Here is a 115,343-nt window from a genome sequence, read left to right as displayed (position 1 = left end):
AATGGTAAGGAAGTGCGCTTTAAGTTCAACGATTACACCAATCAAATAATCGGATTTAAAAATGATGCATCATTACAAATGTACAATTCCGCATCAGCTTTATTAAATTCAAATAACAAATTAGATTACCGCAAAGCATATAACGATTTTAAAACCATTGAGGATATAAATCCTAACTTTAAGGATGTAAGGCAACTAATGGAAATTGCTCATAATAAAGGAACCGATTTTGTGCTTGTAAACATTATAAATGACACAGAAAAAGTTATTCCTCAACGTTTAGAGGATGACTTGTTAAATTTTAGTACTTATGGCATAAATAACTTGTGGACTGTTTATCATAATACCCAAGTAAACAATGTTAATTATGACTACAATATGAGATTGAACCTACGAGGTATAAACATATCTCCGGAACAGATTAAGGAACGACAAATAATTAAGGAGAAACAAATTGTTGACGGTAAAAAGAATTTGTTAGATGAACAAGGTAATCAAGTAAAGGATAGCTTAGGAAATGCTATTCAAGTTGATAATTTAAAAACAGTACGCTGTGAATATTATGAATCTACTCAATTTAAGTCGGCACAAGTTAGTGGCAATGTAGAATATATAAATCTAAACACAAAGCAGTTAGACGACACCTTTCCTATTACCAGTGAATTTGTCTTTCAACACATTTTTGCAACTTCAAAAGGAGATAGACGCGCTTTAGAAACGGATTTAATCCCCTATTTAAACAATCGACGCGTTCCTTTTCCGAGCGAATCGCAAATGATTTATGATACCGGCGAAGATCTTAAAGCGCAACTCAAACAAATTATAAATTCTTATAATATTCGATAAAAAAAGCCCAGAAATCTGGGCTTTTTTTTTGATGTCTTCTTGTATTCTCAACAATCTCATCTATACAGCAAATTGTACTGTTGATTGAAGATTTAAATTATTATTAGTTTTCACCTATAAACTCTAATAATAAATCATCGAAAAATATAATAACTAGCTTATTTTACGTTTGTATTTATAAACATAATATTCATTATAAATAGTTAACTATTTTTTTTATTTTTAAACGATTTTATAATTATTTAACACTTAATCGGATTAAATAAACATTTTATCGTATATTTGCATTAACCAGCCAATTTTAACCCCTAACTTAAACCATGAAAAGACTAAAAGCCTTTTTCAAGCCTTTGCTTTTTATTCTCGTTGTTTCTTCCTTAATTTTGGTAGTGTTTAAAACTAGTGATACATCTGAAAAAGAAATTAGTGAGGCTCCAATAAAACCGAAAAAACCAAAAATAGACCCTCAATTAATTCAACGGTATAAAGAACAACAAGCGGATTTGCAAAACGCTGTATCTAATTATTTTCAAAAAGCAATTGCTAAAGGAGACATCATAGGCGCTGGCGTAAGCATCGTAAAAGGTGATTCCATTGTAATTTCTGAAGGCTTTGGAAAAAAGCATGCAAAACATAATGATGACGTAGATAACGAAACTATTTTTAGATTAGGATCTTTATCTAAAGGGTTTGCCGGAATTTTAGCTGCTAGTTTTGAAGATGAAGGTTTGTTGCACTGGGAGGACCGTATAAGTGATTACATTCCTGAATTTCAGTTAGGCGACAAAAATAATACAGATAAAATTACCCTTGCTAACCTTCTTTCGCATACATCAGGTACTCCCTATCATAGTTTTACAAATCTAGTTGAGGCGGGATTACCTCTTATGGAAATTGCAAATCGGTTTAAAGAAGTAACACCGGTTAGCACCCCTGGATCTATGTATAGTTACCAAAATGCCATGTTCGCCCTTTGTGGGGAAGTTATTCGTAAAGAAACAGGTCAGGACATTACATCAGCTCTAATAAATCGTTTTTTTAAACCTTTAGGCATGCATTCTATTTGTATGGATCACGAAACCTTAACGCATTCAGACAACGTTGCTTTCCCTCATATAAAACGAACAAGAGGTTGGAAACCTATAAAACTAACCAACAAATACTATAACGCTATAGCTGCGGGCGGAATTAATGCCAGTGCTTTAGATATGGCGAAATGGATGCGCTTTTTACTAGGACATAATCCAGAAATAATGGATAAAAATGCTCTATTTGATGCTTTTAATCCCTTTGTTGAAATTGGTGGTCGTAGTAAATATTATCAGCGATGGCCAGGGCATTTAAAATCGTATTACGGATTTGGTTGGCGTATACATAAATATGCTGAAAAAAATACAAAACAAGAAAAAACAATTATTCATCACGGAGGTAGCGTTAACAATTTCAGAAATGAAATAGCTCTTTTCCCTGAAGACGACTTAGGTATTTGTGTACTACTTAACAGTCACTCTAGAATTGCTTCCAATGTTATTCCTGAACTTAAAGAAATTGTTTTAAAGGTTTATCAAAAGCCAATAAACAACCATGCAACAGACATTGCCAGTCTTTAATTTTATTCATTTCTAATATTTCAATACTCTTATCTATATAAACATGAATATAACTTGTTAAACATCAGTATTTAACTGTTGTTTTTACTACATATTTTCATTACCTTTAGAATTCTACGTAATAAAAATACCCCGCCCATTTCTTAACTTATTTAAAGCGTTATGCCTTAAAAAAACTAACAAATGGAAAATAAAAAAATTATTACCGTATTTGGAGCTACCGGCGCTCAGGGTGGCGGATTGGTGCGTGCTATTTTATCAGATCAAAACTCTGATTTTACCCCTAGGGCAATTACCAGAAACAAAAACTCAGATAAAGCTAAAGCCCTTGCCGATTTAGGCGCCGAAGTAATGGAAGCCAATATTGACGCCCCAGAAAGCATGAAACATGCATTGAACGGTGCTTATGGCGCTTATTTTGTGACTTTCTTTTGGGAGCATTTTTCTGCCGATAAAGAATATGACGAAGTCAAAGATTTTATTAATGCAGCCAAAGACGCTAACCTAAAACACATTATTTGGTCAACCCTAGAAGACACAAGAAATTGGGTTCCACTAAATAGTGACCAAATACCAACACTACAAGGCAAATACAAAGTTCCTCATTTTGATGGTAAAGGTGCCGCAGATTCACTTTTTACTGATGCTAATCTTCCTGTAACATTTTTAAGAACATCGTTTTACTGGGATAATCTAATATATTTTGGCATGGGACCTCAAAAAGGTGAAGATTCAAATTATTATATAACATTCCCAATGGATGATAAAACTCTGGCAGGTATCGCTGCTGAAGACATCGGTAAATGCGTTTACGGAATCTTTAAAAAAGGAGAAGATACTATAAATAAAACCATTGGCATAGCAGGAGAAAAATTAAGTGGCAAAGATATGGCTCAAAAATTATCTAAAAGCCTAAATATAAATGTCATTTATAATAATGTGAGCCCAGAAACTTATCGGAATTTTGATTTCCCGGGAGCCGATGATTTAGGTAATATGTTTCAGTTTAAACGTGATTTTAATGATGATTTTAACAAAGTTCGCGATGTACAATTTTCATTAGAACTTAACCCAGAGCTACAAAACTTCGACAAATGGTTATCTCTAAACGCCTCACGTATACCAATTGAATAAAAATGCTCTTAAGTTTTAAAACCACTTAAACATTAAATTATGAAATATGTACTTTTTCTCATTCTAGTAGGCATAAATTTTCAAGCTTGCAAACAACAGGAACCACTTAAAGATAAATCAGTTACTAAAAAAATAGATATTGAAGCCGAATTAAAGTCTATAGAACAAACAAGACATGGATTTGAGCAAGCTATCAAAGAAAAGCGATACAGCGATTTAAAACAATACGCTACACATGATATGAAAGGAGTTTCGCCAGGTAGCGAAGACTGGCTGGAATACAAGCGAATACGAGAAAAACCCATGGGGCAATTTAGTTACGATAGCATAATTATGCGACCACAGGAAACCGTTATTGTGAGCGACTCTGTTGCATACGACTTTGGAACCAGTAATGTTTACTACACAAATGCAAACGGTGAACCCATAGAACTCGAAGACACCTTTTTGGTTATACTTAAAAAAGATAAAACCGATGGTAAATGGAAACTACATCGAGAAGTAGCTTCAGCAGTAGTTGAATAACATAGCCTCCTTTCTTAAAAAAAATTAAAATGGAGCTTCGCAGGTTATAGTAAGTGCCTGTTTAGAAATCGGATGCGTAAAACAAAGCATTTCTGCATGCAAATGCAAACGGTCTGATTTCACCCCATATAAATCGTCACCTACAATTGGCATACGCAAGCCTTGAGCATGAGCCGCATGAACCCTAAGCTGATGGGTGCGTCCGGTAATAGGATAAAAATAGATTCGGGTTTTACCATTTTCGATTGCTTTAACTTCATAATTAGTTACGGCAGGCTTTCCATGTTCATAACATACTAATTGCTGGGGTCGATTATCTAAATCTACTCGAAGTGGCAATTCTATTCTTCCTGATTCTGATTTTAATTCACCATCTAACAAGGCGACATATCTTTTTTTCACCGAGCGCTCAATAAACTGTCGCTGTAAGTTCTTGTGAATGCGTTCGTTTTTAGCTATCAATAACAACCCAGAGGTAGACATATCTAAGCGATGTACTAAAAGAGGACCTTTAGCTTTTGGTAAATACGTTTTCATTTTGGTGTAAACAGATTCCGATTGCGTTTTGCCTGGCACCGATAAAAATTCATGAGGCTTATTTACCAATAGTAAATAGTCGTCTTCATACACAATTTCTAATTTTCCTTGAAATGTGATCGCTTGTTCAATAGGATTATCATCAACCTCCAAACCTTGCATCATGTGTCCTAAGATAGGTTCACATTTGCTGCGACACGACGGATAAAACTGTTTATGTTTACGCACTTCCGATTTTGGCGATGCCCCCCACCAGAATTCAGCCATAGCTATAGGTCTGTAGTTATTTTCGTAAGCATATTGAAACAATTTAGGCGCAGCACATTCTCCAGAACCAGCTGGAGGAATTGGGGAATTTGTGTCCTTAAAAATAGTTAGCAAATCCTTCTTTTCTCCCTTAGCATTAAAAAAGGAATATTGTTCATGTATGCGCCGTTGCAATTTAGCTGACTGATTGGCTCTTTTATTTTTTAAATCCTGAATAGGCTTTAACAAGGCATTTAATTCTTGCTGGGCTTGCCCAATTTTTTTTTGCTGATCAACTTTTAAATACTTCAATTTTAATTGATAGCTTATACTTTGCTCTTTTAGTTCGTTGAACAGTTTCTGAAATTCCTTATCGGATAAAATACCTTTTGACTCATCGCGTTTCTTGTCTCGTATTTTCTTTTGAGCTTTCATGAATATCTTAAAATCTTTAATTTCTTTTTCTGCAGAAATTTGGGAAGATTCCAATAACTCATAAGCCAATTTTAACTCTGAAGCGGACTCTAAGGCTTCTATTTTCCGATTAATAGCATTCAATTTGGCTTCTCCTTTTTTATAAAACCCTTCAATATTTAAAGTATTAAAAATGGGAGGCACAAAACCTTTCAAATAATTACTTTCGGCTAGTTTACCTGAAAATGCTGCTAAATACCCTAAATCCCCATCCTGATCTTCAACAACCATAACACCAAACATTTTACCAATTATCAATCCGTCTAGCTTAGGGTTTAACCCAAAATTATGAATAAAATCCCTTTGAGACTCCAAATAAGACTGCAAATCATTAGCAGCTTCGATACATAAAGCATGTGGCTGATAGTAAAATGGAAAAGTAAACTTTTTTGGTAAAGCTACTTTTTTATCATTAGGTAATGGATGAAATAAAGATTGGGTAAACTTAGACATAATAGGGTTTAAACAGCTTGCAAAGAAATGAAATTTTACTTAGAATGTTAATTTTCAAAACTAACAACATTTGAAATTTTAAAACCGCATCATATAAAGCAACCATTGGATTTATGGAAACTGGTTTTAGATATCGAATTATATATAACGTCCAGAAGGAATTAATCTTAATTGATTAGTTGGTAAGTTATAAATATACACCCAAGTTTTTAAGGTATGACCTGCTTCCGTAAACGCTTCAACTTTTACACGCTTAAACAAATCCAAATCGGTTTGCTCTGCTCCTATGCCTTCATATTCATCTAACACTTTAAAAACCAATTCTGGATTTGATAATTTATAAATATTACCATAAACCTTTTTTGAAAAATCTTCACTTAAAATAGCGCCAGGAAACTCATCTACATCATACAATTTACCACAAAAGTAGCCATGACCAACAATTTCAGCATGCTTCTGTAAAAATTGTGACATTTCATTATTACAATCTTGCAATAATGTACCGTAAACAAATAAATACTGTCGTCTGTACAAAATTCAATTCTTAAAGATTAATAACCGGTGATAACTCAGTAACCTTATAATATACCAAGTTAGAATTTAACTTTAAATATATAAATTTTCAATGGCACACTCCAACTCCTGGAAAAATTTCAATCTTCTGTCTAAACCAGTTTAGACAACTCTAAATCTAAAATTTGCCCATGTGATGCATGTTTTACCACTTCACCATTTTTCACAGCTATTAACTGAGGGGACTCATGAAAAACATTGAAATTTTCAGCAATTAAATTCGATATATCACGATAATTAAGAAGATCGAGCACATACAAGTCCGCTTCTTGTTCGTTTAAATTATATTGAGTTTCAAACTGTCTTTTCACCATACGACTAATACCACATCGTGTAGAATGTTTAAAAATAATTTGAGGCTTGCTCGTCGATTTGGTTTTAATATTTTCTAACTGTTTTTTTTCATTTAACTCAATCCATTTTAAATTTAAGTCTTCATTTTCGTTTGAAGAGCCATTAAATAACTTATTAAATATTCCCATAAATTTATTTTTCTAAGTCCTAAGTCGCTATAAAAAGAAAACCTTACTCGTACCTGTTTAATTTGTTTTGTAATTTCCTGATTGTATCGTGAAGCCCTTCCATTTTATCGAGCATATGCTTTATAACTTCTATGCCTGCCATGTTGATTTCTAAATCATAATGCAACCTAATAATTTGCTCCAAGCGTGGCATGTCATCTTCTCGAATATATTTACTCGATTTTTGAACGACAAAGGTAACCAATTGATAGTTTTCAATAGCATCTATAAAATCGACATCAAGACTATGGTGCTCCATAATGTCTTGTATACTTATTAAAACAGTCTCTTTCATTTTAATCTAACTTTGAAAGTTTAACAAATAATTCTTTCTGCTCTGGAGTTAAATTTGTTGGTATCCTAACTTTGTAAGTAATATATAAATCACCAAACTCACCATCACGTTTATAAACAGGAAACCCCTTGCCTTTTAATCGTACTTTTGTTTCGTTTTGGGTTCCTGGTTTAACTGTTAATTTTACTTTATCCTTAAACGTATTAACAATTACTTCTCCTCCTAAAACAGCAGTATACAAATCAATATAATGTTCTGTATACAAATTGGCGGCATCACGTTTAAAATTATCATCGGGAGCTATATTAAAGGTGATATATAAATCACCGTTAGGGCCACCATTTACACCTACTCCTCCATGACCTTTAATTTTTATCGTTTGTCCATTTTCAACTCCCGCAGGTATGGTAATTCTAATACTTTTACCATTTAAGTTTAACACCTGTTTCTGTGTAGTATACACATCGTTTAGCGATAAATTCAAAGAAGCATTTAAATCTTGCCCTCTGAATTTTACAGAGCGTCCTCGCGAAAAACCGCCTGCTCCAGCCCCACCTCCAAACATGGTATTAAAAAAATCGGAAAAATCACTTTCATCAAAACCCGAAGACGTATACCTTTCGTAATTACCTTCGGAAAAACCACCCTGATTAAATCCATCCCCTTTGTTTCCCCGCTCTTTTTGAGCCTTTTCATAAGCTTCGGCATGCTCCCAATCTTTTCCGTACTTATCGTACTTTTTTCTTTTTTCCGGGTCACTAAGCACTTCATTCGCTTCATTAATTAACTGAAACTTTTGCTTGGCATCGGCGTCATTCGGGTTTATATCCGGATGGTATTTTCTAGCGAGTTTTCTGTAAGCTTTCTTTATCTCCGCTGTAGATGCCGATTTATCCAGACCTAAGGTTTTATAATAGTCTATATACTTCATAAGGCTTGCATTGAATTCTTTTTTTTAAACTCGATGTTTAAAAATACAAATTATTAAAAGCTAAATCAATACCTCTATAAAGATACCTTTTCAAAAAAAACAACTTAAATAATTCTATTTAAGATTTTAAAAATTGTAAATTCTATAGTATACGGTATAAACTCTACAAAAGCACTCATGTATGCCGAATCGTCATGCTTAAAAAAGAAAAACAAGACATTTTGTCGGCGTATTTTGAATGGTAAGAATTTTGAATTAAAGAAATAAACAAATGCAATTTAAGAAATTATGAACTTTAATAACTATACAATAAAATCACAAGAAGCCTTACAGCAAGCACAACAAATTGCTCAGGGCATAGGCCATCAACAAATTGAAAACGAGCATATTTTTAAAGCAATTTTCAATGTTGACGAAAACGTGTTACCATATATTTTAAAAAAATTAAACGTAAACGTTTCAATACTAGAACAGACTTTAGACAAACAACTAGAAAGTTTCCCTAAAGTATCTGGCGGCGACATCATGTTATCTCGCAATGCCGGAAAAACTCTAAATGAAGCCGCCTTAATAGCTAAAAAAATGAATGATGATTACGTGTCTGTCGAACATCTAATTCTTGCGGTTTTTAAATCAAACAGTAAGATTGCCCAAATGCTAAAAGATCAAGGGGTAACTGAAAAGGATTTAAAAGCAGCTATTGAAGAATTAAGGAAAGGCGACCGTGTTACTTCTCAAAGTCAGGAAGACACCTATAATTCATTAAATAAATACGCGAAAAATTTAAATCAATTAGCTAAAGATGGCAAACTAGATCCGGTAATTGGTCGGGACGAAGAAATTCGTAGAATACTTCAAATTCTATCTCGTCGTACAAAAAATAATCCAATTTTAGTTGGCGAGCCAGGTACGGGTAAAACTGCTATCGCCGAGGGATTAGCACATAGAATTATTGACGGAGATATACCCGAAAACCTAGTAGATAAACAAATCTTTGCCTTGGACATGGGCGCTTTAATTGCCGGTGCAAAATATAAAGGAGAATTTGAAGAACGTCTTAAAGCCGTTGTAAAAGAAGTTACAACAAGTGATGGTGATATCGTTTTATTCATTGATGAAATTCATACATTAGTCGGTGCAGGTAAAGGCGAAGGTGCTATGGATGCGGCTAATATTTTAAAACCAGCTTTGGCTCGTGGCGAATTGCGGGCAATAGGCGCTACCACCCTCGATGAATATCAAAAATATTTCGAAAAAGACAAAGCTTTAGAGCGTCGTTTCCAAAAGGTAATGGTTGATGAGCCAGACACCGAAAGTGCTATTTCAATTTTACGCGGTATTAAGGAAAAATACGAAACTCACCATAAAGTTCGCATAAAAGACGAAGCTATTATTGGCGCTGTAGAATTATCACAGCGATACATTACAAATCGTTTTTTACCCGACAAAGCTATAGACCTTATGGACGAGGCCGCATCGAAATTACGCATGGAAATCAACTCTAAACCAGAAGAACTAGATGTTTTAGATAGAAAAATCATGCAACTTGAAATTGAAATAGAAGCAATTAAGCGCGAAAAAGACGAAACCAAATTAAAAGCGCTTCGTTCGGATTTAGCTAACCTAAAAGAACAACGCAATGAAATCAATGCGAAGTGGAAAAGCGAAAAAGAAGTTGTAGACAATATTCAAAATACTAAGCAGAATATTGAAAATTTCAAATTAGAAGCTGAACGCGCAGAGCGTGATGGAGATTATGGCAAAGTAGCCGAATTGCGATACGGAAAAATTAAGGAAGCTCAAGAACAATTGGAAAACCTTCAAAAACAATTACAACAGCAGTCTGAAAACTCACTTATAAAGGAAGAAGTAACATACGATGACATTGCCGAAGTGGTTGCTAAATGGACAGGTATTCCAGTTACCAAAATGCTTCAAAGTGAACGTGAAAAATTATTAAAATTAGAAGATGAGTTACATAAGCGTGTTGTAGGGCAGGAAGAAGCAATTGAAGCCGTAAGCGACGCTGTACGTCGAAGCCGTGCAGGATTACAAAACCCTCAAAAACCGATAGGTACGTTCTTATTTTTAGGAACAACAGGTGTGGGTAAAACCGAATTAGCAAAAGCTTTAGCCGAATACTTGTTTGATGATGAAAACGCGATGACCAGAATTGACATGAGCGAATACCAGGAGCGCCATGCAGTAAGCAGATTAGTTGGTGCACCTCCTGGATATGTAGGCTACGATGAAGGTGGCCAACTCACAGAAGCTGTTCGACGCAAACCTTATTCTGTTGTTTTACTTGATGAAATTGAAAAGGCACATCCAGATACCTTCAATATTTTATTACAAGTGCTTGACGAAGGTCATTTAACCGATAATAAGGGACGCATAGCCGACTTTAAAAACACTATAATAATCATGACCTCGAATCTAGGTAGCCAGATTATTCAAGATCGTTTTGAAGCCACCAAAGATATTAATTCCGCTATCGAAACAGCTAAAATTGAAGTACTAGCGTTACTCAAACAAAGCGTTAGACCTGAGTTTTTAAACAGAATTGATGACACTATTATGTTTACTCCTTTAACAAAAGAAAATATAAGAGATATCGTAGGATTGCAAATAAAAAATATCACGAAAATGATTAATAAACAAGGGATTACTTTTGATGCAACCTCTGAAGCCATCGATTATTTGGCCGATAAAGGATATAATCCGGAATACGGTGCACGTCCGGTTAAACGTGTCATTCAAAAAGAAGTTTTAAATGCATTAAGTAAAGAAATTCTAGCAGGAAAAATCACCACTGATAGTATTATCTTACTCGATGCGTTTGACGAACAATTAGTCTTTAGAAATCAAAATAATTTAATTGCTGAAGAACTTTAATTAAACCTGCAATAAAGATTATTTAGAATAACAGCCGTGACAGCGTTAACAATATTGTTAACGCTGTCGCGTTTTAAGGGCAACATTAAATTTAAGTAAAGCAACAATGTGATTTGAATTATTTTCTTACAAAAGTATTTTGCAAACGAAAAAAACTACTGATTTAAAACCACTCACATATAGCTTTAAAGAAAACACTCGTTATATAAAATAAAAATTAATTATTTTTACATTTGTAAAGCCCCAAAACCAAAAATGCCCGTATCTATCTATAGAACATTAAAATTTTAAAATTAAACCTACTTATACTTATGTATTTATCACAGTATATTGAATATACTCTGCTGAAACCAACAACAACTGAACGAGAAATAATAGATTTGTGTTACGAAGCTATAGAACACAATTATCACGTAATTTGTATAAACAGTTCCTTTGTACCCCTTGCAGCTCAATTCCTAAAAGACTCAAATACTAAAGTTTGCTCTGTAATAGGCTTTCCTTTTGGAGCAATGTCAACTCAAGCAAAAGTATTTGAAGCGAAAAAAGCTATAGAAGATGGCGCTCAGGAAATTGAAATGGTTATAAACCTAGGGTTTTTAAGAAGCAAAAATTACGTATCTGTATTTAAAGATATTAGTGATGTTAAATCCGCAATAGGCGATACGACATTAAAAGTTGTTTTAGAAATTTCAGAATTAAACAAAAACGAAATCGTAAAGGCGTGTGAAATATGTGTCGACGCCAATGTCGATTACATTAAAACATCAAGCGGGTTCTCTAAAGGTGGAGCAACCCTTACCGCTACTAAAATCATTAAAAAAACCATAAAAGACGCAGTTAAAATTGATGCCTGTGGTGATATTGTAGATTTAGAAACCGGAATGAAATATCTGGAGGCAGGGGTTCATCGTATAGGGTTTGACGCTATATTAAGCAAAAAGACCAAAAAGGCCAAAACCATCTCCTACAAAACAACAGCTTAATTTTTTCGTAATTCAGTAATTGTTATCTACTTTATGTATTATATTTAACATAAATTTTAACAATTACTGGATTCACTTTTTTTTTGAGTTCGGTATATCCTGCATAATATATGAAACAATTAAGCAGATATATAGACCATACACTTTTACGCCCCACCGCGACAAAGGAAGATATTACGAAATTGTGCCAAGAAGCCAAAACCTTTAATTTCTATTCAGTTTGCACCAATAGTTGTTACACGAAACACGCTAAAGAACAAACACTAAACAGCAAAGTTAAAGTCTGTTCTGTTATCGGATTTCCTTTGGGAGCCATGAGCACCAAAGCAAAAGTTTTTGAAACCACTCAAGCTATTAAAGACGGTGCAGACGAAATAGACATGGTCATGAATTTAGGGTTACTCAAAGCAAAAAACTTCACGAGCATTACACGAGAAATTGAATCAATAAAAGAGCAACTTAAAAACAAAGTATTAAAAGTTATTATTGAAACCTGTTATCTAACAGATGATGAAATCGTAAAAGCCTGTAAATTAGCTATACAAGCAGGAGCTGATTACATTAAAACTTCAACTGGTTTCGGTACGCATGGCGCTACTTTAAACCACGTGAAATTGATGAAATCCGTTGTCGTTGATAAAGCTAAAATAAAAGCCTCTGGAGGGATTAAAGATTACAATACTGCCTCTAAATACATTCAGTTAGGTGTTGACAGAATAGGAACATCTGCCGGAATTAAAATTGTTACCGACAAATAAAAAAGGCCTTAGAATACTCCAAGACCTTATTCTTTTAAATTCAAATTATGTTTTACTTTTTCACAACTTTGTAACTACCTGTTTTGTTGCCTGAATTTAATTTAACAACATATAAACCAGTTGGCAATTCACTTATATCTAATTGCCTGTCGAAAGATGCTTTCTTAACTACATTTCCTAGAATATCATAAACAATAGCATCAAAATCGTCATAAACAGAAGACTCAACATTTAAAAAATCCTGAACAGGATTTGGATACACATTTAACTCTCCTGCTTTAAATTGTTCATCCGCCACACTTAAGACGCCGCTATTCATAATAGACTGAATTTCCGACAGACTCTTTGTGGTGTCATACACCCTTACATCATCTATAAGCCCTCCAAAGTGTTCATTACCATCTCTATGTCCAATTTGGATTGGTGCAGAAAGAGTTTGCGGCACAATTGTGTTGTTAGGATTTGAATGTGTCGCTAAAACACCATCAACATAAAACTTAACGCTTCCTATCCATTCATTTGCAGGATAAACAACTGCTACATGATGCCAATTAAAATCATTCAAGGCATTTGAAAGCGCATCTGAAGACACACCACTACCATTCAATTCCGCTCTAACTTGTGTGCTATTTAAAAATTTTAATGTAAATCTATTCCATTTTGTATTTGGCCCCATACTTAAAATAGTCTTATTTACAAAACTATTAGCTACTCCCCCGCCAATATCATTTGCTTTTACCCAGGCACAAAAAGTACGAGCACCAGCATCAGCTATATACAAATTGGAAGATGATGTAATTTGTGTGGATGCCGAATTATCCGACAAATCAATTGCTTGACCAAATCCAGAATTCCCCGAGACAAAGGACCCAGTCATACCGTCAGCCCTGTTTAATGTAACCGTGCCAGTATTAGAATACGCGGTCAAATCTCCCTCAAACTTCACATGAAGAAATGCATTGGAATCTACGTCTTGAGCGTATGATAATGTTGAAAAAAAAGAAGCACTTGCGACTGCAAGACAATAAAAAGTAGTTTTAAAATTCATATTTATAATTAGTTAAAAATTCACAACTTGTATATATATATGACCTAATAAAACAACATAAATCTAGCTAATTAAAACAACCTCTAACTAAGTCATACATGAATAAGACGCAATAAAAAGGCAAGAGGGTGACATAGAATTAAAAAAAAGAAGAGGTGTTTAAAAGAAATATTATAATAAATATCAAAATCAACCTACCTCATCAAGCAACTCGAAAGTAAAAAGGTCTCCTGTAAACTTTTGAGCCATTACATCGATAGAAGACTCCGTTAGCTGTAACACTCTAGGATACCCTCCCGTAGTTTGACAATCTCTCATTAAAACAATTAATTGTCCAGAAGGCGTTAGCTGTACGGTACCTGGAAGCACAGGCGATGTTATTATTGGTGACAAATTATTCTCCAAGCGCTCTTCTAACTGATAAGCCATCCGGCTATTATTTTTTGAAACAGTGAATTGATTAGATCGTAAATCATCCTGCTGTGATGGCATCAATAAATCAAACTCAGGACCTTTAAACACCTCTACAACTTCACTCTCTAAATATTGATTATTTAGTTTAACTGAAGCGTACTTATTAACTATAAATGAATTCTTTAAAGTTATATTTAAAACGTCGTTTTTTGATAATAAATGATTATTTGTCACCCCTTTATACATACTAAAACTCCCTAAGACTTTTTCTGTTTGAAAACCATTTAAAACAGCTACATAACATCTTACGCCGCTTAACAGTTTACCAAATGACAACACATCATTTACCTTAACTTCAATCGGCTTATTTAAAGAAATCTCGTCATCGTTGATTTTTGGCGACAAATTAGCCCCAGACAAACAAATAATGGTTTCGCATTCAAATTGCAAACTAGCTCCTGTAATAGTCATTTCTAATACCGCCAAATCAGGAGGATTGCCCAAAATTACATTTGCCATACCAGCCGAATACCGATCCATAACACCTGCACATGGCACACCATAATGCTGAAAACTAACACGCCCAAAGTCTTGTATAGAAGAATAAAACCCTGGTTTTAATACTCTAACCATGAATCACCTCACTTTCTAACTCATATACTCCGGCCTCGCACAATATTTTAATATCATTATATTCTTTCAGGGAAACAGGTTTAAACTTTATAAAATCACCTGGTTGAGCAAAACAAGGTTTATCATTATTTAAATTAAAGAAAGACACAGGAGAATTCCCTATAACATTCCACCCTCCTGGACTAGCAACAGGATAAACTCCCGTTTGATTTCCTCCTATTGCAACAGCACCTTTTTCAACACGTAAACGTGGTGTTGCTTTGCGTGGCGTAAACAGTTTTTCGTTTAAACCTCCCAAATACAAAAACCCAGGTAAAAAACCAATAAAATATATTTTATAAACAGCTTCAGAATGTAGTTGAATCACTTCTGCTTTCGATAAGTCTTTTTCAATAGATAATTCAGTCAAATCCAGTCCAAAAATATCATCATAACAAACAGGAATCACCCATTTAATTACACTCAATGAAACATCATCATTTTTATCTATATAGATTTTATTTATAGTGCTTTTTTTTGCTTCAAAGTCAGGTATTTTATTTTTATAAAATACTATTAATGAGTTATATGCATGATTTACATAAAGTAACTCTTTAATTAGTAATTTAAACAATTTCTCCTTAAACCCAAGGATATCATGCAATATATCATCTTCTATTTTGTTTGGCCATTCAATTAAAATAGCACGTTCACCAAACGGTTTATAGGTTAAATTATAACTCATATAATCAGGATATTTTTACTCCTTTTAGATTTAATTTTTTCCATAAATTTTTCAGTAATTTAATAGCCTCAATATTATCTCCATGAACACAAATTGTATCCGCCTTTATAGGCATTATTTCACCGCCTATAGTTTTCACCTCATGCCTTGAAACCATCCTGTAAACATGTTCAAACATCGCATCAACCTCATGAATTAATGCATTTTTTTCTTGTCTTGAAACTAGCGTTAAATCATTATTATAATTTCTATCCGCAAAGACTTCATACACTACCGAAATATTATGCTGAACTGCCAATTTTGCAATAACAGATTGATAAGGCACATACAACTGAATGGGCAACGCATAACTTTTAACAACCTCAATTATGACCTTTGCCAAATTTTCATCAATTGCTGCTAGGTTATATAATGCTCCATGTGGTTTAATGTGATGAAAACCAACTTGCAAATCATTTAATACATTAATTAAATTATCTGTTTGATGTTTTAAGGATTCAAACAGCGACACGTATGACATATCCATAGGCTGACGTCCAAAATTTTCCCTGTCTGGAAAGGAAGGGTGCGCCCCTACTTTTACGCCATACTTTTTAGCAGTTTTCACCACAGCACGCATAGTAGATTCATCTCCTGCATGTCCACCACAAGCAATATTACAAGATGATAAAAAGGGCATTAATTGCGCCTCATTGCCAACACCTTCTCCTACATCAGCATTAATATCTACTTGAAATAACTTCATAATTTCTTTAAATAAATTTTAGTATTCTATAAAAGGATTAATTAAAACCTAATTAACCCTTATAATTCTACCAAAACTAAGGAAATCTGAAGAATAAAATTGCTTATTTTACATTCGAGTTCATGTAAATATCAAATTACAGCTTAACCTAACCACCCTTCCCGATCTAAACTTCGATACTGAATAGCCTCACTTATATGAACACCATTAACAGTTTGAGCATTATCTAAATCAGCTATGGTTCTGGCTACTTTTAAAATTCTATCATAGGCTCTAGCAGACAAACTGAGACGATCCATAGCTGTTTTTAACAGTTGTTTTGATGACTCATCTAGTTCACAATATTTTCGAATTTGCTTTGTTGTCATTTGCGCATTATAATGCACCTTATCTGAGTCCGAAAATCGCTTTGTTTGAATCGCTCTGGCCTCAGTAACACGCTTTCTAATATCAACAGAAGATTCACTTTTTCGATCATCAGTTAGCTTTTCGAAAGGCACTGGAGTTACTTCAATATGAATATCGATACGATCAAGCAGTGGCCCCGAAATCTTACTTAAATAACGCTGCATTTCGGCAGGACTTGAAGTAACAGGAGCCGTAGGGTCGTTAAAATATCCACCTGGGCTAGGATTCATGCTGGCAACAAGCATAAAAGAGGACGGATAAGTGACTGTAAACTTAGCCCTTGAAATTGTCACCTCCCGATCTTCTAATGGTTGTCTCAATACCTCAAGGACGCTTCGCTTAAATTCTGGTAATTCATCTAAAAACAAAACGCCATTATGAGATAGAGAAATTTCTCCTGGCTGTGGAAAAGCACCTCCCCCAACCAATGCTACATCACTAATAGTATGATGCGGACTACGAAAAGGGCGTTGCGCCATAAGCCCACTTTCCCTAATACGCCCAACTACAGAATGAATTTTGGTAGTTTCTAGAGCTTCATGCAAAGTCATTGGCGGTAAAATACTCGGCAATCGTTTTGCTAACATGGTTTTTCCTGCTCCAGGAGGCCCAATTAATATAATATTATGACCTCCTGCAGCAGCAATCTCCATACAACGCTTAATACCCTCCTGTCCTTTTACATCGCTAAAATCAAACTCTGGAAATTCTAAGTTTTTATAAAATTCATCTCGGGTATTTATAATTGTTTGTTCTAACGCCTCATCCTTATCAAAATAATTGATAACCTCTTTTATATTTTCAACACCATACACCTCTAAATCATTAACAATAGCGGCTTCCTTTGCATTCGCTTTTGGCAAAATAAACCCCTTAAACCCCTCTTCTCTGGCTTTAACCGCTATAGGCAACGCCCCTTTTATAGGCTGCAAACTTCCATCTAAAGACAATTCACCCATAATCATGAATCTGTCCAAATGTTCAGCTTTTATTTGATTAGACGCAGAGAGAATACCAATGGCCAAAGTCAAATCGTAAGCACTACCTTCTTTACGCAGGTCGGCTGGCGCCATATTTATAGTAATTTTCTTTCCTGGGATTTTAAACCCATTATATTGAAGTGCCGCAGCGATGCGATAATTACTTTCTTTAATGGCGTTATCCGGCAAGCCCACTAGGTGATACCCTATACCCGAATCGCAATTTACCTCTACTGTAATCGTTGTCGCTTCAACCCCAAACACAGCACTACCAAAAACTTTTTTTAGCATTTATATAAATTTATTTTCAATAAATGTAAGAAAAGTAAACTTATTTTAAATATGATTTTTTCTAGAAACAAAAAATCCCGCTAAAAGCAGGATTTTAATTAAGTATTAATTTATAAGATTAACAACATAAAGAATCTTCTGTAATCTATTTTTAATTAATAAATTTTGGTTTAATCACTAACATTGCCCAGGCCCAATTTTGTCCGCTTGCGGCCACATCTTCCGACATCCCTTTAAGCTCATACATCCCATCGGCAGCAAACATCTGAGAGTACCCCATAACTAATGCATATCCCTTAAATTGTTTTTTAAACACCAAATCTAACTCTGTCCCCAATGCATTGTCTCCACTTGGCAAATCTTGTTCACCACTAAAATTTAAAGCCTTAACCACTAAGCTAGACGTTTCGCTCAACTTGAAATTTGCACTTACATGAATATCAAACAAACCCACCGAATTCGCATGATTACCAACATAGAAGTAATCCATTAAACCGTTAAATTTATGATTTGTTCCGTATAACGGGAAAAACGCACCTGTTTCACCAGCATCAGCATCGTTACCACTAATTATTTCAAGTCCAGCCCCTAATCCTACTTTAGAAGACGCCTTAAAAGTCAGGTCAAGCCCTAATAAGTAGGCCCCTTTCACATCTACTTCTCCTTGTCTAGCCCCTGTTTGTAAGTAAGCATTTGCCGCTACCCCAAAACTACCGCCTTTGTAATTTAAATGTGTACCAAAGGTCTGTAAACTACTTGTTCCATCAGGAGCATCGGTATCATCAAATTCTTGAAAACCGTTATTTAAAAACAATAAACTTCCAGAAAATTTATCCCAAGCCTTACTTAAATGTGCCATTTGCATCGTTTTATAGGAAAATAATCCTGTTGTATTATAAGCAGTTCCAACATTTACAAACCCTGTTGGATGTGAATAATCCTGATTAAAAGCGAAAGCAATATCTAAAGCAAATTTATCCTTTTTATATTTTAATAATGCCGCATCGTGATTACGCCCTTGTTGCGCCCAGTCCAGGCCACCCAAAATCCTTTGGTCATCATATGACAACACTTGGCGCCCTAATTTTGTCGACCAACCAGAACCCAAATTTAATTCCGCCCAAGCCTGAAAAATAGCGAATGAATTATTTTGATCATAAGGTAAAATTTGTCGGTTTTCTCCCCAAACCATAATATCTTGTAAGCTTAAATACACTTTATAGGATTCTGATGAATATCCTGCATTTAAACGAGCCCGAGTAGATATACCAAACCCTGCATCAGCATCATCGGCTATTAAATTACCAAAACCATGGCGATATTCGGTTCTTGGACGAAATTCTCCATCTAAAGTAAATTGTGCTTGTGCATAGTATACACACCCTAATAGTAGCCCGAGTATTAAGTATTGTTTTTTCATTTGAATGTTTTTAGAGTTAAATTGATTTGTTTTTTTTATGTGTTAGTTATTTGTTTTTTTGTAATTATCAGACATAAATAGTCTGACCCAAACGTATATTTAGATTTAATTTTATGACTAAAAAACTTTATGAAATATGAAGAACTATCACCAAGCCCTCTTGTCTATAAAGTGAAATAAAAGATGGATTTCTTTAAAATTAGTGCTCCAAAAAATCGATTAGATGTTTACGATAGGTATAATAATCGTCGTGCTCCAATACGGATTTTCGTGTTCTTGGTCTTTCAAAATCTATATCCAGAATATCTCCTATTTTAGCTTTAGGACCACTGGTCATCATTACAACACGATCGGCCAAGAAAATAGCTTCATCAACATCATGTGTTATCATTACAGCTGTAATTTTTTCTTTATTCCAAATTTCAATTAATATATCCTGAAGCTCTCCTCTGGTTAAAGAATCTAACATCCCAAAAGGCTCATCCAGCAACAAAACTTTAGGTTTTATCGCAAAAGCTCTTGCTATCCCTACACGTTGCTGCATACCCTGTGATAAATCGGAAGCTTTTTTGTGAAACGCTTCTTCTAGTCCCACTTTTTGGAGGTAATATTTTGCTATATCGGTGCGTTGTGACTTTGCCACATGAGGGAACACTTGGTTTACCCCTAACATAACATTCTGCAAAGCAGTCATCCAAGGCATTAAACTAGGCGCCTGAAAAATCACACCGCGATCTGGTCCTGGTCCTTTAATATGATGTCCCAGAACTGAAATATTACCGCCTGAAATTTCATTTAGCCCAGCAATCATAGATAACATGGTAGTTTTACCACAACCTGAATGTCCTATAATAGTAACGAATTCTTCCTTCATAATCTGAAGGTTTAAGTCTTCCAAAACTGTATAATCACCCTTTGGAGTTGGATATACTTTTTTTAAGTGCTTTAAATCCAGCATCACATTCTCAGAGAATGCGATACCATTTTCAGTCACTAATTCATTATGTGTTGTATCTATCATCATGTTTTTTATTTAAATTTAAAAGCGTCCAACAAAACTTTTAGGTGTTACATCTGGCAGCTCAAAAACTTCTTGAGCTTCCGATTTACGTTCGTTTCCTATATCCATTAAGTATTCAATAATAGCATTTCGCGTTTCTTTAAAATTAGCATTATCGTTAAGTTCGGTTTTATCCCGAGGTCGCTCAATGTCTATTTTAAATTCAGGGCCCAATGTTGCTTTTGGCCCGGGACGCAAGGGTATAATACGATCAGCCATATAGATTCCTTCATCAACATCGTTTGTTATTAATAGCGCCGTGCGTTTTTCTTTCCCCCATATTTTTAAAATTTCATCTTGAAGATTCCCTCTAGTTAAGGCATCTAAAGCCCCTAGCGGTTCATCCATAATAATCATTTCTGGTTTCATGGCTAATGCCCTAGCTACAGCCACCCGCTGACGCATTCCTCCTGACAACTCCTTTGGTCGCTTATTAATTGCAGGCGTTAAACTTACCATTTCTACATATTCTGCGACTATGTCATGAAGTTCCCTTTTGCTTTTCTTAGGAAAAGCTTCCTTTACCGCCATATAGACATTTTGCCCTACTGTTAACCAAGGTAATAATGAGTAATTTTGAAAAATAACCCCGCGCTCGTGACTAGTTCCCACAACTGGTTCTCCTTTAAACAATATCTCTCCTTTTGTAGGTTCCAACAAACCATTAATTAGATTAACTAATGTTGTTTTACCACTTCCCGTAAACCCTACAATGGCTACAAACTCACCTTCTTCGATAGACAAATTAATATTTGAAAGCACATTGGTTGCATGATTCCCTTGACCATAGGTTTTATAAACATTATTTAATTCTAAGTATGCCATTTTCTTAAGTTTTAATATTGTTGCGTTCCTTATTAAATGCCGCTTGTTTTATTAAACGATACTGTGTTCTGAATTGTTAACATAATACGATCTAACAAGAATCCTATACCACCAATAACAAACATGGCTACTATAATTTTAGAATTAGAATCTATAGCTCCATTTTGAAATTCTTCCCACACAAAGGACCCTAACCCTGGGCTTTGCGCCAATAATTCGATAGCAATAAGCACCATCCAGGCCACGGATAAGGTTATTCGTAAACCCGTAAAGATCAATGGTAAGGATGAAGGCAAAATCACTTTAAAAACTTTTTGAACAGGCCCCAGTTTTAAAACTTTAGCAACATTGATATAATCTTTATCCACCGACGCCACACCCATAGCGGTATTTACCAAAGTTGCCCACATAGAACATAAACCAACACTGATAAAAGAAATGATAAATGCACTATCGGAATTAGAATCTTTAGTCATCGTTTTTACAATCATGAATACTAACAGCAACCAAACAACAGGTGATACCGGCTTGAAGATTTGAATTAGCCAGTTTACCGAACTACGCAATGTTTTGCTCAACCCGATAATAACCCCTATTGGCACAGCTATTACTAAAGCTAAAAGAAACCCAGCGAATACTGTTTTTAAACTTGTAAAAATCTGATCTACAAACGAAGGTCTTCCTGTATAAGTTATTGGATCTTTACCCTCAGCTACACGTTTGGCGTTTAATGCCGCAGTTTTTTCTGCAAATGCCACTTTATCAGCTTTAATAACCTGATGATCTCTTAATAAAGTTTTATATGATTCCCAAACCTGTGCAGGAGAAGGCAATGTGTTGGGTTGGCAACTTACATCACCAGAAGCAATACATGCTCTCATGACCTCTGCAGCTTCTTGCCCTTGCTCTGTTAAAGCTTTTTCTATTTTATATTCCGCTTCAATATTATATAAAGATTTAGCTCCCATGTGCCATAAACCAATAAATAAGAATATGGATGCAATTGGCACGACTATTTTTCTTAGGAAGTTTTTAAAACCTTCTTTATCTAATTCTCCGGTAAACAAGGATTTAAGGGTTATTAAAAATCCAAGCCCCATAAATTTCGTTACTCTGTTTAATGTTATGCTTTGTTTCATCTGTTTATTATTATTTATTTTAAGTGGTCAGATGGAATTCGCCTCAAACTCTTTTGAACAACAACAAGAAGGTTCATATTGGCTCATTACATGATTACTAAATATTCTCTAACTTTTGAGATTTGCCTCTGTCATACTTAAAACCAAAGGCTTTGTTTTTATTTATCTTTATTACCAATTTTAAAACTATTTATATACCCTATCGGATCTTTAGCATCATAAGAGGTTCCGTCGATAAAATCGGTTGTAGCTGGCTTATAACCATCCGTTTGAGGGATATCAGATGCTGGAATATATCCTTCTTCTACTAAAAGCGATGCAGCTTCTTTCCATATATCTGGTCTGTAAATATCTTTAATGGTTTCAGCGTACCAATTTGCTGGTTTAGCTTCAGGAATTTGACCCCAGCGACGCATTTGTGTTAAAAACCAAATACCATCGGAGTAAAAAGGATATGTAGCGTTGTATTTATAAAAAACATTAAAATCTGGCATTTCTCGTTTATCTCCTTTTTCAAATTCAAAAGTTCCTGTCATAGAATTTGCTAAAACCACTTCGTCTGCTCCTACATATTGAGGCATAGACAATATTTTCACAGCCTCCGCTCTATTACCTGGAACATCTAACCATTTTCCGGCACGAATTAAAGCTTTCGTTACTGCTATAGCCGTATTAGGGTTTTCCTCAACAAACTTTTTAGTCATTACAAATACTTTTTCTGGGTTATTTTTCCAGATGTCGTAGTTAGTAACCACAGGCACACCAATACCTTTAAAAACAGCTTGCTGATTCCATGGTTCTCCTACACAATATCCATAAATTGTTCCAGCCTCCAAGGTTGCAGGCATTTGAGGTGGAGGTGTAACCGACAATAGTACTTCGGCATCGATTTGACCCTGTACATTATCAGCAGTATACATTCCAGGATGTATTCCTGCTGCAGCTAACCAATACCTGATTTCGTAGTTATGTGTAGATACCGGAAAGACCATACCCATTTTGAAAGCTTTACCATTATTTTTATAATCGGCGATTACCGGTTTTAAAGCGTCTGCCTTAATAGGATGAATTGGTTTACCATCTTCTCCTAGAGGAACATTGGCTTTCATTTTAGACCAAACATCATTCGAAACAGTAATTCCATTTCCATTTAAATCCATTGAAAATGGCGTTACCAATTCGGCTTGTCTACCAAATCCAGCGCCTGCGGCAATTGGCTGACCCGCCAGCATATGCGAACCATCTAATTGACCATCAATCACACGATCTAAAACGTTTTTCCAATTGGATTGGGCTTCAACAGAAACAAAAAGACCTTCATCCTCGAAAAAGCCTTTCTCTTTTGCTATAGCTAAAGGTGCCATATCTGTTAACTTTATAAATCCAAAGGTTAATTGTGGTTTTTCTATATCTAACGTCTTAGTTTTCGACACATTTGCAGCAATTTCTTCAGTTACTGCTTTCTTTTTAGAATCCTTTCCACCACAAGAAAATAATAGTAGTGACAATGAAAAGGCCCATGCTGATTTTTTTAAAACTGATTTCATATTGAAGGGTTTTTAGATTAAATTAAGTATTAGTACTTATTTGTTTAGCAAATATATACGTAGTTCATCATCCCCTCAATGGTATATCACATGTTATTACATCTTTTTACACATAGTAAAACCTGCTAAAATGCAGTGAATCCGTAAAACACACTTAAAACCAGTTATTTACACAATACTTACAAAGCAAAAAAAAGCCATACGAAATATACGTATGGCAATAACTAATAAAGTTGGTAAAGTATCTAAAACGTTTAACTATCTAAAAAGAAATTGTGTTCACTTATTTCCTTTTTTAATAGATCAATATCATTAATTCCTATTTTTTTTCCTTTAGCAGAAATCAATTTTTCTTTTTTTAGTGCCGAAAAAACCCTTATAACCTGCTCTTCGGTCGTCCCTGCATAATCAGCATATTCCTTTCGACTTAAATTAACATCGAGAAAACCCTTATCGGTTCCAAATTTCCTATTAATATAAAGTAAGGTATCTATTACCCGTTCTCGAACAGTCATTTGAGATATAGACTTAACCTTTGATTCACTTTTATTTAACTCATTCGCATAAAATAGCATTAAATCGTAAGCAAATTTCGGATTATTTATTAAAGCTTCTTGCAGCGTATGCTTTGAAAAATAACACAAAACAGTATCCTCTAAAGCTATTGCTCCAATAGAATAATATTCCTCAGTTCCAAATCCGCGATGCCCAATAATTTCACCTTCACGAGCAAAACGTACAATTTGTTCTCTACCATTTATTCCGGTTCTAAACACTTTAACCTTTCCTTTTAAAACAAAAAACAAACCATTTACAGGCGCTCCTTCTATAATAAATTGCTGTCCTTTTTTACATCGTAAATTATTCTTTTTCAATATTAAACCAACATCATCCAGCGTCGACATATTACTCTTAATAAGGCAATTATAATTTTCACAGGTATCACAAGATGTATTATATAACATGCTTTTACGTGTTGTAGTTAAAACTTTATGTCTGGCTATCGAGGTTTCCAACTGCATAACTAACGATTAAACTTAATTAATAGTTCTCATTTGAAACAAATATAAGTATTAATACTTAATTTTAGACATTATATAAGTAATTATTTCAAATTTTATAAAATATCGCTATATTTGTAAAAATATAACGCTTAATACATGGTCACAATAAATCAAGCTATAAACCTCGTTAAAAATTCGATACAACCTTTATCTATTGAAACAGTAAAGCCTGTTGCAAAGGCAGGTAGTTACAAGCTAAGCCGTGATATTTACTCATCTATCAATATGCCACCGTTCAGACAATCGGCAATGGATGGCTATGCCTTAAACTGGCATGATAAATTATCATATACAATCGTAGGAGAAATTAAAGCAGGTGACAATCATCAACCCATATTAAAGAAAGGAGAAGCCGTTAGAATTTTTACCGGAGCTCCTGTTCCTGATACTGCAAATACCGTTGTTATGCAAGAGAAAGTTTCTTTAAAAGATAACAACATGACTCTTCTAGAAACTATTGATATAAACAAAAATATAAGACATGAAGGAGAACAAGTTAAAAAAGGACAGTTGGCATTACCTAAAGACACACAACTTACTCCTGCAGCCATAGGTTATTTAAGCTCCTTAGGCATTGATCAAGTACATGTTTACAAAAAGCCAACTATAGCAATAATTACAACTGGAAATGAACTGGTTGAACCCGGTGAACCTATTGACTATGGTCAGATTTACGAAAGTAATTCCTCAATGCTTTTAAGTGCTTTATACGGACTGAAATTCTACGATGTAATTATTGTTAAAATTCAAGATGATTATAATGAAACAATAAACACCCTTAATCGTGTTATTAAAAACAACGACCTAGTAATCATATCTGGTGGAATATCGGTTGGTGATTATGACTTTGTAGGCAAAGCATTAAATGAACTCAATGTTACAGAACACTTTTATAAAGTAAAGCAAAAACCCGGAAAACCCTTATTCTTCGGAACTAAAGGCCACACACACATCTTTGCTTTACCCGGTAACCCTGCAGCTTCATTAACCTGTTTTTACATGTATGTTTTTACGGCTTTACAAAAGCTCATGAACAATAAGGCTGATACCTTAAAACGGTTAAAAGTTTCTTCAGACTCAAATTTTAAAAAGCATGGTGATCGCCCGCAATTTTTAAAAGCCATATACAACAGAAACTCTGTAAATATATTAGAAGGGCAAAGTTCCTCTATGTTGCAAACATTTGCTATTTCAAACGCTCTTGTTTTTATGCCAGAAGAGCAATCCGAAATAAAAAAAGGCGATAAAGTTGAAGTCATACTTTTACCTCTGTAATGAATTTTTTAAAATATGAATTATAAAATAAAGAGTAGAATCTGGATAGAACATGAAAACGGTGTTCTGCTTGGCGAAGGTCGAGTGCAATTGCTAAAGGCCATTGAAACCACTGGCTCTTTATCGAGAGCTGCAAAATCCTTAAATATTTCTTACAAGAAGGCCTGGGATTTAATTGATTCGGTAAATAAATCTGCTAAAAGGCCGGTAACAATTAACACTGTAGGCGGTAAAGGTGGTGGCGGTGCCGAACTAACCGATTATGGAAAATCACTAATACATGCATTTGATGACATAAATAAAAACTGTTGGGCATTTTTAGATCTTCAACTAGAAAAAATTAAAAACCTTTAAACACCTCCCAATAAGCATGTTACAAACCGAAGACATATATATATTTCTTATACTTCTACCTGTTGTTTCGTTTTTATATGCGAGCGTTGGACATGGAGGAGCTAGTGGTTACTTGGCACTAATGGCTTTATTTGGCTTTGCTCCAGATACAATGAAACCCACCGCTTTACTATTAAACTTATTTGTAGCAGGTATCTCATTTTATTATTACTATCGTGGCGGATATTTTAATAAAAAATTATTTATATCATTCGCCATTACGTCCATCCCACTTGCTTTTTTAGGAGGAACTATTGAAGTTGACGCATCGTTATATAAACAAATATTGGCCATTTTATTGGTGTTCGCTATTTTAAAAATGCTCAATATTTTTGGAAAAGAAAACAAAACAATTAAGGATATAAAATTATGGCAAGGCCTTTTAATTGGTGCTGTTATCGGTTTTTTTTCCGGTCTAATAGGTATAGGTGGTGGTATTATATTAACACCGGTTATACTTTTACTGCATTGGGGAAAAATGAAAGAAGCCGCAGCCGTTTCCGCATTATTTATATGGGTTAATTCTGCCTCGGGACTTATTGGCCAACTAAGTAGCGGAGTAAAGTTGGAAAAAGAAGCTTTTATATTGGTTGGTATTGCTTTATTGGGCGGGTTTTTAGGCGGATATTTAGGAAGTAAAAAAATTAATAATACCGCACTAAGATATATTCTAGTTTTAGTTTTAATAATCGCTTGTTTTAAACTTGTTATAACCTAATAATGATAGAAAAAAACAACATAACTGGTATTATACTTTCTGGCGGAAAAAGTAGTAGAATGGGTTCAGACAAGGGTCTTCTGTACTTTAACGGAAAACCGTTTACCCAACACATCATCGAAGCGTTAGAACCACTAGTTTCAAAAATAATAATTGTTTCGAACACACAAGATTATGACAAATTTAAATACCAACGGGTTAAGGATGTTATTGAAGACGCAGGGCCTTTGGCTGGCCTATACTCTGGATTAAAGACTTCTAAAACAGAATACAACTTAGTATTGAGTTGTGATATCCCTTTAATTAAAACTGAAATATTACGGCTGCTCATTAACCAAATGGATAATAACACTGAAATCATTCAATTTGAAGCTCAAGGTAAAACCATGCCTTTAATTGCAATTTATAAATCATCTTGTGCAGACACTTTTTTTGAACTTTTAAAAGCAGATGAACGTCGATTACAATACGCAGTAAATCAATGTAAACTAAAAACCATAAACCTAGCCACTAAATACACAAATGCTATAATTAACGTAAACACACCTAATGAATTAAAATATTTAAAAATGCAGACAAACATTAAGTATTTCGGGCAAATTGCTGAAGTAACACAGGTTGAGTCAGAAATTATTGAACATAACAAAACAACAGTTTCAGAATTATTAGACTTCGTGATTTCAAAATATCCTCAACTAAAGCAGAAAGAGTTTAAAATAGCACAAAATAAAGTATTAGTGCCTGCAAAAACTAAATTGACTGGTGAAGAAATAGCTTTGCTGCCCCCTTTTGCTGGAGGATAACTAATGAGTAAAAATTGAAATATTAGAATCTTTTTGATATTCTTAAATAATAAAAATATTAGAGTATAAATGAATCGTTATAACAGACATATCATACTATCGGAAATTGGCCAAGAAGGTCAAGATAAACTTTTAAAAGCAAAGGTTTTGGTTATTGGCGCAGGTGGTCTGGGTTGTCCAATTTTACAATATCTTGCCGCTGCTGGCATTGGCACCATTGGCATTGTAGATTTTGATGTAGTAGATATCACTAATTTACAGCGACAAATCCTGTTTGGAACTTCAACAATTGGAGAAAATAAAGCTTTAGCCGCTAAAAAACGATTATCCGATTTAAACGACAGTATAACTATTAACGTTTACCCCGAACAGCTTACACATAAAAATGTGCTTACACTATTCCAAGCCTATGATATTATTGTTGATGGGACCGATAATTTTGAAACCCGCTATTTAATTAATGATGCCTGCATCATTACCCAAAAACCATTAGTCTATGGTGCTATTTACAAATTTGAGGGTCAGGTTTCTGTATTTAACTTCCAAAACGGGCCAAGTTATCGCTGCCTGTTTCCTGAGGCTCCCGAAAAAAATACCGTACCTAATTGTTCCGAAATTGGTGTTTTAGGTGTTTTACCGGGCATTATCGGTACCATGCAAGCTAACGAGGTTTTAAAACTTATTTTAGGAATTGGCGAAAGTCTTTCAGGTAAATTACTTTGCTACAATGCTTTAAACTTAAATATAACACTTCTTAATATTTCACGAAATAATAATTTAATAGATGACGTGTTAAAGGGAAAGGATACGTTTCACTTAAAAACAACAGCATCCTTTTGTGCGGCGCCCCATGAAACTACTTCTTTTAAAAACTTGTTAAATAGGAACGATTTACAGTTTATAGACGTGAGAGAAGCTCATGAAACGCCTAAAATAAAAGGATTAGAATATACTAACATCCCTTTGTCTCAATTAGAAAATAATCTTGAACGATTAAACCGTAATAAAGAAATCATTTTATTTTGTCAATCAGGTATAAGAAGCAAGAAAGCAGTTTCAATTTTACAGAAACTTCATATTGAAAATTGTACGAGCCTTAAGGAAGGTGCTTCTGAAATTTTACAAATAATAAATTCAAAATCAATAAAAAATGACCGATAAAAAACCGAAAAACGTGTTTCAACATGGCCCAATCTCTTCAGAATTTATTGGAAACTCTATTGCTAAACACCAATCTAAAACAAGCATTGGAGCACACAATATTTTTTTAGGTCAGGTTAGAGCCGATGTTATTAATGGTAAATCAGTTTCTGCTATTGAATACAGCGCATATGAAGACATGGCCAACGAAAAATTTCACCACATTCGTGAGGCCGCTTTTGCTAAATATAATTTAACATGTATGCATATTTATCATAGTTTAGGAACAGTAAAAGCAGGAGAAATTTGCTTGTTTGTATTTGTATCGTCGCCTCGACGAAAAGTCGTTTTTGAAGCTCTGGAATATATTGTAGAGGAAATTAAAGCCCATGTACCTGTTTTTGGAAAGGAAATATTTACGGACGAAACACATCAGTGGAAAAAAAACAATTAACATTCTATTAAAATGGTCGATATTACGCATAAAAATACAACCTTACGAATAGCAACGGCTCAAGCTATTTTAAAAGTAAGTAAACCAGAAACTATTGATGCTATAAAAAACGACACGGTACCTAAAGGGAATGTTTTAGCGATGAGCAAAGCTGCAGGTTTACTTGGTGTAAAACGTACACCCGATATCCTACCGGACTGTCATCCCCTACCTATTGAGTTTACAGGTGTTGAATACGACATAAACGGTTTAGAAATCACAGTTCTTTTTACCGTTAAAACTATCTATAAAACGGGTGTAGAAGTCGAAGCCATGCACGGTGCCTCTGTAGTTGCGCTTAATATGTACGACATGTTAAAACCTATAGACAAAGGCATTGAAATACATGCTATTAAATTATTAAATAAAAAAGGAGGTAAGTCGGATTTTAAAAACCGTTTTAGAACCGATATTAAAGCAGCTGTTATTGTGTGTTCTGATACCATTTCGGCTGGCGAAAAAGAAGATAAGGCAGGAAAAGCAATTATTGAAAAATTAGAAATCTGCAATGTAACGATTGAAGATTATATTATTATTCCAGATGAGTATGAAATTATTCAAACAAAAGCAAAGCATTACCATGACGCAGGAATTGATTTAATAATTTATACTGGCGGAACTGGTTTATCTAAAAGAGATGTTACACCAGAAGCTTTAATCCCGATACTAGATCGACGTATTCCTGGTATTGAAGAAGCTATTCGAAATTATGGTCAAAGCAGAATGCCCTATGCCATGCTTTCACGTAGTGTGGCAGGAACACTAAATAATACACTAATTTTAGCTTTACCTGGTTCAACCAACGGTGCCAAAGAATCTATGGATGCCGTTTTTCCTTCGTTGTTACATAGCTTTGGCGTGTTACGAGGCGCCAGACATGATTAATGAAATATTGATCCAAACAAGTTGACATACTAATAAGTATTCCTTAAAACATGCAACAGTGTAAATACGACATTTTATTTGATATTAACAGTTATTTTAAAGGCTAATTCGTAGCTTTATAAAAATGGCATTATGACCCAAAATAACTTATGAATTTAAAAAACACTAACATATTACAAGACCAATTTGGCAGAGAGCACAGTTACTTGCGTATTTCGTTAATAGAACGTTGCAACCTGCGCTGTTCATACTGTATGCCAGAAGAAGGTGTGCAATTATCTCCAAAAAGCCATTTAATGACTTACGAGGAGATTTATGCCATAGCTAACATTTTTGTAAAACATGGTGTAACAAAAATTCGTTTAACGGGTGGAGAGCCATTGGTTAGAAAAGATTTTCCTGTTATATTAAATAAACTAGCGTCACTGCCAGTTGAATTATCTCTAACAACAAATGCGGTTCTAATCGATAAATTCATAGATGTACTAAAAGAAAACGGTGTAAAAAGTTTAAATATTAGCTTAGATTCTTTAAACCGAGATAAATTTAAAGAAATTACCCGTCGTGATCAATTCGATAAAGTTTATCGTAATATCCTTCTTTTAATAAAGAATGGTTTTAAAGTTAAAATTAACGTTGTTCTAATGAAAGGTTTTAACGAAAACGAAGTGATTGATTTCATTCATTTTACCAAAGATTTACCAGTAGTAGTAAGGTTTATTGAATTTATGCCTTTTGATGGCAACCGTTGGGATATAAGTAAAATGGTATCTTATCAAGACATATTGAATCTTGTAAATGACACTTTTAAAAAAGACCAAATTATTCGACTTACAGATGCACCAAACGACACCTCAAAAAATTATAAAATAGAAGGCTATAAAGGGCAATTTGCGGTTATTAGCTCAATAACCAATCCGTTTTGTGATTCCTGCAACAGACTACGGCTAACAGCAAACGGACAAATAAAAAACTGCCTATTTTCGACATCGGAGTCTGATATATTAGGCGCTCTTCGGGCAGGTTATTCTATCGAACCTGTTATTGAAAAAGCAGTTAAATCGAAACTTAAAATGAGAGGCGGTATGAACACCTTAAACAAACTTCAAAACCCAGAACGACATAATAATAACCGAAGTATGATTACCATTGGAGGATAAAAAAAGGAAGCCTGTAAAGACTTCCTTTTAAGAAAGGGTTAAAATTTGATTTTAAAATCAAAACGTTTTGAGAGTTTAACCATTTCTGGTAACTTATTATTATGGCAGCATACTAATTACTGCAACTGTATAAAGGCATTTACATTAACAGCTTCAAAAATAATCCCTAATAAAAAAATCCCTCTTTTAGTTCGAACACCTGTTAATACTTAGCAAATACCAACGATATTGTAGATACTAGGAGAGCTATTATTCATTTTAAATAATACTAATATCATTAAAATCGTCACGTAAATACCTTTACACTCTACATTAAAACTAATATCAAAGATTAAAATTCATTGTTGAAACAAAATTATTTTTAGCTGAAATAACCTTACATATCGACGAAGCTTATTTATTTAAAGATAAATTCTTATCAAAAAAATAGAAAAAAACAAAAGGATATCACTTACGATTCTCCTTTTGTTTTCTTGGCAGAACACTTAAAAAAATTGTTAGTTTGATTATCTTATTAAATCTAGGTCAAGCAACAGAAATATTATTTTTTTTATAAACATCACCAAAAAGATCCTTTACTTTAAAAAACTCTTGTTGATCTCTAATTTCAAGCCAAATTGGGAATTCATCAAACTTTTCTACTTTATATGTAGAAGTTGAAATCATTTCAATCTTTCTTTTTGATGTTAATTCGTCAACATCTAATTTTTTTAAATTGTATAAAATTATACTTGGATTTAGATATTCTAAATAATTACAGATACTATTTGAATTAAATTTACCTCTAACCCAGCTCTCTTTAATTATCACCTTACAACCTTTTTCTTCGAAACAAAAATCAAACTTACCATACGATTTATTGGTAATCAGAGTTATTTGAGCGACATGTTCACTTTGTCTTAAATTTTTAATTAAATTAAAAACATAGTCACCATTTTCACTATCCAACAATGGAAAATTCGTTACAAATGCTAATCTCATTGTTCTTTATTTAGGTTATTATAAATATCGTATTTATCTCTATACCAAACAATTAATCTTCGATGAAAGATGACTTTTCTGTAGACAGAAATAAGTCTATTTTTTTAAAACCTAAAATACATTCATTAAAAAAAGGCAAAAACTTACGCTTTTGCCTTTTAACTTGCTATTAATCTCTTACGACATAATAGATAAGCTCTCTCCTACTTTAAAGTTAAAGATTAATTAAAGTACAACGTTTGAACTTTCGATTAAATAACGAAACCTGTCGACCAAAATTTAACAAGAATAATATTATACTCTTACATGTTAATGATACTTCAATAGCGACAGGTATTATAATATATTCAACCTACTAATAAGCTGAGGTTTAACAAGTTTACTTAAAGGAATCACATTTTTACCTATATAAATTACATTCTCCTCTATTTCATCAATTTTCTTAAGATTGATAATATAAGATCTATGCACTTTCATAAAAGTACTATTGGGTAATTTATCTAATATTTTTTTCATTGAAGCATGCACAATATGATTTTTATCTTCGGTTTTAATGTAAATATAATCTCCCTTGGCTACAACAATGTTAATATTCTGAATGTCTATTTTTATAAGTTTTTTATTGATATTAATAAACAATGTATTTTCTACATCCTCTACATCATCAACAAAATCCCCGGCATCTGCCTCGAAATCTTCATCATTAAATGATTTTTCCAACTTTTCGATACTTTTCTTTAACCTAGATAATTTAACAGGTTTCTCAATATAATCGACAATGCATTCATACTCGAAAGCTGTTATAGCCAGTTTGCTGTCGGATGAAATAACAATAATTTTTGGCTGGTTTTTTAACGTTTGAATAAACTCAAATCCAGTAAAGTCAGGTAAGTGCATATCCAGAAAAATCAGGTCCACCTCCTGTTTATTAAGATATTTAATAGCTTCGGTCGCATTCTCAAATGTTGCTACTATATTTAAATCAGGAATTTCATCGCATAATTTCTTTAATATAGCAACAAATGTTAGCTCATCATCTATTATAATGGCGTTCATTTATATTTGGTTAAATAGTAGATATATAACGCAGCATCGCCGTTAAATAATTATCAAAAGATGCTTGATCCACATTGCTGCCTGCTTTTAAGTTTTCTTCATGAGTTGCTGCTATTTGGTAAGCATCTTCCCAACTTAAAATAATAGCTTTGTGTTTAATTTTATGCACTATGTTGGCTGCCTGCATAAAACAACCCCTTTGCATATAATCGTTGTATGAATCTACTTCGTTAGGTAATTCGAATTTAACAATTTTTATTAACTTATTGAAAAATTCTTGGTCGCCATTTGCTATTTTTCTTATATAATCCAAATTTGGTTCACCCATGAAAATTAAAATTTCACTTTTTTACAATAAAGCTAAAATAGTCTCAATGACCAAAATAAACAATTAATAAAAATTAATGTATTTACTAAAATTAAATTCGTTACACTTTAAATTATTTACTAAAATACATTTAACAATTAGCTCCCTATAACTCTACTAATTCGTTCATGCTCCAATAGCTAATTAAATTTTGAATTTTTAATACGTAATCTTCATATTTTAGTGGTTTTTTTACATAACCTGCAACGCCTATTTTATAACAAGCTTTTAAATCGTTGGGATTATTAGAGGTAGTTAATACTATGGTAGGAACGTAATTTAAAATGTCGTCGCTTTTAAGAATTTTTAAAAAATCTATACCGTTAAGCTTAGGCATATTTAAATCTAATAATATAATATCTGGAAGGTTTTCTTTATCATTAAGAATCTGCAATGCTTCTTCCCCATTTTTAGCCTCTATGACTTCATGATTTAATTTTAACGATGATACCACACGATTAAATTTCATTGCTTCAATTACGTCATCGTCAATAAACAATATTTTCAGAGCCTTATTCATGGAAAAATTTTAAGAAAGTGCTATTTAAAAATATTATTTTCGAAAATGAATCACAAATGTTTTCGCTACACAGCGTGTAGATATAGTTGAAAATACCATTATCTATAGATAAGATTTAAGACACTAAAATCTTTTTTTCGAAACTGCTCTTAGGTGACTCGCATAATGAACACTCATATGTTTCTGGTAAACTTTCAAATGGTGTGTTCGGACTAACATTTTGAGTTACATCGCCATATTTATTTTCATAAATCGTTGCACACTCTTTGCATTGATAAACCTCCGTCTTATGGGTTTCAATTTTCTCATTCACCACTACGTTCTGTGCACGTTCCATGCCTAGTTGTTCAAAATATAGTTTACTTAATTCCATAAGTAATCCTGGCAGTTCAACCATATCTACATCTTGAACATGCATGATATATTCTCGGGTATTCGGGTCGAAATTTTTGGCGTACAACAAGTTATAAGTATCTCGAATTACAAAATCACCTAAGTTTTCTGGACTCTTATTTTTTTCTATTACTATAGATGTAAAATGATAGGATTTGCTCTCGTAATTTGCAATTCCAAATGTAAGTCCATAAGTACTTATATCGTTTTGGTCGAAATTAGTTACCAGATATTTTTTTAGGTTTAAGGCATGCGAATCGAAAACAGGTAAATGCCAGTTTAACTCAAGCATAGAATGCCTTACATTAATACCATAGCTACCTAAAAACTTTTCCCACTGCAATTTAAATTTCACAGGAATACCTTTCACGATAAAAGATTTCCAAGGTGTTATAGATATTTTTCCTATCTTATTTTCTGAACATAAATCACACATCGCTTTTAAAAAGGCAATGTCGTAACGATTATTTCTCCAATACAATCCTAACCAGTATTTGTCTCCAAAGCGATTCATGCCTTCATAATAAGGAAAGGGATAAAAAGGCACTTCAAGAGGTTTGTCTACCGTTCGGTTGTTGGTATCGACAGCATCGCTCACCAATTCGAAAAGAGTTTCTACATTTTCTGGCTCTTCAATCAATACATTCTCAATAGCTAATTCTATTTTATCCATATCCCAGCTATAAATAAGCGCCGGATACATTTCCGTTTTATTCCAGCCTCGGAGTCTTATGTACAAATACCAGTAATCTTCGTGTTCGGAGGCTATAAAATTTATATTTCCCGTAAATAAAGGTACTAAACGCTGTTTAGGATCGGTAATATTGACCCGAAGTTTTAGTTTATGCTTAAATTGCTCCAAAACATACAAATAACGATCACTGGTAAGCCATGAAGTATTCGGTAATATATCGGCAGAAACATAGGAAGAAACAATGTTTTCCATACCATCTCGCTTTGGTTTGATGAACTTAATTTTATCAAACTGATGAAACTTACTTTCATCAATTTCTTCAGGAAAAATAATATCCTGTCGTGAACCAAATGAAATTGCATCCAAACCCAGACCTTCTGCTGCTTCACAAATATATTTTAACTCTCCAGGTGAAAGTACACCTCCGTTTATTCTTAATCTATATGACTCTTTCATATGCATTTGGTTAATACTAGGCTAAAACTTTATTATTGCTTAAAATTTCCCTGACTTCTGTTTTGCAACTTCCACACCCCAAACCTGCGCCTGTTTTATTACATAACTCGGTGAAATCGACACAACCTGACTTAATGGTCTCTTCGATATTTCCTTCTCCAACCTGACTACAAGAACACACCAACTTACCGATAACAGGTACATCATTAGAAGCCCCTCTTAGCAATTTATCTCGCTTATCAGCCATTTCTATTTTACTCTCAATCATGGTTTTAAATTCTGCGAATTCATTTTTATCTCCCATTAAAACCGCCCCTATCAATAAATCATCTTTAACAATACATTTTTTATAGTAGCGTTTAGATATATCGGTAAAAATTACTTCTTCATATGAATCGTCGTTTTCAGGCACTTTTATTTCTCCAATACTACACAAATTCAGGTCATTAAACTTGAGAATATTCATTAACACAGAGCCATTATAGGCACAACTCACATCTCCCGCTAAATAATTGGACAAAATATTAGCCTGTTCCTCGGCAGCCGATGTAATACCGAAAAGCTGATTATTGAACTCGGCAATTTCGCCAATAGCAAAGATATCTGGGTGCGACGACTGTAAATGCTGATTAACTTTTACACCTCGCCCACAAACAATGCCGTTTTCACGAGCAATTTCAACATTTGGTATAGTTCCAATGGCGTAAACAATGGCGTGAGCAGCAATAAATTTTCCACTCTTTAAGGTTATATTTAATTCATTTGAATCCTCATCATCAAAAACGGTGCTCACTTCATTGTCAAAATAAATCTGGATCCCACGTTCCTGAACATCTAAAGCCAATAGTTTACTTGAAATTGCATCCAGTTGTCTTTCCATTAATCGTGAAGCTCGTTGAATAATAGTGACTTTTACATTTTTATGTTTCATCGCCGCAGCAAGCTCTAAACCAAGTAACCCCCCACCAACAATAACAATATGTTGTTCTTCTGGTGGTAAACCTGTAGCATCTAAATAAGCTTTAAAATTATCGGCATCTCCTTTATTACGCATGGTAAATCTACCTGGTAAGTTAATTTGAACGTCTTTGGGTATAAAAGCACGACTTCCTGTTGCAAGTATTAACTTATCAAAACTGTGTGTTTCTCCGTGACTATCGGTTACCACCTTTTGCTTCGTATCTATTTTTTCTATCAAAGTTTCAGGATAAACTTTAATGTTTAATTTATTTAATTCATTTTTCTTAATTTTTAATAATTGCTCCCAACTTAACTCTTCGATAACATATTCAGGCAATAATACGCGATTATAGAATAGATTAGGTTCTTTTGAAAACACCAGAATTTCATCTTCCTGATTATTTTCTCGATAATTTTGAATAAACCTGAATGCAGCAGCACCAGCACCGGCTATAATTATTTTCTCTACTGGCTTTTTAAATTTTGCAACCGAAACCCGTGTAAATTTGAAGTCTGGTTCTTTCGACTGCGGATCTATATGTGTATTCGTTAAATTATTGGCTCTATTTAAATCTGTTTGCAATATTTTACCCCAATGCATCGGCAGAAATACCACGCCTTTACTTATATTTTCAGTTACCTGAGCACGAACACGAACCGTTCCATTTTCACTTTTGATTTCGGTTATATCGCCATCTTTAATCTTAAATAAATAAGCATCTACCGGATTAATTTCTAAAACTGGTTTTGGGTAATGCGTTTTTAAACGGGATACCTTTCCTGTTTTTGTCATAGTATGCCATTGATCTCGAACCCGACCAGTTGTTAAAATTAATGGGTAAGTCTCGTTGGGTTGAAGAGATGTGTTTTTTATTCCTGCGGGCACATTAAATATGGCCTTTTTTGATGGTGTAAAAAACTGCTTATCTTGAAAAAGTCTAGGCGTTCCAGTATGCCTATACTCGGGTACAGGCCACTGAAAAGTGCCTTCATTCTTTAATCGGTCATAACTTAAAAAGGATACATCTATATTGGTTCCTTTTGTCATAGATGCGTATTCGTCGTATATTTCTTCTGCACTATTGTAATTGAACCCCCTAAAGCCCATTCTTTTGGCAAAATCACAAAATATTTCTACGTCTGGTCTAGCTTCTCCGGGAGCATTAATTTCTTTTGGTAAATACGAAATGCGACGCTCGGAATTGGTCATCGTTCCTTCCTTCTCTAACCAAGCAGCTGCAGGGAGTACTAAGTCGGCGTATTCGACTGTATCCGATTTATAAGATATATCCTGTACGACAACAAACTTCGCATTCTTTAAAGCTTTTTCTATACGGTGCGAATTAGGTAAACTTACCAAAGGATTTGTACAAGCAATCCAAATCGCCTTTAATTTTCCGGATTCCAAAGCTTCAAACATTTGTGTTGCCGTTAGACCTGGTTTAGGATTTATACGTTCAACACCCCAAAAATGAGCCACTTCACGACGATGCTCTTCATTCATTAAATCTTTATGAACAGCCAGTAAATTTGCCATACCACCTACTTCTCGTCCTCCCATAGCGTTGGGTTGCCCCGTTAATGAGAAAGGACCTGAGCCTGGTTTTCCAACCTGTCCTGTAATTAAGGATAAATTAAGTAATGCAAAATTTTTATCCGTTCCAACCACGCTTTGATTTAACCCCATCGCCCACATACTTATAAAACCTTTTGAAAGTCCTATAACATCGGCAACTTTTCTAATATCCTTTTCAGATACTCCGCATAACTTCGCAGCTTCCTTAACTGATGTTTCTCCTAACTGTTCTTTGTATTTTTCGAAACCTTCTGTATAATTATTTATAAATTCCTCGTTAATAAGCCCCCTTTCAAATATACTTCTTGCGATAGCATTGTATAAAATAATATCGGTACCAGGAATTAGCTGCAAATGAATATCTGCAAAATTTGCGGTATCCGTTTTTCTAGGATCAACAACAATAATTTTTACATCGGGATTTTCTTCTTTATGTTTCTCAAGGCGTCTAAATAATATAGGATGACACCAGGCAGGATTAGCCCCAGTAATTAAGAAACAATCAGCCAATTCAATATCGGCATATGAAATAGGAACACTGTCCTCTCCAAAAGTTTTTTTATAACCAACTACAGCCGAACTCATACATAATCTCGAATTGGTATCGATATTATTAGTCCCTAAAAACCCTTTAGTTAATTTATTAGCTATATAATATTCTTCTGTTAAACTCTGTCCCGACACATAAAATGCAACACTATCAGGACCATGCTTTTTGATTAAAGATTTAAAAACACTAGCTGCACGATCTAAACCATCATCCCAACTAACGCGTTCGCGAGGATGTGAACGACTCCAGCGCATTTCTGGATATAAAATACGATCGGATACATCGTTCGCAACATAATGTAAATTCATGCCTTTTGAACACAACATCCCCTTATTTACAGGGTGATTTTTATCGCCTTCAACAAGGATTTTATTATTGTTATCTCTTTTAACTATAATACCGCACCCTACGCCGCAATACGAACACGTTGTTTTTACTTCATTTTTTAACATAAACCATTACATTTTAATCGAAATTCGATATTAAAACTTTTTAAGGTTACCCCTATGTGCATCAGAAATTATATGAATTCCATCCACTATATTAGAGGCAGTTAAACTAATTTAACCTTTTCAATAACACGTTGTTTCTAAATCAAGAATTATTAATAAAACAGTAAAAAACCAACCATTAAATTCATAATTTATAAAAACAAACAAGTAGCTATTAAAAAATTAACTTCTCCCGATTGTTTATTGCTATATGCCAGGCTTAACTAAAGACTGCACAAACTGATTTATAAAACATAAGTTATATTAACAAAATTAAGTATAAATACTTAATTTTAAAAACAAAAATACGTATTTGTTGAAAAATGTAGATTTATTAAAAAGTAGAATGGTATTTAAGATTTTGATAAAAAAATGAGATAAAAGCACTAAATAAAAATCAAATCTATACGCTTTTTAAAATTGTGTCTAAACCAATTGAAATTCTTTAGCTTTATTACTTAACTCCATGAGGTTTTTCACTTCCATTTTTTTCATTAAGTTAAAACGATGTACTTCAGCAGTTCGTTTGCTTATTTCTAATTCTTCAGCAATATCTTTATTATTTTTTAATTGAAGGACTAATTCTAATATCTGGCGTTCACGTTTAGTTAAATTAAAAGGATCTTTTACCTTTTTCTTAATTTTAGAGCTATCACTAATTGTCACACCATTCGAACCTTGAACAAAATTATTCATTATGATAGCCGATACATCTCCGGTAAAATATTTTCCTCCAGCAGCAATACTCGTCAAAGCTTTTAAAAACTCTTCCTTGCTCGCTCCTTTTAATAAATATCCATCTGCTCCGGCTTGAATAGCTTTAACGACGTATTCTTCGGAATCATGCATAGACAATACCAAAGTTTTAACGTCTATTTGTTCGCTTTTTATTTTCTGAACCACCTCTATACCGTTCATTTCAGGCATACGAATATCAACTATTAATAAATGTGGTTTTTGCGCTTTTATAACATCAATTGCCTCCACGCCGTTCGATGCTTCATCCACAACCTGAATACCTTTTTGATCCTCTAAAAGTGCCTTTATTCCATCTCTCACTAAAACATGGTCATCGGCCAAAACAACATTTATTACACTCATAACACTCGTTTTTTTAGTCTATTATTTAGTTTAAAATATTTTTTCAATAAAGCTAAAATAAAATTCATCTAAACATTTCATACTTAGCAAAAGTATAAAATTTACGTGAAAATACTTATTTATCTATTGGAATATTTAAGGTTACACGTGTTCCTTTATCTTTCTCGGAATGAATAAATATGCGGCCTTCTATATATTTTATACGTTCTTTCATAAAAGTCATTCCCATACCGCCATCGCCTTCTTTTACCTTCTTTACCTTTTTCGGATTAAAACCTTGGCCATTATCATCTATTACAACACTTAAAATATTTTCACTGTGAGATAGCGACACCAAAATGTGTGTAGAATTAGCATATTTTATGGCATTGTTAATAGCCTCCTGTACAATTCGGTATATATTAATTTCTACCAGTGAATCTAATCGCTGATTAAACTCAGTTTTATTAAAAAGAACAATTTGTTTACCTGTTAATTTTGACAATTCATGTGTTAATTTATTTATGGCTGGTACGATACCATGGTCGGATAATTCGGGGGGTGTTAAATTGAACGTTGCTGTACGAACACCTTTTATTATATTACCGGTTAACTCCTTAAGATGTTCAATTTTAAATGCTGTTTTTTCGATATCTGAAATATCTATACTTTCTAAGTTATACTTTAATCCTGTAAGCATTTGTCCTATTCCATCATGCACATCTTTAGCTATTCTATTTTGCTCTTTTTCCTGGTTTTCAATAATCTTACTGGAGATAATTTTTTGCTGATTCATTTTTTCCTCGAAACTCTCTTTAGTAAGGCGCTCAATCTCTAATTGCGCTGCTTTTCGCGAAGTAATATCAGAAGCTATAATGAGTAACTCCGAACGGTCATCACTAAAACTAAAAGGAATAATCGCCATTTCTAACCAAATATCCTTATAATCCTTCGTTGTAGCCTTAACTTCTCCCTGCCATCCCGTTTTTTTGCTTTTGGTTATTATATTTTCCATAACAACTTGCTCGCTTTCCTGGATCGAAATAATTTCAGCAAAACTAGTCGTCATATTAAATCCTGAAAATTTAAATAATCGTGAAAAGCGTTTACCAATATGCACCACATTGCCATTTTGAGTGATTCTGGCAAACAAAAGCGTTTCATCCATTGCGTGATTTAAAGCTCTGAGCTCTTTCATGGACTTCTCTTTTGCCAGACTAAGTTCGTCGGCATCAATTGCCATTTTTTTAGCGCGCTGTTCAGCAAGCAATAATTCTCCTAAAGTAGCTCTCACCGATTTGGCTGTTGGCCAGAATATGAATAAGAATTCAGCTAATAAAATCACTAAGGTAAGAATTGTTAATAAAGTCTCTAAACGTCGTAACCAACTTACCTTTTGATTTGCTTCAAAGTCATACTGATTAACAATTTTATCCATCATCGCTAAGAAAACACCTTCATTCTGTCTAACATTTTCAATATGATTTTCAAAAACTGAGGTTGGTAATGGAGGGACGTTTTCAACTGCCTCAATAATGGTTTTTACCGATTTACTAATCGTGTTAAAAACCGGATTAAGCTTGGCAAATTTTGCGTTAATATCTGTACTATTTTTTCCAGGTAACCCTAAGCTATCGTTTCCATTTTGTAAAGCATGATGTGATGTTTCCCAAAGGTTTAACGTTGCTTTAATATCATCCTTTAGCGAAATACGTTCATTGGTTTTTTGCTCTGTAGATAAGGCTATTATATCCTTGGTAAGTTTCTGGCTAAGCATGCGTTGTCTACCCGCCACATTGATTACAGTTGAATCACTTAACTGAGCATTAAGATGTTTTCGAATTAAAATCTGACTAACAATTACCGATACCGCAATAGTACTTAAGGCAATGATATACAAACGGCTTAATTTATCAAACGTACGCTGATCTAATGAGTTACCGTTTTTTGTCATGTTAATAATTAGTTTAAGAAATCGCTTTTTTTACGAGAGTTAAACTCTTATCTGAAAATTTAATTTTCAAGGCTTCTTTATGGCCTTCTTCAGACATTTTAACCCATGTTTTTTTAAGTATATCAATTATTTTTTCATCGTCGTGCTTAGCTGCAAACTCTTCAAAGTAATAATCTAAAAACACTAAACAAATGACATCCTCAATGGTTTGGCTTTCTTCATTCTTTTTAATGAGTTTTTTATTTATTAAAAATGACACGCGATCGATAAACTCAGATTCATAACCAACATCCTCTAAAATTTCGGATGTTATTTCAGCATGCATTTTTTTTAAGGTTTCGCGCCACTTTAAATATCCCACACGGTCCATAGGATATTCGTCTCTACCTATTTTCCAACGGCAAATATGTTGGGCTCTAGCTGCTATTTGCAATGCTCTTGATGCGTTTGGTTTAAACTGCAATAACTTTTGAGACATACGCTGAGAATACAACAATTCTTTAGGAAAATCTAACCCATGACTATGATACACATTAGGGTCTTCAGAATTTTTTTTATCAATTAATGCTATTGCAGTTTCAAATCGTGTTGGTTTCATTGGTTTGTTAAATTAGTCTGAAAAGCCAATATACACATTTCCGTCTTTTATTTTAACAGGATAGGTGGCAATTTTTAAATCATCGCCATTTAAATTTGAACCATCTTCAAGCGAAAAATTCTTTTTATGCATCGGGCATGCTACTTTGGCAACTCCATCCTTATCACCTATCATTCCAAGCGACAAGACCATTTCCATTTTATGCGGACAAAGATTTTGTGCTGCATACCATTTTTTTTTCCTAACAAAATTATAAACGGCTATCTGTTTGGTTTTATACTTTATGCACGCCCCACTATTTTCTGGAAAATCGCTAACCAACCCTACATTAAACCATGTTGTTACATCGGCTTCTGTAACCGAACTATATTGATTGAGTATGTCTTGCATAATTATTTTTTTTAACCTCTATATTTAATGACCTTACGTTATTTTCTATTTATATATTTCTACCAAGCTTTTGGCATTTTTTGTTCGCGCATAGGTACAAATACTAAATTATCATCTGTATCATCAGAATTAACGAAATGTTTAAAGCGCTTTGCGATGTTAGGATTCTCAATTGCTTGTTTCCACTCACATTCGTACTTATTAATTAAACCTTGCATTTCTTTTTCTAAATCCGCTGCAATACCGAGTGAATCTTCAATGACAACTTGCTTTAAATACTCTATCCCTCCATCGAGTTTTTCTAACCACGGTGCGGTACGTACTAATGGACCAGCTGTTTTGATATAGAACATCAGGAAACGGTCTAAATATTTAATAGCAGTTTCATCATCCAATTGTTCAGCAAACAATATTGCGTGCTTAGGTGTTGCTCCTCCATTTCCACATACATATAAGTTCCAACCGCCATCAACAGCAATTAAACCAAAGTCCTTGCCACGAGCTTCTGCACATTCTCGAATACATCCCGACACACCTCCTTTAAGCTTATGTGGTGACCGCAGCCCTCGGTATCTATTTTCTATGTCTATAGCGAACGTTACGCTTTCATGCATACCATAGCGACACCAAGTAGAGCCCACACAACTTTTTACTGTTCGTAATGATTTTCCATACGCATGGCCACTTTCAAACCCAGCATCTATTAATTCTTTCCAAATTAAAGGCAATTGATGAATTTGCGCACCGAACAAATCGATACGTTGACCACCTGTTATTTTTGTATATAAATCGTATTTCTTAGCCACTTCTCCGAGTACTATTAATTTATCTGGTGTAATTTCGCCACCTGCTACTCGCGGCACCACAGAATAGGTTCCGTTACGTTGAATATTAGCCAAAAAGCGATCATTAGTATCCTGAATTGCAAATTGCTTGTTAGGAGTTTCCATTGTAATGGTCGCGAATATTGAAGCTAAAGCGGGCTTACACACCTCACAACCATCACCGTCTCCAAATAAATTCAGAGCTTCATCATAATCTTTAACCTGATTTACTTTTACTAAATCGTATAATTCCTGACGGTTAAAACTAAAGTGCTCACAAATAACTTCTTTAACTTCTTTACCTAAAGATTTTAGAGTTTCGTTTACTAAATCGACCACCATAGGCTTACAACCTCCACAGCCAGTTGTGGCCTTTGTTTCGGTTACTACATCTCCTAAATTATTACTTCCATTTTCAGTAATAGAACAACAAATATCACCTTTACTAACACTTTCGCATGAACAAACCTGAGCCGTATCAGGCAAATCCATAACACTGCCAAAAGTCGAACCTCCTTCGCTAGCTGGCAAAATTAACTGTGACGGATCTTCAGGGATTTTCATACCATTCAAGTAAATTTGATGCAACATATTATAATCGGCTGCATCACCAACTAGAATACCGCCTAGCAGTGATTTACCGTCTAAACTCACATTAATTCGTTTATATAAATGCTGTGTTTTATTTTCGAAAATTATCGAATGCCCCTTGCTGGCAGGCATAAATGGTTCTCCAAAACTTGCCACATCCACACCAATCAATTTTAACTTAGTTGACATATCGATGTCGGCAGGCATAACTTTATCGGTTTGTCCTATTATTTGGTGCACAGCTACTTCTGCCATGTCATAACCCGGAGCCACTAAACCATATATCATTTGATTATATAGAGCCACTTCTCCAATGGCAAAAATATTAGGATCTGAAGTTTGCATCTTATTATCAACCACAATACCTCCACGAACTCCCATTTTTAAATCACAGGTTTTTCCTAACTCATCTCTAGGTCGTATACCTGCCGAAATAATAAGCATATCAACCTCTAAAACATCATCTTCGCCAAACTCCATTCCTGTAATAGCTTCATCACCTAATATTTGATTTGTTGCTTTACTCAAATGAATATTTAACCCAATAGATTCTAACTTTAATTTTAACACTTGACTACTTCTTGTATCCAATTGTCTCGGCATTAATTTAGGAGCAAATTCAACAATATGAGGCTCCAACCCCATATCTAACACGGCCTTACCTGCCTCCAAACCAAGTAAACCACCACCCAAAACAGCAGCTTTAGCATTTGGATTTTTAATTTTTAAGTCGGCTGCATAATCAAGCATGCCTTCCAAATCTTCAATCGTTCGATATACAAAAACACCATTTTTCTCCACACCTTTTATAGGCGGCACAAAAGGTGAAGAACCCGTAGCTAAGACTAAGTAATCATATTGAAATTCACGTTCTTTAGCTGTAGTTATGGTTTTAGCTGTTCGATGGATGTCAGCAACGCGTTCCCCTGTAATTAATTCAATTCCATGCTCTTCATACCAAGACCTAGGTGCCATTTCTAAAGCTTTAGCATCTTGATTTTCAAAATATTCACTTAAATGAACTCTGTCGTAAGCAGGTCTTGGTTCTTCTCCAAAAACTGTTATTTTATAATTTCTACTTTGTGCTTGAGCTACAAATTTTTCACAAAATTTGTACCCGACCATCCCGTTACCAATAACAATTATTTTTTTCATAACTACGTATTTTACATTACAAACATAATCAAAACTACGTAATTATACTTAATTTTAAAATCTAAAATTTAGTATTAAACGAAAAATTCATAAATTCATAAAATAAAACACGTATTTATACGTATAAATTAAAATATAATGATGGAAAATATAAAAGAATGAAGATTCCTAAATAGCATGAACAGTAACAATAACACTTTTTGATGCTGGAGTTTTAGCGGTATGTGCAAAACTATCTAAAGGAACTAACACATTTGTTTCTGGGAAATATGTTGCACAACATCCTTTAGGAATGTCATATGGAACGACCTTGAAGTGATTTGCTTGGCGAATAACACCCTTATAATGAGACTTTAAATTAATTACTTGTTTTGCTCTTAGCCCTCTTAATTTAATATCATCCTTATTCATAAACACAATACGCCTTTCGTTATATACACCCCGGTATCTATCATTTAAGCCATAAATTGTTGTATTAAACTGGTCATGACTTCTAATGGTCATCATTATCAGCTCTTGATCCTTCAACTCCCAAGTTGGTAATTGATTAATTGAAAATTGAGCCTTACTGGTCGCCGTATTAAATTGCCGCTCACGAGCCCCATTAGGCAAATAAAAACCCGACGGTTCTTTTAATCGTTTATTGTAATGCGAAAAACCATCTACAACTTCTTCTATGTCATTTCGAACCAAATTATAATCCTCTCGATACTGCAACCAATTAATTTTAGAAGATTTACCTAATGTCTTATGTGCAATACCACAGACTACAGCTACTTCACTTAATAATTTATTGGAACATGGCTCTAAAATGCCTCTTGTAGAAGAAACAATTCCCATTGAATTTTCAACACTTTGTACTTGAACCCCTGTTTTTTGATAGTCTTTTTCTGCTCTTCCCAAACAAGGTAATATTAACGCCTCTTTACCTGTAACCAAGTGTGAACGATTTAACTTAGTACTTACATGTACTGTTAAGTAGCAATTTGCTAAAGCTTGAGCTGAATAATTCGTATCGGGTACTGCCGAAATAAAATTTCCTCCTAAACCAAAAAATACTTTGGCTTTCTTATTATACATAGCTCGTATCGCTTCAATAACTGAATAACCATGTTTTGTAGTAGGTTTGAATCCGTATTTAGCTTCAATTTTATCCAAAAATGATTGAGGCGCAGACTCCCATATACCAACGGTTCTGTCCCCTTGCACATTGGAATGTCCTCTCACAGGACAAGTTCCTGCCCCCTCCTTACCTATACTTCCCTTTAAAAGCAATAAATTTACCAACTCACGAATATTGTCTACAGCATTTTCATGCTGCGTTAACCCCATAGCCCAACACACTATAATTTTGTTATGTTTAAGAATAAGATCAAAAACTGCGTTAAAAACATCTATAGAAACACCGGAACGCTGCAAGCATTCTTCAAAATCATATCGTTTTAAATCGGTTATAAATGCTTCAATTCCATGTGTATAAGTCTTTATAAAATTTTTATCAAAACCATCACCACGAAGCTCTTCTCTTTCTAACAATTTAAGCAATAAAGCCTTGAAAAAAGCGACATCTCCATTGATTGTAATGGGCACATGGATATCGGTTAGCTTCGTTCCTCCTGTAATCATTTTTAAAGGATTTTGAGGATTGGTAAACCGTACTAATCCTGCTTCAGCCAATGGATTTATACTTACTATTTTTCCTCCATTCTTTTTACACTTTTCTAATGCAGAAAGCATTCTAGGATGATTGGTGCCAGGATTCTGCCCAACTACAATTACCACCTCAGCTTTATATAAATCATCCAGGGTTACCGACCCCTTACCTATTCCTAAAGTTTGCGATAAAGCTTTGCCACTGGCTTCATGACACATATTTGAACAGTCTGGTAAGTTTGCTGTACCAAACTCACGAACAAATAGTTGATATAAAAAAGCGGCTTCATTAGTAGTTCTTCCCGATGTATAAAATACAGCTTCATCGGGTGAATCCAGACTATTGAGATGTGAAGCCACAATTTCAAAAGCCCTTTCCCAAGAAACTGGTGTGTAATGAGCTGCTCCTTTAGCTAAATACATGGGTTCTGCTAACCGACCTGATTTACCTATTTCAAAGTCACTCCAATTTGCTAAATCTTCAATTGAATATCGGGAAAAAAAAGCTTCGCCAATGGTCTTATTCTGCATTTCTTCTGCCATCGCTTTCATGCCATTCTCGCAATATTCACCTAAAATCGAGCGTTCGTCATCCGGATCCGGCCAGGCACAACCCGGACAATCAAAACCTCCTTTCTGATTTAATTTTAATGCTATTTTAAAAGCATCAGCTGGATTCATGTATTTTGATACCTGAGAAACAACCGACGTCAGTGCTGGAAACCCCGCACTGTTTTTAGCCGCATCTTTGACTTCAAAATCTGAAAATGTTTCTGGTGTTTTGGCTTTATCTTGTGCTGAAGAACTCATCTTAAATATTAAATGTATTTTGATATGCCGATTGATACTCATCGGGAGTATCTAAATCTGCTATATTAGAATTATTATTATAAAAATCCACGAAGGCCTTATAACGTTTTATAATCTCTTTTGCTCCATAATCGTCATTCAAAGCTAGTAAGTCATCAAAATAAGTCGCGTCAAACAATACGGGAACACCTTTCACACCTCCCTCATAGATTGTTGCTATTATTTGATTTTCACTTTTTCTGAAATGTTTAATCATTAAATTCAAATCATTAGAAGAAATAAATGGCTGATCGGCCAACATAATTAATACGGCATGTATTTCCTGCCGGCCATTTTGAATCTCATAAATAGCCTTAGAAATCGATGTTCCCAATCCAGATTTCCAATCAGGATTAAACACTATTTGTATTGGATACTTATCAATCAGCGATTTAATTTCATTGTAATGCGCACCCAAAACCACCAAAATTTCATCTGTATTAACTTCTAAAGCGGTTTTAATAGTATGCTCGAGTAAAGTAGTCTCTCCCCAAGGCAACAATTGTTTAGGTTTTCCCATGCGTGAAGCTTCACCTGCCGCTAAAACAACAATAGCTGTTTTTGTTTTAACTTTCATTATGATTTACTTTAATCTGGCATGAATTTTACCTGACTTTTTCCGTAATGAATAAGTTTCCCTGTCTCGTGTTACCGCAAGAATTTCAGACACTATAGAAATAGCTATTTCTTCGGGTGTTTCCGAACCAATATCTACGCCTGCCGGACCATAAATAATATCTAAAAATTCATCAGACACATCTGGACAGTATTCAATAAACTGAGATAGCAAATCGTCTCGGCGTCTTGTAGACCCAAGCAGTCCTATATAATTAGGTTTTTCGCCGTTAAGAGCAACCAAATACCTTAAATCCATGGCAAAATTATGAGTCATTAGAACAATAGCCGTTTGATTATCTATAGATAGACTTTGAATATGTTCTGGAGCTAAGGCTTTAAATACTTTTGCTTTTGGGAAAAACTCAGCCGATTTTGCCTCTGTCCCTTTAGAGACTATAGTAACCTCCCACCCTGTGAGGGATGCGTATTCAGATAGTTTAACCGCATCATGCTCTGTTCCTATTATTACCAACTTGAAACATGGTTGTAGTATTTGTTTAAATTCAAGTCCTTCTTTAGGACGTTGCACAAAACCCTGTTCTTTAGTATCTTGAATAGAAAATGTTTTTCCTTCGAATTTAAAAACCGACCCCAAACCATCCCATACACCTTCTTGTTTCTTATAATATGAAGAAATGGAAAATATGATTCTTTCTTTTATGCAATAAAAAAATGCCGATTTAAATGCTTCAGATAATGAAACTGGCTCTAATAAAATATATAACACACCTTCGCAACCTAAACGATACCTTCCATCGTAAGTCATCATTTTAGCCGCTCCAGTTTGAAACACACTTTTTGCTTGCCGATACACTTCTTTTTCTACACAGCCTCCGCTAACCGCACCAATCCACTGTCCCTTGTTATTCAATAACATTCTTACACCTGGTCGCCTATAAGACGAACCATCTAAGTCTACAACCGTGGCCAAGACAGAAATTAAACCCTCCGTTTCCCAATTTATTGCAGTTTCTAAAAGTGTTTTTAATTCGTGAGTCATAGGATAACGATTAACCGATTACCGATTTATAAGAAACAAACGGCTGATGATACAAACGTTCTCCTGTTGCCTTATACAATGCGTTTGCCAAGGCGCCAATGGCAGGTGGCAAACCAGGCTCTCCTAATCCCGTTGGATCGATATCATTCTCAACAAAAAATACCTCAATTGCCTCTGGCGCCTGTGAATGTCGCATTAATCGATAGGTGTTAAAATTATTTTGTTCTGGAGCACCATCATTAAATGTTAACTGGCTATACATTGCATGCCCAATTCCATCAACCACCCCGCCTTCAACCATATTTTTGGCAGCATCCCGATTAATTACAATTCCACAATCTACAGCACACCATACTTTTTTCACCTTAGGTTTATTACTCTCCATAGCGATATCTATAACCTCAGCCACATAACTGGAATGACAATAATAGGCAGCTACACCTCTGTATATTCCAGGAGTCTCCACGCCCCAATTGCACTTCTCCTTTACCAGTTTAAGCACGCCGGCATAACGCTTAGGATCGTAATCGTTATTTTCTCCAACTGGATTATTTTCGGCTTTGTCAAATAATTCTAATCTAAATTCAATAGGGTCTTTACCTGCCAATTCGGCGACTTCATCTAAAAACGATTGTTCGGCAGCTGCTGTAAAATGAGATCTCGGTGCACGCCATGCTCCTGTTGTGATATTTGTTTTAGTACTTATTTTTTCAGCCAGATAATTATCGACTGTTCCTGCAGGAAAACGGTTTTCGAAAACAGGGTTTTCTGGTAATCCTGTGCCTTTAATTGAAAACGCTATTAGGCTATTATTCTCATCTAATCCAGCTTTGTATGTTGCTAAATAAGCTGGACGATATGTTCCTTGAGTCATATCGTCTTCGCGCGTGTAAATAAGTTTTACAGGAGCACCTATTTTTTTAGATATGGCAGCTGCTTCTACTCCAAAATGAACGTACAACCGTCTTCCAAAACCCCCTCCAATTCGCGTCATATCTACGGTAATTGCTTCAATGGGTAAATTGAGTAATTTAGACACTGAATCTTCTAAAGCCTTCGGCGTTTGGGTAGGGCCTACTAACTCCGCTGATGTATCGGTAACATGGGCAAAGAAATTCATCGGTTCCATCGTATTATGGGGTAAAAATGGAGAACTATATGTTCGTTCAATAACTTTTGAAGCCTTTTTGAAAGCACTTTCTGGGTCGCCGTCCTTTCTACTTTCTCTTAATTCACTTGAAGCTAGAGCTTCCTCCATTCTTTTTGAATGCATTTCAGAATTTTCCAATTCACCAACGACCTCCCAATTGGTTTTAAGTGCTTTTTTCGCTTTCATCAGTTTCCAAGTTGAATCTCCCACAATGGCAACCAACTGTAAAAATCCTTTTTCGTCAGACCACCCTGGTCCTGGTATTGCTGTATCTACAATAAAAGCATCATAAATTCCTGGCATAGCTTTTATTTCATCTTCATTAAATGCTTTAACCTTCATTCCAAAGGCAGGAGGATGCTCTATCATAGCTAATTTCATCCCTTCCCTTTTAAAATCGATACCAAACAACGGTTTGCCGGTTACAATATTTTTACCTTCTACATTTTTCTGACTTGTACCAATTAATTGAAAATTTTTAACATCCTTCAATTCCACTTCTTCTGGAATTTCTATACCAACCGCTTTGCTTGCAATTTCTCCGTAACTAATACTTCTTTCGCCATCTATCTCTTTAATAATCCCTTTCGTAACGGTTAAGCCTTCAACATCAACATTCCATTCTTTAGCCGCTGCTTCCATAAGCATACGCCTACCTGTTGCACCTGCCATTCTTAAAGGATGCCAACCTCGCTTTATGGACAAACTACCACCTGCAAATTGGGGGTTTTTGAAGGCATCTTCATTTAAAGCCCCTTGCTCTACGATTACATGATTCCAATCAACATCTAACTCCTCTGCCACAATCATGGGCATTGAAGTTTTTACGTTTTGTCCAATCTCAGGGTTTGGTGAATAAATTGTTACCAAACCAGTATCCCCAATTTTGATGTATCCATTAATTTCGAACCATTCATTTGGGATGGCAATAACATCGTCTTTTTTATTACTGGTAACACATCCTGTTAACCAACTAAAGCCTATGAGCATACCTCCGCCTGCTGCTGCCGAAACCTTCAAAAATGAACGACGATTATATTGTGTTTTTATTTTAGTCATGATTTTTGAATTTATTGATTAGACGCTGTTTTAATCGCTTGTTTTATACGAATATATGTGCCGCAACGACAAATATTTCCATTCATAGCACTATCAATATCTGCGTCAGTGGGTTTTGGTTTTTCTTTTAAAAGTGCAGCGGCATTCATAATTTGTCCACTTTGGCAATATCCGCATTGTGGAACATCATGCTCTAACCAGGCTTTCTGCAATGGATGATCTCCATCTTCCGATAAGCCTTCAATCGTAGTAATTTTTGAATCTTTAATCGTTGAAACCTGCAGCAAGCAACTTCTTACTGCAGCACCTTCGAAATGCACGGTACAAGCACCACATTGTCCAATACCACACCCAAATTTAGTACCAAGAAGGTTTAATTCATCACGCAACACCCACAAGAGCGGTGTGTCTTCATCAACGTTAACGGTATGAGACTTACCATTAATTTTTAATTTATATTCAGGCATATTCAGTTGTATTTTTTAATTAAAAGATAGTTTGTTTAAATGAATTCTTTTAAAAATACAAAAAAGTACGCTTGTTCAAGATGGATTAACTTTTTTTAAGAGTTTAATATGAATTCGAGAGCTCTTTTCTCGTTATAATACACATTACGCTTATCTATAAAACCTACATGCCCTCCTTTTTTAGGCATCTCTAAAAATAAATTGGAATTTTCTTTGGCCTCTTTTACGGGATAACACTCTGGTGATAAAAAAGAATCATTAAGCGCATTAATGATGAGCGTGCGTATTTTTATTTTGGATAGAAATTGTAAACAGCTACTTTGTTCATAATAATCTGTCGCATCTTTAAATCCATGAGCTTTTGCCGTGTATACATCGTCGAAATCCCTTAACGTGTTAATGGTACAAAATTCCTCAAACGATAATTCATCAGGAAACTTTACTGCTTTATTTAAGAGTTTCTTTTTTAAATGATTTAAAAAACGATTGGCATATGGTCTATTTTTAGGTCTCATAAGTTCCTCACAAGATCCAGCCAAGTCTGCTGGTACCGAAACAGCTACAGCGGCTTTAATTTCGCCTGGCACGTTGTCGCGTTCTCCCAAATATTTTAAAATTAAATTTGCTCCCAAACTAATGCCGTATAAATAAATCTCATTATATTTTTTTAAACCTAAAATATGTTTCATAATATCTTCCAAATCCTCTGTTGCTCCAGAATGGTAACTCCTAAACAATAGATTATCTTCACCACTACATCCCCTAAAATTAACACAAATAGCATCACAATTGTTCTCATTAAATAGTTTAGCGGTTCCTGTAATATAAGGGCGTTGTCCATGACCTTCCAATCCATGAAAACACAATATGACCTTGTCGGAAGCTTTATCGGAATAACTCCAATCTAAATCTAAAAAATCCCCATCACGAAGTGTTATGCGCTCACGTTTTTGATTAAGTTTTACGCTTCGGACAAGTCCAGAGTATACGGTAGCAATAAATCCGCTATTAAAAATGAATGAAGGTTTGTAGGTACTTTGTATAATTGGCATAATTAATTAATATTCTAATGTCGTAAATTTAAAGCTTTTTCCGTTGAAGAGACCTTGATCGCTTAGTTTTAACGCTGGAATGACTAATAGCGCCATAAACGACAACGTCATATATGGAGCATTCAAATTACTGCCCATTTTCTTAGCCATTTTGTCGAGTTTAGCATAGGCCTCACCAACCATTTTAGCATCTTTGTCGCTTATAATTCCTGCTACAGGCAAGGGCAAAACCTGATCACCGTCATGCGAAATGGCACAAATTCCACCATTATTTTCAATGAGTAAATTTACAGCTTTACAAATAGCTTCATCTGAAACACCAACGGCAATAATATTATGGGAATCATGACCTACCGATGAGGCTATCGCTCCCTCTTTTAGTCCAAAATTTTTAATGAATGCTAAAGCTGGTTTTTGATTTTTATAACGATTAACTACAGTTATTTTTAAAATATCATTTTCAATATTCGAAACTAAATTTCCATCTTTTATAGTAGCCTCAGTTATTATTTCATTTGTAACCAACTGACCTTCCATGGCTTCAATAACGCGAATTTGCTTTGCTGAAGATTCAATTTTAAAATCTAAAGTCGTCTTTTTCTCGCATTGGAAATGATTAAGATTCTCAAAATGAACCGATGAAATTAGAGAGTCACCATTATTGAATACGAGTTCTCCGTCTATATAGGTTTGAAGCGTTTTAAAATCTTTTAAATCTTCAACTATAATAAAATCGGCAGCATCACCAACTTGCAGCAAACCAACGTCTAAATTATAATGTTTAACAGGATTAACACAAGCCATTTGCAAGACTTTAAATACATCGACACCTTGCGCCACGGCTCGGGCACAAAGTTTGTTTATGTGATCGATTAACAAATCGTCCGGATGTTTATCGTCGCTACAGAACATCATCTGCTCAAAATGATCATTCGCCAAATCGATTAAAGCATCAAAATTTTTAGCCGCGCTACCTTCACGAATTAAAATTCTCATTCCCTTTTGTAGCTTTTCTAATGCTTCATCGTAACTAAAACACTCATGATCTGTACTGATTCCGGCATCAATGTATTTAGTTAGATCATCACCTCGTAAACCTGGCGCATGACCATCAACAGGTTTATTAAAATGTTTAGACCAAGCTATTTTCTTCATGACCTCTTCATCATCAAAAAGAACGCCTGGGTAATTCATCATTTCGGCAAGGTATTTTATAGATTCTTTTTGAAGCAAGGTTTTAATAGCTTCGGAATCTATTATTGCCCCTGCAGACTCAAACTCAGTTGCTGGGACACAGGATGGTGCACCAAAATTAAACTTAAAAGGCACTTGTTTACCGTTTTCAATCATAAACTCGACACCTTTTACACCTAAAACATTAGCAATTTCATGCGGATCGGAAACTGTTGCAACCGTACCATGTGTGACAGCTATTTTCGCAAACTCGCTTGGTACAAGCATAGAACTTTCAATATGAATATGCGCATCGACAAATCCGGGAAGAACAAATTGATTAACGTTATGGCATTTTTCTTCAATAGCAATTATTTTTCCTGCCTTAAAGGTTATTTCTCCTTTAAAAATACGCTTATTGAAAATATCGACTATTTGTCCTTGTAACACCTTCATTATTGAATAAATTCTATTTTTAAAATGTGTTTGGTCTTATCGGTAATTTTAAAGCGTTCGTCGGCACGTTTTCCAATGACCCACACAATTTGGTCGCCACTACAAAACAACCACGTGTTTTCTTTATCTACCAACGAAAATTTCTCATCCTTATAATACTTACTAAGTTTTTTCTTTTTGCCTTTCATGCCTATCGGAGCAAACACATCGCCCTGTTTTTTCTGGCGAATAGTAAGAGGACTGCGCAATAAGCCCTTGTCTACATAAATACATTTATCCTTAGATTCGGCATCAATTGTTTCTACTTCAGAAAATGCTAAATTGCCCACTGGAATTTTTAAAGTTGCACTCATATCTAGAACCTCAATAAAATCGGTCACTGGCCTATTAAAATCATTTTCAGTAAGAATCAAATTCTCACGATCCTTTATTAATCTATGTGTTCCAGAAATTACGTATTTGCCAGGTTGTGCGGTAAGTAAGTTTAAAATATCATCCCATTGGGTAAATCCAAAATTTTTGAAGGTTTCATATAAATAAGCCTTAGGATTCGATGTTTTTTTAAATGCTTCAACTTTATAAGTTGTTTCCTTTTGGGTTTTATGCACGATGGCCTGGTCTAAAAACATGCCCATCGCATCATTGATAATTTGTTGACTATCACTTAAATTTTGTAATGTCTTTTGAAAACTTTGCAACAAACTCGGGTTGATTTCTTTCAAGATTGGAATAACATCATGACGCAACTTATTGCGTAAATACTTGGTAGAACGGTTACTGCTATCGTTTCTCCATAGGATATCTTTTTCGCTAGCATAATCTAAAATTTGCTGATTAGAAAATGGTAATAACGGGCGCACAAACGTATCGTTTATTTCAGGAATTCCTGTTAAACCTTCAATACCTGTTCCACGCGTAAAATTGATTAAAAACGTTTCTAAATTATCATCGGCATGATGCGCTGTTAAAACATAAGAAAAATGTAATTGCCGAGCCAAATCGGAGAACCAATTGTAGCGAAGTTCTCTGGCTGCCATTTGAATGGAACGTTTATTTGTTTCTGCATACATTTTCGTATCAAAACCTTCAACGAAGATTTCTAAATCTAACATTTCTGCAAGTTTTACTACAAAATCTTCATCGGCATCACTTTCATCGCCTCTCAAATTAAAATTGCAATGTGCCAAAGCAATATTTAAACCACTTTTAATGCATAAATGTGTTAATACTACACTGTCTATTCCTCCCGAAACAGCTATTAAAAGCTTTGCGTCTTTCAAAAGCGGTAAATGTGAATTTATATGTTGCTGAAATTCTTTTAACATGCTTCAAATATACAACAATGGCTTTTGAAAATAGAGTCCTACATTTATTTTAAATGAGTTAAAATGCTAGTTTAAAATCACAGAATTTAGTATCTTATAACAGTAATTTAATACGTGAGGATTATGGGAACAATTGAAAAAATTAACGATAAAGCAGCACAGGTTACTTTTAACAAAAAAATACTTTCAACAACGCAATGGTTGCACCCTTACGTAAAACATAGATTGTATATAGCCGAATCAACAGGTATTATTCCTAAAAAAATGTATTCTTCAAATGGGGTAATAGACGACTGCCTTGTTCATCTTTACGAAAAAGGATATGATATTGATATTGACAAAAAAACTTTAAAATTAAAACTATTTAAACTGGTTAATGCCGAATTAGATGCTATTTACAAAAAGGAATCCTTTCATAAAAACACAATAAGTACTCGGAAATTTTTAGAAGAAGAACTTGAAGCTCTAGAAGAGCATTATACAATTGATGACGGTTTTGATTATATAATGAAGGAGGATTTAAATGACATTTCTTATCAACAAAATGGTCGGGACGACAAAATATTCCTGTACGACGATAATAATCATTCCATATTAAATGCTTTTAACACAAAAGCCTCTAAACGCAATAATTCGAAACAAGTTATTGGTAATATTTACAGTCGTTTACCTATAAATGTCTCAAATATTATAGATTTACATGTATTCGGAAAGCTTTCGATTGAAGATATTGCTAAAGTAAAACAAATAGAAACCAAACGAATTGAGCGCATAATAAACTGGGTTCAAAAAACGTTCGACACGGTTTTAGCTTAGTCTTCTAGAACTTGACGCATAGCTTTCGCTTTTACCAAGCATTCTTCGTATTCCTTATGCGGGTCGCTTTTTGCTGTTATTGCCCCACCTACTGAATACGACACATATTTTTCTGTGGCATTGTATAAAATACTTCTAATAACCACATTAAAATCAAAATTGCCGGTAGGTGAAAAGTATCCAACCGTTCCTGAGTACAAACCGCGTTTAGATTCCTCTAAACTTTCAATAATTTTCATAGCCGAAAACTTAGGCGCTCCTGTCATGCTTCCCATAGGAAATGTGGTTTCAATAATATCTACAGGATGTGTTTCTGGTTTTACATGAGATTTTACCGTTGATATCATTTGATGCACCTGATCGAAGGTATAAATTTTACACAACTCTTCAACCTCGACACTTCCTTTAATCGCCGTTTTGGATAAATCGTTACGCACCAAATCGACAATCATAATATTTTCACTACGCTCCTTTTCGTTCTCCAGTAATTCTTTCTTTAATAGTTCATCTTCTTCTGGGTTAACTGCACGCTTAGCTGTACCCTTAATGGGTTGCGAAATAACAACATCACCATCCTTTTTTAAATAGCGTTCCGGTGAAGCCGACAGCACATATTTATCGTTGCATTTTAAAAAGGTGGCAAATGGTGGATTCGAAATGCTGTTGAGTTTATTGTAAATTTCTAAGGGTTGAATTTCGGTATCTTCAGCATAAAACTCCTGACAAAAATTAGCTTCATATATATCGCCCCTATGGATGTGCGAAAGCATGGTATTAACCTTTTCCTGATAGGCATCTTTGTGAATGCGAAGTTTAATTTTTATCGGATCACTCTTGGAGCGGTTTTGAGCTAAATTTATATTATTTATGTCCTCTAAATCGGTTTGAATTTCATCATCAACCATATTTAGATACTTCATCTCTAGAGTGTTTCCTTTTAAAAAAAACAATCGTTTTGGTTGAAAAAAATACAAATCTGAAAACCCTAAACCATCGAAATTATTAGAATCAAGAGGCTCGACTGCGTTTTTCAAATCATATGTTAAATAACCAAAAATCCAATCTTTGCTTTGTGTTTGGTAATCTTTTAATTCTTTAAATGCATTAATGTAATCGGTTTTTAAGCTGGTAAACGCATCAACAGCTAAAACTGCATCATATTGGGAATACTGCTGACTGTAGTTATTTGAATCTAACCAAACTACATCTTCAAACTGCTGACTCCAAACGAGCAATTTTTCTTTAAACTGCTGAATATCTTTTATATGACAATTTTGTTCTGCTCTCAATGGAAAAATTTATGCGACAAAGTTAGGTAGAATCCTGAAAAATTCACAAGTTTTGTAGTATAGAAAAAATACATTAAGAGATGTACACATTAAAAAATGATATTTTAAAAATTGCAGTAAAAAAAATTGGTGCCGAATTGTGTGAAATCAGCTCGGTAAAACATAACACCCAATTTATGTGGGATGCAAACCCCGAAATTTGGGGCAGTTTTGCACCTAATTTATTTCCTGTTATAGGGGCTTTAAAAGACAATACCTATTTTATAGATAACCAGTCGTATAAATTACCTAAACACGGCTTTGTAAGGCACAACCAAAACATACAACTGATCGAACAAACCCCTGAAAATTTAACGTTTAAACTAATTTATGATGAAGACTCTTTAAAGGTTTATCCTTTTAAATTTGAATTTTACATTTCTTATACCCTAAATGGTAATAAGCTTGATGTAAGTCATACGATTAAAAACCTCGATAATAATACCATGTATTTTTCGCTGGGTGGACACCCTGCCTTTAAATGCCCTGTTTATACTAATGAAACCTATACCGATTATAGTCTGGTTTTTGAAGAAAAAGAAAACGACGTTACACACCTTATAAATATGGACAATGGTTTAATATCGAACAAAACAGCTCCTGTATTTAACAATAACAAAAGCATTCAATTGAAGCACGATTTATTTAATAAAGACGCTTTAATATTTAAGGCTTTAAAATCAAAAAAAGTAACTTTAAATAGTCTGCATTCGGGAGATATATTGTCGGTAACTTTTAACGATTTTCCCTACTTGGGGATCTGGGCTAAACCAACTGGAAATTATGTTTGTATTGAACCATGGCTTGGGATAGCGGATAGCGAAAACACCAATCAAGATTTTAAAACTAAAGAGGGCATTTTAAAATTAGAATCAGGCAAGGACTTCGTGGCAAGCTACCAAATTGAAATACATAACACGCATTTAGTGTAACTAGAATAATAAGCGTAACTTTGCCAGCTATAAATATTACGTTTTGACTTTTAAAGATTTAAATTTAAATACACCACTATACAACGCCTTAGACGATTTAGGTTTTACTACACCTACGCCTATTCAGGCTGAGGCCTTTAATATTGTAAGCTCAGGTAAAGATATTGTTGGTATTGCTCAAACTGGTACAGGTAAAACCTTTGCCTATATGTTGCCTATATTAAAACACCTAAAGTTTTCAAAACAGGAAAATCCACGTGTACTCATTTTAGTGCCAACTCGTGAACTCGTTGTTCAGGTAGTAGAAGAAATTGAAAAACTAACCAAATACATAAACACTCGTGTTCTTGGTGTATATGGGGGCACCAATATTAATACCCAAAAAATGGCTGTTGCCGAAGGTTTAGATATACTGGTGGCAACTCCAGGACGCCTATATGACTTGGCTTTAAGTCGTGTTTTACAATTAAAATCTATTCAAAAATTGGTTATTGATGAAGTTGATGTGATGCTTGATTTAGGCTTCAGACATCAACTTATTAATATTTTTGACATCCTTCCTGAGAAACGTCAAAATATTATGTTTTCGGCAACCATGACCGAAGATGTAGATGACCTATTAAATGATTTTTTCACTATTCCTGAGCGCGTATCGATAGCCGTTTCAGGAACACCTCTTGAAAACATTGAACAAACCAGATATAACGTTCCTAACTTTTTCACGAAAGTGAATTTATTAATTCATTTATTACAAAATACTGAGACTTTTAACAGGGTTATTGTGTTTGTTTCAAATAAAAAAATAGCGGACAAACTTTTTGAGGAATTAGACATACATTTTAAAGAAGAGCTTTGCGTCATACACTCAAATAAAACCCAAAACTATCGTTTGCGCAGTATCGAGCAGTTTAAAAATGGGGATAACCGTATTTTGGTAGCTACCGATGTTATGGCTCGGGGTTTAGATATTGACAATGTAAGTCATGTTATCAATTTGGATACGCCAGATTATCCTGAAAATTACATGCATCGCATTGGTAGAACCGGTCGTGCCGAACGTAAAGGAGAAGCTATTTTACTTTCTACTGAAAAAGAGCAAGAAGCCAGAGAAAACATAGAGCGTCTTATGAATATGGAAATTCCTGTAATGGACTTTCCTGATACCGTTGAAATTTCGGATCAACTTTTAGAAGAAGAGCGGACTAAAGTAAAAGAGCGAAACAATCCTACAAAACGACGAGATGAAGATGCCCCAGGACCAGCCTTTCATGAGAAAAAAGCTAAAAACAAAAAGGAAAATCTAGGTGGATCGTATCGTAGAGAGATTGCTAAAAAATACAAAAAGCCAAAAACCCGCGGTGATAAAAATTACAATAAGCGCAATAAAAGAAAATAGTATATTACCTTTTTAGCATTTAAATCAATGAATAAGAATATAATTATTTTATTTTCATGTATTTATTTAAGCGGAATTTGCTGGGGACAAACCCCTACTTTTAAAGTACTAAAGGAAGAATTTCTTTTTACCGAAAACACTTATTTTAAACAATGTCATGCATCGACCATTGAGGAAGCAAAAAACGGAAACTTATTAATTAGTTGGTTTGGCGGCACGCATGAAGGAAGTAAAGATGTGGTTATTTGGGGAATACAATCAAAAGGCAAAAGCTGGACTACACCTAAAATTTGGGCAGATGGAATAAAGGACACATTGCAATTCCCATGCTGGAATCCTGTTTTATTTAGAGCAAAAAAGGAAAAGACTATATATCTATATTATAAGGTGGGGCCAAATCCACGGGAATGGTGGGGAATGGTAAAGTCTAGTAAAGACAATGGTAATACCTGGAGTAAGCCTGAAAATCTAGCTAAAGGCATATTAGGTCCAATAAAAAATAAACCTATAGAATTATCCAATGGCACTATAATATCCCCATCTAGTATTGAAATTAATGAAAACACCTGGAAAGCGCATGTTGAAATTAGCGAAGACCAACAAGAAACCTGGAAATCTTACCCCATTGATTACGAATCTAAATACAATGTCATTCAACCAAGTATTTTAAAGCATAAAAATGGAACATTACAAGTGCTTTGCAGAAGTAAAGAAGGTGTAGTAGCTACTGCCTGGTCGAAAAATAGTGGAAAAAACTGGACTTCCTTAGAACCAACAAATCTGGCTAATCCAAACTCAGGAACAGATGCTATTGCTATTGATAATTTTTTCATTATTGCTTATAACCCTGACCTACCAGGAAAAGAATGGTGGGAAGGCCGAAGTAAGCTGCGTTTGGCGTATTCTTACGATGGTTTGGATTGGACAGATTTGTTAATATTAGAAGACCACGAGGAAGGTGAATTTAGTTACCCCACATTATTCATGGATTCAAAAGGTTTGATTCATATAACCTATACCTACAATAGAAAAAACATTAAACATTGGGTTTTAAGATTCTAATTAAATTTCGCAAAAACCTTTTTAACCTCTGCTTTAATAGAAAACGGAACAGGATTAATTAACATTTGATTTTGTTGCTTCATTTTTTGAATTTCCCTTACAATTTCCATCCCCTTTATTACTTTACCAAAAGCTGCAAAGCCTTGTCCGTCGGGGTTTCGCATGCCTCCAAAATCTAACTCCGGTTGATCTCCTATACAAATAAAAAATTCGGTTGTAGCAGAGCCTGGTTCTAACCGAGCCATCGAAATGGTACCGTCTTTATGCAAAACACCTGTATCATTAGTACTTTCATGCATAATTGGAGGATAATCTAAATCATCATTATCTATTCCTCCTTGAATAACTTCAATTTTAATGTCGTTATCTGGTTGGTTATCCATCCGAACTACTCGATAGAATTGCCCGTTTTGTAACATTTTATTTTCAATTAATTTTAAAAAATTAGCACACGTGATAGGGGCTCTTTCGGTATACAATTTAACAATTATATTGCCTTTAGGTGTTTTTATTTCAGCATAAGTTTCCTTTTTACATGAAACACATATAAAAACCAATAGACTTAAAATTTAGCTCAATCTCATCATTTAAATTATTTACAAAAACACACCTCCAGAGGCCTCAATACGTTGTCCGTTAATCCACTTAGCATCATCGGTACATAAAAAAGCTACAATTGCTCCTATATCTTCAGGCTCACCAACACGTCCTAAAGCTGTTGCCGCAGAAATGAGTTGCCTTTTTTGTTCGTTTGTTTTGTTTTCGCCCCCGCCAAAATCGGTTGCTATAGCCCCAGGAGCAACAGAATTCGCTCTAATTTTTTTATGAGCCAGTTCTTTCGCCACATACCGGGTAAAAACATCAATACCACCTTTCATAGCCGCATAAGCAGATGACTTAGGTAGAGTAAATCGAGCCAGTCCAGAAGATATATTTATTATTCCTCCTTCATTATTCATAAATGGCACGGCACGTTGGGTTAAAAAATAGACCCCTTTTAAATGAATGTTACACATCTCATCAAACTGTTTTTCGGTGGTCTCCATGAACGGCACATAAAGCCCAGTTCCCGCATTATTGATTAAATAATCGAAATTTGGATTTCCGTAGTTATTCTTTAGATATGATGTTACATTTTCAAAAAAAGCATCAAAGGTACTAACACAGGTAGTATCTAACTGAAAGGCTTTACATTTTTGCCCTAATTTTATAATTTCAAGAATGACTTCCTCTGCTGCTTTGTTATTAGAATTATATGTAATAATAACATCCAACCCTTTTTTTGCCAGATTAATAGCTATATCTCTTCCTAACCCTCGACTACCACCGGTTACTAAAGCAATTTTTCTTTCCATTTTATACTTAATCTTTTAGTTTCTTGCTCTAATATACTATCGAAGAATTAAAATTCTATCAAATAATTTTATTAAATATGCTTTAAAAAACCATATAAGACATTAACAAATTCAGATATTTAGTTCAATAATTCATTTATATTTGTGTCTTATTCCATTTTATGACGGTAAAAAAAATAAAGCAGCTTATATTTTCTATTGAACAAATACCTACGCTATTATATCTGTTAAAATGGCTCTTTATTTGTTTGGTTTTAGGCACTCTCGCGGGAAGTGTTTCTGCTTTTTTTCTAACTAGTTTAGAATGGGCGACAAACTATCGAGAATCGCATCTTTGGATTATTTGGTTGTTGCCTATTGGGGGATTTATAATAGGCCTTTCCTATCATTTCTTTGGAAGTAGTGTTGTAAAAGGCAATAATTTATTGTTAGAAGAGTTTCACACGCCCAAAAAAATTATTCCCTTTAAAATGGCTCCTCTTGTTTTATTTGGCACTATTGTAACCCATTTATTTGGGGGCTCAGCAGGTCGTGAGGGTACAGCAGTTCAAATTGGAGGCGCAATTGCCGATCAGTTCACGAAAATTTTAAAACTCACTAAGCGTGATAGAAAAATCATTCTAATTGCAGGTATTAGCGCAGGATTTGCCTCTGTATTTGGTACGCCACTAGCTGGTGGTATTTTTGCTCTAGAAGTATTAATATTAGGAAGATTGCGTTTAGATGCCATTATTCCGAGTTTTATGGCTGCAGTTATTGCCGATTACTTTTGCAGAATATGGGGTGTTCCGCATACTCATTACCATATAGATTTAGTGGCTGAAATGACTCCAATTAACATGCTTTGGGCTTTGCTCGCTGGTATCATTTTCGGGCTTGTTGCTATGTTGTTTTCAAAATCTACTCATTTCTGGAGTGATTTATTTAAAAAATATATTAATTACCCCCCATTACGACCTGTCATCGGAGGTACTATATTAGCGGTTGCTGTTTATTTGATGGGCACGACAAAATTTATAGGTCTGGGAATCCCAACAATAGTTGATGCTTTTAATGTTGATTTGAATTCATATGATTTTTTATTAAAAGTTTTATTTACCTCGTTCACTTTGGGAGCCGGATTTAAAGGAGGTGAAGTTACCCCTCTTTTTTTTATTGGTGCTACACTAGGTAATGCATTAATCTGGTTTATACCATTACCAATGGGTTTACTAGCAGGTATGGGGTTTGTTGCCGTATTCGCGGGAGCAACTAACACCCCCATTGCATGCACCATAATGGGGATTGAACTTTTCGGAATAGAGCCAGGTGTATTTATTGCATTAGCATGTGGCACCGCTTATTTATTTTCAGGGCATTCTGGTGTTTATTCTTCACAAATTATCGGAAGCCCAAAAAACAATTATTTTTTGCGAGAAAAAGGTTTACATCTTTCTGATATAGAAGCTCGTCGTGAGCAAAATAAACCTAAATAGGATTTGATATATTTGATTATTTATTACTACAGCTATTTCTCCTAACTATAAATGAAAACTATCATATCCCTAGGCAAGTTTATAAAAAATCCTTAATGCGTAATCAGTTCGTTTATCCTTTTTAACAGATAATTTGCGCATAGCTATAAAATAGAAAAAGCCATCTTGGACTAACTCCATCAAGATGACTTCTTCTTAATACAACACCACAAATAACTTTAACTTACATTATTCTCAAATTTATTAACCAATAATGGTGTTGCTTTATTTGTCATTTTTTGTACAACTCTATGCATCCAGATTAAACAAATTGCTGACAATAAAAACATTAATATCCAGCAACTCGACCAAAGCCCTGTTCCTTCCAACAAATACCCAAATAATATAGGACAAAAGAAACCGCCTAGTCCTCCAAGCACACCTACCATACCTCCTACTACGCCTACTTCATCAGGGAAATAGTCTGGTATATGCTTATATACAGCTGCTTTTCCAATACCCCATACAGAGCCAATTATTATTGCAATTATTGCAAAAACCCAAACATTAGCCTGAAAATATATATGAGTTCTTCCTTCAGCTAATAATTCCTTTTTATTTACCACATCACCTTTCTTAACTCGAACTTCCTGCCAGCTTTCTTTTACAGGAAAGAATTGGAATGTATCGTCGATATATGCTAATTTATCATCATGTTGTTTTAATTGATATGTATAATTATTAACTTGTATAAATTCTGATGAGACTTCTTCAACTACTCCTGAGTTTTTGGCCATAATACCGCGACCAGCAGCATATATATCCATTTTAGGTATCACTAATACGGCACTTAGCAGCATGGATGTACCTAACACCCCATACATAACTTTCCTTGCTCCAAATTTATCCGACAACCAGCCTCCAAAAGCACGGATAACTCCAGATGGTAAACTAAAACATGATGCCAAAAGACCAGCTGTTGCTAAATCCAAAGCATATACATTAGTATAATAAGGAACTAACCAACCTGCAAAAGCAACAAAACAACCAAATACAAGAAAGTAATAAAGCCCAAAGCGCCATACACGAACACTTTTTAGTGGTTGTAACATACCATTCAAACTTTTTGTACTCGATATTGGTTTTTTATTGGTAGTGGTTAAAAAGAAAATTATCGCCATGATGACCAAAAATGCAGCATACATTTTAGGCATAGTTCTCCAACCTTCTAACTGCGTTTTTCCTTCTGTTAAATAATTTAATAATTTGGGTCCAATGAAAGTTGTAATAGCAGCTCCCGCATTACCTGCTCCAAAAATACCCAGTGCAACACCTTGTCTTTCTTTTGGAAACCATATTGATGAAAAAGCAATACCTACCGCAAAGCTTGCTCCTGTTATTCCAAACCCTAAACTACAAAATGCAAACGACCAAAATCCATTAGCATACGATAATAAATACATTGGAATAGCGCTCAGCAGCAACAGGCCTGCAAAAACAGGTTTTCCGCCGAATTTATCAGTTAAAATACCCGCTGGTAGTCTAAAAATAGCGCCTGTTAAAACGGGAATACCAATTAACCAACCAATTTGAACTGCATTCCAGTTAAAAACCTGATTATCGGCTAAAAAAGTTACTAATATTCCATTTAATAACCATGCGGCGAAACAGAATGTAAAAGCTAATGTATTGATGAATAAAATTTTATTTGCTCCTTTTGTTACTTCCATAATTAATGTCAATTAATACTTAATTAAAACTACGTAATAAATACGTATTTAGTAACAAATATATAAGTATAATTACTTAGTAACAAGTTTTTTAAATTTTATTTTGATTTTAATCATATTAAAAACTGTCAAAACCCATAAAAATTAGGTTAGAACATTAATCATTTTCCCGTTAAAACAAAATCCTAAACATGTCCTAATTAATAACTATTTTAATTACTTATTAAGTAAAGACTTTGTCTTTAGTCGTTTTTGTGTAGATTTTTTAGTTATTGTTTGAAGAATAATTGATAAAAGAATAAGAGCAAATCCCAACCAAAATATTAAACTAAAATTGTTAGCTTCTTTAAATATAATTGCCGACAATACAATGGTATAAATCGGCTCTAAATTAAAGCTTAAATTAACAGTAAAAGAACTTAAATGCTTTAATGCGCTATTTATCAACAAACACAATACCACAGTGCACAATAGGGATAATATCAAAAGATAAATCATATCGGATTGATTTGGTAATTGAAACGAAAGATTTAAGCCTAACACAGAAGTCAAAATAATGATTCCTAATCCAATTAAACCTCCTATCATTTGAAATGTTGTTAAATATAGCGTACTGCTTTCTCGTATTAATTTCTCATTAAAAATGGTAAATAATGAAATAAAAATCGAAGAAATAATGCCTAAAACAACACCCAACCTATAAGACGTATCAAACCCAAAAATGACTAAAATGCCAAGAAAACCTAAACTACTGTAAAACAGGTCTTTAACTGAGAAAAGTGTTTTATTAATAACAGGTGCAAGCAATGCTGTAAAAAAACTGGTTAAACAAAAACATAATATACCTAATGAAACCGTAGAAGCTTTTATACTACCAAAGAAAAACACCCAATGCAACGCCAACAGCACACCGTTAAGTAATATTTTAACTGTAGACTTTTTTGAAGATATTACTTTAATTTTCCATCTATACCCTGCTAAAAGTACTAATAAAACTACGGATGAAAATAATACTCGGTAAAAAACTAAGTATATCTCATTTAATGTTACCAATTTACCGAATAAACCAGTAAATCCTGCCAACAAAATAGCAACATGTAATTCTAAGTAAGATCTATTCATACCATATTAATTATTGTAGGTAATATAGTGTAAATAGAAATATAAAAACAAAAAAATCCCCTTTCAAAAATTGAAAAGGGACTTGTGTCATAGAGAGCTTTTCGGATTACAGAAAAGTAACCAACCAAATTTTAACCCTAACTTAAAGTTATTCCTGTATTCTTACTTGACTCTCTACTAAATCATTGATGGGTACTACAAGCTTACCATCGGTAGTTTTTATTGTTATTGTTGTATTATCTATTCGTTCTACTTCTCCTATTATATCATTAAATTCAATATTCTGTCCAACCTCATAGGTTTTCCGAGCATAAAAAGCCCTTAATAAATCGTTTACTATTTTTTGAGCTCCTAAACCAAATGCTATAGCAAATGCCAATAGAAAAGCTCCAAGAACCAACGTGATGTTGCTTGTTATGATATCGGTATCAACACCTGCCTGATTTAAAGCCGTAATTGAGATAAATACCAACAAAAGCAAAAACACGATTTGACTTATAAATTTTGCACCAGACAAATCCACCGAATCAAAAAAAGACTGTATCGCTTTTTTAACAAAATTTGCCAGTAATAAACCTATTGTAAAAATGATGATAGCTGAAAATAATTGCGGTAAGTATCTTAAGAAGTTTCTAATTTCTTCTGAAACTATAGTTAAGTTTAAAATATCGGTTACTACAATGATAATGATTAAATACATAGCCCATTTAACGAACTTTGTAATTACATCAACACTATTGATTTTTAAGTTATCTCCACCTAAAAACTGAATTTCATTCAATTTTTCATCTAGTTTATCCGCTTTTGCCAATTTTAAAGCTTTTCGAACAACTGCTACAATAATTTTCACTAAAAACCATCCGATAATAAGAACCGCCAAAGCACCAAGTAAGTTGGGTATTACCTGAGCAACCTCATTTGTCATAGTAGATAATGAATGCATTACATTATCATTCCATTCCATTAATTTATCCATGTCTTATTATTCGTTAGGTTTATATTTGGTTTTTTCTAATGTTCTATTTTTTTCGTTGTTTCACGGTATATTCTATAACCTTAGCCAAATCAAAAGAAAACAAACTTGCTAATTCCATAAAAAGCTTTGCAACAGCAACATCATTCATCACCTTTGCCTTAAGGTCTTCAGGAACTTCTTTTAAAGGTTTATTAATATACTGAAACGGATTCTCCATTATCAAAAGTTATTACTGTACACTGTTAAAAGCTTTTCCTTGGCTCGCTTAATCCTCATTTTAACTGCACTTTCACCAATTCCCAAAACACTTTCAATTTCTTTAATCGTTAAGAAATCTTGATATTTTAAGAGTAATATCATTTTCTCATCAGGAGAAATCAGGTCTAACGCACTTTTCAAATTAGCAACTTTCAGCTGGTTTAGACTTTCATCCGGTATATCTTCAGATATATTTTCTATATCATAATCATTAACCGCTTTTTTTTCTATTTTTTTTGCCGTATTTCTAGTCACATAATTTACACAATGGTTATACGTAAACGCATACAACCATGTTGAAAATTTTGAGGTTCCTTTAAAGCTCGATAATTTTACGAATAACTTTAAAAAAACATCCTGCGTTAAATCCTTCGCTTCATCATCATCTTTTGAAAAACTAAAACATTTGTTATAAACTAGCTTAGCGTATCTATCGTAAAGTAATTCAAATAATAACGTATCATTATTTTTTACAATACTGCGAACAAGATCCTCATCGGATAATTCTGAACTCGTTTTTTTACTTTTCAAGGTACGCTTGCTGCTATTTTGTTACTCTGTTTTTAATTTTGACACACAACTTTTATATAAGTCACATGTATTTCGAAAAAAAAGTACAAAAAAAAGATACCCGTAATTTAAGTTATAATGTGCTTTTCATTATTATATGATATTTATCAAGACGATTTTTATATTTTAATCATAAGTAACTAATCAAGTATCGAACACTGCATATATTATTAGCGATTGCTCTAAAAACAAAACCCCCTTCTACTGTTGGTAAAAGGGGGTGAAATTTTTATTTTTTTTTAGTTAAATATGTAAAGCTCGATCTTCAGTTGCTGCTAATGCAGCTTCTTTAATAGCTTCAGTAAATGTTGGATGCGCATGAGACATACGTGACACATCTTCTGCTGAAGCTCTAAATTCCATAGCCACAACAGCTTCGGCAATCATATCGGCAGCACGGGCACCAACCATATGCACACCTAATATTTCATCGGTATTTTTATCCGCTAATACTTTTACAAAACCATCAAGGTCCATACTAGCTCTTGATCGTCCTAATGCACGCATAGGAAAAGATCCAGCCTTGTACGCTACACCTGCTTCTTTTAACTGTTCTTCGGTTTTACCTACAGCCGCCACTTCTGGCCAAGTGTAAACAACTCCTGGGATTAAATTATAGTCTATGTGTGGTTTTTGTCCTGCAATAGTCTCTGCTACAAACACACCTTCCTCTTCTGCTTTATGTGCCAACATAGCCCCTTTAACAACATCGCCAATAGCATAAATATTTGAAGCACTAGTTTGTAAATGATCATTAACTTCTACTTGACCTCTGTCTGTTAATTTCACTCCTGCTGCTTCGGCATTTAAGCCATCAGTGTAAGGACGACGACCAACAGAAACCAAACAGTAATCGCCTCTAAATTCAACTTCTTCTCCCTTTTTATTATCAGCTTTAACGATTACTTCATCACCCACTCGCTCTACCGATTTAACTTTATGGGACGTATTTATTTTAAATTTTTGTTTCTTTAAAACTTTATTTAGTTCTTTAGACAAACCGCCATCCATCGTTGGGATAATTCGATCCATAAACTCTACAACCGATACTTCTGCTCCTAATCGCTTGTAAACCTGTCCTAACTCTAAGCCAATAACACCTCCACCGATAACAATTAAATGCTTTGGAATTTCTTTGAGCTTTAAAGCTTCTGTTGATGTAATGATGCGTTCTTTGTCTATATTAATAAATGGTAAACTTGATGGTTTGCTTCCTGTAGCTATAATTGAATGTTTTGCTTCAATCTCAGTACTTTCTTCTCCTGAAATTGTAATGTGTGTTGCATCTTTAAAACTACCTATGCCTTGGTATACATCAATATTGTTCTTCTTCATTAAAAAATCAATACCACCTGTAGTTTGATCTACAACAGCTTGCTTTCGAGAAATCATTTTTTCTAAATTCACCTTAACCTCGCCCGGAACCTCAATGCCATGTTCTTCAAAATGCTTCACGGCGTCTTCGTAGTGGTGCGACGAATCTAGCAAGGCTTTACTTGGAATACAACCAACGTTTAAACAAGTTCCTCCTAATGTACTGTACTTTTCTATAAGGGCAGTTTTCATGCCTAACTGTGCGCAACGGATGGCTGCAACATATCCTCCAGGACCCGAGCCTATAACGGCTACATCGTATGAATTCATAAAATTATTTTGATATTCGTTTATTTAAAAGTCTAAAAACAAAAGTACAAATGTTTTATTGGAAGACAATAAAAAACAATTCATTATAAGTTGATTTTATAATATATATAACATATTAATTTCATTTATAAAAAATAATAGTTTTTATCAGTTTTTATTAAGTAATTTTAAATGAAATTAAGTATTAATACTTATCTAATTTAATTAAATCGTGCATTTTTCGTATCTTAAATGAATAAACATAACATATTTATTCCCATGGATGCACATATTTATAAAATTATAGAAATTGTAGGCACATCTAATCAATCGAGCGATGATGCGATACAAAATGCTTTAGAGAAAGCTTCAAAATCGATTCATAATTTGAGATGGTTTGAGGTTGTAGAAACTCGAGGTAATATTGAAGACGGCCAAGTAGCCATTTGGCAAGTCACGTTAAAAGTTGGTTTTACAATGAATGCCTAAGGCTTTTAGTAAACAATTTTCCAATCATGCTAGTGATTTACAATGTAAAATTACCAGATAGTCTTTTGTTTAAATCAAGTATTTTTTAAGTTTTTTAGTCTTCAAAATACATTTTTGTTTGAGTACTTTACTTTGCAAATTTGTGTAAAAAAATTAAAACGTCGCAACATAAATTTATGTAGTTTTGTGCGTCATGCAGAATAAAATTAACATACAGAACAAGAAAGCCCGATTCCTTTACGAAATTTTAGACAAATATACTGCTGGAATTGTGCTTACAGGGACCGAGATTAAATCTATAAGAAGTAGTAAAGCTTCCATTGCAGAAAGTTTTTGCGAATTTAACGATCGTGGGGAGCTTTTTGTGATTAATATGACTATTGAAGAGTATGCATTTGGTAATTACTACAATCATAGACCTAAGGCTGAAAGAAAGCTGCTTTTAAACAAACGGGAATTAAAAAAACTTCAAAAAGAAGTTCAAAGCACCGGACTTACCATTGTTCCTCTTCGTCTCTTTATTAATGATAGAGGTTTTGCTAAAATGGACATTGCGTTAGCCCGAGGAAAAAAGCTATTCGACAAAAGAGAAACTATCAAGGATAGGGATAATAAGCGCAACTTAGATAGAATAAAAAAAGCTTACAAGTAAAAATTATAAAATGCCTTATCCTTATTATTTATGAGGCGTTTAACATCCATTTTAATTCTAATCTACTATATTTAACTTTAAATTTCACAAGAATTATAAAATGAAAAAACTGCTTTTTATTGCCTTTTTAAACACTTTAACTTTTACAGTCTTTGCCCAAGATGGCGTTAATGAAGAAGAAAAACAAGAGCCTGACTACACGCAAAACGTACAAACCATAGACAACATTGTTCGAACCTTATACGATGTTGTTTCTGGTGATAAAGACGAAGAACGTGACTGGAAATTATTTAAGTTTCTTTTCTATCCTAATGCAAAATTAATTGCTTCTGGTAAAAATATAGAACGCCAAGCCCAAGTAAACTATATGAGTCCAGGCGATTACATAAAAAATGCAGGTAAGTGGATGGTTGAAAATGGATTCCATGAGCGTGAAATTCATCGCACATCAAATACTTTTGGAAATATGTCACAGGTTTTTAGTACCTATGCTTCCTACAAAAATAAAGACGATGAGGAGCCTTTTATGAGAGGCATAAACAGTATACAATTATACAATGATGGTAAACGTTGGTGGATAATTAATATTTACTGGGCAAACGAAACCCGTCGAACACCAATACCAAGAACATACTTACCTAAACAAAAATCTTAATTTATGTTTTTATTAAACGCTTTTAAAAGATGCTCTGTAATAATATTAATGAGCATTTTTTTTTCTACATTTTTAGCTACAAGTCAAAATGGAAAACCTGTTTTTAAATATGGACAAGCACAAATTGTCGAAGCTTTTAACGATCCTGAAAAATGGATTCGTCATGATTTATGGGTTGAAACCAATTTTGACACCGATGGTGACGGCAAATTAGACCGAATGCACGTGGATGTTACTCGTCCTTATCAAACAGAAACCGACGGACTGAAACTTCCTGTGATCTATGAATCTAGCCCTTATTATGCAGGAGTTGCTCCTAACATTAAAGGTGTTTTTTGGGATGTAAACCATGAATTAGGTGAGACCCCTAAAGATCATGTGCATCCTGAAGTAACTAGAATTGGCCAACGTCCAATAATATCAAACTCCCAAGTTAAAAAATGGGTTCCAAGAGGTTATATTGTAGTACATTCTTCGTCTCCTGGAACAGGCTTTTCGCAAGGGGCGCCAACTGTAGGAGGTGATAATGAATCTTTAGCTCCAAAAGCGGTTATCGACTGGCTTAATGGTCGAGCCAAAGGATATACTGAACCTTACGGATCGGAAACGGTTGAAGCATATTGGACCACCGGCAAAGTTGGCATGACAGGCACATCATATAACGGAACTATTCCTCTTGCCGCCGCCACCACAGGTGTTGAAGGTTTAGAGGTAATTATACCAGTAGCGCCAAATACATCGTACTATCATTATTACCGTTCCAATGGACTAGTAAGGTCTCCTGGTGGATATTTAGGAGAAGATATTGATGTTTTATATGAATTTATTCATAGTGGTGACGAATCAAAACGCTCATATAACAATCAATTTGTTAGAGATTCAATCCTAAGAAAAAATCAAGATAGAATTACTGGTGATTACAATGCATTCTGGGCAAGCAGAGATTATCTGAATGATATGGACTCTATGCATGCGGCGCTCCTTATGTCGCATGGCTTTAATGACTGGAACGTTATGCCGGAACACAGTTATAGAATTTATAAAAAAGCTAAAGACATGGGCTTAAACACACAAATTTATTATCATCAATTCGGACATGGAGGTCCTCCCCCACTTGATATGATGAATAAATGGTTTACACATTATTTGTTTGGAATTGATAACGGTGTTGAAAAAGAAACAAACAAAGCTTGGATTGTGCGTGAAAATGATAATCCAAGTAACCCGACACCTTATGCCGATTTTCCAAATCCAGATGCCAAACCCGTGACATTTTATTTGGGCAACGGTAATCCAGACAATGGAGAATTATCCGCTAAATCAATGAAAAAACAAGGTAAAGAAACCTTAATAGATAATGTGAATTTCGACGGAAAGTCGTTAGTTACTTCGGTAAATTCAAAGCATCGCCTTTTATATGTTACCCCTAAACTTAACGAAGATTTACATATATCTGGAGTTCCTAACATTACAGTTACCTTAGCAAGCAATAAGCCAGCTGCAAATTTATCTGTTTGGCTAGTATCACTTCCTTGGGATGAAGGCAAAGTAAACATTACCGATAATATTATTACTCGAGGCTGGGCCGACCCGCAAAACCATAAATCGATAAGTGAGAGTACTCCATTAGAACCAGGAAAATATTATACTGTGTCATTCGATTTAATGCCAGACGACCAAATAATAAAAGCTGGGCAACACATTGGCTTGATGATTTTTTGCAGCGATAAAGAATTTACCCTACATCCTAAACCTGGTACTGAACTTACTATTGACTTAGATAATACTCAACTTACGTTGCCCATAGTTGGAGGACATAAGAAATTAAAAAAGGTGATGAGTCATTAATAATTAACATTATGAAACCATTAATAGCCATACTTATTTTCACTTTAAGTTTTTCAGCTTGTAATCAAAAAGCAGCGTCTTCAGCAGAGCAAATTGAACTTTGGAAAAGCGAAATTACTCAGAGTGAAAAACAATTCTCTGAAATGGCTCAAAAGGATGGTATGAAGGTAGCCTTCTTACATTTTGTTGCTGATGATGGTGTGCTTTTACGCAGTAATAATCTCATAAAGGGCAAGGATGAAATTAGGGAATATATGAAAAACTCTAATTCTAAAGGTCTTAAATGGAAGCCCGATTTTGTAGATGTTGCTTCATCAGGAGACATGGGTTATACGTACGGAACATATACATTTACCTATAAAAATTCCTTTGGTAATGATACTATTACCAAAGGAATTTTTCATACCGTTTGGAAACGCCAAAAAGACGGGAACTGGAAATTTGTTTGGGATTAATTTTTATCTTCTAGCAAAGGAACGAATCGAAATTCTCCAAACTCATGCTGTTCAAATTCCTTAGGCCCTTTTCTAATAAATAAATTCATAATTTGAACTTGATCTCCAACAGGGATAACCAACCTACCTCCCACTTTTAACTGACTTAAAAGTGCTTTGGGCACATAAGGCGCTCCAGCGGTAACAATAATACTATCAAAAGGAGCTTCTTGCGGCAAACCTTTATAGCCATCACCAAAAATAAAACTTTTAGCTCGATACCCCAGTTGTGGTAAAAACTTACTGGTTTTTTTAAATAATTCCTGCTGACGCTCTATCGAGTAAACTCGCGCGCCTAACTCTAACAATACCGCAGTTTGATAACCACTCCCCGTTCCTATTTCCAAAACTTTATCCTCTGGATAAACATCGAGCAATTCTGTTTGAAAAGCAACGGTATAAGGTTGTGAAATGGTTTGATCGGCTGCAATAGGAAACGCCTTATCTTGATAGGCATGATCCAAAAAGCCCGAATCCATAAAAAGGTGTCTTGGAATTTTCCCAATAGCTTTTAATACTGGCTCACTTTTTATGCCTTTCTCTATTAACACGTTAACCAGTTGCTGGCGTAATCCCTTATGTTTAAAAGTATCTTTCAATATTAGTTGGTGTTAGTAAAGGCTAAAATTAGTTAAACATTTAAAACTGGAAACAATTTTTTAACATTTTATAGCACATCTATGCCCTCAAAAAAATTCGTAAGGAATAATGACAATCATACTTTAAATATCTTATTTTTGTTCAAAACCTATAATAATTATGCTAAAAGCTGGTGTACTTGGTGCAGGCCACCTCGGAAAAATACATTTAAAACTTCTAAATCAATCAGATAAATATGAACTCGTTGGATTTTATGATGCCAATGAGGAAAATGGTAAAAAAGTGGAAGCCGAATTTGGGTATAAATTTTTCAATTCGGTAGAGTCGCTAATCGATGCTGTAGATATGGTGGATATTGTAACCCCTACACTTTCGCATTACGATTGCGCTAAACAAGCCATTGCTAAAGGAAAACATATTTTTATTGAAAAACCGATAACTAATACTGTTGAAGAAGCGGAGCATATCAGACAACTTTTAGCCGAACATAAACTGCGCGGGCAGGTTGGTCATGTAGAGCGTTTTAACCCAGCTTTTTTAGCTGTAAAAGACGACATAAAAGCCCCTATGTTTATCGAATCGCATCGCCTAGCAGAATTTAATCCTAGAGGGACTGATGTACCTGTGGTATTAGATTTAATGATTCATGATATTGACATCATTTTAAGCGTTGTAAAATCTAAAGTAAAACATATAAGTGCAAGTGGCGTTGCTGTAATTAGTAATTCTCCGGATATCGCCAATGCAAGAATCGAGTTCGAAAATGGTTGTGTAGCTAATTTAACCGCTAGCCGTATTTCCTTAAAAAAAATGCGTAAAGCACGTTTTTTTCAAAAAGACGCTTACATTTCGGTCGATTTTCTCGAAAAGAAATGTGAAGTTGTTAAAATGAAAAATGCACCCGAGCAGCCAGGTGATTTCGACATGATTCTTCAAAATGCTGAAGGAGAAAAAAAGCAAATATATTTCGATAATCCACCAGTAGAAAGTAACAATTCTATATTAGACGAACTAAATGCTTTTGCATATGCCATAAATAATAATCAAGCTCCGGTTGTTACATTACATGACGGCACCGAAGCGCTGCGCGTAGCTACGCAAATTATCAATTGTTTTTAATATTCTAAAAACACCTTTAAAACCATAGAATACAAATAGTTTGATACTAAACCATCAAACTATTTGCTTTTTAAAAAATAAAACAAGTTTTAAAATGAAAAATATTGCAGTCATAGGTGCCGGTACAATGGGTAATGGCATCGCTCATACTTTTGCTCAAAAAGGGTTTCATGTAAACCTCATTGACATTAACGAGCATTCGTTGCAGAATGGTTTGGCTACCATTACAAAGAATCTTGACCGAATGATTACTAAAGAAGTGATTACTGAGTCGGATAAGTCTGCAACATTAGAAAATATAAACACTTATGTAGAATTATCTGAGGGTGTTAAAAATATCGATTTGGTTGTTGAAGCTGCTACTGAAAATATTGATTTAAAACTTAAAATTTTCAAGCAGTTAGACGAAACTTGTGCCGAACATACAATTTTAGCAACAAATACATCTTCAATTTCAATAACGGAAATTGCTGCAGAAACTCAAAGAGCTGATAAAGTTATAGGAATGCATTTTATGAACCCTGTACCCATTATGAAGCTTGTTGAAGTTATTCGTGGATACAACACCAGTGATGCAGTAAGCCAAACCATAATGAGTCTTTCTGAAACTATAGGCAAAACTCCTGTTGAAGTTAACGATTACCCTGGGTTTGTGGCCAATCGCATTTTAATGCCAATGCTTAATGAATCTATCGAAACATTATATAACGGTGTTGCTGGGGTTTATGAAATTGATACCGTTATGAAACTGGGTATGGCACACCCTATGGGACCATTACAATTAGCCGATTTTATTGGCTTAGATGTATGCTTATCCATTCTAAATGTGATGTACGACGGTTTTAAAAACCCAAAATATGCACCATGCCCTTTATTGGTTAATATGGTTCGTGCGGGAAAACTTGGTGTAAAATCCGGTGAAGGCTTTTACGATTATTCCGAAAGTCGAAAAGCTGAGAAAATTGCAGCACAATTTTCAATTTCATAAATAAAAAATAAACTTAACAGATTAAAAGTTTAATATATAACATGTCTATTCAAAATAATCTTTTAGAAATAAAATCACAGTTGCCCGAACATGTCACATTAGTTGCCGTCTCTAAAACGAAACCTACTACCGACATCATGGAAGCATACCAAGCTGGACATCGTGTTTTTGGTGAAAATAAGATACAGGAAATGGCTGAAAAATACGAGAGCATGCCAAAAGACATAGAGTGGCATATGATTGGACATGTACAACGAAATAAAGTAAAATATATGGCCGCTTTCGTAAGTCTAATACATGGCGTAGATAATTTTAAACTTTTAAAAGAAATTAATAAACATGCGTTGCGTTACCGACGTGTTATCAATTGTTTGCTTCAAATAAAAATTGCTGCTGAAGACAGTAAATTTGGAATGACTGCAAACGAAGCCACAGATATTTTAAAATCTGAAGCATTTTCTGAATTGAAAAACATCAAAATTGTAGGCCTTATGGGTATGGCCACTTTTACTGATAATGAAAATCAAATAAAACAGGAATTTAATCAATTAAAAGACACTTTTGAGAATTTAAAGACAATAGAAACTTTAAATTGTAAATTGGAAACTATTAGTATGGGCATGAGCGGCGATTATAAATTGGCAATTGATTGTGGAAGTACCATGATTCGCGTTGGAAGTAGTATATTTGGGGAGCGAAATTATGTTTAATATACACTTAAACCATTAGTAGCCTAAACAAATAAACTTTTAAACGCATTAACAAGACTGTTTGTACGCAATTTTAGACATAGAAACTACTGGAGGTAAATACAATGAAGAAGGTATTACCGAAATTGCTATTTACAAATATGATGGACACGAATTGGTTGATCAGTTTATTAGCCTTGTTAATCCCGAACGAGAAATTCAACCTTTTGTAGTTAACCTTACTGGTATTAACAGTAACATGTTGCGCCATGCACCCAAATTTTACGAAGTTGCCAAGCGTATCGTCGAAATAACCGAAGATTGTATTCTTGTGGCTCATAACGCTCAATTTGATTACCGAATACTTTGTACCGAATTTAGGCGACTTGGTTTCGATTATATTCGTCCCTCATTGTGCACCGTTGAACTATCTAAAAACCTTATTCCTGATCAGCCCTCATACAGTTTAGGGAAATTGGTGCGTTCTTTAGGAATTCCTGTAAGTGATCGGCATAGAGCCTCTGGAGACGCTTTGGCTACCTTAAAATTATTTAAACTCCTGTTAGATAAAGACAGCTCCAAACGTATTATTCAGGAATCTATTAAACTCAACCCAAAACACCAGCTAGAACCTCGCCACATAGATATATTAGCCGATTTACCATCCAAAACCGGTGTATACTATATCCATAAAGCGGATGGAGAAATTATTTACATAGGGAAGAGTAACAATATAAAAAAACGTATTAATCAGCATTTTACAAATACAAACAGAAAATCCAAACAAATACAAAATCTTGTCGATTCTGTTACTTACGAAACAACAGGAAGTGAGCTTGTAGCTTTATTAAAAGAAAGCGAAGCCATTAAAACCATCAAACCTAAATTTAACAGAGCGCTTCGTCGCACGCGTTTCACACACGCTCTGTACAGTTTTAAAGACAAGAATGGTTATCTAAATTTAAAAATTGATATAGCCGATGGTCGTAAAAAACCTATTACCACCTTTAGTAATCGCGATAGTGGTAAAAGTTTTATCTCGCGTGCTATTGAAGAATACAATCTTTGCCAAAAGTTAACGGGATTGTACCAAACCAAAACCAGCTGCTTTAATTACGATATAAAACTCTGTCATGGTGCTTGTATAGGGGAAGAATCACCCGAAGACTATAACCAAAGAGTTTCTGCCCTGATTACCAAAAACAGTTTTTCAAACCAAAATATGGTCATCATCGATCGCGGGCGAGATATCGATGAACGTAGTGCTATTTTAATTGAAAATGGCATTTTTAAAGGTATAGGTTTTTTCAATTTAAATTATCAAATTAATAATATCGAAATTCTACAATCTATTATTACACCAATGCAAAATAATAGAGATACACAACATATTATCCAAAGTTACCTTCGCAAAAACAAAAAGACAAAAACAATTTTGTTTTAATACAATTAATTTAAGCGGTTCGTGTATAATTAAAAGTACTCCTGAAAAAATAATTGCTTAATTACCCCTTCAGCAAATAAAAAACTCTCACTTTGTTAGACAAGACTATTATAATACGGTAACCATTTTTTTTTAAATCAACTTTAACAAAAGTAGTTATTAGCCACAGGACTATTCATCAATTAAAGAATTTCATCATAAAGTAATAGACCTTGTGGAAAATTCGAACATTGTTAAAAAAAACAGTTATGATTTCTTACTTTTACTTCGAACGAACATTTCCTTTTATAAACTAATGACAAGATTTTTTACGGCCTTTATTTTTCTTTTAAACCTAACAGTTTACTCTCAAGAAAAATACCATTCTTACACCTTTGATGTAAAACCTGAAGAGATAACATCGAACACATTCTCCAAAGACTCAGTAGCCAATGCCTTTGTGATATATGAAAAAGGAAACAGTTACGTAGATCCTGAAGATTTTAAACTAAAAAGTGAAGTAATATGCAAACTTAAAATTTTAAATCGTGAAGCTTTTAACCAGGCAACCATTGAAATCCCTTTATACCATAATGATAAAAACAGTGAATCTGTTAATAAAATAGAAGCCAAAACATATAATCTCGAAAATGGTAAGATGGTCGTATCCAAATTAAGCAGAAAAGATATTCATGAAGAGGATTATAACGAACACTACAAGCTCGTGAAATTCGCTTTGCCTAACATTAAAGAAGGTTCTGTAATTACTTATTCATATGAGCTATCACTTCCTTTTATGTTTAACTATCAACCCTGGGATTTTCAGAGTGACATTCCTAAACTTTATAGTGAATACAATACAAGTATCCCTGCGAACTGGCATTATCATATTAAACTAATTGGTGGCAAGAAATTGAGTGTTAATGAATCTAAAAAAATTGACAATTGTCTTACAACATACAATGGAGGTGCAGCCGACTGCTTAATCGCTAAGTACGTTATGAAAGATATCCCGGCATTTACAGAGGAAGAATACATGACCACCAAAAGCAACTATTTGGCGCGTATAGAATATGAATTAAAAACCTTTCAGGATTTTAACGGAATGAAAAATAATTACGCTAAAACATGGGAAACCGTTGATACTGAATTGAAAAAGGAAAAAAGTATTGGGAGGCAATTAACAAAATCTTTAGACGTTCATGAATTTCTACCCGATTCTATAATAAATGAAACACAACAATTAAAAAAAGCAAAAGGCATTTATGCTTTCGTTCAAAATAATTACACTTGGAACGGCAAATACAGTATTTACAACGACGATTTATCGGTTAAAGACTTAATAGAGGAAAAAACGGGTAATGTTAGTTCTATAAATATATTACTGCACAATTTAATGAAAGCATCAAATATCGATGTTAAACCCGTAATTTTATCGACCAGAAACAATGGCTTTATCACTGAGATTTTTCCGGTTATATCTGAGTTTAATTATTTAATGATCCAAACCAATATAAATGGGAAGTCCTATTTTTTAGATGCTACAGGAAAATACCTTGCGTTTGGGCAAATTCCATATCGATGCTTAAATAACAAAGGCCGGCTTTTAGATTTTGAAAACGGAAGTTCATGGATAAACATAGAGCCTATGAGTAAGTCGTTTTCTATGATTGACACACATTTAATTATTAATGAGAATAACCAAATAACTGGAACTATAAAAAAAAGGGCCACAGGATATTTTGGTCTCCCTTTAAAAGAACACTATTTTTCGAATGAAAGTAATTATATTGAGACTTTAGAAAGTACACTTCCTCAAGTTGAATTAACTAATTATAAAGCATTAACAAAAGCTAAAAATTCCACATTTTTTCAGGAATCTTACGATGTTAATTACCATACTGATAAAATCAATGGGGTTATTTATCTAAATCCTTTTTTAGATAAATTCACGAAAGAAAACCCTTTTAAATTACAAGAACGAAGCTACCCTATTGATTTTGGTTTTAAACAAAACTACATATACCAGTTTAAAATAAATTTAGGAGAAAATTACAGTTTATTAGAAAAACCAGAGGATATAAATATTGCATTACCAAATGGAGAAGGACTGCTTAAATTTTCATCTGTATATGCTGATAATTCGATACAATTATTATTAAAATTCAGTTTAAATTCACCTATTTACCCATCGGAATATTATCCTTACTTAAAGGAAATTTTTAAGAAATTGGTCGATATTCAACAAAACTCAATTTTTGTATTAAAGCCCAATAGCTAATCTTTTCTTATTTTTGAGAATATGGAAAAACCACAAGACAAAAACTGGCGATCAAAACTTCATGAAATTATTTACGAGGCCGATACCCCGGCAGGAAAAATGTTCGATGTGGTTTTACTTATTGTTATACTTGCCAGTATTGTACTTGTCATGCTGGAAAGCATAAAATCATTCGACGAGAAGTACCATAATATTTTAAATATTTCAGAATGGATTATTACAATAATGTTCAGTATTGAATATATAGCACGAATAGTAACAGTAAAAAAACCTTTCAAATACATTTTTAGTTTTTATGGTATTATCGATTTTTTATCGACTATCCCAAAGTATATTTCTTTAATCGTTGGTGGGGTTCATGCACTAGCGGCGTTAAGAGCATTACGATTGTTACGCATGTTCCGAATTTTAAAACTTGCACGCTATTTAGGAGCCTCCAATAATCTTGTTAACGCATTAAAGGCCAGTAAAGCCAAAATATCGGTGTTTTTATTTGCTGTGCTTATTGTGGCGATTATTTTGGGAACCATTATGTATTTAGTAGAAGGTGAAGAAAACGGTTTTACAAACATACCTAAAAGTGTGTACTGGTGTATTGTAACTCTTACTACCGTTGGCTTTGGAGATATTGCTCCTCAGACACCTTTAGGTCAATTTATAGCGTCTTTAGTAATGGTTTTAGGTTATGGCATTATTGCCGTACCAACAGGAATAGTTTCGGCGGAATATACTAACCAGAACAAAAAAGATAAAAAAGAAGGAGAAACTATAAAACCTTCAGTTCACTTAAACACTCAGGTTTGTGTAAACTGTTCGACTGAAAAACATAGAGATGACGCCGATTTTTGTTATCATTGCGGGCATAAATTAAACAATGAATAAATTTCTAATTTCTATCATAGGGCCAACGGCCATTGGAAAAACCGCTTTGAGTATTAAATTGGCAAATCATTTTAATACAGAAATTATTTCTGCCGACTCTAGACAATTTTTTAAAGAAATGCAAATTGGCACGGCAGCTCCATCCAAAAAAGAATTAAGCGCAGCGAAGCATCATTTTATTCATCATAAATCAGTTGAAGATAATTATAGTGTAGGAACTTTTGAAAAAGATGCTTTAACCCGTTTGAATAAACTTTACAACTCACATAACATAGTGGTTATGGTAGGTGGCTCAGGACTCTATGTAGACGCTGTTACGAAAGGTTTAGATGACTTTCCTGATGTCGATCCAGAAATTAGAACAACTTTAAACAAAGACTTAGAAACCAAAGGTCTCGCTCATCTGCAGCAGGAACTTCAAAATTTAGACCCTGAGGCATTTAAAGCGATAGCAATAGACAATCCTCACCGTGTTATTCGTGCTCTTGAAATATGTAAAGGAACAGGTAAGCCCTACTCTTCATTTTTAAATAAAGCAAAAAACATACGACCATTTAAAACAATTACTATAGGCTTAACAGCCGATAGAGAAATCATTTATAATCGCATTAATAAAAGGGTTGATATTATGATGGATACAGGTTTGCTAGATGAGGTTAAACAATTGCTTCCCTTTAAAGACCTAAATGCACTTAATACGGTAGGATATAAAGAGATTTTTAAATATTTAAACGGCGAATGGGAACTGGAGTTTGCTGTTTCGGAAATTAAAAAAAATAGCAGAAGATTTGCAAAACGACAGCTTACTTGGTTTAAAAAGACTGAAAATGCTAATTGGTTCGACTACCAAACACCAGTGAAGGACATAATAAAAGTTTGTGAAGAAATTATGGCGTCTTAATTAGGTGGCTACTTCATATCTATAGTGCTATATTTAGCATTTACTATAATATTTTTACCGCTACTTAAACTTCCAGTTGAAAATGTAGAAACATTATTTTTATCTTCTTTTTCAGGGTGACTAAAACGGGAATGATTACCTGTGTATTGTAGTTTATATGCCACTTTAGGCAAAACAATAGTGGCATCGCTGTTTTGTAAAACAACATTTAAATTTGAAAACTCATTTCCTATATTTAATATTTTCAAATCACCAATTGAGCCATTTATGATGGCATTTCCTTCTAAGTTTTCAATAATAACATTCGAGGAATTTGAATTTACAACTAGGTGATTTACTGTACCAATGGTAGCCTTTTTTACATAATTTAAATTTAAATCGCCTAATTCCCAATTAGAAACCGTAACTGGCGAATAAGAAGCATTAATGGAAATATGATTTCCATTAATGCTATTTGCCTTAAACTTGGTGTACTCTAAATTTGCATTTAAATCGTTTATGGTAGACGCAAATTCAATTTCACCATGTCTTACATTCACTTTTAGCTTGGCTTTTTTAGGCAACTTAATTATAATCGTCTTTTTAACATCAGAGACCTTTTTATCACTAATCATTTTTTCTATTACAACCCGTCTTTCCTCGGCTAAATGCTCTCGTTTCTCCATTTCTTTTTGGCGCTCTTGCATGTGTTTCTCACGTTCCTGCATATGCTTTTCCCGTTCTTTCATTTGCTTTTCAAGTCTACGATTTCGCTCTTCTATACGATGTTGTAAACGCTCTTCAATAATAGCTTGGCGTTCCTCACTAAGATCACTTTTACTTACCTCATGCTCGATTTTTAAGGCTAACTGATCGCCCCAGGCTTCCATTTGTTCAGCATATTTTTCTCCCCATTCTTTTTCAAACTTTTCCCCCCATTCTTCCATTTTCTTTTCGTAATCTTTACCAAAAGTCTTTTCGAATTGCTTAGTATATTCTTTTAAATAATTTTCACCGTCTTTTTTATAAGCTTCGTAATCAAAATGGACTTTGCCTATACCTTCGGGAAGTGGCGGTAATTCGGGTAACTTTGGAATCGCAGGAATTTCTGGTATATCTGGGATAACAACAAAATTTGGAATTTCTGCTAATTCAAATTTTAGCTCTTCTAGCACGGCGTGCAAGGCTTCATCGTCATTGGTGCTTAATTTATATGCCCACACATGTGGCGCATGACCTTTTGTTGAAATCGTTACCTCATTAGTAGTGGCGTCAACATCGACATTCCAATCTTTCAAGGCCTCTTTTAATTCGGCCTGACTTAATCTTTCACTTTCAATATAAGCTTCTATCTCAACAATATCTTTATTCCATGTATCGATAATAATATTAGTGTAACTGGTATTTAAATTTACTTTAACCGCTTTATCGACATTAATAGATTGGGATAGTTTACTTAATTTTTCTTGTGAAAACATGTGTCCCACAATGAAAAAACAGAGAAATATCTGTAATTTATTTATAATTGATTTGTTCATTTTTTGATTTTTAGATGGATTGATTTTGGTCTTCAAATGTTTTTGAAGGATTTAATTCTTGTAATTGTGCTCTTAAACGATATAGTAAATTTAAACGAAATTTTAGATTATCAATAAGTGCATTAACAGTTAATTCACTAATACCATTTGTAGTTAATTCTTCCGACAGTCGATTGTATTCATTATCGAGTTCCTCTAGTTGTTTCACATAACCATCAAATAATTCTTTGGTTTCAGGTGTAAATTTAATTTTTGCCAACTCCATGTTAATACTTGCCAAATAATATTCTTCTACCTTTTTTAAACCTGGAGAAACATCTCCTAAAGTTTTAACAGAATTAGGCGTAACATTGGAAACAATTGGTGGCGTACTTTCAACAGGCGTTCCTTTATCATTATAAAACTTATATGCGAAAAAACTAAACCCCAACAACACAATAACACTAGCTGCCATGCTAAACCAGTTATTTTTAGGTTTATTATTAGGCAGAGCTGCATTAAGTTTTTTTAAAAACCGAGCCTCATGATTTTTTGGCATCGTTTCATTAACAATCTCCTCGTTATTAAATAAATCTCTAAGATCTTGTGCCATTTTGTTTTAGTATTAACTGTTCTTGCAATTTCACTTTTCCTCTTGATAATTGTGTTCGGGAGGCTACTTCAGATATATTTAATATTTCTGAAATTTCCTGATGGTCGTAACCTTCTATCAAATAAAGCATAACCACATACTGATATTTATCGGGCAAATTACTTATGGCTTGTTTTACATCGCCAATGGTAATCGCATCGTCTACCAACCATTTGTCGTCTTGTGGTGTATCGACCACTTTTAGATGTACCTCCTCCAAATCAACAAGTTGTTGTTTTTTAGATTTTAACAGGTCAATACATTTGTTAACGACAATACGTTTTAACCAAGCACCAAAAGTCACTTCTGCTTTATACTGATGCAACTTAGAAAAGGCCTTTATAAAAGCCTCCTGAACAGCATCCTCAGCGTCTTCAGCATCCTTTAAAAACCGTTTGGCAACAATATACATACCATCGCAGTACTGGTTGTACAACTGCAGTTGTGCCTTTCGATTATTTTGTTTGCATTGTTCAATGATATCAGCTTGAAACATGCTTTTTTTGACTTTAGGTTTAAGTTAGTTCATTTATAAAGACGACATAAAAGTTAAAGTGTTGCAAAAATTGAAGAATATTTTTCGATGAATGAAACAAAAAGTAAGAAATGTACGTTTGCATTTTATTAATTATTACTTTTTAAATTATCTTTGGTATCGTAATAAAATATAATTCATGAATATCTTTTTAAAGCGCGTCTTAATTCTTTTATCAATAATTGCCCTAGGTTTACTACTTTATTGCATTTTCGTCGAAAATATATTTGCTAAACGACTGAGTCCTAAAGATACAGTAGAATTTAAACTTAATGATTTAGAATTAGAAGTGTTTTACAACCGTCCATATAAAAAAGGGCGTGATATTTTTGGTGCCCTGGTGCCTTACAATCAGGTTTGGCGAACAGGAGCGAATGAAGCCACAACTTTTGAAACTAATAAAGAGTTACGTGTTAAACATGATGAAGGCTCTTTTTCCTTGCCTGCAGGTAAATATACACTTTGGACTGTTCCTAAAGATTCTGTTTGGACGGTAATTTTTAACTCTAAACAATATTCTTGGGGTGTGAATTCTGAAATGAAACCCATGTGGGATCCTAATTATGATGTTATCAATATTGAAGTTCCTGTTAAAAATCTAGATTCGGTTGTTGAACAATTTACCATCGCCTTTGACAATTCTACGGACAACTTATTTTTAACAATGGCTTGGGACGATGTAAAAATTGAAGTTCCTTTAGAAGAATAAACCGCATAAAATTTATCAGCTTTTCGTAACTTATACCTTAATTTTTAAATTTTGGTTAAACGTAAAACAAAGGTCACACAAGAACGTTTAGGGGTTTCTTCTTCGGAAACAACCAGCGCTAATGCCGTGAATCTGTCTAAACAAAATAGAAAGCCAGTACCAGATGTTGAAACTTTAAAATCGGACATTTTAAATGGAGATATTACCGCTTTAAGTCGAAGTATAACCCTTTTAGAAAGTACCAACAAAAAACATGGCGAGCATGCCAATGCTTTACTAAACGCATGTTTGCCATTTGCCAATAAATCTATAAGAATTGGTATTACAGGTGTTCCCGGAGCTGGAAAAAGCACTTTTATTGAAGTCTTCGGGACTTATTTAACCTCAATAGGAAAACGAGTAGCTGTTCTAGCTATAGACCCTAGTAGCCATATTTCAAAAGGCAGTATTTTGGGGGATAAAACTAGAATGGAAAACTTAGCTAAAAATAAAAACGCTTTTATTCGCCCCTCAGCAACCAATGAAAATTTGGGTGGTGTTGCACGAAAAACCAGAGAAAGCATAATTTTATGTGAAGCTGCTGGTTTTGATGTAATTTTAATTGAAACTGTAGGCGTAGGACAAAGTGAAACAACGGTTCATAGCATGGTTGATTTCTTTTTGTTACTTCAAATAACTGGAAGCGGCGACGAACTTCAAGGTATTAAACGTGGCATCATTGAAATGGCTGATGCTATAATTATCAATAAGGCAGATGGTGACAATATTCCGAAAGCCAAGGCTGCGGAAAGTGACCTAAAAAAAATAATTCACCTGTACAAAGAAAAAGCATCTGGTTGGACACCTATAGTTAGTACCTGCAGTGCTATAGAAAATCAAGGTGTTACCATTGTTTGGAAGTATATTAAAGATTATATATCACTTACCTCCAAGAATAATTACTTTGAAAGACATAGGAAAGACCAAAATAAATACTGGCTTTTACAAACAATTAAAAATGAGATCACAGATTCATTTTTAAAAAATGAGCGTGTAAAACATGACTTAGAAATTCAATTAAACCTTATTGAAGAAAATAAAACTACGCCTTTTAATGCTGCTGAACATATTTTAAAAGCACACCTTAAATTCTAGTGTTTTGAAACATTATATTTATTTAGTGCAAATACGGCCAATTTATAAAACATAAATCCTGACAAAGCGCCAAACGCCATACCACAAATTATATCTAAAGGATAATGTACCCCCACATATATTCTACTGTATGCAACAATAGCGCTCCAAAATAACAGAATGAAAATTAAATTCTTATAATACGATTTTAGCATTAATCCAGCAAATACAGCTGCAGCCATAGAGTTTGATGAATGCCCAGAAAAGAATCCATATTTACCACATCGCACCGCTATAAATCGTACCTGTTCCATAATATCTGACGCACGACATGGTCTAGGACGCTCAAAAGTACGCTTAAATATATTGGTTACCTGATCGGTAAAAGTAATCATGAGTGCAATAACAACAACAAATAATAGCAAAGCCTTTACTCCAAATTTTCTGTAAAGTAAATACAACAAAATTGCATATAAAGGCACAAAAGTTAATTTGGCTGTTATGGCTAACCATAGCCCATCCCATGTTGGCGATCCTAAATTATTTAAGTATAAAAAAAGTGCAGTGTCTAATTCTAATAATTTGTCAATCATTCTTAATTATTTGTACGCAACCAAAGTAAGGTATTTATAAAACAGAATACTTCGGCTACATTTTTAATGTAAGATTATGGTTAATCTTCGTATTTAGCGATTTCATTATCGTAAAACTCAGTGGCTAACTTAATAGCATTTTCTGTTTCTGCTTCTAATTCCTTTTGATCCTCCGCATCAAATTCTTCAAACCACTCCACTTCATCATTCTCTAAATTTATGATAAATCTCGGAAATTCGGTATGAATTACAAAAATGGCATTCGGGTATTCGGTATTATCGCCAAGTATAAATTTTGGTAGTGACATCATGTGTTTTTAATTATGAGACAAAATTAACTTTTTCGTTAAATAATTGAATCGAATATACAATAATATTGCAGCAGTTGTTAAGCCTGCAAGTAAACCAAGCCAAATACCAAAACTACCATAAGCATCTTCTTTACCCAAAAACCAACTTACAGGAAAACCTATGAGCCAATAGGATATAAACGTAATTAGGGTTGGAATTTTAACGTCTTGCAAGCCTCTTAAAGCTCCTAAAACAATAACTTGAATACTATCACTAATTTGAAAAATGGCAGCGGCTAACAATAATTTTGATGCTATTGTAACCACTTCGGTGTTATCGCTTAGGTTTTTCATATCATCAAAATCGACATAAAGTTTAGGCAGTTGATTATGTAACACTAAAAACATTAATGCAAAGCCTAAAGCTAGTATACAGCCTAATAAAAATATAGAAAATGCAATTCGGCGCAGATTAATATAATGCTTTAAACCTTTCTGGTTTCCTACGCGTATCATTGCTGCAACGCTTAAACCGGTTGCCACCATAAAAGTCATAGATGATAAATTTAATGCCACTTGATTAGCTGCCTGAGGGTTTTTACCCAATAAACCACTTAGCCAGATAGCTGCAGTGAAAATTGCTACTTCAAAAAACATTTGCATCGCACTTGGTGCTCCTAAATGCAATAGCTTTTTTAGCATTAATTTTTCTAAAACGAAAATTTTAATTTGGGAAACATAGTCTACCGATTTCTTATTTCGTTTTAACAGCATATAAATATGCGCAACCATAACAAATCGCGAAATAAGTGTTCCATATGCAGCACCTACAATACCAAGCTCAGGACATCCTAATTTCCCGAAAATAAGTAGGTAATTAAGAATCACATTCAAAATATTTGCTAAAATAGTAGCATACATGGGATATCTTGTCATTGACAACCCATCACTAAACTGCTTAAACCCCTGAAATATAATTAAAGGGATTAACGAAAATGCAACTAAATCCAGATAAGGGATGGCAAGCTGAACGACTTCTATGGGCTGTTTCATAGAATACATTAATGGTTTTGCTAACAGCAAAAGTAAAAACAGTAAAATCCCCAAAACAGCACATAAAAATAAACCATGCTTAAAAGAAGATTTTCCATAATTGAAGTTTTTAGCTGCATCGGCTTCTGCTATTATTGGCGTAAGAGCCGTAGAAAAACCTATTCCTAGTGACATAGCAATAAACATAAAACTATTGCCTAGAGATACAGCTGCCAACTCCGCTGTACCTAGTTGTCCTACCATTATATTATCTATAAAACTTACAAAGGTATGCCCTAACATACCCATCATTACTGGCGCAGCAAGATTCCAATTGTATTTAAATTCTTTTGTATAATCTGTTATTTTCACTTAAATCAATTAACGATTAATCTTAATTTTCATCCTAAGCACTAAAATATTCATTTCTAAAAAGTTTCATACAGTAATTAGTTTACATATTATGGCGTAAACTTACCATTTAATAGTACCCTTTTGCTGTGCAAAAGTAATCCATAGAATTAGCATAGGCTAAAATTTAATATTTGTTTTTTGATATTATTAAAAGTATTGATTGTTAATAACTTACAATTAAAATTTTATTATAACCCGTTGATATTTTGTAATTTAGACAATCCCCGAAACGAAAAATCTCACAAAAAGATCATAGCATATTGAAACATATAGTTTTTATTTTTTAAGGGATTAAAAAGATTAAACACTCTACGTTTCAATGTTTAAAGGGAAACCTCTCAGTTTCCCTTTTTTTGGATTTACACAATGACAAATTTTAATATAAAAATGATCAATAAAACCTTAATTATATGTAAATAACATTTTGTTTAGCTACTTCAAATTCTGAAACCATATCTTTAACAATGGTCGCTACAGGTTTTATATCGTGAATTAAACCAGCAATCTGCCCGATCTCGAGCTCGCCTTCGTCCAAGTCTCCTTCAAACATGCCTTTTTTAGCTCTGCTACGACCTAATAAAGCTTTTAGCTCTTCGACAGTTGGTGATGATTGGTACAATTCCTGAATGTCGTTATAAAACTTATTTTTAATTAATCGTACAGGGGCTAATTCCTTTAAAGTTAGTTGGGTGTCTCCTTCTTTGGCATCAACTACAACTTGTTTAAACGCCTCGTGGGCGGAACTTTCTTCACTAGCAACGAATCTACTCCCAACCTGAACACCATCGGCTCCTAAAATCATAGCTGCTAGCATTGATTTTCCTGTGGCAACACCTCCAGCTGCAATTAAAGGAATCTTTATTTTTTCCTTAACCATAGGGATTAAAGTAAACGTTGTTGTCTCATCTCTTCCATTATGCCCACCTGCTTCAAAACCTTCAGCTACAATAGCGTTTACACCTGCTTCCTGGGCTTTCAAAGCAAATTTAACACTGCTGACAACGTGCACTACTAAAATACCTCGCTCCTGCAGCCAAGCTGTCCATGTTTTAGGGTTTCCTGCCGAGGTAAAGACAATTTTAACACCTTCGTCAACGATAATACCCATGATTTCCTGAATATTAGGGTATAGCATTGGTACGTTAACACCAAATGGTTGCTGGGTTGCTTGTTTACAATTTTGGATATGCTCACGTAACACATCGGGGTACATAGACCCAGCTCCTATTAATCCTAATATTCCAGCATTACTAGAAGCAGAAGCCAATCTCCAACCACTATTCCAGACCATTCCTGCTTGAATTATGGGATATTTAATTTGAAATAACTCGGTAATTTTATTAGACATTATTGTTTGATTAATTTGATTGACACCGTATTCTCGGGAGATTTTAACCTTAAAACATATAATCCTTTAGCTAAACTAGCCAATTCAATTTTATTTTGATGTGAAGAAATTTTTGTATTATTTACTTGTTTGCCCAGGACATCATAAATACTTGCTAAATAAGAGATTTGAGCATTTGGTAATTGTAAATACAATGTATTTCTGGTTGGATTTGGAAATACTTTTATCAAATCTAACCTGTTGCTCTGTACAGACAGACCTTGGTTTAATGACGCATATAAATCTGGGATTCCATACCCCAATTCATAATCGGGTGTGTTATATTGTGAGGCCGATTCCCTTACCAATTTCATAATTTCAGCATTCGTTTTATTGGGTAAAGCTTGCCATAAACAAGTTATTCCTCCTGCAAGAATAGGAGAACTAAAGGAGGTTCCATTTATGGTTCCAATAGCATTACTAACATCAATAACATAGCTAGCCTGCCCCTGTGCCACAACATCTGGCTTCCGAGAAGGTTGAACAGGGCTACCCACAGAGCTGAAACTTGCATAAGTTCCTGAGGCATCTACCGCACCGATTGATAATACATATGGCGAATCGGCAGGTGCATTTACACCATTCTCCCCTTCGTTCCCTACAGAATTTATTAATAATAATCCTTTTTCAAAGGCTATGTTAGCTCCTTTTGTAATATAAGTGGTTTGACCGTCGTATTCTGCTGCCGAGTATCTGTAATTTAAATTAGTATAAAACGCACCATAACCTAATGATGTGTTTATGACATCCACTCCAAGACTATCCGCCCGTTCTGCAGCTTCCACCCAATAACTCTCTTCTACCGGGTTTTCACCTGAACCGTCTTCTGTAATAAATAAGTAATACGATGCGTCGGGAGCGGTGCCTACAAATTGATTTTCAATATAACCCGCCATGGTACTAAGTACCCAAGTCCCGTGTTTGTCAGTTGTATTGTTATAAACGTCTATTTCTCGATCCACAAAATCGTAAGTATCAATGATGCCGCTGGCATCTCTTAAACGTTGAAAACCACCAATAGTATTAACACCAGGAAACCCCGCATCCATAACTGCTACAGTCATTCCTGTTCCTGTAAAATTGGCAAGGTGCAGTTCATTCGCATGAATCATAGTTGCCTGGTTTGCAGCCGAACCGTAATTAAACGTTGTTGCTAAATATGCTTCCTTTTTCTTTGTTTTTTGAACTGTTACCTTTGAAGAATTGAGGTTTTTATCGGCAAAATCGACATAATCTACAAAAGGATAATTTACAGCATCAACTAAATTTGTGATATCAGTTTGACTTCCTCTCACATGTACCGCATTGAACCATTTCGATTTTGCCATGACGGTTATCCCTACAGCGCCTTTTAAAGTTGATATGTAACTTTCATTTACTGGAATATCGCGTTCATCAATAGCAACACCATGTTGCGCTTTTCTATCGATGGCCTTTTGGGATAAAAAATTTGTGGGCGTATTAATGTTATATGTATTACCCTTATCCTTAAAATATACCCAAGCATCTTGTTGAGCAAATAGCGATAATCTAATACCTATTAGAATGCAACACAGTAGGACATTTTTCATTGAAGCAGTATTATGTTACTGCAATTTACGAAATTACCCCAGAACCTACCAATTCCTCATTTAAATACCACGCCACAAACTGACCTTCTGTAATGGCCGACTGAAGTTCTTTGAACGCTACATACATGCCGCTGCTTACTTTATGTAAGGTTGCTTTTTGAAGAGGCTGCCTGTACCGAATTCTAGCCATAACCTCCATGGTTTCATCTGTTTTCAAAGCCAAATCTGGTCGTATCCAGTGTATTTCCTCCTCATTTACAAAAAGCGCCTTTTTTAATAATCCAGGGTGTTCCTTTCCTTGCCCTGTGTAAATCACATTTTCCGCAACATCAGTATCTATAACGAATAAAGGTTCTACAGTTCCTCCAACGCCAAGTCCTTTTCTTTGACCTTTAGTAAAGTAATGTGCTCCCTGATGCTTACCTACGATTTTTCCAAAATCTACTCTGTACTCAATTTTACGAGACAGATATTCTAATTTTTCTTCTTCAGATTGAAATTCAGGAACTTCATTTTTGAAAATATCTTGTTCTTTTGATACTTCAACTATAACCCCCTCCTTTGGTTTTAATTGTTGCTGAAGAAACTCCGGTAACTTTACTTTTCCTATAAAACACAAACCTTGTGAATCTTTCTTTTCGGCAGTTACTAAGTCTAATTTCGTGGCAATCTCACGCACTTGTGGTTTCGTTAACTCTCCTATAGGAAATAATGATTTCGCTAATTGCTCCTGAGATAACTGACATAAAAAATAAGATTGATCTTTATTATTGTCTACCCCTGCTAAAAGTTGATAAACATTTTCACCGTTTTTCTCTATGCTTCCTTTACGGCAATAATGTCCTGTGGCAACATAGTCTGCACCTAAACTCATAGCAATGTCCATGAAAACATCGAATTTTATTTCTCTATTACAAAGTACATCGGGATTAGGCGTACGCCCCTTTTCATATTCCTTAAACATATAATCAACGATACGTTCCTTGTACTGCTCACTTAAATCTACTGTTTGAAATGGAATACCTAATTTTTCGGCAACTAACATGGCATCGTTACTATCGTCTAACCATGGACATTCATTTGAAATAGTTACAGAATCGTCGTGCCAGTTTTTCATAAATAGCCCGATAACCTCATAGCCTTGTTCCTTTAACAAATATGCAGCAACGCTAGAATCAACACCTCCCGAAAGTCCTATTATAACTCGTTTCATATGTATAAATAACCTTTGTAATAAAACCTACACTTCCTAACATTTCAATTTAACTATTTGTTTTTGGAAATGAGGCCACAAAGATACACATAATAATCCTTTAAATAAGTAAACTAGATTAAGGCAATTCTATGCTAAATTTAATTTTGTTTAATATTTTTTATAAAATGTTAAACTAGATTAATATTTTTTGTTTAACTATTCATTACTTTTGTTAAACAACATAAAAATCCTAACGAAAATGAAAAATTTAAAATTATTGAAAAGTTTCTTGTTACTATTCACAGTGTTAGCACTTGTTTCTTGTAACGACGATGATGACGACAAAGTACAACAACCATTAAACATTGTTGAAATAGCTCAAGCTACGCCTGAATTAAGTATTTTAGTAGAAGCAGTGGTAAAAGCCGATTTAGTAGGTGCCTTATCTGCCTCGGGTAATAAAACCGTTTTAGCGCCAACTAACGGAGCTTTCGCAAAATTACTCACCAATTATGGATTTAATTCATTAGATGACGTGCCTACAGGTGTACTTACACAAATTCTTTTAAATCATGTAATTCCTGATGCAAACATTATGTCTGCCGATCTTATAGGAAACATGGGCTACACCAACACCTTAGCCGATGGGCCAAACGGCACAAAACTTAGCTTGTATTACAACGGAACCTCTGGTGTTATGTTTAATGGTGTGGCTTCAGTAACTATTCCAGATGTAGTAGCGTCAAACGGAATTGTTCATGTAATTGACGCTGTCATTGATTTACCAACTATTGCTACTTTTGCAACTTCAAACGCAGCATTATCTACTTTGGTTGATGTTTTAGCTTATGCCGATACTGGTATGCCAACGGTTCCTTACATTGAAACTGTATCAGATTCAGAAGCGGGACCATTTACGGTTTTCGCTCCGACGAATGATGCTTTTGTATCTGTTTTATCTTATTTAGGAGTAAATGCCTTAACTGACATTTCAACCGATACTGTGGATTCGGTTTTATTACACCACATTGTAAACGCCAATGTACAATCGTCACAATTAACAAGCGGTACAGTTTCAACTTTAGGTGGAGATATTACAGCCGATGCTTCTGCATTTACTTTAACAGATGCCAATGGTAGAGTTAGTAATATCGTTACGTCTCTAGTTGATATACAAGCAACAAACGGTGTAGTACATGTTATAGATGGAGTGATTTTACCTCCTTTAAATTAATATATACGGGTTGATTAATTAGCATTTTTAATGCTTAGCATTAACAAAAAACTCCTTAATTTAAATAATTAAGGAGTTTTATTTTTATAATATATATATTTAAAACTGTGTTTGCTCTGTTAAGTTTCCGTTTTCATAATATTTCCACAGTCCTGTTTTCTGACCATTTTTAAATTGTCCTTCTATTTCTAAAGCTCCATTACCATCATAAGCTACATAAGGTCCGTCCATTTTATCATTGACATAATTTGCTCTATAAATTAACGTATTAGCTTCGGAGTATGACAAGGTTTCCCCATGTAGCTTCCCGCCTTTATAATGATTCTTTTCAGCAATAACACCATTTTCATAATATACGATACGCTCGCCATCCAACTCACCCAGATTATTATAATGCTCAAGGATTAATAAATTATTATTTGTTTTTTGATAGTATTTCCACTCTCCTATATAACGTTTACCATCCATTTTACCTTCACTGATTATTTTTCCTGTGGAAGCGTAAAATGTAACTTCTGCAATATTATTTTGTGGGTTAAACTGTTTTGTTGCCGTTAGCACCGCTCTTTGTCTAATGTTTTTGTAAAATTTAAATAATCCTATTTCTTTACCATGGTTAAATTCACCTTCGTAGCGTAAAACGTCGGTATCATCGAATGTCTTTTTCCAAATACCGTGACGTTTTCCGTTAGAATCAAACTGATTAATGTTTTGTGCTGAAACGAAAGCAGTAAAAAGTAAGAGTAAACTAAAATGTAAAAATCTCATAATTGTAATTTTAATTGAAGTAGATTAGGGTTAGTGAAATAACTAAAAAAATATAAAAGTATTGCTTTATCTATAAAATTTAAAACAAAAAAAAGCTGCCATAATATATGACAGCTTTTAAATTTTTGAATTACTTTTTATTTGCGTTTTTTCTGCATTTGTTGTTGCTTTTCAGCTTCTTCCATCATTTTCTTCATTTTTTGCTGAAAACGACTCTCTTTCTTCGGTTTTTTCTTCTTTTCCTGTATTTGCGCATGAATCTTATCTTCGTCAAGAATGTAATTCTTAATCACTAAAATAATCCCAATACTAATTAAGTTAGATATGAAATAATACAAACTTAAACCAGAAGCGTAGTTATTAAAGAAGAATAACATCATTATAGGTGAGAAATACATCATGTACTTCATCATTTTCCCCATATCTGGCATACCTTCTTGTTGTGGTTGCGTTGCCACTTGCTGTCCTGTAGTTAAACGCATATAGAAGAAAATTGCTATAGACGCTAACAAAGGAAATAAACTTACGTGATCGCCATAAAAAGGAATTTTAAATGGTAATTCTGCAATAGTATCATAAGACGATAAATCTTCAGCCCAAAGGAAACTTTTTTGTCTTAAATCGAAAGCCGACGGGAAAAACTGGAATAAGGCATAAAATACAGGTAATTGTATTAATGCAGGCAAACAACCAGCCATTGGACTTGCTCCCGCCTTAGTTTGTAAAGCTAAGGTTTCCTGTTGTGCTTTCATTTTATTGTCTTTGTACTTTTCGCGTATCGCATCTAATTCAGGTTTTAAAATTTTCATTTTTGCCTGCGATAAGAATTGCTTGTACTGTACAAACGACATTAACAATTTAATAGAAATTGTCATTACGATAATCGCAATACCGTATGGTAAAATACTACTTAAAAATGCAAAGAAAGGGATAAACAAATAGCGGTTAATCCAGCCAAAAATACCCCATCCTAGCGGTACGATTTCATCTAAATTTCTATCGTATTTATTAAGTATTTTATAATCTGTAGGTCCATAGTACCAATCCATAGACTGGCTTAATTCTCCGCCCTTTAACTGTAAAGGAAACTTAACATTAAATGCTTTTGTAAAAACAGTATCCACATCTTCGTTTTGAACCAGATTACGCGATTCTAAAGTTGCTGTTTTAATAGGTGAATCGGACAATAACACCGAAGTAAAGAAATGCTGCTTAAAGGCTACATAGGTGACATCTTCGGCAGTATCTTCACTTAACTCACGCTGCCCTAAATAGTCATCTTTTCCATCTTCATACTCATATACAACTTCTGTATATCGGTTTTCATACGAAATACTTTTAGCGTGGCGATACGTTTTTAAACTCCAATTTAAATTTAAGTCTTGAGACGCATTGATTACATCGTTTAATCCTTGCGAGCGAATCGTGAAATTCATCATGTAATCACCATCCTTAAGCTCGTAACGGTATTCTAAAAACTTCGATTCAGAAACTTTAAGTTTCATAGAAATTACAGTCGCATTACCGCTTTTAGTTACCGTTGGTGTAAATATTAAATCTTTGGTGTTTAAAATTCTACTATCACTGGTACCAAAATTTATATTGAAAGATGCATTGTTATCCTTTATGATATAAATAGGGTTTCCGTTATAATCAACAAATTCTTTTAAACGAACTTCGGAAAGATACCCTCCCTTATTACTAAATTTTAATGCTAATAAATCACTTTCTACTATGGTTTCATCATTTGATGCATTAACTGCCGAATATGCAAACGCTCCTAATTTATTTTTTAAAGCGATTAATTTTAAAGAATCTGAAGCCGAATTGGCTGAAAACTCTTCTATCTCGTTAACAAAGGATGCTTCATCATTCTTATTTGCCTTTTGCTCCTTAGCTACCTGTTCTTGCTTTGCTTTTTCTTGAGCTTCAAGTTCTTCATCTGTTGGCTTATTTTGCCAAAGCATGAACATTAAAATTCCGAAAATAAGTATAAAACCTATAACCGAATTAAGATCTAATTTTTTTTCTTCCATGAATTCTATTTATATCTAGATAATATTTAAGATTGTTAGCACATCATTCTGCTACAAACCTATAGCAATAAGCTATCCAATATTACTTTTGTGCCATTCTGGCACTTGATGTCTTTTTTTTATGGTTCAAGGCTGCTTTTACAAAGGCCACAAATAATGGATGTGGGTTTGCAACCGTGCTCTTATACTCTGGGTGATATTGAACCCCAACAAACCATGGATGTTCTGGAATTTCAACAATTTCTACTAATCCAGTATCAGGATTTAAACCTGTCGCTTTCATTCCGGCTGTTTCAATAGCTTCTTTATACTTACTATTGAATTCATAACGATGACGGTGACGCTCCGAAATATGTTCTGATTTATAAATATCTCTTACGGTACTTCCTAATTTTAAATCGCAGTCCCATGCCCCTAAACGCATAGTACCACCTTTATCGGTAATGGTTTTCTGGTCTTCCATTAAATCTATAACTGGATTAGAAGTATTGGCATTCATCTCTGTAGAATCGGCATCTTTTAAACCAAGTACGTTTCTTGCAAATTCAATAACAGCCATTTGCATACCCAAACAAATACCAAAATATGGTACATTATTTTCACGAACATACTGTACGGCATCAATTTTACCTTCAATACCACGTTCACCAAATCCTGGGGCAACCAGAATGCCATCTAAATGCCCAAGTTTTAAGTCTACATTATCCTTATTGATATATTCTGAATGAACAGATTCTACATTTACTTTTACTTCGTTTGCTGCACCAGCATGAATAAATGCTTCTAAAATGGATTTATATGAATCTTGTAATTCTACATATTTACCAATTAAACCAATAGTAATTTCGGTTTTTGGATTTTTTAATCGCGTTAAGAATTCGTTCCAACGATTAATGTCTGGCGTATCAGATTGAAGTCCTAATTTTTTAAGAACAACTTTATCCAAACCTTCTTTTAACATTAAATTTGGAACATCGTAAATGGTTGAAGCATCGATAGATTGTATTACTGCTTCTTCTCTAACATTACAAAATAAGGCTAGTTTACGACGAATATCTGAAGGTAAATCGTGTTCTGTTCTACACACCAAAACATCAGCTTGAACTCCACTTTCCATTAAAGTTTTTACACTGTGCTGGGTTGGTTTTGTTTTTAATTCGCCTGCTGCCGCTAAATACGGCACTAATGTTAAATGAATAACAATACCATTATTTTCACCTAAATCCCAACGTAATTGACGAACTGCTTCCACGTAGGGTAAGGACTCAATATCTCCAACAGTACCTCCAATTTCGGTAATAATAATATCATAATCTCCAGAATTACCTAAAATTTGAATACGTTCTTTAATTTCGTCTGTAATATGTGGAACAACCTGAACAGTTTTTCCTAAAAATTCCCCACGACGTTCTTTTTGAATGACACTTTGGTAAATTCTTCCGGTAGTTACGTTGTTAGCCTGACTTGTAGGGACGTTTAAAAAACGTTCGTAATGCCCTAAATCTAAATCGGTTTCAGCCCCATCTTCCGTTACATAACACTCCCCGTGTTCGTAAGGATTTAATGTGCCTGGATCGACGTTAATGTATGGATCTAATTTTTGAATTGTTACCCTATAGCCTTGGGCCTGTAATAGCTTTGCTAAAGATGCCGCTATTATTCCTTTTCCTAATGATGATGTAACTCCTCCGGTTACGAAAATGTATTTTGCTGTACTTGTCATGATGCGCTTATAAACGCAGGCAAATTTACAAAATTTAAATAGTTATTACCGAATAGTTTTTGTGATATTTAACACCTTATTATTAACAACGATAAGTGCTTTAAAATTAAGTGTTCATAAGAACAATTAAAAAAAATTAAAACACAGTAATGATTTTTAAAAAAATAGCGCTAGCCTTACAAAAATCTAAAAATTACAATTACTTAACATTGTTATTAACTCAATTGACTCAAAAACAAGTATATTCACGTTCCTTATTTAAGTTTTATAATTGCAAATAAAACTTTATATAAATTACGAAGAAAATGAACCTGGAAAATACAGAAGCGTTTTTAAAAAAATTCGGGTATAACTTTACGCGATACAACAACGAATTAGTCGTTAATATGCCCGACGCGCAATGCATCTCTCTGGATTTCTCTAAACCTGACGATGTTAATATTACCAATAAACTTAGTTCCTGGAATTATTTAACGGGCTTATTAAGAATGGAGCTGAAATATGCTTTTATTTTAAATCTTATAGTTACCGTTTTAATAAGTATTGGGCTATTATTTTATGATTCTAACATTGGATTAATATTTTTTATTGCAGTCACTCTTTGGTCGGTAATATGGGGATTAACTTATAAGTCCAAGATTGAACGTTTTAAGCAATTCTTATTTAATTGGGAACGCCATAACAACCTTATGGTTTAGGATATTGCTTTCTTATATTCCTAATTAAATCTTCCAATCCATTTAATTTTAATTCATAAACCTGAGTTAGCATATCCCCTAATTTTCCCTTTGGAAATCCTTTTTGGTGATACCAAACAACATAATACTCGGGCAAATCTATTAAATAACGGTCTTTATATTTTCCGAAAGGCATTTTAGTATGCGCCAGGTCTATTAAAAACTTATTATCCATATCGCTAACAAAAATAGGCTAATAACTATTCTACAACCACTATATTTAAATCATCGTATTTTACTACATACACGGCATTATTGTAATACCCTCCCACTAGCTCTTTATTATACGCAAATTTGTTTTCAACATATTCAGTTAATGGTGACTGGTTTACTGAAGCGTATAAATTTTCAGAGCTTACCAGCCTTAGTACAACGTCCATAGTTAAATCAAACCCTTTTACAGCACGCTTATTAGGTGTTATTCCGTATTTTGTTTCATAAGATCTAACAAAAGTATTTTTATCTATTTCATTATAACTTTTTGCAGCAGTAGCATAATGAAAATGTAAGTTAGATAATTGTTCATTTGAAACTTCATCTCCTTCAAATGCTGAATTAAAGTTAGTGGTAACTAAAACAATTTCAATTGGTTTTATACCATTTTTTGGAGCTTCTGTCTGGTGCATAGAATTTAATAACACGGTTACATTCGATGCTAAACCTTCGTTTTGAGTTTCTAAAAACACATAATTTTTTCCAGGTTTCAAAACCGACTGGATATCACTTGTGGTTACATAACCGGCATCGTTTCCATCTTTATCCTTTCTTGAATATACTAATCTGGCATAAGTAAACTCACGTTTTAGCTCATTGGCAATAGCTGTATGTTTTGCATCGGAAACCACAACGATATTTTTAGCTGTAGAATCAGCTTTTACATAATTAATTATCTTCGATTTCAATAAATTATCAGAAGGCCTTGATTGAAACACATTATCGTACAATCTTAAATTCGTACCAATCGGAGAAATAATTGGAGTATTGGTTCGTCGTAATTCGGTTGCAGCCTTTTCGAACGTATTGGACGTTAAAGGACCAATTACTGCATCGACATTATCAAAATCATTATTATTTATAATTCGAGATACTTCACTTATTTCATGTTTAGTATCATATACATCCACTTTAAGTGATATTCCCAATTTTTTCAGAGAATCAATCGCCATTAAAACACCTGAATGAAAATCTAGGGAAGCATTTAAATACGGATCCTTTTTAATACTGCGCTTCGTATCGGCAACCGAATCGTAATCTACTCGATTTAAACGAAATGGCAACATGACCGCGATGTGTTTAGTACTAAAATCTGTAATCTTTCGGGTTAAATCTGTACTGGATAATCCATTTTCAGGCTCTCCACTTAATGCAGCCGAATAAGGCACTTTTAACACCATACCTACTTTTAGTCCGGACTCCTTTAATCCTGGATTTAAAGTTTCCAAAGCTTCCTGATCTAACCCTAATTTAATTTTTAGGCGATAAAACCCTTCGGCTGGTAATACGGTATAATAACTATATTGATCATCGATTGTTTTTCGTTCCACCTTTTCAATGTTAGGCACATAAACCTGTTGCCCTACTTGCAGAGAGTCTCCTATATTCGGATTTAATTCTTCAAACTCTTGTAAAGTGATTCCAAATTTATAAGCTACACGCCATTTTCCTTCCTTTGGTTGTACAATATAGGTCGTTACAGCATCGTTTTCCTTTTCCTTTTTAGTAATTTTATAAACAGGTATTTGCAACTTATCACCTTTACGAAGCGGATTTGCGTACAAAAATTTATTGTGCTTTTTTATCTCTTCTTCAGTGACTTCATACTCTTTTGTTAAACTGTAAAGTGTTTCTCTTTTTTTAACCCGGTGCGGTTTAAATCCTACTAACTCCTTAGTCTCAACGATTTCTGGTTTAGTTGATTTTGAAATAGGTATAATTAGAACTGTATTAGGTTTTAATTCCTTTTTAGCATCAGGGTTTAAGGCATAAATTTGAGATGGGGTCACATAATATTGTTTGGCAAGCGCCTCAACAGTTTCTCCTTTTTTAACATGATGAGTACTGTAATTTTGCGCATTTATTGTATTTAAACCAAATAATACTGCAAAACCTAAAACGGAAAGATGTTTTAACATTTAATCTATTTTTTTTATTGTTAAGGATAAGAATACCTATATATAGACACACTTATAGTTTCAAACGTTACATATAATATGCCAAACTAGAAACTTATTGAAAAACAAAATGATATAAATCTATAACGTATATACGTAAACTTTATACATTTAAGATACTGCTAAACTAAAAATATTGTTCGTAATAAATACAAACTCAATTAAAAAAAAATGGTTTGCATCGATTTAAATTTTTAACCAGATACAAACCATTTTCTAATTTACCAAATGAGATTTATTCCCATTCAATTGTTGCTGGCGGTTTCGAGCTAATATCATATACTACTCTATTAACGCCTTTTACTTTATTTATTATCTCGTTAGATGTTTTTTGCAAAAATTCGTAAGGTAAATTAACCCAGTCGGCAGTCATACCATCGGTACTTTCTACGGCTCTAAGAGCTACACATTTTTCATATGTACGCTCATCACCCATTACGCCAACGCTGTTTACAGGAAGCAACATGGCTCCAGCCTGCCATACTTTATCGTAAAGTCCCCAAGATTTTAATCCGTTAATAAAGATAGCGTCCACTTCCTGAAGAATCCTTACCTTTTCGGCAGTTATATCTCCCAGAATACGAATACCTAACCCAGGACCTGGGAAAGGATGACGCCCTAATAACTCAGGGTCAATCCCTAAAGTTGCACCTACACGTCGCACTTCGTCTTTAAAGATTGCACGTAAAGGCTCTACTATTTTTAGTTTCATGAAATCTGGCAACCCTCCTACATTGTGATGACTCTTTATGGTTGCTGAAGGTCCTCCTGTTGCTGAAACACTTTCAATAACGTCTGGATAAATAGTACCTTGTGCTAACCATTTAACATCGGTTAATTTATGAGCTTCATCATCAAAAACTTCAATAAACGTTTTTCCAATTGCTTTACGCTTAAGTTCAGGATCTTCAAGCCCTTTTAATGCTTCAAGAAAACGTTGAGAGGCATCTACACCTTTAACATTAAGCCCCATACCTTCGTACTGATTTAATACGCTTTCAAATTCGTTTTTACGTAATAAACCATTATTTACAAATATACAGTATAGGTTACCTCCAATAGCTTTATTTAGCAGTACTGCGGCCACGGTAGAATCTACTCCCCCAGATAACCCGAGTACAACTTTATCATTTCCAACTTTCTCTTGAATAGCTTCCACCGTTTCCTCAACAAATGAATCAGGCGTCCAGTCTTGATTAACATTGGCAATATTCACTAAAAAGTTTTCTAGTAATTGCTTTCCATCTGTAGAGTGGTAAACCTCCGGATGAAATTGAATAGCATATGTAATTTCTCCTTCTATTTTGTAAGCGGCATTGGCGACATCATTTGTACTTGCTATTAAAACACCATTAGTAGGTAATTCTTTAATAGTATCACTATGACTCATCCAAACCTGACTTCCTTCATTTATATTTGCAAAAAATTCCTCATCACTTTTAATGAAAGATAAATTCGCACGGCCATATTCTCTGGTGTTCGAAGGTGCTACATTTCCTCCTGAAAAATGGGCTAAATACTGCGCTCCATAGCAAACGGCTAACATAGGCTTTACCCCTCTTATGCCTTCCAGGTTCGGGTGTAATGCGTTTTCGCCTCTTACAGAGTTTGGGCTACCTGAAAGAATAACCGCTTTGTAAGATTCTAAATCTGATGGAACTTTGTTAAATGGATGTATTTCGGAATAAATGTTGAGTTCTCGTACTCGACGTGCAATAAGCTGTGTGTATTGCGATCCGAAGTCTAAAATTAATACCTTATCGTGTTGCATGCGCAAAAATAATAATAGATTTTATATTGACAATTAGGTGTCTGTTTTTTTTTAAATTTTCTAGGCCATGGTTTCTAATATCATCTCGATATCACGTTCGGTAGTATCGGGATTGATAAAACAAAAACGAGATACGGTTTCAAAGCTCTCGCCATTTTTCCATTTTGTTGGCGTTACCAAAGCGAATCCCTTTTTATGATTTTCGTAGGTCCAGTTCGTATAATCCTGAGGTGCCCATCCTTTTCGTCGATACAACACACAAGATAAACTAGGCTCTCTTACTAATTCTAAATACGGACTTTCTTCAATCATTTTACCAGCAATTTGTGCCAGTTCTACGCCACGCTCAACCGCTTCTTTATACTTATCTGTACCGTGCATAGCTAATGAAAACCATAATGGTAACCCTCTTACACGTCGCGTTAATTGAATCTGATAATCGGTTGGATTAAATCCGTGAGCACCTTCATCTTTAAAAATATCCAAATATGACCCCTGTTGCGAATGTGCCTGTTTTGCTAATTCGGGTTCTTTATATATAACAGCACCACAATCGTAAGGTGAAAACAACCATTTATGTGGATCAATGGTAACACTATCTGCTTTTTCAATGCCTTTAAACAAATGTTTTACAGAATCTGCTAACAAAGCACCACCACCGTAGGCCGCATCAACATGAAACCATAAATTTTCTTCAGCACAGATATCAGCAATACCATCTAAATCGTCAACAATTCCGGCATTTGTGGTTCCACCAGTACCTACCACCGCAAATAAACGATGGCGCTCAGCTGATGATAAACTATCAATAGCTTCTCTTAAAGCATCAGCTTCTAAACGATCTTCGGTATCAACTAAATGCACGTCAATATCGGCTACTTTTGCCATAGCCTTAACAGATGAGTGCGCTCCAATTGACGTTATAATCAACCCCTTTTCACCTTTATGAGATGCATCTAAACTACGCCAGTTTTCCCTAGCTGTAACAATAGCCGAAAGATTTGCCGATGTTCCGCCGCTGGTAAATACTCCAAATGCTCCTTCAGGCATTCCGGTTAATGACACAATCCATTTCATGGCTTCATTTTCACAGAAAATACCACCTGCACCTTCCATCCAGTACGCACCGTGAATACTTGATGCCGCCGTAATTAAATCGAACATAATGGCTGCTCTGGTTGGTGAAGCTGGAACGAAAGCTAAATTTCTTGGGTGATCTACAGGCACATTGGCTTTAGATAAGTGCTCTCTCCAAAGGTTAAACGCATACTCGCCTCCAACTCCCTTTTCTGTGATGGTTTCTCCTACCAACGCTTTTAACTCTTCGTATTTTTTTGGTTTTCCAATTGGGTGTTCTACTTCTGATACTCTTCCAATGACATATTTCATGATATCTAATGTCATTTCAATGAGTCCCATGTCAATTTTATGCATGTCTATTTTTTATAATTTTAATAGGGAAAATTCCTTTGTTAAAGGATTAAGATGTTTAATTAATTCAGGAATAAGTTGCTTACCGTGTTCTAAATAAAATTGAGAAAAATTGGTGTTTCGTTCCTGTAAACTTTGATTTGGAAATAATTCGTTTTGCAATTCAGTCATTCTGTTAACCTGATCCGCCAAGGTTTTCTTTTGCGCTTTAAGTAAACGTTTTTCAAGTTTTTCTAAACCCTTTAACTGTTTCACCTCCTGTGCTTTTACAGCACCTAAAAAAGATTTATCGGTTTGTTTAGCTAAAGCATATAAATCTTCAAATTGTTTTTGAAGTGCTTCTTTTTGTGATGAAAAATCAATATCAATGTTTGATATTTCTCTAACTTTTTTATTAATGAATGCCGATTGATTTAAAAATATATCATGATTTGAAATATTTAATTTTTCTAACTTTTTGTGTTGGCTTTCCGTTTCAATTAATACCGAGTTACGTAATATTAAAATTGGAAACGGAACATCGACCTGATTAAAATACGATTTTAACTGAAACCAATAAGCCAGCTCACCTCCTCCGCCTATATAAGCTAAATTCGGTAAAATAACCTCCTGATAAAGCGGACGCGTTATTACATTCGGACTAAAACGCTCTGGGCATTCATTTAGCTCCTTTTCAATTTCGGATTCCGTCCATGACATAGATGTATTCAATACCTTAAACACACCGTCCTCAAATACTATGCGTTCGCGAAGACCTTCTTTAATATAAAATATGTTAATTTCTCGAGGTGTTACCTGAATAGGATAATCGGTATTTACTTCACTTAATTTGTCACTGGTCTCTAAAACTTGCTGAAAAGAAGTATTTTTAAATAACTCTTCCTTTACATAAGGAATAAATTGTTGCTTTAAAGCTCTATTATTCGCATCAATTATAACCAATCCGTAGTCCTTAAATAATTCGTTAGCCAGATATCTCGTTGCTTCAGCCAAATTATCATGATCTAAATACGCCGATTTAAACAGCGACTTTAAATACTCAGCATGTACACCCGGCCCTAATTCTAAAGCAAATAAATTAAAAACCTCATCTAAACCACTGGTAGATAATTCACCAACAGCTCCACCAGATTTCGTATTCCATTGTATTTTTTTTCCTTTAAAATTAAAAAAGTTAATTTCTTCGAAATCATGATCCTCGGTTGCCATCCAATACACTGGCACAAAATTATAATCGGGATACTGTTTTTTTAATTCTTTCGAAAGATTTATAGCAGAAACAATTTTGTATAGAAAATATAATGGTCCTGTAAATAAATTTAACTGGTGTCCTGTGGTTATTGTAAAAGTACTTGCAGAAGATAACAATTCGATATGATTCAGCGTTAACTCAGAAGCATCTACGTTTTTGTACTGCTCAAAAAGCGTTTGGACTAATATTTTTCTGGAATTTTCATTAAAATGAGTTGTCTTTTCTTTTAATTGTTCACCAAAATTAACAACATTAGGATGTCTGTTATAAAAGGATTGCAGAAGCGGGTTTTCATCCAGGTAGTCGTTTATGAGACTTGAAAAATATCCTGTTTTTTTAAATGAAATACCGTCTAACAACATAGTTTAATTTATAATTGAAACGCGGGTGTAAAGATACAGTTAATCTATTCGCAAAATCTAAAAATTTCGTTAAGAGTTTTCTTTTTCTGTTTTTAATATTGCTTAAAAATCCTTCAATTTATAAAACCTTATTTTCATTACAAACACAATTGTAAATTTTACAGAAATTAATCTGTATTGATTAAATTTAGCTCTTAAAATTTATAGTTATGTTAGATTTTCTCTTTACCAGCGATGCTATTATGGCGCTACTGACCTTAACATTTTTAGAAATCATTTTAGGTATAGATAATATTGTTTTTATTTCAATAGCCGCCAATAAATTACCAGAAAATCAACAATCTAAGGCGACAACTATAGGTTTACTGTTAGCGATGGTACAGCGTATTATTTTGCTCTTTTTTGTAACGTTTTTAATTGGATTAAAAGACCCTTTTTACACCATTGATTTATCTTGGATACACATAGCTGTAAGCTGGCAGGCTATTATTTTATTTTCTGGAGGCTTGTTTTTAATCTTTAAAAGCACCTCTGAAATTCATGAAAAAGTAGAAATGCCAAAACATGACGAAGACAATTTAAACAAGAAGAAACTAAAAAGCTTATCGCAAGCTTTAGTCCAAATTCTTATAATAGATTTTATCTTTTCTATTGACTCTATTTTAACAGCAGTGGGCATGACTAATGGCTTACATGAAAACCATAACTATAACCTAATGTTGATGATAATAGCTGTAGTTATCTCGATTGCTATTATGATTGGTTTTGCGAACCCTATTCGAAAATTCATAAACACACATCCCAGTATGCAGTTGCTTGGATTAGCCTTTTTAATCCTTATAGGTTTTATGCTAATAACCGAAGCAGCTCACCTATCGCATACCAGATTATTTGGCAATACTGTTGGAGCTATACCTAAAGGCTATTTGTATTTTGCTATAGCCTTTTCGCTGTTTGTTGAATTTTTAAACTTTAGGATTCAGAAAAAACAAGATAAAGCAAATTAGAATAATGTTGGTTGGCCGTCATCATCTGATGTTTTTGAATCTCCATCATTACCAGCTACAGTCTCCTCATCAATAACCTCTAGATCATCTGCATGTACTTCTTCAGGCGCTTCGAAAGGTAAGGGGGCTAACAAATTAATTTGTTTCACCTTATCTTTAGTTAACTGATTTCCAATTGCCGCAATCCCCTTAATCGCTATAAATTCTTCTAAATTAACTTCTAAATTATCTTTTCGGTCTTTACCACGTTCTTTCACAAACTCAACTTCTGCCATAGGTAACCAATCAGTAGATACTATTTCCAAACGTGAATTTTCGTGTTCCGGAATAAACAGTTCCTCTCTGCCTTCATTTTCAATTAAAAAACGCTTTACGTAATACAACTCACGTTCTCCATTGTAATAAATTGCAGAAATTGGCTTTTTAGGTATCCATTTTTCCAGCACTATCATATCGTTGTCAAAATGTAATGTCACCTCTGGTGTTACAGTTTTTACAATTCCTTTTTGGTTAATGATTAACAATTTATCTTCACCACGAAATTCCCCCAGTAATTCACCTCGACCATCAACATTTAAACGCTGAACGGTTTCATCGAACCATATTTTTCTTGGCTTTAAAGTAGAAACACCCTTTTCCTTAAGCTCTACTTTTTTAACACTGTATTTGGTAACCAGATTTCCTTTTGAATTTCTTCCTTTAATTAAAATATCAGCAAAATCAATATCCCATTTTAACTTCTTGATGCTTCCTGCCTGTCTTAAAAAGACAGTTACAACTTCGGCCTCACCGTTTGGGTTCGCTGAAAAATACAATAAGGTAGACCCTTTGTTTCCATTGGTTAAATCGTATTCGCGATCTCTGGTTATACTGGTTACATTAAATCGCTTTATGTAAGATGGACCACCTTTACCGTCGCGATAAATAAGGTTATAAATAGTACGTTTATCTTTTTTCTTAAATACAGCAACATGAATAATATCTTTACCCACAAAAGTTTTGGTGTCGACTTTGGTAACCATCATGCTTCCATTTTTTGTAAAGACAATAACATCGTCTATATCGCTACAATCACATACATATTCGTCTCGTTTTAAAGAGGTGCCTACAAAACCTTCTTCACGATTCACATAAAGTTTTGTATTACGAATAACCACTTTTGTTGCGTCCACATCGTCGAACGTCCTGATTTCTGTTTTGCGCTCTCGCCCTTCACCATAATCCTTTTTAAGTCTGGTAAAATATGCTATAGCGTAATCAATTAAATGTTCTAAATGATGTTTTATTTGCGCAATTTGTTCTTCTAATGCATCAATTTTTTGCTGCGCTTTATCGATATCGAATTTAGAAATACGCTTAATCCTGATTTCTGTTAAACGTACAATATCTTCTTCGGTAACCGCTCTTTTTAAATGTTTTATATGCGGTTGAAGTCCTTTATCAATAGCCTGTATGACACCTTCCCAGGTCTCTTCTTCTTCGATGTCGCGGTACACGCGATTTTCAATAAAAATACGTTCTAAAGATGCAAAGTGCCATTGTTCTTCAAACTCACCGAGTTTAATTTCTAAATCCTGCTTTAAAAGCTGAACCGTATTATCGGTACTACGGCGAAGCATTTCGCTAACACCAATAAATAGAGGCTTATTATCTTCTATAACACATCCCAGTGGCGAAATCGAACTTTCACAACTTGTAAACGCGTATAAAGCATCAATGGTTTTATCGGGAGACAACCCAGATGGTAAGTGTACTAAAATTTCAACCTGAGCAGCCGTATTATCTTCAATTTTTTTAATCTTTATTTTCCCTTTATCATTGGCTTTAAGAATGGAATCTATAAGCGAAGAGGTATTCGTTCCGAATGGCAACTCCGTAATGACCAACGTATTTTTGTCAAGTTGAGATATTTTTGCTCGAACTCTAACTTTACCACCACGCATACCATCATTATAATTAGAAAAATCAGCTATACCTGCTGTCGGAAAATCGGGCACTATGGTGAAGCGTTTTCCTTGTAAATGCTTTATTGAGGCATCAATAAGTTCTATAAAGTTATGTGGTAATATTTTTGTGGAAAGACCTACTGCTATACCTTCTGCTCCTTGCGCTAGCAATAGCGGAAACATTACTGGTAAATTAATTGGCTCTTTTCGTCGACCATCATATGAGGCCTGCCATTCTGTAATTTTTGGATTGTAAACGACATCGAGCGCAAATTTAGATAAACGCGCTTCGATGTAACGAGAAGCAGCAGCACCATCGCCTGTTAATATATTACCCCAGTTTCCCTGAGTATCAATTAACAAATCTTTTTGACCTATTTGCACCATAGCATCGGCAATACTGGCATCGCCATGAGGATGGTACTGCATGGTATGACCTACAATATTAGCTACCTTATTGTAGCGACCGTCATCCAAATCCTTCATGGAATGCATGATACGGCGTTGCACAGGTTTAAACCCATCTTCTATTGCAGGTACGGCCCGTTCTAATATAACGTACGAGGCATAATCTAAAAACCAATCTTTATACATTCCCGTAACACGGGTAATTGTTTCTTGCGGTTCGTCTTGTTCGTTATTTATTAAATCGTCGCCTTCTTCAATCATTTAGTTTTGCTAATTTACTTTGGGCTTTCCGCTTAGGGATACTCGCCCTTTAATTTTAATTTTACGTTTTCTATTTACTGTGCTTGTGCTTTCAACGTGTAAATAAGAATAATCTCTTTTTGTTTCTTCTAAAGTTTCTTTTGTGTATAACATTTTATTTCGTTTTTAACCCTGATTAACCAGGTAATTATTATTGTTTTTCTTCTACAAAAATAATTCTAAACGCAATAAGTACATATCTACTTTAACGAAACTTTATAACATATTCGTAATTTAACGTTGAAATAATAATTTTTTAATAATTCAAATAGTTGTTTATTCAATAATATCTAATTCAACCTTTAAATTATCAATTATAAACTCTTGTCTTGAAGGTGTATTTTTACCCATATAAAATGATAATAATTCTTCAATAGACATATTGCTATCCAGCATTACAGGATCCAGACGAATATCGTCGCCAATAAAATGTTTAAACTCATCTGGTGAAATCTCACCTAAACCTTTAAATCGAGTAATTTCTGGTTTTGGTTTTAATTTTTCGATAGCGTTAATACGCTCCTCCTCGGTATAACAATAAATGGTTTCCTTTTTATTTCTAACCCTAAACAAAGGGGTTTGTAAAATGTATAAATGGCCTTCTTTGATGACTTCCGGAAAAAACTGAAGAAAGAAGGTTATTAATAATAAACGAATGTGCATCCCATCTACATCGGCATCTGTAGCAATTACAACATTATTATAGCGTAAATCCTCTAATGACTCCTCTATATTTAAAGCAGCTTGCAACAGATTAAATTCTTCGTTTTCGTATACAATTTTTTTGGTTAAACCATAGCAGTTTAATGGTTTTCCTTTTAAGCTGAAAACCGCTTGAGTATTTACATCTCTAGATTTAGTGATACTTCCAGATGCCGAATCTCCCTCCGTAATAAACAAGGTGGTTTCCAGATTACGCTCATTTTTGAGATCGCCAAAATGCACACGACAATCTCGTAATTTTTTATTATGAAGACTGGCCTTTTTAGCGCGGTCTTTGGCTAATTTTCTAATTCCAGAAAGCTCCTTACGCTCGCGCTCGGCTTGTAATATTTTGCGTTGAAGCTTATCGGCAACCTCAGGATTTTTATGTAAAAAGTTATCTAAATTGGTTTTTACAAAATCATTTACATAGGTTCTTACCGTTGGCAAATCGCCCCCCATATCGGTAGACCCTAATTTTGTTTTGGTCTGACTCTCAAAAACCGGTTCCATCACTTTAATGGCTATCGCACTTACCACCGATTTACGAACATCGGAAGCATCATAATTTTTACCATAAAACTCACGAATAGTTTTTACCAACGCTTCACGAAACGCATTAAGGTGCGTTCCTCCCTGTGTTGTATTTTGTCCGTTTACAAACGAATGATACTCTTCACTATACTGTGTTTTACTGTGCGTTAAAGCAACTTCTATATCGTCACCTCTTAAATGAATTATAGGATATAATCTATCATCGACATTAATGTTTTCAGATAATAAATCCTTTAAACCATGCTCGCTATAATATTTCTCGCCGTTAAAAACAATGGTTAACCCCGGATTTAGGTACACATAGTTTTTAAGCATCTTAACGATGTACTCATTTCTAAATTTATAATTTTTAAAAATGGTTTCATCAGGAACAAAAGACACTTTAGTTCCCTTTCGGCGTGAAGTTTCTTCAAGAAATTCTTTATTTATTAAATCGCCTTTTTCGAATTCAGCTGATGCCGATTTGTTATCTCTGGTAGATTCAACTCTAAAGTACGAAGACAGCGCATTCACCGCTTTGGTACCAACACCATTAAGACCGACAGATTTCTTGAAGGCTTTGGAATCGTACTTCCCTCCTGTATTCATCTTGGAAACAACATCGACCACCTTTCCTAGCGGAATACCACGACCAAAATCTCTTACAATTACTTTATTACCTTGTATGGAAATTTCGATGGTCTTCCCGGCCCCCATCACAAACTCATCAATAGAGTTATCTAAAACTTCTTTTAAAAGAATATAAATACCATCATCTGGTGAAGATCCGTCACCAAGTTTACCGATATACATCCCTGGACGCATTCGAATATGCTCTTTCCAGTCTAACGAACGTATATTATCTTCGGTGTAATTGGTTTCTTCTGCCATAAATATTCAGTAAGTTTTATTTGAGATTTGACGCTAATATAATACAACCCATT

At 34.2% G+C, this 115,343-nt stretch carries 101 protein-coding genes and 2 pseudogenes (1 of these 103 running past the window's edge); 38 read left to right on the top strand and 65 right to left on the bottom strand.

From position 1 onward, the window contains the following. The 4 genes from ICJ83_RS11545 to ICJ83_RS11530 form a co-directional block, all read left to right on the top strand. Window positions 1-846, top strand: partial view of a hypothetical protein gene (locus tag ICJ83_RS11545; protein ID WP_188230552.1) — the 3' portion only. It extends 333 nt beyond the left edge of the window; 846 of the gene's 1,179 nt are visible here — the last part of the coding sequence; its start codon lies off the left edge, out of view; its stop codon occupies window positions 844-846. Between the two features lie 320 nt (window positions 847-1,166). Further along, window positions 1,167-2,456 (top strand): serine hydrolase domain-containing protein, encoded by a 1,290-nt coding sequence (locus tag ICJ83_RS11540; RefSeq protein WP_188230551.1) that lies wholly within the window; start codon window positions 1,167-1,169, stop codon window positions 2,454-2,456. 183 nt (window positions 2,457-2,639) lie between these two features. Then, on the top strand, window positions 2,640-3,590 hold the full coding sequence (locus ICJ83_RS11535; RefSeq protein WP_188230550.1) for an NmrA/HSCARG family protein: 951 nt from the start codon (window positions 2,640-2,642) through the stop codon (window positions 3,588-3,590). A gap of 39 nt (window positions 3,591-3,629) precedes the next feature. Then, on the top strand, window positions 3,630-4,115 hold the full coding sequence (locus tag ICJ83_RS11530; protein WP_188230549.1) for a YybH family protein: 486 nt from the start codon (window positions 3,630-3,632) through the stop codon (window positions 4,113-4,115). 24 nt (window positions 4,116-4,139) lie between these two features. Here ICJ83_RS11530 and ICJ83_RS11525 read toward each other — a convergent pair whose 3' ends face one another. From ICJ83_RS11525 to ICJ83_RS11505, 5 genes are all read right to left on the bottom strand, one after another. Continuing rightward, complete coding sequence (locus tag ICJ83_RS11525; protein WP_188230548.1) at window positions 4,140-5,825, bottom strand: pseudouridine synthase; 1,686 nt, start codon at window positions 5,823-5,825, stop codon at window positions 4,140-4,142. Window positions 5,826-5,963: 138 nt separating this feature from the next. Beyond that, window positions 5,964-6,359, bottom strand: a complete 396-nt coding sequence (locus tag ICJ83_RS11520; RefSeq protein WP_188230547.1) for a gamma-glutamylcyclotransferase family protein — start codon at window positions 6,357-6,359, stop codon at window positions 5,964-5,966. Window positions 6,360-6,490: 131 nt separating this feature from the next. Further along, window positions 6,491-6,880, bottom strand: a complete 390-nt coding sequence (ytxJ, locus tag ICJ83_RS11515) for a bacillithiol system redox-active protein YtxJ (RefSeq protein ID WP_188230546.1) — start codon at window positions 6,878-6,880, stop codon at window positions 6,491-6,493. 43 nt (window positions 6,881-6,923) lie between these two features. Next, on the bottom strand, window positions 6,924-7,214 hold the full coding sequence (locus ICJ83_RS11510) for a chaperone modulator CbpM (protein ID WP_188230545.1): 291 nt from the start codon (window positions 7,212-7,214) through the stop codon (window positions 6,924-6,926). Window position 7,215: 1 nt separating this feature from the next. Continuing rightward, window positions 7,216-8,145, bottom strand: coding sequence for a DnaJ C-terminal domain-containing protein (locus tag ICJ83_RS11505; RefSeq protein WP_188230544.1), 930 nt, complete (start codon window positions 8,143-8,145; stop codon window positions 7,216-7,218). A 288-nt stretch (window positions 8,146-8,433) separates the two neighbouring features. Between ICJ83_RS11505 and clpB the strand changes: the two genes are divergently transcribed. The 3 genes from clpB to deoC (ICJ83_RS11490) all read left to right on the top strand — a co-directional run bounded on the left by clpB (window position 8,434) and on the right by deoC (ICJ83_RS11490) (window position 12,784). Beyond that, complete coding sequence (clpB, locus tag ICJ83_RS11500; protein WP_188230543.1) at window positions 8,434-11,040, top strand: ATP-dependent chaperone ClpB; 2,607 nt, start codon at window positions 8,434-8,436, stop codon at window positions 11,038-11,040. A gap of 311 nt (window positions 11,041-11,351) precedes the next feature. After that, window positions 11,352-12,026, top strand: coding sequence for a deoxyribose-phosphate aldolase (gene deoC, locus ICJ83_RS11495; protein WP_188230542.1), 675 nt, complete (start codon window positions 11,352-11,354; stop codon window positions 12,024-12,026). A 110-nt stretch (window positions 12,027-12,136) separates the two neighbouring features. Further along, window positions 12,137-12,784, top strand: coding sequence for a deoxyribose-phosphate aldolase (gene deoC / locus ICJ83_RS11490; RefSeq protein WP_188230541.1), 648 nt, complete (start codon window positions 12,137-12,139; stop codon window positions 12,782-12,784). A 52-nt stretch (window positions 12,785-12,836) separates the two neighbouring features. Here the strand turns inward: deoC (ICJ83_RS11490) and ICJ83_RS11485 are convergent, their stop codons facing one another. The 11 genes from ICJ83_RS11485 to ICJ83_RS11435 all read right to left on the bottom strand — a co-directional run bounded on the left by ICJ83_RS11485 (window position 12,837) and on the right by ICJ83_RS11435 (window position 25,040). Then, window positions 12,837-13,832, bottom strand: a complete 996-nt coding sequence (locus ICJ83_RS11485; protein WP_188230540.1) for a LamG-like jellyroll fold domain-containing protein — start codon at window positions 13,830-13,832, stop codon at window positions 12,837-12,839. 189 nt (window positions 13,833-14,021) lie between these two features. Beyond that, on the bottom strand, window positions 14,022-14,879 hold the full coding sequence (locus ICJ83_RS11480) for a 5-oxoprolinase subunit C family protein (RefSeq protein WP_188230539.1): 858 nt from the start codon (window positions 14,877-14,879) through the stop codon (window positions 14,022-14,024). After that, on the bottom strand, window positions 14,872-15,603 hold the full coding sequence (gene pxpB / locus ICJ83_RS11475) for a 5-oxoprolinase subunit PxpB (RefSeq protein ID WP_188230538.1): 732 nt from the start codon (window positions 15,601-15,603) through the stop codon (window positions 14,872-14,874). Before pxpB ends, ICJ83_RS11480 begins: the two co-directional genes overlap by 8 nt. Before the next feature lie 4 nt (window positions 15,604-15,607). Then, window positions 15,608-16,348: a 5-oxoprolinase subunit PxpA gene (pxpA, locus tag ICJ83_RS11470; RefSeq protein ID WP_188230537.1), complete on the bottom strand. Its 741-nt coding sequence runs from the start codon at window positions 16,346-16,348 to the stop codon at window positions 15,608-15,610. Between the two features lie 143 nt (window positions 16,349-16,491). Further along, complete coding sequence (locus ICJ83_RS11465; protein WP_188230536.1) at window positions 16,492-18,027, bottom strand: YifB family Mg chelatase-like AAA ATPase; 1,536 nt, start codon at window positions 18,025-18,027, stop codon at window positions 16,492-16,494. A gap of 151 nt (window positions 18,028-18,178) precedes the next feature. Continuing rightward, complete coding sequence (locus ICJ83_RS11460; RefSeq protein ID WP_188230535.1) at window positions 18,179-19,447, bottom strand: alginate export family protein; 1,269 nt, start codon at window positions 19,445-19,447, stop codon at window positions 18,179-18,181. Between the two features lie 199 nt (window positions 19,448-19,646). Then, the gene (locus tag ICJ83_RS11455; protein WP_223154760.1) at window positions 19,647-20,468 is read right to left on the bottom strand and encodes an ABC transporter ATP-binding protein; all 822 of its coding nucleotides are present in this window, start codon (window positions 20,466-20,468) and stop codon (window positions 19,647-19,649) included. An 18-nt stretch (window positions 20,469-20,486) separates the two neighbouring features. After that, window positions 20,487-21,332, bottom strand: coding sequence for an ABC transporter ATP-binding protein (locus ICJ83_RS11450; protein ID WP_188230533.1), 846 nt, complete (start codon window positions 21,330-21,332; stop codon window positions 20,487-20,489). A 32-nt stretch (window positions 21,333-21,364) separates the two neighbouring features. Further along, on the bottom strand, window positions 21,365-22,471 hold the full coding sequence (locus tag ICJ83_RS11445) for an ABC transporter permease (RefSeq protein WP_188230532.1): 1,107 nt from the start codon (window positions 22,469-22,471) through the stop codon (window positions 21,365-21,367). Window positions 22,472-22,629: 158 nt separating this feature from the next. Continuing rightward, window positions 22,630-24,018 (bottom strand): CmpA/NrtA family ABC transporter substrate-binding protein, encoded by a 1,389-nt coding sequence (locus ICJ83_RS11440; protein ID WP_188230531.1) that lies wholly within the window; start codon window positions 24,016-24,018, stop codon window positions 22,630-22,632. 254 nt (window positions 24,019-24,272) lie between these two features. Continuing rightward, window positions 24,273-25,040 (bottom strand): Crp/Fnr family transcriptional regulator, encoded by a 768-nt coding sequence (locus tag ICJ83_RS11435; protein ID WP_223154748.1) that lies wholly within the window; start codon window positions 25,038-25,040, stop codon window positions 24,273-24,275. A 138-nt stretch (window positions 25,041-25,178) separates the two neighbouring features. Between ICJ83_RS11435 and ICJ83_RS11430 the strand changes: the two genes are divergently transcribed. The 8 genes from ICJ83_RS11430 (at window position 25,179) to moaA (ending at window position 31,949) form a co-directional block, all read left to right on the top strand. Continuing rightward, window positions 25,179-26,357, top strand: coding sequence for a molybdopterin molybdotransferase MoeA (locus tag ICJ83_RS11430; protein WP_188230530.1), 1,179 nt, complete (start codon window positions 25,179-25,181; stop codon window positions 26,355-26,357). Between the two features lie 15 nt (window positions 26,358-26,372). Further along, window positions 26,373-26,711, top strand: coding sequence for a winged helix-turn-helix domain-containing protein (locus ICJ83_RS11425; protein ID WP_188230529.1), 339 nt, complete (start codon window positions 26,373-26,375; stop codon window positions 26,709-26,711). A gap of 16 nt (window positions 26,712-26,727) precedes the next feature. Beyond that, a complete protein-coding gene (locus tag ICJ83_RS11420) occupies window positions 26,728-27,468 on the top strand; it encodes a sulfite exporter TauE/SafE family protein (RefSeq protein ID WP_188230528.1) in 741 nt (246 codons plus the stop codon). 2 nt (window positions 27,469-27,470) lie between these two features. Next, on the top strand, window positions 27,471-28,271 hold the full coding sequence (locus ICJ83_RS11415; RefSeq protein ID WP_188230527.1) for an NTP transferase domain-containing protein: 801 nt from the start codon (window positions 27,471-27,473) through the stop codon (window positions 28,269-28,271). Between the two features lie 69 nt (window positions 28,272-28,340). Next, window positions 28,341-29,432 carry a HesA/MoeB/ThiF family protein gene (gene moeB, locus ICJ83_RS11410; RefSeq protein ID WP_188230526.1) on the top strand — a complete coding sequence of 364 codons (1,092 nt, stop codon included), beginning with the start codon at window positions 28,341-28,343 and terminating at the stop codon, window positions 29,430-29,432. Continuing rightward, on the top strand, window positions 29,422-29,865 hold the full coding sequence (locus ICJ83_RS11405; protein ID WP_188230525.1) for a molybdenum cofactor biosynthesis protein MoaE: 444 nt from the start codon (window positions 29,422-29,424) through the stop codon (window positions 29,863-29,865). Before moeB ends, ICJ83_RS11405 begins: the two co-directional genes overlap by 11 nt. Window positions 29,866-29,877: 12 nt before the next feature. Next, entirely contained in the window at window positions 29,878-30,789 is a 912-nt protein-coding gene (gene moaCB, locus ICJ83_RS11400; RefSeq protein ID WP_188230524.1) for a bifunctional molybdenum cofactor biosynthesis protein MoaC/MoaB, read from the top strand. Window positions 30,790-30,938: 149 nt separating this feature from the next. Further along, window positions 30,939-31,949, top strand: coding sequence for a GTP 3',8-cyclase MoaA (gene moaA / locus ICJ83_RS11395; protein ID WP_188230523.1), 1,011 nt, complete (start codon window positions 30,939-30,941; stop codon window positions 31,947-31,949). A gap of 525 nt (window positions 31,950-32,474) precedes the next feature. Here moaA and ICJ83_RS11390 read toward each other — a convergent pair. The 19 genes from ICJ83_RS11390 to tilS form a co-directional block, all read right to left on the bottom strand. Beyond that, complete coding sequence (locus ICJ83_RS11390; protein ID WP_188230522.1) at window positions 32,475-32,930, bottom strand: hypothetical protein; 456 nt, start codon at window positions 32,928-32,930, stop codon at window positions 32,475-32,477. 336 nt (window positions 32,931-33,266) lie between these two features. Further along, window positions 33,267-33,986, bottom strand: a complete 720-nt coding sequence (locus ICJ83_RS11385) for a LytR/AlgR family response regulator transcription factor (protein ID WP_188230521.1) — start codon at window positions 33,984-33,986, stop codon at window positions 33,267-33,269. A gap of 10 nt (window positions 33,987-33,996) precedes the next feature. Continuing rightward, complete coding sequence (locus ICJ83_RS11380) at window positions 33,997-34,314, bottom strand: Hpt domain-containing protein (protein ID WP_188230520.1); 318 nt, start codon at window positions 34,312-34,314, stop codon at window positions 33,997-33,999. Between the two features lie 145 nt (window positions 34,315-34,459). After that, the gene (locus ICJ83_RS11375) at window positions 34,460-34,873 is read right to left on the bottom strand and encodes a response regulator (RefSeq protein WP_188230519.1); all 414 of its coding nucleotides are present in this window, start codon (window positions 34,871-34,873) and stop codon (window positions 34,460-34,462) included. A gap of 115 nt (window positions 34,874-34,988) precedes the next feature. After that, a complete protein-coding gene (locus ICJ83_RS11370; RefSeq protein WP_188230518.1) occupies window positions 34,989-36,416 on the bottom strand; it encodes a rubredoxin domain-containing protein in 1,428 nt (475 codons plus the stop codon). A gap of 16 nt (window positions 36,417-36,432) precedes the next feature. Further along, window positions 36,433-39,954, bottom strand: a complete 3,522-nt coding sequence (locus tag ICJ83_RS11365) for a nitrate reductase (RefSeq protein ID WP_188230517.1) — start codon at window positions 39,952-39,954, stop codon at window positions 36,433-36,435. Between the two features lie 465 nt (window positions 39,955-40,419). Next, complete coding sequence (locus ICJ83_RS11360) at window positions 40,420-41,094, bottom strand: response regulator transcription factor (protein WP_188230516.1); 675 nt, start codon at window positions 41,092-41,094, stop codon at window positions 40,420-40,422. A gap of 115 nt (window positions 41,095-41,209) precedes the next feature. Further along, entirely contained in the window at window positions 41,210-43,027 is a 1,818-nt protein-coding gene (locus tag ICJ83_RS11355; protein ID WP_188230515.1) for a sensor histidine kinase, read from the bottom strand. A gap of 13 nt (window positions 43,028-43,040) precedes the next feature. Then, window positions 43,041-43,625: a DUF4202 domain-containing protein gene (locus tag ICJ83_RS11350; protein WP_188230514.1), complete on the bottom strand. Its 585-nt coding sequence runs from the start codon at window positions 43,623-43,625 to the stop codon at window positions 43,041-43,043. Between the two features lie 12 nt (window positions 43,626-43,637). Beyond that, window positions 43,638-44,015 carry a nitrite reductase small subunit NirD gene (gene nirD, locus ICJ83_RS11345; protein ID WP_188230513.1) on the bottom strand — a complete coding sequence of 126 codons (378 nt, stop codon included), beginning with the start codon at window positions 44,013-44,015 and terminating at the stop codon, window positions 43,638-43,640. Window positions 44,016-44,074: 59 nt separating this feature from the next. Next, window positions 44,075-46,585, bottom strand: a complete 2,511-nt coding sequence (gene nirB, locus ICJ83_RS11340) for a nitrite reductase large subunit NirB (RefSeq protein WP_188230512.1) — start codon at window positions 46,583-46,585, stop codon at window positions 44,075-44,077. A 168-nt stretch (window positions 46,586-46,753) separates the two neighbouring features. Then, entirely contained in the window at window positions 46,754-49,048 is a 2,295-nt protein-coding gene (locus tag ICJ83_RS11335; RefSeq protein WP_188230511.1) for an FdhF/YdeP family oxidoreductase, read from the bottom strand. Window position 49,049: 1 nt separating this feature from the next. Continuing rightward, a complete protein-coding gene (locus ICJ83_RS11330; protein ID WP_188230510.1) occupies window positions 49,050-49,664 on the bottom strand; it encodes a nucleotidyltransferase family protein in 615 nt (204 codons plus the stop codon). A gap of 6 nt (window positions 49,665-49,670) precedes the next feature. Beyond that, entirely contained in the window at window positions 49,671-50,705 is a 1,035-nt protein-coding gene (locus ICJ83_RS11325) for an XdhC family protein (protein WP_188230509.1), read from the bottom strand. Between the two features lie 10 nt (window positions 50,706-50,715). Beyond that, a complete protein-coding gene (locus ICJ83_RS11320; protein ID WP_188230508.1) occupies window positions 50,716-52,914 on the bottom strand; it encodes a molybdopterin cofactor-binding domain-containing protein in 2,199 nt (732 codons plus the stop codon). Window positions 52,915-52,925: 11 nt separating this feature from the next. Continuing rightward, window positions 52,926-53,381 (bottom strand): (2Fe-2S)-binding protein, encoded by a 456-nt coding sequence (locus tag ICJ83_RS11315; RefSeq protein ID WP_188230507.1) that lies wholly within the window; start codon window positions 53,379-53,381, stop codon window positions 52,926-52,928. 95 nt (window positions 53,382-53,476) lie between these two features. Next, window positions 53,477-54,433, bottom strand: a complete 957-nt coding sequence (locus ICJ83_RS11310; RefSeq protein WP_188230506.1) for a YheT family hydrolase — start codon at window positions 54,431-54,433, stop codon at window positions 53,477-53,479. 6 nt (window positions 54,434-54,439) lie between these two features. Next, the gene (ade, locus tag ICJ83_RS11305) at window positions 54,440-56,062 is read right to left on the bottom strand and encodes an adenine deaminase (protein WP_188230505.1); all 1,623 of its coding nucleotides are present in this window, start codon (window positions 56,060-56,062) and stop codon (window positions 54,440-54,442) included. After that, complete coding sequence (gene tilS / locus ICJ83_RS11300) at window positions 56,062-57,387, bottom strand: tRNA lysidine(34) synthetase TilS (RefSeq protein WP_188230504.1); 1,326 nt, start codon at window positions 57,385-57,387, stop codon at window positions 56,062-56,064. Before tilS ends, ade begins: the two co-directional genes overlap by 1 nt. Before the next feature lie 123 nt (window positions 57,388-57,510). Here tilS and ICJ83_RS11295 point away from each other — a divergent pair, with 123 nt between their 5' ends. Further along, entirely contained in the window at window positions 57,511-58,203 is a 693-nt protein-coding gene (locus ICJ83_RS11295) for a hypothetical protein (RefSeq protein ID WP_188230503.1), read from the top strand. Here ICJ83_RS11295 and pabB read toward each other — a convergent pair. Continuing rightward, a complete protein-coding gene (gene pabB, locus ICJ83_RS11290; protein ID WP_188230502.1) occupies window positions 58,200-59,492 on the bottom strand; it encodes an aminodeoxychorismate synthase component I in 1,293 nt (430 codons plus the stop codon). The two genes, ICJ83_RS11295 and pabB, sit on opposite strands and share 4 nt — an antisense overlap. Before the next feature lie 80 nt (window positions 59,493-59,572). On the opposite strand from pabB, the gene ICJ83_RS11285 reads away from it, so the two are divergent. Genes ICJ83_RS11285 through ICJ83_RS11275 form a run of 3 tightly spaced genes read left to right on the top strand, consistent with a single transcriptional unit; the run spans window position 59,573 to window position 62,921 of the window. Continuing rightward, window positions 59,573-60,463: an aldose 1-epimerase family protein gene (locus ICJ83_RS11285; protein ID WP_188230501.1), complete on the top strand. Its 891-nt coding sequence runs from the start codon at window positions 59,573-59,575 to the stop codon at window positions 60,461-60,463. Between the two features lie 43 nt (window positions 60,464-60,506). After that, a complete protein-coding gene (locus ICJ83_RS11280; RefSeq protein ID WP_188230500.1) occupies window positions 60,507-61,859 on the top strand; it encodes a DEAD/DEAH box helicase in 1,353 nt (450 codons plus the stop codon). Window positions 61,860-61,886: 27 nt separating this feature from the next. After that, the gene (locus ICJ83_RS11275) at window positions 61,887-62,921 is read left to right on the top strand and encodes a sialidase family protein (RefSeq protein ID WP_188230499.1); all 1,035 of its coding nucleotides are present in this window, start codon (window positions 61,887-61,889) and stop codon (window positions 62,919-62,921) included. On the opposite strand, the gene ICJ83_RS11270 is transcribed toward ICJ83_RS11275, so the two are convergent. Further along, on the bottom strand, window positions 62,918-63,478 hold the full coding sequence (locus ICJ83_RS11270) for a peptidylprolyl isomerase (RefSeq protein WP_223154745.1): 561 nt from the start codon (window positions 63,476-63,478) through the stop codon (window positions 62,918-62,920). The genes ICJ83_RS11275 and ICJ83_RS11270 overlap by 4 nt on opposite strands. Before the next feature lie 39 nt (window positions 63,479-63,517). Beyond that, window positions 63,518-64,276: an SDR family NAD(P)-dependent oxidoreductase gene (locus ICJ83_RS11265; RefSeq protein WP_188230498.1), complete on the bottom strand. Its 759-nt coding sequence runs from the start codon at window positions 64,274-64,276 to the stop codon at window positions 63,518-63,520. Between the two features lie 161 nt (window positions 64,277-64,437). Between ICJ83_RS11265 and ICJ83_RS11260 the strand changes: the two genes are divergently transcribed. Then, a complete protein-coding gene (locus ICJ83_RS11260; protein ID WP_188230497.1) occupies window positions 64,438-65,751 on the top strand; it encodes a voltage-gated chloride channel family protein in 1,314 nt (437 codons plus the stop codon). A 218-nt stretch (window positions 65,752-65,969) separates the two neighbouring features. Here ICJ83_RS11260 and ICJ83_RS11255 read toward each other — a convergent pair whose 3' ends face one another. From ICJ83_RS11255 to lpdA, 6 genes are all read right to left on the bottom strand, one after another. Further along, a complete protein-coding gene (locus ICJ83_RS11255; RefSeq protein ID WP_188230496.1) occupies window positions 65,970-67,460 on the bottom strand; it encodes an MFS transporter in 1,491 nt (496 codons plus the stop codon). Window positions 67,461-67,676: 216 nt separating this feature from the next. After that, a complete protein-coding gene (locus ICJ83_RS11250; protein ID WP_188230495.1) occupies window positions 67,677-68,582 on the bottom strand; it encodes a DMT family transporter in 906 nt (301 codons plus the stop codon). Between the two features lie 148 nt (window positions 68,583-68,730). Continuing rightward, window positions 68,731-69,558 (bottom strand): mechanosensitive ion channel family protein, encoded by an 828-nt coding sequence (locus ICJ83_RS11245; protein ID WP_188230494.1) that lies wholly within the window; start codon window positions 69,556-69,558, stop codon window positions 68,731-68,733. 43 nt (window positions 69,559-69,601) lie between these two features. Further along, window positions 69,602-69,775: a hypothetical protein gene (locus tag ICJ83_RS11240; RefSeq protein ID WP_188230493.1), complete on the bottom strand. Its 174-nt coding sequence runs from the start codon at window positions 69,773-69,775 to the stop codon at window positions 69,602-69,604. Window positions 69,776-69,777: 2 nt separating this feature from the next. Further along, window positions 69,778-70,347, bottom strand: coding sequence for an RNA polymerase sigma factor (locus tag ICJ83_RS11235; RefSeq protein ID WP_188230492.1), 570 nt, complete (start codon window positions 70,345-70,347; stop codon window positions 69,778-69,780). A gap of 282 nt (window positions 70,348-70,629) precedes the next feature. Then, window positions 70,630-72,030, bottom strand: coding sequence for a dihydrolipoyl dehydrogenase (gene lpdA / locus ICJ83_RS11230; protein WP_188230491.1), 1,401 nt, complete (start codon window positions 72,028-72,030; stop codon window positions 70,630-70,632). 258 nt (window positions 72,031-72,288) lie between these two features. On the opposite strand from lpdA, the gene ICJ83_RS11225 reads away from it, so the two are divergent. The 5 genes from ICJ83_RS11225 to ICJ83_RS11205 all read left to right on the top strand — a co-directional run bounded on the left by ICJ83_RS11225 (window position 72,289) and on the right by ICJ83_RS11205 (window position 76,108). Next, a complete protein-coding gene (locus tag ICJ83_RS11225) occupies window positions 72,289-72,498 on the top strand; it encodes a dodecin (RefSeq protein WP_188230490.1) in 210 nt (69 codons plus the stop codon). 193 nt (window positions 72,499-72,691) lie between these two features. Continuing rightward, the gene (gene smpB, locus ICJ83_RS11220) at window positions 72,692-73,150 is read left to right on the top strand and encodes an SsrA-binding protein SmpB (protein WP_188230489.1); all 459 of its coding nucleotides are present in this window, start codon (window positions 72,692-72,694) and stop codon (window positions 73,148-73,150) included. A 100-nt stretch (window positions 73,151-73,250) separates the two neighbouring features. Further along, a complete protein-coding gene (locus ICJ83_RS11215) occupies window positions 73,251-73,805 on the top strand; it encodes a hypothetical protein (RefSeq protein ID WP_188230488.1) in 555 nt (184 codons plus the stop codon). Between the two features lie 48 nt (window positions 73,806-73,853). Next, a complete protein-coding gene (locus tag ICJ83_RS11210) occupies window positions 73,854-75,653 on the top strand; it encodes a Xaa-Pro dipeptidyl-peptidase (RefSeq protein WP_223154743.1) in 1,800 nt (599 codons plus the stop codon). Between the two features lie 11 nt (window positions 75,654-75,664). Further along, complete coding sequence (locus ICJ83_RS11205; protein WP_188230486.1) at window positions 75,665-76,108, top strand: YybH family protein; 444 nt, start codon at window positions 75,665-75,667, stop codon at window positions 76,106-76,108. Here the strand turns inward: ICJ83_RS11205 and ICJ83_RS11200 are convergent. Continuing rightward, window positions 76,105-76,746: a protein-L-isoaspartate(D-aspartate) O-methyltransferase gene (locus tag ICJ83_RS11200; protein WP_188230485.1), complete on the bottom strand. Its 642-nt coding sequence runs from the start codon at window positions 76,744-76,746 to the stop codon at window positions 76,105-76,107. The two genes, ICJ83_RS11205 and ICJ83_RS11200, sit on opposite strands and share 4 nt — an antisense overlap. A 160-nt stretch (window positions 76,747-76,906) precedes the next feature. Here ICJ83_RS11200 and ICJ83_RS11195 point away from each other — a divergent pair, with 160 nt between their 5' ends. The 8 genes and pseudogenes from ICJ83_RS11195 (at window position 76,907) to miaA (ending at window position 85,030) form a co-directional block, all read left to right on the top strand. Then, window positions 76,907-77,866, top strand: coding sequence for a Gfo/Idh/MocA family protein (locus ICJ83_RS11195; protein ID WP_188230484.1), 960 nt, complete (start codon window positions 76,907-76,909; stop codon window positions 77,864-77,866). A 94-nt stretch (window positions 77,867-77,960) separates the two neighbouring features. Next, complete coding sequence (locus tag ICJ83_RS11190; protein WP_188230483.1) at window positions 77,961-78,854, top strand: 3-hydroxybutyryl-CoA dehydrogenase; 894 nt, start codon at window positions 77,961-77,963, stop codon at window positions 78,852-78,854. Between the two features lie 41 nt (window positions 78,855-78,895). Continuing rightward, on the top strand, window positions 78,896-79,564 hold the full coding sequence (locus tag ICJ83_RS11185; RefSeq protein WP_188230482.1) for a YggS family pyridoxal phosphate-dependent enzyme: 669 nt from the start codon (window positions 78,896-78,898) through the stop codon (window positions 79,562-79,564). A 61-nt stretch (window positions 79,565-79,625) separates the two neighbouring features. Next, a pseudogene (locus ICJ83_RS17170) lies at window positions 79,626-80,420 on the top strand (exonuclease domain-containing protein); the annotation flags it as partial. A gap of 303 nt (window positions 80,421-80,723) precedes the next feature. Beyond that, window positions 80,724-80,846, top strand: a pseudogene (locus ICJ83_RS17165) (exonuclease domain-containing protein); the annotation flags it as partial. Window positions 80,847-81,282: 436 nt separating this feature from the next. Continuing rightward, window positions 81,283-83,247 (top strand): DUF3857 domain-containing protein, encoded by a 1,965-nt coding sequence (locus ICJ83_RS11175; protein WP_188230480.1) that lies wholly within the window; start codon window positions 81,283-81,285, stop codon window positions 83,245-83,247. A gap of 21 nt (window positions 83,248-83,268) precedes the next feature. Then, window positions 83,269-84,129 (top strand): ion transporter, encoded by an 861-nt coding sequence (locus ICJ83_RS11170; RefSeq protein ID WP_188230479.1) that lies wholly within the window; start codon window positions 83,269-83,271, stop codon window positions 84,127-84,129. Next, window positions 84,122-85,030 (top strand): tRNA (adenosine(37)-N6)-dimethylallyltransferase MiaA, encoded by a 909-nt coding sequence (miaA, locus tag ICJ83_RS11165; RefSeq protein ID WP_188230478.1) that lies wholly within the window; start codon window positions 84,122-84,124, stop codon window positions 85,028-85,030. The genes ICJ83_RS11170 and miaA overlap by 8 nt, the downstream gene beginning before the upstream one ends. Before the next feature lie 8 nt (window positions 85,031-85,038). Here the strand turns inward: miaA and ICJ83_RS11160 are convergent, their stop codons facing one another. From ICJ83_RS11160 to ICJ83_RS11150, 3 genes are read right to left on the bottom strand one after another with little or no spacing between them, the layout of a single operon-like run. Further along, complete coding sequence (locus ICJ83_RS11160; RefSeq protein ID WP_188230477.1) at window positions 85,039-86,547, bottom strand: DUF4097 family beta strand repeat-containing protein; 1,509 nt, start codon at window positions 86,545-86,547, stop codon at window positions 85,039-85,041. Between the two features lie 10 nt (window positions 86,548-86,557). Continuing rightward, window positions 86,558-87,139 carry a hypothetical protein gene (locus tag ICJ83_RS11155; protein WP_188230476.1) on the bottom strand — a complete coding sequence of 194 codons (582 nt, stop codon included), beginning with the start codon at window positions 87,137-87,139 and terminating at the stop codon, window positions 86,558-86,560. Then, complete coding sequence (locus ICJ83_RS11150) at window positions 87,123-87,674, bottom strand: RNA polymerase sigma factor (protein WP_188230475.1); 552 nt, start codon at window positions 87,672-87,674, stop codon at window positions 87,123-87,125. Before ICJ83_RS11150 ends, ICJ83_RS11155 begins: the two co-directional genes overlap by 17 nt. 178 nt (window positions 87,675-87,852) lie before the next feature. Here ICJ83_RS11150 and ICJ83_RS11145 point away from each other — a divergent pair, with 178 nt between their 5' ends. Together ICJ83_RS11145 and meaB are read left to right on the top strand one after the other, a co-directional pair. Then, entirely contained in the window at window positions 87,853-88,422 is a 570-nt protein-coding gene (locus tag ICJ83_RS11145; RefSeq protein ID WP_188230474.1) for a DUF2911 domain-containing protein, read from the top strand. A gap of 51 nt (window positions 88,423-88,473) precedes the next feature. Continuing rightward, window positions 88,474-89,556, top strand: a complete 1,083-nt coding sequence (gene meaB, locus ICJ83_RS11140) for a methylmalonyl Co-A mutase-associated GTPase MeaB (RefSeq protein ID WP_188230473.1) — start codon at window positions 88,474-88,476, stop codon at window positions 89,554-89,556. Here the strand turns inward: meaB and ICJ83_RS11135 are convergent. From ICJ83_RS11135 to mnmA, 6 genes are all read right to left on the bottom strand, one after another. Beyond that, the gene (locus ICJ83_RS11135; RefSeq protein ID WP_188230472.1) at window positions 89,553-90,128 is read right to left on the bottom strand and encodes a phosphatase PAP2 family protein; all 576 of its coding nucleotides are present in this window, start codon (window positions 90,126-90,128) and stop codon (window positions 89,553-89,555) included. The two genes, meaB and ICJ83_RS11135, sit on opposite strands and share 4 nt — an antisense overlap. An 80-nt stretch (window positions 90,129-90,208) precedes the next feature. Further along, on the bottom strand, window positions 90,209-90,436 hold the full coding sequence (locus ICJ83_RS11130) for a hypothetical protein (RefSeq protein WP_188230607.1): 228 nt from the start codon (window positions 90,434-90,436) through the stop codon (window positions 90,209-90,211). Between the two features lie 9 nt (window positions 90,437-90,445). Then, window positions 90,446-91,822, bottom strand: a complete 1,377-nt coding sequence (locus ICJ83_RS11125; RefSeq protein ID WP_188230471.1) for an MATE family efflux transporter — start codon at window positions 91,820-91,822, stop codon at window positions 90,446-90,448. A 448-nt stretch (window positions 91,823-92,270) separates the two neighbouring features. Beyond that, the gene (locus ICJ83_RS11120; protein ID WP_188230470.1) at window positions 92,271-93,212 is read right to left on the bottom strand and encodes an NAD(P)H-dependent flavin oxidoreductase; all 942 of its coding nucleotides are present in this window, start codon (window positions 93,210-93,212) and stop codon (window positions 92,271-92,273) included. Then, window positions 93,212-94,822 (bottom strand): S8 family serine peptidase, encoded by a 1,611-nt coding sequence (locus ICJ83_RS11115; protein ID WP_188230469.1) that lies wholly within the window; start codon window positions 94,820-94,822, stop codon window positions 93,212-93,214. Before ICJ83_RS11115 ends, ICJ83_RS11120 begins: the two co-directional genes overlap by 1 nt. 25 nt (window positions 94,823-94,847) lie before the next feature. Continuing rightward, on the bottom strand, window positions 94,848-96,035 hold the full coding sequence (mnmA, locus tag ICJ83_RS11110; protein WP_188230468.1) for a tRNA 2-thiouridine(34) synthase MnmA: 1,188 nt from the start codon (window positions 96,033-96,035) through the stop codon (window positions 94,848-94,850). Window positions 96,036-96,276: 241 nt separating this feature from the next. Between mnmA and ICJ83_RS11105 the strand changes: the two genes are divergently transcribed. Then, window positions 96,277-97,251: a fasciclin domain-containing protein gene (locus tag ICJ83_RS11105; RefSeq protein ID WP_188230467.1), complete on the top strand. Its 975-nt coding sequence runs from the start codon at window positions 96,277-96,279 to the stop codon at window positions 97,249-97,251. 99 nt (window positions 97,252-97,350) lie between these two features. On the opposite strand, the gene ICJ83_RS11100 is transcribed toward ICJ83_RS11105, so the two are convergent. From ICJ83_RS11100 to ICJ83_RS11090, 3 genes are all read right to left on the bottom strand, one after another. Beyond that, window positions 97,351-98,019: a toxin-antitoxin system YwqK family antitoxin gene (locus ICJ83_RS11100; RefSeq protein ID WP_188230466.1), complete on the bottom strand. Its 669-nt coding sequence runs from the start codon at window positions 98,017-98,019 to the stop codon at window positions 97,351-97,353. 137 nt (window positions 98,020-98,156) lie between these two features. Next, window positions 98,157-100,055 (bottom strand): membrane protein insertase YidC, encoded by a 1,899-nt coding sequence (yidC, locus tag ICJ83_RS11095; RefSeq protein WP_188230465.1) that lies wholly within the window; start codon window positions 100,053-100,055, stop codon window positions 98,157-98,159. A gap of 82 nt (window positions 100,056-100,137) precedes the next feature. Next, window positions 100,138-101,778, bottom strand: a complete 1,641-nt coding sequence (locus tag ICJ83_RS11090) for a CTP synthase (RefSeq protein WP_188230464.1) — start codon at window positions 101,776-101,778, stop codon at window positions 100,138-100,140. A gap of 305 nt (window positions 101,779-102,083) precedes the next feature. Here ICJ83_RS11090 and ICJ83_RS11085 point away from each other — a divergent pair, with 305 nt between their 5' ends. Next, entirely contained in the window at window positions 102,084-102,476 is a 393-nt protein-coding gene (locus ICJ83_RS11085; RefSeq protein WP_188230463.1) for a hypothetical protein, read from the top strand. Here the strand turns inward: ICJ83_RS11085 and ICJ83_RS11080 are convergent. The 5 genes from ICJ83_RS11080 to bshC all read right to left on the bottom strand — a co-directional run bounded on the left by ICJ83_RS11080 (window position 102,466) and on the right by bshC (window position 109,502). Continuing rightward, a complete protein-coding gene (locus ICJ83_RS11080; protein ID WP_188230462.1) occupies window positions 102,466-102,690 on the bottom strand; it encodes a DUF3820 family protein in 225 nt (74 codons plus the stop codon). The genes ICJ83_RS11085 and ICJ83_RS11080 overlap by 11 nt on opposite strands. A gap of 25 nt (window positions 102,691-102,715) precedes the next feature. Beyond that, complete coding sequence (locus ICJ83_RS11075; protein ID WP_188230461.1) at window positions 102,716-104,647, bottom strand: PBP1 and LysM peptidoglycan-binding domain-containing protein; 1,932 nt, start codon at window positions 104,645-104,647, stop codon at window positions 102,716-102,718. A 274-nt stretch (window positions 104,648-104,921) separates the two neighbouring features. Further along, window positions 104,922-106,457: a glutamine-hydrolyzing GMP synthase gene (gene guaA / locus ICJ83_RS11070; RefSeq protein WP_188230460.1), complete on the bottom strand. Its 1,536-nt coding sequence runs from the start codon at window positions 106,455-106,457 to the stop codon at window positions 104,922-104,924. 60 nt (window positions 106,458-106,517) lie between these two features. After that, on the bottom strand, window positions 106,518-107,891 hold the full coding sequence (locus ICJ83_RS11065) for a pyridoxal phosphate-dependent decarboxylase family protein (protein WP_188230459.1): 1,374 nt from the start codon (window positions 107,889-107,891) through the stop codon (window positions 106,518-106,520). A 9-nt stretch (window positions 107,892-107,900) separates the two neighbouring features. Then, a complete protein-coding gene (gene bshC / locus ICJ83_RS11060) occupies window positions 107,901-109,502 on the bottom strand; it encodes a bacillithiol biosynthesis cysteine-adding enzyme BshC (RefSeq protein ID WP_188230458.1) in 1,602 nt (533 codons plus the stop codon). 209 nt (window positions 109,503-109,711) lie between these two features. Between bshC and ICJ83_RS11055 the strand changes: the two genes are divergently transcribed. Then, window positions 109,712-110,509 carry a TerC family protein gene (locus ICJ83_RS11055; protein ID WP_188230457.1) on the top strand — a complete coding sequence of 266 codons (798 nt, stop codon included), beginning with the start codon at window positions 109,712-109,714 and terminating at the stop codon, window positions 110,507-110,509. On the opposite strand, the gene ICJ83_RS11050 is transcribed toward ICJ83_RS11055, so the two are convergent. The 3 genes from ICJ83_RS11050 to ICJ83_RS11040 all read right to left on the bottom strand — a co-directional run bounded on the left by ICJ83_RS11050 (window position 110,506) and on the right by ICJ83_RS11040 (window position 115,290). Beyond that, complete coding sequence (locus ICJ83_RS11050; protein ID WP_188230456.1) at window positions 110,506-113,124, bottom strand: DNA gyrase/topoisomerase IV subunit A; 2,619 nt, start codon at window positions 113,122-113,124, stop codon at window positions 110,506-110,508. The two genes, ICJ83_RS11055 and ICJ83_RS11050, sit on opposite strands and share 4 nt — an antisense overlap. A 9-nt stretch (window positions 113,125-113,133) precedes the next feature. After that, complete coding sequence (locus tag ICJ83_RS11045) at window positions 113,134-113,277, bottom strand: hypothetical protein (protein WP_188230455.1); 144 nt, start codon at window positions 113,275-113,277, stop codon at window positions 113,134-113,136. Between the two features lie 162 nt (window positions 113,278-113,439). Further along, a complete protein-coding gene (locus ICJ83_RS11040) occupies window positions 113,440-115,290 on the bottom strand; it encodes a DNA topoisomerase IV subunit B (protein WP_188230454.1) in 1,851 nt (616 codons plus the stop codon). Between the last annotated feature and the right edge of the window lie 53 nt (window positions 115,291-115,343).

Source organism: Aestuariibaculum sediminum, from assembly GCF_014596945.1.
Taxonomy (GTDB): domain Bacteria; phylum Bacteroidota; class Bacteroidia; order Flavobacteriales; family Flavobacteriaceae; genus Aestuariibaculum; species Aestuariibaculum sediminum.
The sequence above is the reverse complement of the archived record's forward strand: the minus strand, read 5'-3'. Positions and strand labels throughout refer to the sequence as shown.

What these genes read in the sequence shown, in the direction of transcription:
- ICJ83_RS11425 (WP_188230529.1), top strand. Translation starts at nt 26,373, where the DNA reads ATGAATTATAAAATAAAGAGTAGAATCTGGATAGAACATGAAAACGGT.
- guaA (WP_188230460.1), bottom strand. Translation starts at nt 106,457, where the DNA reads ATGCAACACGATAAGGTATTAATTTTAGACTTCGGATCGCAATACACA.
- ICJ83_RS11170 (WP_188230479.1), top strand. Translation starts at nt 83,269, where the DNA reads ATGGAAAAACCACAAGACAAAAACTGGCGATCAAAACTTCATGAAATT.
- ICJ83_RS11335 (WP_188230511.1), bottom strand. Translation starts at nt 49,048, where the DNA reads ATGAGTTCTTCAGCACAAGATAAAGCCAAAACACCAGAAACATTTTCA.
- ICJ83_RS11485 (WP_188230540.1), bottom strand. Translation starts at nt 13,832, where the DNA reads ATGAATTTTAAAACTACTTTTTATTGTCTTGCAGTCGCAAGTGCTTCT.
- ICJ83_RS11190 (WP_188230483.1), top strand. Translation starts at nt 77,961, where the DNA reads ATGAAAAATATTGCAGTCATAGGTGCCGGTACAATGGGTAATGGCATC.
- mnmA (WP_188230468.1), bottom strand. Translation starts at nt 96,035, where the DNA reads ATGAAACGAGTTATAATAGGACTTTCGGGAGGTGTTGATTCTAGCGTT.
- ICJ83_RS11100 (WP_188230466.1), bottom strand. Translation starts at nt 98,019, where the DNA reads ATGAGATTTTTACATTTTAGTTTACTCTTACTTTTTACTGCTTTCGTT.
- nirD (WP_188230513.1), bottom strand. Translation starts at nt 44,015, where the DNA reads ATGCAAGACATACTCAATCAATATAGTTCGGTTACAGAAGCCGATGTA.
- ICJ83_RS11365 (WP_188230517.1), bottom strand. Translation starts at nt 39,954, where the DNA reads ATGTTAAAAAATGAAGTAAAAACAACGTGTTCGTATTGCGGCGTAGGG.
- ICJ83_RS11385 (WP_188230521.1), bottom strand. Translation starts at nt 33,986, where the DNA reads ATGAACGCCATTATAATAGATGATGAGCTAACATTTGTTGCTATATTA.
- ICJ83_RS11155 (WP_188230476.1), bottom strand. Translation starts at nt 87,139, where the DNA reads ATGGCACAAGATCTTAGAGATTTATTTAATAACGAGGAGATTGTTAAT.
- ICJ83_RS11080 (WP_188230462.1), bottom strand. Translation starts at nt 102,690, where the DNA reads ATGGATAATAAGTTTTTAATAGACCTGGCGCATACTAAAATGCCTTTC.
- ICJ83_RS11105 (WP_188230467.1), top strand. Translation starts at nt 96,277, where the DNA reads ATGAAAAATTTAAAATTATTGAAAAGTTTCTTGTTACTATTCACAGTG.
- ICJ83_RS11375 (WP_188230519.1), bottom strand. Translation starts at nt 34,873, where the DNA reads ATGAATAAGGCTCTGAAAATATTGTTTATTGACGATGACGTAATTGAA.
- nirB (WP_188230512.1), bottom strand. Translation starts at nt 46,585, where the DNA reads ATGAAAAAAATAATTGTTATTGGTAACGGGATGGTCGGGTACAAATTT.
- miaA (WP_188230478.1), top strand. Translation starts at nt 84,122, where the DNA reads ATGAATAAATTTCTAATTTCTATCATAGGGCCAACGGCCATTGGAAAA.
- ICJ83_RS11275 (WP_188230499.1), top strand. Translation starts at nt 61,887, where the DNA reads ATGAATAAGAATATAATTATTTTATTTTCATGTATTTATTTAAGCGGA.
- ICJ83_RS11285 (WP_188230501.1), top strand. Translation starts at nt 59,573, where the DNA reads ATGTACACATTAAAAAATGATATTTTAAAAATTGCAGTAAAAAAAATT.
- ICJ83_RS11205 (WP_188230486.1), top strand. Translation starts at nt 75,665, where the DNA reads ATGAAACCATTAATAGCCATACTTATTTTCACTTTAAGTTTTTCAGCT.
- ICJ83_RS11350 (WP_188230514.1), bottom strand. Translation starts at nt 43,625, where the DNA reads ATGAAACCAACACGATTTGAAACTGCAATAGCATTAATTGATAAAAAA.
- ICJ83_RS11260 (WP_188230497.1), top strand. Translation starts at nt 64,438, where the DNA reads ATGACGGTAAAAAAAATAAAGCAGCTTATATTTTCTATTGAACAAATA.
- ICJ83_RS11315 (WP_188230507.1), bottom strand. Translation starts at nt 53,381, where the DNA reads ATGCCTGAATATAAATTAAAAATTAATGGTAAGTCTCATACCGTTAAC.
- ICJ83_RS11325 (WP_188230509.1), bottom strand. Translation starts at nt 50,705, where the DNA reads ATGACTCACGAATTAAAAACACTTTTAGAAACTGCAATAAATTGGGAA.
- bshC (WP_188230458.1), bottom strand. Translation starts at nt 109,502, where the DNA reads ATGTTGTTAGACGGTATTTCATTTAAAAAAACAGGATATTTTTCAAGT.
- ICJ83_RS11355 (WP_188230515.1), bottom strand. Translation starts at nt 43,027, where the DNA reads ATGACAAAAAACGGTAACTCATTAGATCAGCGTACGTTTGATAAATTA.
- ICJ83_RS11445 (WP_188230532.1), bottom strand. Translation starts at nt 22,471, where the DNA reads ATGAAACAAAGCATAACATTAAACAGAGTAACGAAATTTATGGGGCTT.
- ICJ83_RS11480 (WP_188230539.1), bottom strand. Translation starts at nt 14,879, where the DNA reads ATGGTTAGAGTATTAAAACCAGGGTTTTATTCTTCTATACAAGACTTT.
- ICJ83_RS11150 (WP_188230475.1), bottom strand. Translation starts at nt 87,674, where the DNA reads ATGTTTCAAGCTGATATCATTGAACAATGCAAACAAAATAATCGAAAG.
- ICJ83_RS11415 (WP_188230527.1), top strand. Translation starts at nt 27,471, where the DNA reads ATGATAGAAAAAAACAACATAACTGGTATTATACTTTCTGGCGGAAAA.
- ICJ83_RS11460 (WP_188230535.1), bottom strand. Translation starts at nt 19,447, where the DNA reads ATGAAAAAACAATACTTAATACTCGGGCTACTATTAGGGTGTGTATAC.
- yidC (WP_188230465.1), bottom strand. Translation starts at nt 100,055, where the DNA reads ATGGAAGAAAAAAAATTAGATCTTAATTCGGTTATAGGTTTTATACTT.
- ICJ83_RS11245 (WP_188230494.1), bottom strand. Translation starts at nt 69,558, where the DNA reads ATGGATAAATTAATGGAATGGAATGATAATGTAATGCATTCATTATCT.
- ICJ83_RS11255 (WP_188230496.1), bottom strand. Translation starts at nt 67,460, where the DNA reads ATGGAAGTAACAAAAGGAGCAAATAAAATTTTATTCATCAATACATTA.
- ICJ83_RS11045 (WP_188230455.1), bottom strand. Translation starts at nt 113,277, where the DNA reads ATGTTATACACAAAAGAAACTTTAGAAGAAACAAAAAGAGATTATTCT.
- ICJ83_RS11540 (WP_188230551.1), top strand. Translation starts at nt 1,167, where the DNA reads ATGAAAAGACTAAAAGCCTTTTTCAAGCCTTTGCTTTTTATTCTCGTT.
- ICJ83_RS11510 (WP_188230545.1), bottom strand. Translation starts at nt 7,214, where the DNA reads ATGAAAGAGACTGTTTTAATAAGTATACAAGACATTATGGAGCACCAT.
- deoC (WP_188230542.1), top strand. Translation starts at nt 11,352, where the DNA reads ATGTATTTATCACAGTATATTGAATATACTCTGCTGAAACCAACAACA.
- ICJ83_RS11215 (WP_188230488.1), top strand. Translation starts at nt 73,251, where the DNA reads ATGAAAAAACTGCTTTTTATTGCCTTTTTAAACACTTTAACTTTTACA.
- ICJ83_RS11040 (WP_188230454.1), bottom strand. Translation starts at nt 115,290, where the DNA reads ATGGCAGAAGAAACCAATTACACCGAAGATAATATACGTTCGTTAGAC.
- ICJ83_RS11055 (WP_188230457.1), top strand. Translation starts at nt 109,712, where the DNA reads ATGTTAGATTTTCTCTTTACCAGCGATGCTATTATGGCGCTACTGACC.
- ICJ83_RS11225 (WP_188230490.1), top strand. Translation starts at nt 72,289, where the DNA reads ATGGATGCACATATTTATAAAATTATAGAAATTGTAGGCACATCTAAT.
- ICJ83_RS11525 (WP_188230548.1), bottom strand. Translation starts at nt 5,825, where the DNA reads ATGTCTAAGTTTACCCAATCTTTATTTCATCCATTACCTAATGATAAA.
- ytxJ (WP_188230546.1), bottom strand. Translation starts at nt 6,880, where the DNA reads ATGGGAATATTTAATAAGTTATTTAATGGCTCTTCAAACGAAAATGAA.
- ICJ83_RS11295 (WP_188230503.1), top strand. Translation starts at nt 57,511, where the DNA reads ATGGGAACAATTGAAAAAATTAACGATAAAGCAGCACAGGTTACTTTT.
- ICJ83_RS11120 (WP_188230470.1), bottom strand. Translation starts at nt 93,212, where the DNA reads ATGTCTAATAAAATTACCGAGTTATTTCAAATTAAATATCCCATAATT.
- moeB (WP_188230526.1), top strand. Translation starts at nt 28,341, where the DNA reads ATGAATCGTTATAACAGACATATCATACTATCGGAAATTGGCCAAGAA.
- tilS (WP_188230504.1), bottom strand. Translation starts at nt 57,387, where the DNA reads ATGTTAAAAGAATTTCAGCAACATATAAATTCACATTTACCGCTTTTG.
- ICJ83_RS11135 (WP_188230472.1), bottom strand. Translation starts at nt 90,128, where the DNA reads ATGATTGACAAATTATTAGAATTAGACACTGCACTTTTTTTATACTTA.
- ICJ83_RS11450 (WP_188230533.1), bottom strand. Translation starts at nt 21,332, where the DNA reads ATGGCATACTTAGAATTAAATAATGTTTATAAAACCTATGGTCAAGGG.
- ICJ83_RS11370 (WP_188230518.1), bottom strand. Translation starts at nt 36,416, where the DNA reads ATGAAAGAGTCATATAGATTAAGAATAAACGGAGGTGTACTTTCACCT.
- ICJ83_RS11455 (WP_223154760.1), bottom strand. Translation starts at nt 20,468, where the DNA reads ATGATAGATACAACACATAATGAATTAGTGACTGAAAATGGTATCGCA.
- ICJ83_RS11065 (WP_188230459.1), bottom strand. Translation starts at nt 107,891, where the DNA reads ATGCATAAAATTGACATGGGACTCATTGAAATGACATTAGATATCATG.
- clpB (WP_188230543.1), top strand. Translation starts at nt 8,434, where the DNA reads ATGAACTTTAATAACTATACAATAAAATCACAAGAAGCCTTACAGCAA.
- ICJ83_RS11250 (WP_188230495.1), bottom strand. Translation starts at nt 68,582, where the DNA reads ATGAATAGATCTTACTTAGAATTACATGTTGCTATTTTGTTGGCAGGA.
- ICJ83_RS11130 (WP_188230607.1), bottom strand. Translation starts at nt 90,436, where the DNA reads ATGTCACTACCAAAATTTATACTTGGCGATAATACCGAATACCCGAAT.
- ICJ83_RS11320 (WP_188230508.1), bottom strand. Translation starts at nt 52,914, where the DNA reads ATGACTAAAATAAAAACACAATATAATCGTCGTTCATTTTTGAAGGTT.
- pxpA (WP_188230537.1), bottom strand. Translation starts at nt 16,348, where the DNA reads ATGAAGTTATTTCAAGTAGATATTAATGCTGATGTAGGAGAAGGTGTT.
- ICJ83_RS11160 (WP_188230477.1), bottom strand. Translation starts at nt 86,547, where the DNA reads ATGAACAAATCAATTATAAATAAATTACAGATATTTCTCTGTTTTTTC.
- ICJ83_RS11240 (WP_188230493.1), bottom strand. Translation starts at nt 69,775, where the DNA reads ATGGAGAATCCGTTTCAGTATATTAATAAACCTTTAAAAGAAGTTCCT.
- ICJ83_RS11185 (WP_188230482.1), top strand. Translation starts at nt 78,896, where the DNA reads ATGTCTATTCAAAATAATCTTTTAGAAATAAAATCACAGTTGCCCGAA.
- ICJ83_RS11050 (WP_188230456.1), bottom strand. Translation starts at nt 113,124, where the DNA reads ATGATTGAAGAAGGCGACGATTTAATAAATAACGAACAAGACGAACCG.
- ICJ83_RS11405 (WP_188230525.1), top strand. Translation starts at nt 29,422, where the DNA reads ATGACCGATAAAAAACCGAAAAACGTGTTTCAACATGGCCCAATCTCT.
- ICJ83_RS11360 (WP_188230516.1), bottom strand. Translation starts at nt 41,094, where the DNA reads ATGAGTGTAATAAATGTTGTTTTGGCCGATGACCATGTTTTAGTGAGA.
- ICJ83_RS11535 (WP_188230550.1), top strand. Translation starts at nt 2,640, where the DNA reads ATGGAAAATAAAAAAATTATTACCGTATTTGGAGCTACCGGCGCTCAG.
- lpdA (WP_188230491.1), bottom strand. Translation starts at nt 72,030, where the DNA reads ATGAATTCATACGATGTAGCCGTTATAGGCTCGGGTCCTGGAGGATAT.
- ICJ83_RS11195 (WP_188230484.1), top strand. Translation starts at nt 76,907, where the DNA reads ATGCTAAAAGCTGGTGTACTTGGTGCAGGCCACCTCGGAAAAATACAT.
- ICJ83_RS11330 (WP_188230510.1), bottom strand. Translation starts at nt 49,664, where the DNA reads ATGAAAGTTAAAACAAAAACAGCTATTGTTGTTTTAGCGGCAGGTGAA.
- ICJ83_RS11390 (WP_188230522.1), bottom strand. Translation starts at nt 32,930, where the DNA reads ATGAGATTAGCATTTGTAACGAATTTTCCATTGTTGGATAGTGAAAAT.
- ICJ83_RS11380 (WP_188230520.1), bottom strand. Translation starts at nt 34,314, where the DNA reads ATGGGTGAACCAAATTTGGATTATATAAGAAAAATAGCAAATGGCGAC.
- ICJ83_RS11430 (WP_188230530.1), top strand. Translation starts at nt 25,179, where the DNA reads ATGGTCACAATAAATCAAGCTATAAACCTCGTTAAAAATTCGATACAA.
- ICJ83_RS11310 (WP_188230506.1), bottom strand. Translation starts at nt 54,433, where the DNA reads ATGCCAATTATACAAAGTACCTACAAACCTTCATTCATTTTTAATAGC.
- moaA (WP_188230523.1), top strand. Translation starts at nt 30,939, where the DNA reads ATGAATTTAAAAAACACTAACATATTACAAGACCAATTTGGCAGAGAG.
- moaCB (WP_188230524.1), top strand. Translation starts at nt 29,878, where the DNA reads ATGGTCGATATTACGCATAAAAATACAACCTTACGAATAGCAACGGCT.
- pxpB (WP_188230538.1), bottom strand. Translation starts at nt 15,603, where the DNA reads ATGAGTTATAATTTAACCTATAAACCGTTTGGTGAACGTGCTATTTTA.
- ICJ83_RS11435 (WP_223154748.1), bottom strand. Translation starts at nt 25,040, where the DNA reads ATGCAGTTGGAAACCTCGATAGCCAGACATAAAGTTTTAACTACAACA.
- ade (WP_188230505.1), bottom strand. Translation starts at nt 56,062, where the DNA reads ATGAAGGTGTTACAAGGACAAATAGTCGATATTTTCAATAAGCGTATT.
- smpB (WP_188230489.1), top strand. Translation starts at nt 72,692, where the DNA reads ATGCAGAATAAAATTAACATACAGAACAAGAAAGCCCGATTCCTTTAC.
- ICJ83_RS11420 (WP_188230528.1), top strand. Translation starts at nt 26,728, where the DNA reads ATGTTACAAACCGAAGACATATATATATTTCTTATACTTCTACCTGTT.
- ICJ83_RS11210 (WP_223154743.1), top strand. Translation starts at nt 73,854, where the DNA reads ATGAGCATTTTTTTTTCTACATTTTTAGCTACAAGTCAAAATGGAAAA.
- deoC (WP_188230541.1), top strand. Translation starts at nt 12,137, where the DNA reads ATGAAACAATTAAGCAGATATATAGACCATACACTTTTACGCCCCACC.
- ICJ83_RS11090 (WP_188230464.1), bottom strand. Translation starts at nt 101,778, where the DNA reads ATGACAAGTACAGCAAAATACATTTTCGTAACCGGAGGAGTTACATCA.
- ICJ83_RS11115 (WP_188230469.1), bottom strand. Translation starts at nt 94,822, where the DNA reads ATGAAAAATGTCCTACTGTGTTGCATTCTAATAGGTATTAGATTATCG.
- ICJ83_RS11465 (WP_188230536.1), bottom strand. Translation starts at nt 18,027, where the DNA reads ATGCTAAAAAAAGTTTTTGGTAGTGCTGTGTTTGGGGTTGAAGCGACA.
- ICJ83_RS11530 (WP_188230549.1), top strand. Translation starts at nt 3,630, where the DNA reads ATGAAATATGTACTTTTTCTCATTCTAGTAGGCATAAATTTTCAAGCT.
- ICJ83_RS11145 (WP_188230474.1), top strand. Translation starts at nt 87,853, where the DNA reads ATGAATATCTTTTTAAAGCGCGTCTTAATTCTTTTATCAATAATTGCC.
- ICJ83_RS11265 (WP_188230498.1), bottom strand. Translation starts at nt 64,276, where the DNA reads ATGGAAAGAAAAATTGCTTTAGTAACCGGTGGTAGTCGAGGGTTAGGA.
- ICJ83_RS11175 (WP_188230480.1), top strand. Translation starts at nt 81,283, where the DNA reads ATGACAAGATTTTTTACGGCCTTTATTTTTCTTTTAAACCTAACAGTT.
- ICJ83_RS11075 (WP_188230461.1), bottom strand. Translation starts at nt 104,647, where the DNA reads ATGTTAAAACATCTTTCCGTTTTAGGTTTTGCAGTATTATTTGGTTTA.
- ICJ83_RS11440 (WP_188230531.1), bottom strand. Translation starts at nt 24,018, where the DNA reads ATGAAATCAGTTTTAAAAAAATCAGCATGGGCCTTTTCATTGTCACTA.
- ICJ83_RS11505 (WP_188230544.1), bottom strand. Translation starts at nt 8,145, where the DNA reads ATGAAGTATATAGACTATTATAAAACCTTAGGTCTGGATAAATCGGCA.
- ICJ83_RS11085 (WP_188230463.1), top strand. Translation starts at nt 102,084, where the DNA reads ATGAACCTGGAAAATACAGAAGCGTTTTTAAAAAAATTCGGGTATAAC.